General features: G+C 52.8%; 106 protein-coding genes and 1 riboswitch. Of the genes, 52 read left to right on the top strand and 54 right to left on the bottom strand.

Features of this window, described 5'->3' with window-relative positions; genetic code table 11:
• The first annotated feature begins 108 nt into the window (after positions 1-108).
• Positions 109-348 carry a hypothetical protein gene (locus JXQ85_RS11965; protein ID WP_421749163.1) on the top strand — a complete coding sequence of 80 codons (240 nt, stop codon included), beginning with the start codon at positions 109-111 and terminating at the stop codon, positions 346-348.
• A gap of 106 nt (positions 349-454) precedes the next feature.
• Here JXQ85_RS11965 and JXQ85_RS11960 read toward each other — a convergent pair whose 3' ends face one another.
• The 6 genes from JXQ85_RS11960 to gstA form a co-directional block, all read right to left on the bottom strand.
• Positions 455-2419, bottom strand: coding sequence for a bifunctional 2',3'-cyclic-nucleotide 2'-phosphodiesterase/3'-nucleotidase (locus tag JXQ85_RS11960; RefSeq protein WP_421749162.1), 1965 nt, complete (start codon positions 2417-2419; stop codon positions 455-457).
• 169 nt (positions 2420-2588) lie between these two features.
• On the bottom strand, positions 2589-3965 hold the full coding sequence (locus JXQ85_RS11955) for an SLC13 family permease (RefSeq protein ID WP_421749161.1): 1377 nt from the start codon (positions 3963-3965) through the stop codon (positions 2589-2591).
• A gap of 26 nt (positions 3966-3991) precedes the next feature.
• Complete coding sequence (locus JXQ85_RS11950) at positions 3992-4480, bottom strand: HPP family protein (protein ID WP_421749160.1); 489 nt, start codon at positions 4478-4480, stop codon at positions 3992-3994.
• A 410-nt stretch (positions 4481-4890) separates the two neighbouring features.
• Positions 4891-5112: a tautomerase family protein gene (locus JXQ85_RS11945; RefSeq protein WP_421749159.1), complete on the bottom strand. Its 222-nt coding sequence runs from the start codon at positions 5110-5112 to the stop codon at positions 4891-4893.
• Positions 5113-5114: 2 nt separating this feature from the next.
• Positions 5115-5495 carry a nuclear transport factor 2 family protein gene (locus JXQ85_RS11940; RefSeq protein ID WP_421749158.1) on the bottom strand — a complete coding sequence of 127 codons (381 nt, stop codon included), beginning with the start codon at positions 5493-5495 and terminating at the stop codon, positions 5115-5117.
• Positions 5492-6100: a glutathione transferase GstA gene (gstA, locus tag JXQ85_RS11935; RefSeq protein WP_421749157.1), complete on the bottom strand. Its 609-nt coding sequence runs from the start codon at positions 6098-6100 to the stop codon at positions 5492-5494. Before gstA ends, JXQ85_RS11940 begins: the two co-directional genes overlap by 4 nt.
• Positions 6101-6137: 37 nt before the next feature.
• Here gstA and JXQ85_RS11930 point away from each other — a divergent pair, with 37 nt between their 5' ends.
• Complete coding sequence (locus tag JXQ85_RS11930; protein WP_421749156.1) at positions 6138-6581, top strand: winged helix-turn-helix transcriptional regulator; 444 nt, start codon at positions 6138-6140, stop codon at positions 6579-6581.
• Between the two features lie 63 nt (positions 6582-6644).
• Here JXQ85_RS11930 and tuf read toward each other — a convergent pair whose 3' ends face one another.
• Together tuf and JXQ85_RS11920 are read right to left on the bottom strand one after the other, a co-directional pair.
• Positions 6645-7820, bottom strand: a complete 1176-nt coding sequence (gene tuf, locus JXQ85_RS11925; RefSeq protein WP_421749155.1) for an elongation factor Tu — start codon at positions 7818-7820, stop codon at positions 6645-6647.
• A gap of 153 nt (positions 7821-7973) precedes the next feature.
• The gene (locus tag JXQ85_RS11920) at positions 7974-8564 is read right to left on the bottom strand and encodes a hypothetical protein (RefSeq protein ID WP_421749154.1); all 591 of its coding nucleotides are present in this window, start codon (positions 8562-8564) and stop codon (positions 7974-7976) included.
• A gap of 144 nt (positions 8565-8708) precedes the next feature.
• On the opposite strand from JXQ85_RS11920, the gene JXQ85_RS11915 reads away from it, so the two are divergent.
• Positions 8709-10055, top strand: coding sequence for a cytochrome P450 (locus tag JXQ85_RS11915; protein ID WP_421749153.1), 1347 nt, complete (start codon positions 8709-8711; stop codon positions 10053-10055).
• Here JXQ85_RS11915 and JXQ85_RS11910 read toward each other — a convergent pair.
• From JXQ85_RS11910 to JXQ85_RS11900, 3 genes are all read right to left on the bottom strand, one after another.
• Positions 10052-11191: a M48 family metallopeptidase gene (locus JXQ85_RS11910; protein WP_421749152.1), complete on the bottom strand. Its 1140-nt coding sequence runs from the start codon at positions 11189-11191 to the stop codon at positions 10052-10054. The genes JXQ85_RS11915 and JXQ85_RS11910 overlap by 4 nt on opposite strands.
• Complete coding sequence (locus JXQ85_RS11905) at positions 11188-12492, bottom strand: DUF898 family protein (protein ID WP_421749151.1); 1305 nt, start codon at positions 12490-12492, stop codon at positions 11188-11190. The genes JXQ85_RS11910 and JXQ85_RS11905 overlap by 4 nt, the downstream gene beginning before the upstream one ends.
• A 70-nt stretch (positions 12493-12562) precedes the next feature.
• Complete coding sequence (locus JXQ85_RS11900) at positions 12563-14872, bottom strand: DNA topoisomerase IV subunit A (protein ID WP_421749149.1); 2310 nt, start codon at positions 14870-14872, stop codon at positions 12563-12565.
• 153 nt (positions 14873-15025) lie between these two features.
• Between JXQ85_RS11900 and JXQ85_RS11895 the strand changes: the two genes are divergently transcribed.
• The 6 genes from JXQ85_RS11895 to JXQ85_RS11870 all read left to right on the top strand — a co-directional run bounded on the left by JXQ85_RS11895 (position 15026) and on the right by JXQ85_RS11870 (position 19259).
• A complete protein-coding gene (locus JXQ85_RS11895; RefSeq protein WP_421749148.1) occupies positions 15026-15625 on the top strand; it encodes an SH3 domain-containing protein in 600 nt (199 codons plus the stop codon).
• A 78-nt stretch (positions 15626-15703) separates the two neighbouring features.
• Entirely contained in the window at positions 15704-16531 is an 828-nt protein-coding gene (locus tag JXQ85_RS11890) for an SDR family NAD(P)-dependent oxidoreductase (protein WP_421749147.1), read from the top strand.
• A 93-nt stretch (positions 16532-16624) separates the two neighbouring features.
• Entirely contained in the window at positions 16625-16828 is a 204-nt protein-coding gene (locus JXQ85_RS11885) for a twin transmembrane helix small protein (protein WP_421749146.1), read from the top strand.
• 1 nt (position 16829) lies between these two features.
• Complete coding sequence (locus JXQ85_RS11880; protein WP_421749145.1) at positions 16830-17402, top strand: cob(I)yrinic acid a,c-diamide adenosyltransferase; 573 nt, start codon at positions 16830-16832, stop codon at positions 17400-17402.
• A 172-nt stretch (positions 17403-17574) separates the two neighbouring features.
• Complete coding sequence (locus tag JXQ85_RS11875) at positions 17575-18333, top strand: electron transfer flavoprotein subunit beta/FixA family protein (protein ID WP_421749144.1); 759 nt, start codon at positions 17575-17577, stop codon at positions 18331-18333.
• Positions 18333-19259, top strand: coding sequence for an electron transfer flavoprotein subunit alpha/FixB family protein (locus tag JXQ85_RS11870; RefSeq protein ID WP_421749143.1), 927 nt, complete (start codon positions 18333-18335; stop codon positions 19257-19259). Before JXQ85_RS11875 ends, JXQ85_RS11870 begins: the two co-directional genes overlap by 1 nt.
• Before the next feature lie 33 nt (positions 19260-19292).
• On the opposite strand, the gene JXQ85_RS11865 is transcribed toward JXQ85_RS11870, so the two are convergent.
• A complete protein-coding gene (locus tag JXQ85_RS11865) occupies positions 19293-20147 on the bottom strand; it encodes a DUF6473 family protein (protein ID WP_421749142.1) in 855 nt (284 codons plus the stop codon).
• Positions 20148-20303: 156 nt separating this feature from the next.
• Here JXQ85_RS11865 and JXQ85_RS11860 point away from each other — a divergent pair, with 156 nt between their 5' ends.
• Complete coding sequence (locus tag JXQ85_RS11860; RefSeq protein WP_421749141.1) at positions 20304-21179, top strand: 3-hydroxybutyryl-CoA dehydrogenase; 876 nt, start codon at positions 20304-20306, stop codon at positions 21177-21179.
• A 7-nt stretch (positions 21180-21186) separates the two neighbouring features.
• On the opposite strand, the gene JXQ85_RS11855 is transcribed toward JXQ85_RS11860, so the two are convergent.
• From JXQ85_RS11855 to JXQ85_RS11825, 7 genes are read right to left on the bottom strand one after another with little or no spacing between them, the layout of a single operon-like run.
• Positions 21187-22074 (bottom strand): lysophospholipid acyltransferase family protein, encoded by an 888-nt coding sequence (locus JXQ85_RS11855; RefSeq protein ID WP_421749140.1) that lies wholly within the window; start codon positions 22072-22074, stop codon positions 21187-21189.
• A 49-nt stretch (positions 22075-22123) separates the two neighbouring features.
• Complete coding sequence (locus JXQ85_RS11850) at positions 22124-22402, bottom strand: HPr family phosphocarrier protein (protein WP_421749139.1); 279 nt, start codon at positions 22400-22402, stop codon at positions 22124-22126.
• A 7-nt stretch (positions 22403-22409) separates the two neighbouring features.
• Positions 22410-22802, bottom strand: a complete 393-nt coding sequence (locus JXQ85_RS11845) for a PTS sugar transporter subunit IIA (RefSeq protein ID WP_421749138.1) — start codon at positions 22800-22802, stop codon at positions 22410-22412.
• Positions 22799-23701: an RNase adapter RapZ gene (rapZ, locus tag JXQ85_RS11840; RefSeq protein ID WP_421749137.1), complete on the bottom strand. Its 903-nt coding sequence runs from the start codon at positions 23699-23701 to the stop codon at positions 22799-22801. Before rapZ ends, JXQ85_RS11845 begins: the two co-directional genes overlap by 4 nt.
• Positions 23702-24160 (bottom strand): HPr kinase/phosphorylase, encoded by a 459-nt coding sequence (locus JXQ85_RS11835; protein WP_421749136.1) that lies wholly within the window; start codon positions 24158-24160, stop codon positions 23702-23704.
• A 1-nt stretch (position 24161) separates the two neighbouring features.
• Entirely contained in the window at positions 24162-25823 is a 1662-nt protein-coding gene (locus JXQ85_RS11830; RefSeq protein WP_421749135.1) for an ATP-binding protein, read from the bottom strand.
• A 32-nt stretch (positions 25824-25855) separates the two neighbouring features.
• Positions 25856-26560: a response regulator transcription factor gene (locus JXQ85_RS11825; RefSeq protein WP_421749134.1), complete on the bottom strand. Its 705-nt coding sequence runs from the start codon at positions 26558-26560 to the stop codon at positions 25856-25858.
• Positions 26561-26905: 345 nt separating this feature from the next.
• Here JXQ85_RS11825 and JXQ85_RS11820 point away from each other — a divergent pair, with 345 nt between their 5' ends.
• Positions 26906-28504 carry a phosphoenolpyruvate carboxykinase gene (locus JXQ85_RS11820; RefSeq protein WP_421749133.1) on the top strand — a complete coding sequence of 533 codons (1599 nt, stop codon included), beginning with the start codon at positions 26906-26908 and terminating at the stop codon, positions 28502-28504.
• A gap of 105 nt (positions 28505-28609) precedes the next feature.
• Here the strand turns inward: JXQ85_RS11820 and JXQ85_RS11815 are convergent, their stop codons facing one another.
• The 11 genes from JXQ85_RS11815 to thiD are packed head-to-tail and all read right to left on the bottom strand — an operon-like array spanning position 28610 to position 36659.
• Positions 28610-29350 (bottom strand): ABC transporter permease, encoded by a 741-nt coding sequence (locus JXQ85_RS11815; RefSeq protein ID WP_421749132.1) that lies wholly within the window; start codon positions 29348-29350, stop codon positions 28610-28612.
• Entirely contained in the window at positions 29347-30000 is a 654-nt protein-coding gene (locus JXQ85_RS11810) for a TenA family protein (RefSeq protein WP_421749131.1), read from the bottom strand. Before JXQ85_RS11810 ends, JXQ85_RS11815 begins: the two co-directional genes overlap by 4 nt.
• Positions 30000-30722 (bottom strand): ABC transporter ATP-binding protein, encoded by a 723-nt coding sequence (locus JXQ85_RS11805; RefSeq protein WP_421749130.1) that lies wholly within the window; start codon positions 30720-30722, stop codon positions 30000-30002. The genes JXQ85_RS11810 and JXQ85_RS11805 overlap by 1 nt, the downstream gene beginning before the upstream one ends.
• Positions 30719-31387, bottom strand: a complete 669-nt coding sequence (tenA, locus tag JXQ85_RS11800) for a thiaminase II (RefSeq protein ID WP_421749129.1) — start codon at positions 31385-31387, stop codon at positions 30719-30721. Before tenA ends, JXQ85_RS11805 begins: the two co-directional genes overlap by 4 nt.
• A gap of 2 nt (positions 31388-31389) precedes the next feature.
• Positions 31390-32325: an ABC transporter substrate-binding protein gene (locus JXQ85_RS11795; RefSeq protein ID WP_421749128.1), complete on the bottom strand. Its 936-nt coding sequence runs from the start codon at positions 32323-32325 to the stop codon at positions 31390-31392.
• Between the two features lie 30 nt (positions 32326-32355).
• Complete coding sequence (locus JXQ85_RS11790; protein WP_421749127.1) at positions 32356-33324, bottom strand: HesA/MoeB/ThiF family protein; 969 nt, start codon at positions 33322-33324, stop codon at positions 32356-32358.
• Positions 33321-33917 carry a thiamine phosphate synthase gene (locus JXQ85_RS11785; protein ID WP_421749126.1) on the bottom strand — a complete coding sequence of 199 codons (597 nt, stop codon included), beginning with the start codon at positions 33915-33917 and terminating at the stop codon, positions 33321-33323. The genes JXQ85_RS11790 and JXQ85_RS11785 overlap by 4 nt, the downstream gene beginning before the upstream one ends.
• Entirely contained in the window at positions 33914-34687 is a 774-nt protein-coding gene (locus tag JXQ85_RS11780; RefSeq protein ID WP_421749125.1) for a thiazole synthase, read from the bottom strand. The genes JXQ85_RS11785 and JXQ85_RS11780 overlap by 4 nt, the downstream gene beginning before the upstream one ends.
• A 4-nt stretch (positions 34688-34691) precedes the next feature.
• Positions 34692-34889, bottom strand: a complete 198-nt coding sequence (gene thiS / locus JXQ85_RS11775) for a sulfur carrier protein ThiS (protein ID WP_421749124.1) — start codon at positions 34887-34889, stop codon at positions 34692-34694.
• Position 34890: 1 nt separating this feature from the next.
• Complete coding sequence (locus tag JXQ85_RS11770) at positions 34891-35865, bottom strand: FAD-dependent oxidoreductase (RefSeq protein WP_421749123.1); 975 nt, start codon at positions 35863-35865, stop codon at positions 34891-34893.
• Positions 35862-36659, bottom strand: coding sequence for a bifunctional hydroxymethylpyrimidine kinase/phosphomethylpyrimidine kinase (gene thiD, locus JXQ85_RS11765; protein WP_421749166.1), 798 nt, complete (start codon positions 36657-36659; stop codon positions 35862-35864). The genes JXQ85_RS11770 and thiD overlap by 4 nt, the downstream gene beginning before the upstream one ends.
• A 58-nt stretch (positions 36660-36717) precedes the next feature.
• Positions 36718-36818, bottom strand: a riboswitch (TPP riboswitch).
• Positions 36819-36992: 174 nt separating this feature from the next.
• Here thiD and JXQ85_RS11760 point away from each other — a divergent pair.
• Together JXQ85_RS11760 and JXQ85_RS11755 are read left to right on the top strand one after the other, a co-directional pair.
• The gene (locus tag JXQ85_RS11760) at positions 36993-37685 is read left to right on the top strand and encodes a DUF1045 domain-containing protein (protein WP_421749122.1); all 693 of its coding nucleotides are present in this window, start codon (positions 36993-36995) and stop codon (positions 37683-37685) included.
• 92 nt (positions 37686-37777) lie between these two features.
• Positions 37778-38962 carry an alpha-D-ribose 1-methylphosphonate 5-triphosphate diphosphatase gene (locus JXQ85_RS11755; protein WP_421749121.1) on the top strand — a complete coding sequence of 395 codons (1185 nt, stop codon included), beginning with the start codon at positions 37778-37780 and terminating at the stop codon, positions 38960-38962.
• A gap of 3 nt (positions 38963-38965) precedes the next feature.
• Here JXQ85_RS11755 and JXQ85_RS11750 read toward each other — a convergent pair whose 3' ends face one another.
• Together JXQ85_RS11750 and JXQ85_RS11745 are read right to left on the bottom strand one after the other, a co-directional pair.
• Entirely contained in the window at positions 38966-40075 is a 1110-nt protein-coding gene (locus JXQ85_RS11750; RefSeq protein ID WP_421749120.1) for a THUMP domain-containing class I SAM-dependent RNA methyltransferase, read from the bottom strand.
• Between the two features lie 58 nt (positions 40076-40133).
• Positions 40134-41303, bottom strand: coding sequence for a phytanoyl-CoA dioxygenase family protein (locus JXQ85_RS11745; RefSeq protein WP_421749118.1), 1170 nt, complete (start codon positions 41301-41303; stop codon positions 40134-40136).
• A gap of 106 nt (positions 41304-41409) precedes the next feature.
• Between JXQ85_RS11745 and JXQ85_RS11740 the strand changes: the two genes are divergently transcribed.
• From JXQ85_RS11740 to JXQ85_RS11710, 7 genes are all read left to right on the top strand, one after another.
• Positions 41410-42447, top strand: coding sequence for a LacI family DNA-binding transcriptional regulator (locus JXQ85_RS11740; protein WP_421749117.1), 1038 nt, complete (start codon positions 41410-41412; stop codon positions 42445-42447).
• A gap of 111 nt (positions 42448-42558) precedes the next feature.
• Positions 42559-43539 carry a biotin synthase BioB gene (gene bioB, locus JXQ85_RS11735; RefSeq protein ID WP_421749116.1) on the top strand — a complete coding sequence of 327 codons (981 nt, stop codon included), beginning with the start codon at positions 42559-42561 and terminating at the stop codon, positions 43537-43539.
• Entirely contained in the window at positions 43536-44675 is a 1140-nt protein-coding gene (locus JXQ85_RS11730; protein ID WP_421749115.1) for an 8-amino-7-oxononanoate synthase, read from the top strand. The genes bioB and JXQ85_RS11730 overlap by 4 nt, the downstream gene beginning before the upstream one ends.
• Positions 44668-45291: a dethiobiotin synthase gene (gene bioD, locus JXQ85_RS11725; RefSeq protein WP_421749114.1), complete on the top strand. Its 624-nt coding sequence runs from the start codon at positions 44668-44670 to the stop codon at positions 45289-45291. Before JXQ85_RS11730 ends, bioD begins: the two co-directional genes overlap by 8 nt.
• On the top strand, positions 45288-46568 hold the full coding sequence (gene bioA / locus JXQ85_RS11720) for an adenosylmethionine--8-amino-7-oxononanoate transaminase (RefSeq protein ID WP_421749113.1): 1281 nt from the start codon (positions 45288-45290) through the stop codon (positions 46566-46568). The genes bioD and bioA overlap by 4 nt, the downstream gene beginning before the upstream one ends.
• Positions 46568-47188 carry a pimeloyl-ACP methyl esterase BioG family protein gene (locus tag JXQ85_RS11715; RefSeq protein WP_421749112.1) on the top strand — a complete coding sequence of 207 codons (621 nt, stop codon included), beginning with the start codon at positions 46568-46570 and terminating at the stop codon, positions 47186-47188. The genes bioA and JXQ85_RS11715 overlap by 1 nt, the downstream gene beginning before the upstream one ends.
• A gap of 5 nt (positions 47189-47193) precedes the next feature.
• The gene (locus tag JXQ85_RS11710; protein ID WP_421749165.1) at positions 47194-47958 is read left to right on the top strand and encodes a methyltransferase domain-containing protein; all 765 of its coding nucleotides are present in this window, start codon (positions 47194-47196) and stop codon (positions 47956-47958) included.
• Here the strand turns inward: JXQ85_RS11710 and JXQ85_RS11705 are convergent.
• The 5 genes from JXQ85_RS11705 to JXQ85_RS11685 form a co-directional block, all read right to left on the bottom strand.
• A complete protein-coding gene (locus JXQ85_RS11705) occupies positions 47955-48566 on the bottom strand; it encodes a GntR family transcriptional regulator (protein ID WP_421749111.1) in 612 nt (203 codons plus the stop codon). The genes JXQ85_RS11710 and JXQ85_RS11705 overlap by 4 nt on opposite strands.
• A 38-nt stretch (positions 48567-48604) precedes the next feature.
• Positions 48605-49363: a polysaccharide deacetylase gene (locus tag JXQ85_RS11700; RefSeq protein ID WP_421749110.1), complete on the bottom strand. Its 759-nt coding sequence runs from the start codon at positions 49361-49363 to the stop codon at positions 48605-48607.
• A gap of 109 nt (positions 49364-49472) precedes the next feature.
• Entirely contained in the window at positions 49473-50411 is a 939-nt protein-coding gene (locus JXQ85_RS11695; protein WP_421749109.1) for an ROK family protein, read from the bottom strand.
• Between the two features lie 29 nt (positions 50412-50440).
• Complete coding sequence (locus tag JXQ85_RS11690; RefSeq protein ID WP_421749108.1) at positions 50441-51763, bottom strand: GH1 family beta-glucosidase; 1323 nt, start codon at positions 51761-51763, stop codon at positions 50441-50443.
• A gap of 1 nt (position 51764) precedes the next feature.
• On the bottom strand, positions 51765-52796 hold the full coding sequence (locus JXQ85_RS11685; protein ID WP_421749107.1) for a LacI family DNA-binding transcriptional regulator: 1032 nt from the start codon (positions 52794-52796) through the stop codon (positions 51765-51767).
• A 223-nt stretch (positions 52797-53019) separates the two neighbouring features.
• Between JXQ85_RS11685 and JXQ85_RS11680 the strand changes: the two genes are divergently transcribed.
• The 6 genes from JXQ85_RS11680 to hemP all read left to right on the top strand — a co-directional run bounded on the left by JXQ85_RS11680 (position 53020) and on the right by hemP (position 59724).
• On the top strand, positions 53020-54378 hold the full coding sequence (locus JXQ85_RS11680) for an ABC transporter substrate-binding protein (protein ID WP_421749106.1): 1359 nt from the start codon (positions 53020-53022) through the stop codon (positions 54376-54378).
• A 113-nt stretch (positions 54379-54491) separates the two neighbouring features.
• Entirely contained in the window at positions 54492-55496 is a 1005-nt protein-coding gene (locus JXQ85_RS11675) for a carbohydrate ABC transporter permease (RefSeq protein WP_421749105.1), read from the top strand.
• Complete coding sequence (locus JXQ85_RS11670; RefSeq protein ID WP_421749104.1) at positions 55496-56644, top strand: carbohydrate ABC transporter permease; 1149 nt, start codon at positions 55496-55498, stop codon at positions 56642-56644. Before JXQ85_RS11675 ends, JXQ85_RS11670 begins: the two co-directional genes overlap by 1 nt.
• 12 nt (positions 56645-56656) lie before the next feature.
• A complete protein-coding gene (locus JXQ85_RS11665) occupies positions 56657-58306 on the top strand; it encodes an alpha-amylase family glycosyl hydrolase (protein ID WP_421749103.1) in 1650 nt (549 codons plus the stop codon).
• 10 nt (positions 58307-58316) lie between these two features.
• Positions 58317-59420: an ABC transporter ATP-binding protein gene (locus JXQ85_RS11660; protein ID WP_421749102.1), complete on the top strand. Its 1104-nt coding sequence runs from the start codon at positions 58317-58319 to the stop codon at positions 59418-59420.
• A gap of 145 nt (positions 59421-59565) precedes the next feature.
• The gene (hemP, locus tag JXQ85_RS11655; protein ID WP_421749101.1) at positions 59566-59724 is read left to right on the top strand and encodes a hemin uptake protein HemP; all 159 of its coding nucleotides are present in this window, start codon (positions 59566-59568) and stop codon (positions 59722-59724) included.
• Positions 59725-59777: 53 nt separating this feature from the next.
• On the opposite strand, the gene JXQ85_RS11650 is transcribed toward hemP, so the two are convergent.
• Genes JXQ85_RS11650 through JXQ85_RS11640 form a run of 3 tightly spaced genes read right to left on the bottom strand, consistent with a single transcriptional unit; the run spans position 59778 to position 62976 of the window.
• Entirely contained in the window at positions 59778-61088 is a 1311-nt protein-coding gene (locus tag JXQ85_RS11650) for an ABC transporter permease (protein WP_421749100.1), read from the bottom strand.
• Entirely contained in the window at positions 61085-61939 is an 855-nt protein-coding gene (locus tag JXQ85_RS11645; protein ID WP_421749099.1) for an ABC transporter ATP-binding protein, read from the bottom strand. The genes JXQ85_RS11650 and JXQ85_RS11645 overlap by 4 nt, the downstream gene beginning before the upstream one ends.
• A 38-nt stretch (positions 61940-61977) precedes the next feature.
• The gene (locus JXQ85_RS11640) at positions 61978-62976 is read right to left on the bottom strand and encodes an ABC transporter substrate-binding protein (protein WP_421749098.1); all 999 of its coding nucleotides are present in this window, start codon (positions 62974-62976) and stop codon (positions 61978-61980) included.
• A gap of 410 nt (positions 62977-63386) precedes the next feature.
• On the opposite strand from JXQ85_RS11640, the gene JXQ85_RS11635 reads away from it, so the two are divergent.
• The 10 genes from JXQ85_RS11635 to JXQ85_RS11590 all read left to right on the top strand — a co-directional run bounded on the left by JXQ85_RS11635 (position 63387) and on the right by JXQ85_RS11590 (position 76221).
• On the top strand, positions 63387-64784 hold the full coding sequence (locus tag JXQ85_RS11635) for an aspartate aminotransferase family protein (RefSeq protein ID WP_421749097.1): 1398 nt from the start codon (positions 63387-63389) through the stop codon (positions 64782-64784).
• 6 nt (positions 64785-64790) lie between these two features.
• Positions 64791-65411 carry a GNAT family N-acetyltransferase gene (locus tag JXQ85_RS11630; protein WP_421749096.1) on the top strand — a complete coding sequence of 207 codons (621 nt, stop codon included), beginning with the start codon at positions 64791-64793 and terminating at the stop codon, positions 65409-65411.
• A gap of 148 nt (positions 65412-65559) precedes the next feature.
• Positions 65560-67017, top strand: coding sequence for a PLP-dependent aminotransferase family protein (locus JXQ85_RS11625; RefSeq protein WP_421749095.1), 1458 nt, complete (start codon positions 65560-65562; stop codon positions 67015-67017).
• A 289-nt stretch (positions 67018-67306) separates the two neighbouring features.
• Positions 67307-69076, top strand: coding sequence for a sulfoacetaldehyde acetyltransferase (xsc, locus tag JXQ85_RS11620; RefSeq protein WP_421749094.1), 1770 nt, complete (start codon positions 67307-67309; stop codon positions 69074-69076).
• Positions 69077-69100: 24 nt separating this feature from the next.
• Positions 69101-70108 (top strand): phosphate acetyltransferase, encoded by a 1008-nt coding sequence (gene pta, locus JXQ85_RS11615; protein WP_421749093.1) that lies wholly within the window; start codon positions 69101-69103, stop codon positions 70106-70108.
• Between the two features lie 54 nt (positions 70109-70162).
• Positions 70163-71194 carry a YeiH family protein gene (locus JXQ85_RS11610; RefSeq protein WP_421749092.1) on the top strand — a complete coding sequence of 344 codons (1032 nt, stop codon included), beginning with the start codon at positions 70163-70165 and terminating at the stop codon, positions 71192-71194.
• 25 nt (positions 71195-71219) lie between these two features.
• Complete coding sequence (locus tag JXQ85_RS11605; protein WP_421749091.1) at positions 71220-74036, top strand: molybdopterin oxidoreductase family protein; 2817 nt, start codon at positions 71220-71222, stop codon at positions 74034-74036.
• Positions 74037-74130: 94 nt separating this feature from the next.
• A complete protein-coding gene (locus JXQ85_RS11600) occupies positions 74131-74904 on the top strand; it encodes a 4Fe-4S dicluster domain-containing protein (protein ID WP_421749090.1) in 774 nt (257 codons plus the stop codon).
• A complete protein-coding gene (locus JXQ85_RS11595) occupies positions 74904-75779 on the top strand; it encodes a dimethyl sulfoxide reductase anchor subunit family protein (RefSeq protein ID WP_421749089.1) in 876 nt (291 codons plus the stop codon). The genes JXQ85_RS11600 and JXQ85_RS11595 overlap by 1 nt, the downstream gene beginning before the upstream one ends.
• A 136-nt stretch (positions 75780-75915) precedes the next feature.
• Positions 75916-76221 carry a hypothetical protein gene (locus JXQ85_RS11590; protein ID WP_421749088.1) on the top strand — a complete coding sequence of 102 codons (306 nt, stop codon included), beginning with the start codon at positions 75916-75918 and terminating at the stop codon, positions 76219-76221.
• Positions 76222-76229: 8 nt separating this feature from the next.
• On the opposite strand, the gene JXQ85_RS11585 is transcribed toward JXQ85_RS11590, so the two are convergent.
• The gene (locus tag JXQ85_RS11585; RefSeq protein ID WP_421749087.1) at positions 76230-76871 is read right to left on the bottom strand and encodes a DUF1523 family protein; all 642 of its coding nucleotides are present in this window, start codon (positions 76869-76871) and stop codon (positions 76230-76232) included.
• Between the two features lie 155 nt (positions 76872-77026).
• Between JXQ85_RS11585 and JXQ85_RS11580 the strand changes: the two genes are divergently transcribed.
• The 4 genes from JXQ85_RS11580 (at position 77027) to JXQ85_RS11565 (ending at position 82474) form a co-directional block, all read left to right on the top strand.
• Positions 77027-77815 carry an ion transporter gene (locus JXQ85_RS11580; protein WP_421749086.1) on the top strand — a complete coding sequence of 263 codons (789 nt, stop codon included), beginning with the start codon at positions 77027-77029 and terminating at the stop codon, positions 77813-77815.
• Between the two features lie 19 nt (positions 77816-77834).
• Entirely contained in the window at positions 77835-78836 is a 1002-nt protein-coding gene (locus JXQ85_RS11575) for a P1 family peptidase (RefSeq protein ID WP_421749085.1), read from the top strand.
• Positions 78837-78929: 93 nt separating this feature from the next.
• Complete coding sequence (locus tag JXQ85_RS11570) at positions 78930-81113, top strand: esterase-like activity of phytase family protein (protein ID WP_421749084.1); 2184 nt, start codon at positions 78930-78932, stop codon at positions 81111-81113.
• A gap of 119 nt (positions 81114-81232) precedes the next feature.
• Entirely contained in the window at positions 81233-82474 is a 1242-nt protein-coding gene (locus JXQ85_RS11565; protein ID WP_421749083.1) for an Hsp70 family protein, read from the top strand.
• 46 nt (positions 82475-82520) lie between these two features.
• Here the strand turns inward: JXQ85_RS11565 and JXQ85_RS11560 are convergent, their stop codons facing one another.
• Entirely contained in the window at positions 82521-82991 is a 471-nt protein-coding gene (locus JXQ85_RS11560) for an Hsp20 family protein (protein WP_421749082.1), read from the bottom strand.
• A gap of 133 nt (positions 82992-83124) precedes the next feature.
• The gene (locus tag JXQ85_RS11555) at positions 83125-83829 is read right to left on the bottom strand and encodes a trypsin-like serine peptidase (RefSeq protein ID WP_421749081.1); all 705 of its coding nucleotides are present in this window, start codon (positions 83827-83829) and stop codon (positions 83125-83127) included.
• Between the two features lie 173 nt (positions 83830-84002).
• On the opposite strand from JXQ85_RS11555, the gene JXQ85_RS11550 reads away from it, so the two are divergent.
• The gene (locus JXQ85_RS11550) at positions 84003-84701 is read left to right on the top strand and encodes a DUF599 domain-containing protein (RefSeq protein WP_421749080.1); all 699 of its coding nucleotides are present in this window, start codon (positions 84003-84005) and stop codon (positions 84699-84701) included.
• Positions 84702-84711: 10 nt separating this feature from the next.
• On the top strand, positions 84712-85080 hold the full coding sequence (locus JXQ85_RS11545) for a hypothetical protein (RefSeq protein WP_421749079.1): 369 nt from the start codon (positions 84712-84714) through the stop codon (positions 85078-85080).
• 3 nt (positions 85081-85083) lie between these two features.
• On the opposite strand, the gene rlmH is transcribed toward JXQ85_RS11545, so the two are convergent.
• The 3 genes from rlmH to JXQ85_RS11530 form a co-directional block, all read right to left on the bottom strand.
• Positions 85084-85554 (bottom strand): 23S rRNA (pseudouridine(1915)-N(3))-methyltransferase RlmH, encoded by a 471-nt coding sequence (gene rlmH, locus JXQ85_RS11540; RefSeq protein WP_421749164.1) that lies wholly within the window; start codon positions 85552-85554, stop codon positions 85084-85086.
• Between the two features lie 51 nt (positions 85555-85605).
• Positions 85606-85959 carry a ribosome silencing factor gene (gene rsfS, locus JXQ85_RS11535; protein ID WP_421749078.1) on the bottom strand — a complete coding sequence of 118 codons (354 nt, stop codon included), beginning with the start codon at positions 85957-85959 and terminating at the stop codon, positions 85606-85608.
• 192 nt (positions 85960-86151) lie between these two features.
• Complete coding sequence (locus JXQ85_RS11530) at positions 86152-86673, bottom strand: hypothetical protein (RefSeq protein WP_421749077.1); 522 nt, start codon at positions 86671-86673, stop codon at positions 86152-86154.
• Between the two features lie 70 nt (positions 86674-86743).
• Here JXQ85_RS11530 and JXQ85_RS11525 point away from each other — a divergent pair, with 70 nt between their 5' ends.
• Positions 86744-87274 carry a hypothetical protein gene (locus tag JXQ85_RS11525; protein WP_421749076.1) on the top strand — a complete coding sequence of 177 codons (531 nt, stop codon included), beginning with the start codon at positions 86744-86746 and terminating at the stop codon, positions 87272-87274.
• Positions 87274-87489 (top strand): helix-turn-helix domain-containing protein, encoded by a 216-nt coding sequence (locus JXQ85_RS11520; RefSeq protein WP_421749075.1) that lies wholly within the window; start codon positions 87274-87276, stop codon positions 87487-87489. The genes JXQ85_RS11525 and JXQ85_RS11520 overlap by 1 nt, the downstream gene beginning before the upstream one ends.
• On the opposite strand, the gene JXQ85_RS11515 is transcribed toward JXQ85_RS11520, so the two are convergent.
• Positions 87450-88868, bottom strand: a complete 1419-nt coding sequence (locus JXQ85_RS11515; protein WP_421749074.1) for a mechanosensitive ion channel family protein — start codon at positions 88866-88868, stop codon at positions 87450-87452. The genes JXQ85_RS11520 and JXQ85_RS11515 overlap by 40 nt on opposite strands.
• A gap of 250 nt (positions 88869-89118) precedes the next feature.
• Between JXQ85_RS11515 and leuC the strand changes: the two genes are divergently transcribed.
• The 7 genes from leuC to JXQ85_RS11480 all read left to right on the top strand — a co-directional run bounded on the left by leuC (position 89119) and on the right by JXQ85_RS11480 (position 97052).
• On the top strand, positions 89119-90522 hold the full coding sequence (gene leuC / locus JXQ85_RS11510; protein ID WP_421749073.1) for a 3-isopropylmalate dehydratase large subunit: 1404 nt from the start codon (positions 89119-89121) through the stop codon (positions 90520-90522).
• A 4-nt stretch (positions 90523-90526) separates the two neighbouring features.
• Entirely contained in the window at positions 90527-91864 is a 1338-nt protein-coding gene (locus JXQ85_RS11505) for a glycosyltransferase family 4 protein (RefSeq protein ID WP_421749072.1), read from the top strand.
• A 56-nt stretch (positions 91865-91920) separates the two neighbouring features.
• A complete protein-coding gene (gene leuD / locus JXQ85_RS11500; protein ID WP_421749071.1) occupies positions 91921-92526 on the top strand; it encodes a 3-isopropylmalate dehydratase small subunit in 606 nt (201 codons plus the stop codon).
• 409 nt (positions 92527-92935) lie between these two features.
• The gene (locus JXQ85_RS11495; protein WP_421749070.1) at positions 92936-93769 is read left to right on the top strand and encodes a hypothetical protein; all 834 of its coding nucleotides are present in this window, start codon (positions 92936-92938) and stop codon (positions 93767-93769) included.
• Between the two features lie 119 nt (positions 93770-93888).
• The gene (locus JXQ85_RS11490) at positions 93889-94755 is read left to right on the top strand and encodes an endonuclease/exonuclease/phosphatase family protein (protein ID WP_421749069.1); all 867 of its coding nucleotides are present in this window, start codon (positions 93889-93891) and stop codon (positions 94753-94755) included.
• 95 nt (positions 94756-94850) lie between these two features.
• Positions 94851-95960 (top strand): 3-isopropylmalate dehydrogenase, encoded by a 1110-nt coding sequence (gene leuB, locus JXQ85_RS11485; protein ID WP_421749068.1) that lies wholly within the window; start codon positions 94851-94853, stop codon positions 95958-95960.
• A 138-nt stretch (positions 95961-96098) separates the two neighbouring features.
• Positions 96099-97052: a DMT family transporter gene (locus JXQ85_RS11480; protein ID WP_421749067.1), complete on the top strand. Its 954-nt coding sequence runs from the start codon at positions 96099-96101 to the stop codon at positions 97050-97052.
• Between the two features lie 52 nt (positions 97053-97104).
• Here JXQ85_RS11480 and JXQ85_RS11475 read toward each other — a convergent pair whose 3' ends face one another.
• From JXQ85_RS11475 to JXQ85_RS11450, 6 genes are all read right to left on the bottom strand, one after another.
• Positions 97105-97851, bottom strand: coding sequence for an SDR family NAD(P)-dependent oxidoreductase (locus tag JXQ85_RS11475; protein WP_421749066.1), 747 nt, complete (start codon positions 97849-97851; stop codon positions 97105-97107).
• 26 nt (positions 97852-97877) lie between these two features.
• Positions 97878-100205, bottom strand: coding sequence for a DUF4962 domain-containing protein (locus JXQ85_RS11470; RefSeq protein WP_421749065.1), 2328 nt, complete (start codon positions 100203-100205; stop codon positions 97878-97880).
• Positions 100206-100286: 81 nt separating this feature from the next.
• Positions 100287-101831, bottom strand: a complete 1545-nt coding sequence (locus JXQ85_RS11465) for a sugar ABC transporter permease (protein WP_421749064.1) — start codon at positions 101829-101831, stop codon at positions 100287-100289.
• A 47-nt stretch (positions 101832-101878) separates the two neighbouring features.
• A complete protein-coding gene (locus JXQ85_RS11460; protein WP_421749063.1) occupies positions 101879-102760 on the bottom strand; it encodes a carbohydrate ABC transporter permease in 882 nt (293 codons plus the stop codon).
• A 15-nt stretch (positions 102761-102775) separates the two neighbouring features.
• The gene (locus JXQ85_RS11455) at positions 102776-103744 is read right to left on the bottom strand and encodes an ABC transporter permease (RefSeq protein ID WP_421749062.1); all 969 of its coding nucleotides are present in this window, start codon (positions 103742-103744) and stop codon (positions 102776-102778) included.
• A 4-nt stretch (positions 103745-103748) separates the two neighbouring features.
• Positions 103749-104843 (bottom strand): ABC transporter ATP-binding protein, encoded by a 1095-nt coding sequence (locus tag JXQ85_RS11450; RefSeq protein ID WP_421749061.1) that lies wholly within the window; start codon positions 104841-104843, stop codon positions 103749-103751.
• A gap of 316 nt (positions 104844-105159) precedes the next feature.
• On the opposite strand from JXQ85_RS11450, the gene JXQ85_RS11445 reads away from it, so the two are divergent.
• Positions 105160-105852, top strand: coding sequence for a GntR family transcriptional regulator (locus tag JXQ85_RS11445; RefSeq protein ID WP_421749060.1), 693 nt, complete (start codon positions 105160-105162; stop codon positions 105850-105852).
• Between the two features lie 6 nt (positions 105853-105858).
• On the opposite strand, the gene JXQ85_RS11440 is transcribed toward JXQ85_RS11445, so the two are convergent.
• On the bottom strand, positions 105859-106590 hold the full coding sequence (locus JXQ85_RS11440) for a FadR/GntR family transcriptional regulator (protein WP_421749059.1): 732 nt from the start codon (positions 106588-106590) through the stop codon (positions 105859-105861).
• Positions 106591-106875 lie beyond the last annotated feature (285 nt).

Raw genomic sequence — 106875 nt, 5'->3', positions numbered from 1 at the left:
CGATGGCGATGACAGCTTCGTTCAGACTCAAGCGCAAGTTCATTCGCTGCTGAAGCACCTGAACTAAGACCTCCCCAAGACTAAAACCGACTTAAAAGGAAAATCACTATGAAACGTATTATCGCAACTTCCGCAGCCGCTCTTGTTGTTCTGACTGGCGCAGCTTCCGCAATGGGCGCAGCTTCCGCATACGAAGGCACAATCAAGCAATTCGCTCCTGAAGCAGACCTGTCCGGCTACTCTGACGCAGCAATCGCGCACATCGTAAACGCAATCAACGACGATGGCGATGACAGCTTCGTTCAGACTCAAGCGCAAGTTCGTTCGCTCCTGAAGCACCTGAACTAATATGACTTGCCAATAACCCGCGCTTTCTCTTCTCCCAAGTTAGCGCGGGTCCCATTGAAAAAGGCGGCCCTAAGGGCCGCCTTTCATAGTTTTCAGATCAGTAACCTTACAGATCGATGCGGAAGCGCGCGAAGCCGTCTGGCCCTTCACCCGCAGGCGCAATTTTCACACCCTTCACGTCACCCGCATATCCCGATGCCTTTGGACCTGTGTCAAACAGAACAGAGGTGCCCGGCAGAGGTGCGAACTTCCAGTTGGCATCCGCCGCTGGGCTGATGGTCCCCTGATCAACAATATAGCGCACGATCACATCGCGGTTTGTATCCGGGCCTTCAAAGATGATGGTATCACCCAGAGCACCTGGGAATTTACCACCGCCAGATGCGCGGTAGTTGTTGGTCGCAATGACGAACTTCTGCTCCAAGTCCAGCGGCTTGCCGTCATACATCAGGTTCACAATGCGGTTTGCGTCAGGGTTGATCAGATTGCCCTTTGGATCAAACATCGATGGTTGGGACAGATCAATCTCATAAGTCACACCATCCATCACATCGAAGTTGTAAGATGGGAAGGCTGGGTTCAGCAGAACCTGATCAGCTTTGCCGGATTCCACCTGGTTGAAGATACCGGCAGAACGCTCAAGCCAGTTTTTAACCTCTTGCCCCGTCACCAGCACCGCACGCGCAGTGTTTGGATAGAGGTAAAGGTCAGAGACATTTTTGATCGCTACGTCACCCTTAGCCACATCGGTGTAGTACTCCGGACCTCCACGGCCCCCTGCCTTGAACGGAGCGGCTGCAGACAGGATTGGCAAGCCTTCGTATTCGGTGCCCTGCATCATTTCCTTGATGTACCAGCTTTGCGCGATGGACACGATCTGAACGGAAGGATCATCCGCAACCAGAGCAAAATAGCTGTGCAACGGTGCGTCGGTTTTACCAACCGCGCGACGCACATAGGCCAGTGTTTCATCATGGTCTGTTTGCACAGCGTCCAGAACGTATTGCTCGCTATCAACCAGCGCAGTTATCGAGCGATCTTCGTTGCGTTTGGAGATCGGACGCGCCTCAGAGGTGTGACCCACAACCTTCCATTCGTTGCCAGAACGTTCGATCATCAGATCGATCAAACCAAGGTGAGAACCCCAGAAGCCGCCCATAGCGGCAGGAACGCCTTCGATCGTGCCTTTCGCGACATCGACACCGGCAACAGAGTCATAGTCTTTGGATGGGAATACGCGGTGGTGGTGACCAGTCACGATCGCATCAATGCCTGGAATACGCGCCAGAGGGACAGATGCGTTTTCCATACCGTCGACCGCTTCCGCGCCGCCGATACCTGAGTGGGACAGCGCGATGATAATGTCTGCCCCCTCTTCCTTCATCTGAGGCACATAGGCTTTTGCGGTCGCGATAATGTCACGTGCTTGAACCTTGCCTTCTAGATGACGGCGATCCCAATTCATGATCTGCGGAGGCACAAAGCCGATCATTCCCACTTTGATAGTGTGCTTCAGACCTGCTCCATCGACGATCTCTTTATCAACGATGACATAAGGCTTAATCAAAGTAGTATCTTTGGTCGGATCAGATCCCATCTCCTTAACGACGTTGGCAGAAATCACTGGGAAATCCGCACCATCGAGGGACTTCATCAGAAAGTCGAGACCGTAGTTAAATTCGTGGTTGCCCAATGTCGACGCCTCGAAGCCGACTGCATTCATAGCCGCGATAACCGGGTGCATATCACCCTCTTTCATACCGCGCTCATAGGCGATGTAGTCGCCCATCGGGTTACCCTGCAAGAAGTCACCATTGTCGACCAGCAAAGAGTTGGTCGCCTCAGCGCGGATCTCTTTTACGATGGCAGCTGTACGAGCAAGGCCAACAGTTTCCCGCTCTTTGTCCGCATAATAATCGTATGGGAAGACATGCACGTGGAGATCAGTCGTCTCCATAATCCGCAGGTGCGCCTGCGTAGAAGAGGCATGTGCGGAGAATGGGTGTAATGCGATGAAACCAGCACCAGCAGTGGTGCCAAGAAAACCGCGACGGGAAAATTTAATAGTCATGAGGGGACCCCGTTGTTGTTTTTGACTTTTGAGTAAAAAACCAACTTTAGACGAAACTATTTTTAAAAACACGTGACAGTTTTGCAATCCTCATTTGCAAGCGAAACGTCGCTAAAACAAAAAAAGGCACCCCAATTGGAGTGCCTTTTCGTTGCCATTTAAAGAGGCCTTAGAAATACCGCCAGTCAATATAAACATGTGCCATTGCAAGCGTCAGCAACATGATTGGGAAAGCGTACATCATGAACTTTAGGAACCCGATGGGCTGCTTAGCTTTCTCGGCAAATGCAGCAACCGTCAGGTTCGCGCTGGCGCCCAAAAGCGTACCGTTGCCACCCAGACAAGCACCCAAGGCAAGTGACCACCAGAGCGGCTCAATCGCGTCAGGACCACCAAATGAATCAGCTGTAGATTCAATCAATGGGATCATAGTGGCGACAAACGGAATATTGTCCAAAATCGCAGATAGAATTCCTGACGCCCAGAAGATCAGCAGCGCGGTCATACGCATGTCACCTTCGGTAAATTCCAGAACCTTTTGGCCAAAAAATTCCAGCAAGCCGACGTTTTCCACACCAGCGACGATGACAAACAAACCGCCAAAGAAGAAGATTGTGATCCACTCCACTTCGGCAAAGATATGGTGTACGGATTCAGATTGCTCTTCGCCTTTTTGATGGCCATAGGCCAATAACATCAGCAGGCCTGCCCCAGCCAGCGCAGAGGTGCCGGGCGGAATACCGTAGCCGTGGCCTGCTGTGAAACCAATAAGCGTCAACGTTAGAACCGACAGGGATTTCACCAACAGAACATGATCTGTGATCGCTTCTTTTTCGTTGAACTGCATGATGCGGTCCTGCGCGGATTGCGGAATACGCGCCAGTGCTTTGCGGTTCATGAAATAGATAATCACCGTCAGCACTACCAAACAGATCGCTGAAATAGGCGCGAGGTTATAAACGAACTGCATAAACGATAGGTCCGCCGCAGAACCAATAATGATGTTTGGCGGATCGCCAATCAGAGTTGCGGTGCCCCCGACATTTGAGGCCAAGATTTCCGCCAAGAAAAACGGAAAGACCTTGGTTTCCAACGCATCCGTTATCAACAGCGTAATCGGTGCAATCAGAAGAACGGTCGTCACGTTATCCAACAGCGCCGAGAAGACCGCTGTGATCAGGGTCAGCATAATGAGAATACCGGTTGGATTGGCCTTAACCCACTTCGCCGACACAATCGCAACGTATTGAAAGAGGCCACTTTTTGACGTGATCCCGACAATCACCATCATGCCGATCAACAGGGCCAGCGTGTTGGCATCCACGCCAGCAACCGCTTGCGCTTGGTTGATTATTCCAAAGAGCACCATCAGAGACGCGCCCAGCATCGCGAGAATAGCGCGGTTCACTTTTTCGGTGATCAAGACAGCATAGGTCAGGATCAGAATGCCAGTCGCGACCCAAAGTGGATCGATACCCAGCAATTCAGGCAAGGAGAACGCATCTCCATGTGAAGATGCGCCATGCGCATGAGAATTTTGAGACATTTGAAAGTCCGAATAGGGAGTAAGCGTTAGCCGAGGGCGTTATCAAGCAACGAGTTGCTGCTGACGGTACCAACGAAACGACCGGTGTCTGGATCCACCAGAACCACGTGACGTTTGTATTTATAATAGAGGAAGATGCCTTCCATGATCGGCGTCGACGGTGCAACCACTGGGATGTTCACGGGGCTCGACATGTTGTCGCGCACAGTTTCATCTTTCAGTGTTTCCAATTGAGATTTGAAGTCTTCCGTCGTCAGGCTCATGAAGCCGAGGCTGCCAATCGGCACCCGTGTAGCTTCTGAATTCATGCCGATGGTTGCTGCACGGGGCAGCAAAAGCTTCAGCAGCGTTGGTGCGGTAAAGACACCGAGATAAACCCCTTTAGCATCCACGACAGGAAGAAAGCGGGCACGGTGCTTTTTGAAGAGGTTGAAGGCATCAAGGACACTCGTATCTGGTGTCACGGTGAGTTGGCGGTCAGGTGAAACCATGACGTCCTGGCAAGTCAGAACCATGTGATTTCCTTTGTAAGCGTTTGCGGTGGATTCTGAGCAAATGAAGAGCAAGCTCTAAGCGATACCCAAGAATACTGACGCCCTTCTAGTCTCATTATTTGTAGTTACTAGATGCACAAGCGGCTTATTTCGCAGCTGCAGAAAATTATTCACTAATTCATGCAAATCACACGATTAATGAGCCTTTTTATTCTCATTGAGGGGCACTATTGCAAGGCCCCCGCCTGGTGCTAGGCAATGAAGCAACCCTGAAAGCCAAAATTGACAACGAATTGGTTCAAATGAGTCTCAAGAAATCTTGCGAGGCGGTGCAATAACAAATGTTGTAGATAGTAGCTTGCGCCCAAAAGGCCGGATCCCAAAGAAGCAGAGCTACAGCCTGCCCCTTTAGGACTTCGCGTAGTCGAATACTAACTTGATTGGCTTCGGAAATCCAAAACTGGCAATCCACCAATTCCCCAATCTTCCATCGCGACTTCGTCGATCACGACAAATGTCGTTGATGGGTCTTTGCCGAGAACCTGTTCTAGCAAATTTGAAACACCCGCAATCAGTTTTGCTTTTTCATCGGAACTTGGACCGGTGCCTTCAGGGCCACCTTCTTTGGTTACTTTGATGTTCACATAGGGCATCGTTACGCCTCCGCCGGGACATAAGAAAACACTTTGGTCACAATGCGCCATGCATTGTTATCGCGAACCAATGTCAGCTCATCCGCGTAGTCGCGCCCCATCAACGTCATCCGTACTTTTACATGCGCCAATCTCTGTCCTGCGAACGCTATGCTTTGAATGCGGTCGTTGCGGGCATCCCCTTTTACGGACGGTGATACTCTTTGATCGATACGCGCCATATAGGTTTCCAAATCCAAATAGAGCTCATCGCCATCTGTTGCACAGACGTAAGCGAGTTTTGGGTGAAACACCTCTCGCAGGACGCTGCTATCTGCGTGATAAAGGCCCTTGAAGTAATCAGCCATTAGGGAAAGAACTTCAGTGTAATCTTTGGGTGTCATGCGATCAAACCTTCCGCCTTCATAGCGCGTTGAACTGCAGGTCGCGCAGCGATCCGTGCAACAAAGGCTTGAAGTTTTGGCCAATTCGATAGGGAGATCCCTGTAAAATTAGCCCAGTTGCTTACAACAAACAGGTAGGCGTCAGCGATGGTAAACTTGGCCCCAAGAAATTCCTGCCCCTGCTTCAGTTCTTGCTCGACAACATCAAATTTGCGTCCCACAGCGGCTCGAGCGGCTTCGGCTTCTGCATCGGTCGTTGAATCCGTAAAAAGCGGATTAAAAGCTTTATGCAATTCAGAAGACACAAAGGTTAGCTGTGACAACATCTGTGCTCTATCGCGAGAGCCTGCTGGAAATGTCAGGCTCTGTGTTGCGTCACTATCTGCCAAATGCTGCAAAATTGCCGGTCCCTCAGTCAAAACCATTCCATCTTCAAACCGTAGCGCAGGCACATAGCCCTTTGGGTTAACTAGGCCAAAATCCTCACCGTTGGTGGTGACGCCCGCTGCTGTATCGACCTCATCAATTTCAAAGTCAGCGTCAATTTCGTGCAATGCGATGTGGCTCGCCATAGAGCAGGCACCGGGTTTATAGAAAAGTTTCATTGTCATTTTCCTTGTTTCATTTCGTGACAAAACCGAGATGACAACTTGCATTTCCATGCGCAACCTAGTTACCACTAGAAACCATCAATTATGGGTTACTCTAAAGAAACTTGGTATCTACGATATGGCTTTAAAAATGCGAAAAAATAAAAGCCTCAAGCCACCAAAGCCGTGCATGTTGACGGAATGCATGGCCGTGATTTCAGGTGCCTGGGCACCAAATGTCATTTGGTCATTGAGGGCCGGTTCACGCCGGTTTAGCGAGCTGCGCGCTGATATTCCGCCGATCTCAGCAAAGGTGCTCTCTGCAAGATTAAGCGAACTTGAAGAGAAAGGCGTCTTAACACGACATGTCAGACGGACATCGCCGCCATCAACGGAATACGAGCTCACCGAGTTGGGGGCTGAGTTGCTCCCTGCTCTAGATGCTATTGTGCAAGTCGGACACAGGTTAAAAGCGAAACGCAGCAAAGCTGCCTAGCCTTTCGAACGCAAAAGGGCGCCCCGAAGGACGCCCTTTCGTAATTTCTGACGAAGTCAGGAATTACTCAGTGATTTTGGACACAACACCGGAACCAACGGTGCGGCCACCTTCGCGGATCGCGAAGCGCAGACCTTGCTCCATCGCGATAGGCGCGATCAGCTCAACGTCGAATTTCAGGTTGTCGCCTGGCATAACCATTTCTGTACCTGCTGGCAGGTTTACAGTACCGGTCACGTCAGTTGTACGGAAGTAGAACTGTGGACGGTAGTTCGCGAAGAATGGGGTGTGACGACCACCTTCTTCTTTAGTCAGAATATATGCTTCTGCTTCGAACTTTGTGTGTGGCTGAACGGAACCTGGCTTACACAGAACCTGACCACGCTCAACACCGTCACGGTCAACGCCGCGCAGCAGTGCGCCGATGTTGTCGCCAGCTTCGCCGGAATCCAGCAGCTTGCGGAACATTTCAACACCAGTACATGTGGTTTTGGATGTGTCTTTGATGCCAACGATTTCGATTTCGTCGCCAACGTTGATCACGCCACGCTCAACACGGCCAGTCACAACTGTACCACGACCAGAGATCGAGAATACGTCTTCGATTGGCATCAGGAACGGCTCATCAACAGCGCGTGGTGGCTGTGGGATGTACTCGTCAACTGCAGCCATCAGCTCAGCGATTTTCTCTTTACCGATGTTGTCGTCACGGTCTTCCAGAGCTGCCAGAGCAGAACCCGCGATGACTGGGATGTCGTCACCTGGGTATTCGTATTCTGTCAGCAGTTCACGGATTTCCATTTCGACCAGCTCAAGCAGCTCTTCGTCGTCTACTTGGTCAACTTTGTTCATGAAAACAACCATCGCAGGGATGCCAACCTGGCGGCCCAGCAGGATGTGCTCACGAGTCTGTGGCATTGGGCCGTCAGCTGCGTTCACAACCAGGATCGCGCCGTCCATCTGAGCGGCACCAGTGATCATGTTTTTCACGTAGTCAGCGTGGCCTGGGCAGTCAACGTGTGCATAGTGACGTGCATCAGTTTCGTATTCTACGTGTGCAGTAGAGATGGTGATGCCGCGTGCTTTTTCTTCAGGTGCGCCGTCGATTTCGTCGTACGCTTTGAAGTCACCGTATTGCTTGGTGATCGCTGCTGTCAGTGTTGTTTTACCGTGGTCAACGTGGCCGATTGTGCCGATGTTGCAGTGCGGTTTGGAACGCTCAAACTTTTCCTTAGCCATCTCGAGGCGCCTTCTATGTTTAGGGGCCTCAATATGGCCCAATTAATCTTCCGGGCGGCTGATATTGGTTTGTGGACAAAAAATCAAGCGGGACTTTACCCCTTCAGGCATTGTGAACAGCAATTTTCGGCGGCGTTGCGCCAGCGCAATGGCTTATTCGTCAGATCGCTGTGGAACTTGGTCTTTCCAGCAGTTTTTCAGCGCTTCTTCTGTTGGGTTTTCAGTCATGCACTCCGCATTTTTAGCCAACCATTTTTCGATTTGACGCGCGGCGCTGATTGAAAGGGCCTCAATTTGCTCTTCACGGGTTTTGGTGTGCCCAGATCCAAGAATCGGTGTGCCGCCAAATTGCTCGAGAGCAACAATCTGCTTGGGCTTGTCATGGAATTTTCCACCCGCCCGATCATCCCAAGCAGTCACAGTCATAATAAGGGCTGACTTCGGCGTATACACCAATGGCACCCCAGGGCGCGCCAAGACATAGGCCCCAATATTCACGCCGAGATGCACAAGTCGTTCACCTTCATAACGACCAAGACGCTTGTCCAACTGAGCCTTCACAGCCTCTGTAAGTTCTTCGGGCGTCGCATTCCGAGACGTCGGGCCCTTTGTTAGATCGGGTGCAATCACGATGTTATGGCCGAGTGTGAAATCTCCCAGATCAAGTTTCTCCGGCAATTCACCTTCCTGCGCGCAGGCCGTCAGCGTAAAAACAGTGGCAAGCAGCGCAAAAATTCGTGTCATCTTGGGTCGTCCTTAGGTCGTGAGCTTCCATGGCATAGCCGAAGGCCGCAGATGGTGCAAATATTGCTGTTTCCCTTAGAGTTTTTCCGCTGATCGCTGGCTTTTACGCCACGCTTCCTTACCTTTAGGGCATAAGGAGAGGCCATGGATCACCACCCCGTCCGCGCAAAACTTGCGACACAACCGCTTGGACTTTGGGCCAGCCTGCGTGCAGCGCGCCAGAATTTACTGGAGATTTTACCACTCATTGCAGTGAAGCAGCCCATGGTCTCGGGCAAAACAGGCTTGCGCTGGCATATGGTGATGGATCCCGATGCTATCCGTCACATGCTATTAGAACGACTTGATGACTACCCCAAATCTAAAGCCACCAAGAACCTCTTAAAGCCAGCAGTGGGCAATAGCATGTTCATCGCAGAGGGCGCTGATTGGCGTTGGCAGCGGCGGGCTGCTGCCCCTGTTTTTTCACATCGCAATGTCCAAGCACTTGCCCCAATCATGACAGAAGCCGCACAGGCATGCTGTGAGCGTATCAAAAGTAAATCGCCGGCAGCGGTGAATTTGATGGATGAGATGGTCCGGACCACATTCGATGTCATCGCAGATGTCACGTTTTCCGGGGAAGGCGCATTTGACGCTGATGCCGTTCACACCGCGATCGACGCCTATATTGCCGAAGCCGGTAAGATTTCGGTACTGGACATGATCGGTGCTCCAGATTGGATCCCACGGCCCGGTCGCTTGTTCTTTGGCTCGGCCGTCAACGACATGAAATCCGTTGCCGATCAAGCCATCGAAGCCCGACGGAAGAGACCCCTCCGGGAGGTGTCAGATCTGCTTGATCTATTGATGGCAGGTGAAGACCCTGAGACGCAGCGCAGCATGAACACAGCTGAACTGCGCGACAATCTATTGACCTTCATTGTCGCAGGTCATGAAACCACAGCCCTCAGCCTGTCTTGGGCGCTTTACCTTTGTGCATTTGATCCAACTGTTCAGGAAAAAGCGCGCGCAGAAGTTCAAAAAGTTTGCGGTGATCAAGCTGCAACGGCTGCCGATGTCGAAAACCTCCCATACGTGCGTATGATCATTGATGAGGCCTTAAGGCTTTACCCCCCTGCTGGGATCGTGTCCCGGACGGCTCTTACGCATGACACGCTTTGTGGACGTGAAGTGCGACCTGGGGATACGGTCATGATCCCGATCTATGCATTGCATCGAAGTGAGGCGTTGTGGGATAAACCCAACGCATTTGATCCAGAGCGATTTTCCGACCGAAAAGCCATTGACCGGTATGCATATTTACCTTTCGGGGATGGCCCCCGGATTTGCATCGGTGCCAGCTTTGCCATCCAAGAAGCTGTAATCATTTTAGCGACATTGCTTGGTCGGTTTCGCTTTACGCCCATAGAAGGGCGAGATCCTGAGCCAGTTATGATCCTAACCACACGGCCCGAAGGGGGTGTTTGGCTCAACGCAGATCTTGTTTAATCGCAAATCGATTGTAGATCTCGCCACTCCTCATCCGTCAGCAACGCTTGTGCTTGAAATCCACGAGCGGCAGCTTCGCGTTGCCAGTCATAAGACTCTAAAATACGAGCCGAAAGTGTCGGGTGACTCAAGAAATGCGAATGCACACCCTCCGCGTCACCGTGCTCATCCGAAAGCCTCTGAAACATATCTCCTAAGGCACCTGGGGCAATCTGAGCGGCCTCCATAATGGACATAGCAAAGGCATCCGCTTCGATTTCAGCAGCTTGCGAATACTGTGCTTCGATCAAGCGTTCCGTAAGCAACAACACCATCGCCCCACCTGCAAAATCTCCGAATAGCAGCCCCAACACACCAATAGATCCCGCTGATCGCAGCGCATGGCGTGTGGGATCGCGGCTGGCGACGTGACCTATTTCGTGGGCAAAAACGGATGCTACTTCTTCGGGCGTATCAGCGGCTTCAATCAACCCTTTGAAAAAGACAATATGGCCGCCCGGCAAGGCAAATGCGTTGACCATGTCATGATCCAGAACATGAACTGTCATTTCGACTGGTAGCTCTGCATAGTCTTGCAAACGCGCACCCATTTTCGTCAGCGCCATCTGACCGGCGGGATCGTCACAAATCGGCAATTCCCCAATGCCGGTTTCATCCAATGCCGTGCGAATTTGCCCTAAGGTTGCCTCACCTAGGGCCTGCTCCCCTTTTGGCGGGATAAACTCGGCAAGTTGATCAGCCATCAGAGGCACTAAGACAAAGATTATTAGTGCAACCGACGCAACTGCCCCAAAAGCCCAAGCCGCTACTTTCGAGCGATTCACATGCGAATGACGGCGTCCCAAGTTCGGGCACCGTTTGGCCAGTCGCATTTCATCCGTGATGAGGCGCGCAGTTGGGTCGCTGGCGAGCGCCAACACCAATTCGCTTTGATCTGCTTGGTCGCGCAGGCGTCGAATTGCGGCCAGCGGCCATTGCACTTGAGTGCCGGCATATTCAATGACCAGCGCCTGACGTGACTCTTCAATTCGTATGCGTGCCGGATGGGGACGCGCGCTTTGACCATCAAAATATGTGCCCAGAGCACCGATGGCTGTCGGACGTTCACCAACCCTGATTGTAGTCTGATCACTCATATCGCAGCCCCAACATCCAGCGCTTCCGCAAAACCTTCGGCCTCGCCGAATTCATCGCGCGCGCGCTGAGGCACGTCATTCAAAGTGTCCAGATTTCTTATCGTAAGAGTTGAAGCAAAATGGCGCATCAATGGAAACCGTATGAATGCATGCATCATTGCCGACCAAGTGAGGAACAGAAAGAAATAGGCCCCAATGGCAAGCGCGATCAAAACCGGTTGCGGCAATGTTTCAAGGGTCATTCGCTCTATGTCATCAGCCGGAATACCATCAGCTTCAAGGATGACGGCCGTAGCGAGTGCAACCGGAGTCAGGATCAACGTCGAGACAAGCCCGGCGAAGGTATAGCCCCAAAAATAAATTCCAGTGACTTTCCAAAACCGCGGCGCAATTGAAAGCGCAGCCTGACCAGCCGTTTTATATGAGGTCAAATACCGGACGCGTCTGACCTTGTATTTAATCAAAGCGACAAGGCACCAAACGGGTGCGACGACCACCAATATCGGCAAGACATCCCACAAAATGAGCCAAGCATCGGCTTCAGGAGCATCGATATCGCCGCCCGCGTCAAATGCCGCTTCCAAATTTCCGAGGGTTTGGGTTGTTGCATACGTCAGAGCGACAAAAACGGCCGCCAAAATCGCAACTGAAACCCAAACATGGAACCATGACCAAAATAACGCCGTCCAGCGCCCGCCCTGATGCAGCCTTTGTGATCCATAAAAAGTACGATCCGTGATGTATTTCTCAAGATAAAAGGCCTTGCGTGGCCATAACAACCCAAGTGTGATGATCGTCAGAAACCAGTGCCATAGAGCACGTGCCACAAAGCCCCAAGCACCAGACTCCAACCCAAAGCGAATGCCCCGCCATCGTGTCCGCGCTAGAACGTATCGGCGGGCGCGATAGCGCGCATAAAACCAAAGCGGGATGACCCCGAGAAAACTAAGTAAGTAAGCTGCGAAGTTACCATTAAACAATGAAAAGCTGGCAAACATCAGCAGCAAATTCACGATGCCAATGTAAAAGGCTAGGAAAACAACCGCGATTAAAAATCCCAACAGTTTTTCCCAAGGATCTCCTACATATTCAAAAGGGTGCCCACCAGGACGCCAAGCCGACCAATACCAGCGGCGCAATCGGGTTTTCATCCAAAACCGATAAAACCCGAGGGTGAAAACTGTCAGAATGCCCATGCGAAAGGCCATCCAAAGCAAAGGCCGCCGCCGACCCGAAAACTCGGTTCTGACCGGTTCTGCTTCCGACTGTTTGTTCAGCTCCCACAAAGACATGACCTGCATGACGCCCTCAATCCCTTTGCATCACAATGCACGAAAAGAAATGACCCACCAAGAGGCGGGCCATTTTGCATCAATTGAACTTGTTATCGCGCGGGAACCCTCTGGGGGCCATCCGGCCAGCCCCTGCCCGTTTACCGGTCCATTCAGCTAATTCCGTTTCCGTCCGAGTACGTCCAGCCGGATCCTTCCAACTTAGCCCCTCTTCTTTGGAGAAAGTCGTCGCATCGCTAAGCCCACCGTCTTTGTATTTCTGCAAGCGCACACCTTTGCCGCGGCCCATGATTGGCAGCTCGTCGATGTCAAAGACCAGAACCTTTCGGTTTTCACCGACACAGGCGACGGAATCCCCTGCAATTGGCTTACAAACCAGAGCTTTGATGTCGTCTTTGACGTTCAGCACCTGCTTACCCGTCCGGGTCTGGGCAAGAACATCATTTTCCTCGACCACGAAACCATCCCCAGCTGTGGAGGCCACGATCAGCTTTCGGTCAGATTCGTGCACAAATATATCCACAATCTCTGCTTCATTTGGCAGATCGACCATCAAGCGCAGTGGTTCGCCCATACCGCGCCCACCTGGCAGATTGCTGGCTGGTACAGTGTAGAAGCGACCATTGGTGCCAAACACCAGCAGACGATCAGTGGTTTCAGCGTGGAAAATGAACCGAGGCCCATCGCCATCTTTGAACTTCAACTCGCGCGTCAGATCAATGTGACCCGACATCGCTCGGATCCATCCCATCTGCGAACAGACAACCGTGATCGGTTCTTTGTCGATCATGGCCTCGATCGGCACTTCCTCGAATTCACCGGCTTCTTCAAACTGTGAACGACGCGCGCCGCCATCATAGTCTTTACCGAATTTCTTTTTCGTGTCTTTCAGCTGATCACTGATGCGCGTCCATTGCAGATCTTGGCTGGCCAGCAGGTCTTCAAGATCAGCGCGTTCTGCCATCAATTCATCGCGTTCTTTGACCAGCTCCATCTCTTCCAGACGGCGCAAGCTTCGCAGGCGCATATTCAGGATCGCTTCGGCCTGCACCTCGGTCAGCTCGCCCTCACCCTTTGCGGGTAATGGCGACTTATAGTCGTCTTCCGAAGTGGCACGCACAAAGGAACCACCCCAGGTTTGTGCCATTAAGGCCTGTTTCGGAGCATCGTCGTAGCGAATGATGTCGATCACACGATCCAGATTGAGGAAGGCAATGATAAAGCCCTCCAATACCTCCAACCGATGGTCGATCTTATCCATCCGGTGCTTGGAGCGACGCTTTAGAACATCCCGACGGTGGTCAAGGAAGGCCTGCAGCACTTCTTTCATCGAGCAGACCTTTGGCGTGACGCCATCAATCAACACGTTCATGTTCAAGCTGAACCGCGTTTCCAGATCGCTAGATCTGAACATCATGTTCATCAAAATGTCGGGTTCAACGTTCTTAGACTTCGGTTCTAAAACAATCCGAATGTCATCTGCAGATTCATCACGGATATCCGCAAGGATCGGCACCTTCTTGGTCTGGATCAGTTCGGCGATCTTTTCGATCAGCTTGGATTTCTGAACCTGATATGGAATTTCGGTGACCACAACCTGCCACTGACCGCGGCCGAGGTCTTCGACCTCCCATTTAGACCGCAATCGGAACGAACCGCGCCCAGTCTTATAAGCGTTCGCGATGTTTTCCTTCGGCTCAACAATTACACCACCCGTTGGAAAATCAGGTCCCGGAACGTAATTCAGCAGCGTATCGTCACGCGCATCAGGCGTTTTGATGAGATGCAAACATGCGTCAATCAATTCAACGATATTATGCGGTGGAATATTGGTCGCCATACCCACCGCGATCCCTGCAGCCCCGTTTGCCAGCAAGGTTGGGAATTCGGTTGGCAGAACCACTGGTTCCGTCAAACGCCCATCATAGTTGTCGCGGAAGTCGACGGCGTTTTCTTCAAGGCCTTGAAGCATGGCTTCGGCCACAAAGGTCATTCGCGCTTCGGTGTAACGAGAGGCCGCCGGATTATCGCCGTCGATGTTGCCAAAGTTCCCCTGGCCATCAACCAGTGGGTAACGAACGTTAAAATCCTGTGCCAAACGCGCCATTGCGTCGTAAATGGCAGCATCACCGTGTGGGTGGAAATCCCCCATGGTGTCACCTGAAATCTTAGCCGATTTCAGAAATTTCCCACCAGACGCCAGCTTCAGCCGGCTCATCGCATAGAGGATTCGACGGTGCACAGGTTTCAAACCATCGCGCGCGTCAGGCAGCGCGCGGTGCATAATCGTGCTTAAAGCATAGGTCAGATAGCGTTCCCCAATCGCGCGGCGAAGTGGCTCGGCCACCTCCAGCGATGGGTTGTCATCATCATCAAGAAGATCAGTCATAGGGAAGTGATACAGTCCCACATGAATCCCGACAAGCGAGGTTACGGGGAAAACCTTTTCTTTTTTCCGCCAGAAAGCTGACACGCGCATGGGCTATAGTGATTCTCGTGTTGCAAAGGGCCTCTGCCAGGCCGGCAATTCGGGGGAAAGTTTGTGGTTCGTTATATAGTAATTAGTTTCGCGGTTATGGGACTGGGCTTTTATGAGCTCAGTGGTGGGTCTGACTTTGAACCGGCCCAGTGGCGCAATGGAGACACAGCTTCGGAAGACATCACCGCAACGCAATCGGTAGCTTCTGAAACTCCCGTTGCTTTCACACAACCTCAAACAGCAATAACAGCAGCGGCCAAACCCGTAGTCAATCAAGCGAAAGCAACAGAGTCTTTGGTTGTTCTTGCATCTATTCCGACAACCCGTCGGCTGGTGGGTGACGCCTCTCCAACGCCGACACCGGAATTGGCAAAACTTGGCCCGAAAGACTTGATCGCACCTCAAAACGTCGATCCTACCAAGGCAGCCTATGCGACGGCCCTTCTTCCGGAAACAGCGCCTGATTTTCGCCGGGTCAAAGGCAATCGCGTAAACATGCGCAATGGGCCGGGTACGCAGTATTCCGTGGTTGGCAAATTGCAGCGCGACAATGAAGTCGAAGTTTTACAAGATCCTGGTGCGGGTTGGGTTAAGCTACAGGTCATCGAAACAGGCCGCATTGGCTGGATGTCTGCCAAACTACTTGAGAAAATCGAATTTTGATCTGACGTAGCACATTGTCAGCACCAATGACCCACCCTACCTTGCAGTCAAATCGAGCCAAGTCGACGCAGGGACATCATGGGTACAAAATCAATTCTAATCACTGGATGCTCTTCTGGAATCGGTCTTGATGCGGCACAGGGATTGCGCGCCCACGGCTGGCGTGTGTTCGCCTCATGCCGACGCCAAGACGATTGTGATCGTTTGACTGAATTGGGCTTTGAAAGCCCGCTGATCGACTACCAAAACGCAGCTTCGATTGAAGCTGGATTGAATGCGGTTTTAGCAAAAACAGATGGCACTTTGGATGCTCTTTTTAACAATGGCGCCTTTGCGGTTCCAGGTGCTGTCGAAGACCTGCCCACCGACGGCCTGCGCGATATCTTCGAAGCCAACTTCTTTGGTTGGCACGAACTAACCAAGCGCGTCATCCCTGTGATGCGAGCACAAGGCCATGGCCGGATCGTAAACAACTCTTCGATATTGGGTTTCATCCCAGCACGCTGGCGCGGCGCGTATGTTTCAACCAAATACGCTCTAGAAGGCCTCACCGATGTTTTGCGCCTTGAAATGCGCGACACACCCATCAAAGTCATCTTGATTGAGCCTGGTCCGGTGACATCCAAAATCCGAGAAAACGCAATCCCGCATTTTGAACGTTGGATCGATTGGGAAGGTTCTTCACGCGCAGAGCAATATGGTGCTTTAAGGCATCGCCTTTACACCAAGGACGGCCCTGATGCGTTTGAACTGCCGCCGTCGGCGGTCACGAGAAAACTTGTTCACGCATTGGAATCCTCACGTCCCAAGCCGCGATATTACGTCACTACGCCAACCTATCTCATGGGAATCCTGCGTAGGATTTTGCCCTCTCGTGCCCTAGATTGGTTGACCGCAAAAAGCTGATCCGACCTATTGAACCCACCCTGAGGCGTTCTTTCCTATCGATTTTGCCAAAAAAGCCATTAAGTAAGGCACAAAGGTTCAAAGGATAGACCCATGCTGCAAGACCCGCTTTTCATTATTGTCGCCATCGCCTCTTTGGCGGTGTTGGTCATCTTAGCGATTGGCATTGGAGGCTTCGCAAAGGGCGGCGAATTCAACCGAAAATACGCCAATAAAATCATGCGCCTCCGCATTGCCGCGCAGGCGGTAGCCGTCGTGCTGATCCTGCTATTCATCTATCTGCGGAGTGGTGGCTAATATGGTCGTATTGAACAAAATTTATACCCGCACAGGCGACAAAGGCACCACAGCACTGGGAAATGGCGACCGTGTTTCCAAACACGATTCTCGTGTGAATGCCTATGGCACAAGCGATGAGCTAAACGCCTTTGTCGGCGTTGCGCGTTTGGCGGCCCAAGGCGCGATGGATGAACGCTTAGCCCTCATCCAAAATGATCTTTTTGATTTGGGTGCGGATCTTTGCCGCCCTGATATCGCTAAAGATGCCGAGGCTGAGTACCCTCCACTGCGCATGGTGGAAGCACAGGTTCAACGACTTGAGACTGAAATCGACGAGATGAATGCTGACCTGTCCCCGTTGCGCAGCTTCATTCTACCCGGTGGCTCCGCGCTTTCCGCACATCTGCACGTTTGCCGTACAGTTGCACGCCGTGCCGAGCGTCTCGCGACCGAACTTGCAGGCGATGTCGACGTCAATGCCCATGTGATCACATACCTCAATCGACTGTCAGATTGGTTCTTTGTTGCCGCCAGAGTGGCAAATGAGAACGGCGAAAATGACGTTTTGTGGGTGCCCGGCGCAAATAGATAACCCTGCGTAACAACGTGATCACATTCACAAACATGTCGGAAACGCGACGTCCATCTACCGAAATGTGACGATTTTTACCTGTTTTGACCGGTCATGAAATTGTATGAAAGCCAAGAGAGCGCATATCGCGTGAGTCGCTTTTGACCCACGCCTAATTAGGAGTCTGACGCCCATGAAGGTCTTGGTACCTGTCAAACGCGTAATTGACTACAACGTGAAGGTCCGCGTGAAAGCGGATGCAAGCGGTGTAGATCTCGCGAACGTAAAAATGTCCATGAACCCATTCGACGAAATCGCCGTCGAAGAAGCGATCCGCTTGAAAGAAGCGGGTAAAGCAGATGAGGTTGTGGCTGTTTCCATCGGCGTGAAGCAATCCCAGGAAACGCTGCGCACCGCGCTGGCGATGGGTGCGGACCGCGCCATCCTGATCAACGCTGCCGATGATGTGCACACTGACATCGAACCTCTGGCTGTTGCTAAGCTGCTGGCGAAGGTTGTGGAAGAAGAGCAGCCAGGTCTGGTGATCACCGGCAAACAGGCGATCGACAACGACATGAACGCTACCGGCCAGATGCTGTCCGCGATCTTGGGTTGGTCCCAAGCGGCGTTTGCATCCGAAGTTGACGTTGAAGGCGACAACGCGAAAGTCACACGCGAAGTTGACGGTGGTCTGCAAACCATCACCGTTAAGATGCCTGCCATCATCACTGCTGATCTGCGTTTGAACGAGCCACGCTACGCGTCTCTGCCAAACATCATGAAAGCAAAGAAAAAGCCTCTGGATGAGAAGACACCTGCTGACTACGGCGTTGATGTCTCCCCTCGTTTGGAAGTTGTTAAAACAGCGGAACCAGAAGAGCGTTCTGCGGGTATCAAAGTCGGTTCTGTAGATGAGCTGGTTGCGAAACTTAAAGAAGCGGGGGCACTCTAATGGCTGTACTTCTTCTTGCTGAAGTCACCGGTGGTGAACTGGCGCTGGACGCAACTGCAAAAGCAGTGACTGCAGCGAAAGCACTGGGCGACGTAACTGTTCTGGCCGCGGGCGCATCCGCAGCCGACGCAGGTGCAGCGGCTGCAAAAATCGACGGTGTTGCAAAGGTTCTGGTTGCAGAAGATGCATCCCTTGGCCACCGCCTTGCGGAACCAACGGCAGCTCTGATCGCATCCCTGGCGGGCGACTACGAGCACATCGTAGCTCCAGCGACCACAGATGCGAAAAACATCCTGCCACGCGTTGCGGCGCTGCTGGACGTGATGATCATCTCTGACGCAACAGCTGTTGTAGATGGCGCGACGTTTGAGCGTCCAATCTACGCAGGTAACGCGATCCAGACTGTGAAATCTTCCGACGCGAAGAAAGTCATCACATTCCGCACTGCGAACTTTGACGCCGCAGGTGAAGGTGGTTCTGCAGCGGTTGAGGCAATCTCTGCTGCTGAAAACCCAGGTCTATCTGAGTGGGTTGAAGACAAGGTTGCGACAAGCGATCGTCCAGAGCTGACATCCGCTGGCGTTGTCGTGTCTGGTGGTCGTGGCGTTGGTTCTGAAGAGGACTTCGCACTGATTGAAAAGCTGGCCGATAAAATGGGCGCAGCTGTTGGTGCGTCCCGTGCCGCAGTTGACTCTGGCTACGCAGCAAACGACCTGCAGGTTGGTCAAACCGGTAAAGTGGTCGCGCCTGATCTTTACGTGGCGATCGGTATCTCCGGTGCGATCCAGCACTTGGCTGGTATGAAGGACTCCAAAGTCATCGTTGCGATCAACAAAGACGAAGAAGCGCCTATCTTCCAGGTTGCCGACTTCGGTCTGGTTGCTGACCTCTTTGACGCGGTTCCAGAACTGACCGAAAAAGTCTGATCTGATACTTCGATAAAATCGGAAAAGGCTCGCTTAATGGCGGGCCTTTTTTGATTGGCGTACAATGATCGGCTCTAGCGTATCGACCAAAACAGAAGCTGCCTCTTCATGGGCTTTTGGCCCCAACATCAGTTCTGCGGCTGGCCGGTCTAAATCGCGAAAGACCATCCCTTTTGTACCGGACCGTTTTGCGGCATCGCTTAGTCGCACCTGTGCAACCCCGTCAACGAGTGGTCGTAAGGTATCGATCATGCGGCTGTCGACAAACAAGGGGTCTCGTCCCAATTGCTTTTGCGGCAGCCGAAGCGGCGGTGGGTGGTCCGCAAACCAAAGCAATACCTTTTGGCCTGGAATCCGCTCCAATAGAATACGCATGCGCGCGCACCACGCATTTCTGAGTTCTTCGCGAACAAATGAAAACCGCTCCGCTGCAAGGTCCGAGACATCATTCAACATATGTCGTGTGAAATTAAATTCTGAAAAATCCACATCATGGAACACCGAACGCATCAAAGCTGATGCTGTAACAAAGCGATCATTGCGCCGTGGATGCACGCGGTAATAGCGGTTTGACATATTCTGTGCCCCAAGGATTTGGATCACCGTCACCTCTGCACGACCTGCAAAGGCCATGACTTCAGGCTCGCTAAGAAAAACATCAATGCCCGCATTCATCAGTCCAAAATTGGCGCAGGGCAACCCAATCGCCCGCTCCACCAAATCAGGAAAGGGCTGTGGGATAAATTTTCCATAAGTTTCACTGCCCCCCAAGAAGGCCAGATAGCGGCCTTTTAACCGCTTTTTTGGCCCTCGAAAATCAACCCGTGTTGAGCCGTATCTGCACGGCAAATAATCCAAGGCCCGCTGCCGTGATTTCTGCAAGGACATTACACCCACCTCATTTCTCACCCGATGAGGAAGGTCTGCGATTCCCTTTGCGATTTCCTTAAATGAACAATACGTGACGCATTCAAAACAAATGCGGGCCTTGTGAATTAGCAGGCTCAAGGCGTATTGTTGCTGCAACTGCAAAAGGTGGATTTGATGGAATTGAAATCGGTAGGTGTGATCGGCGCGGGTCAAATGGGCAATGGCATTGCGCATGTCATGGCTCTGTCCGGCTATGACGTTGTTTTAAATGACATCTCCGAAGACAATCTGGCCGCTGCGATCGGCCGTATCGACAAAAATATGGAGCGTCAGGTTTCACGCGATCTGATCTCGGCAGAAGATAAGTCACTCGCGTTGTCGCGCATTAAAACCACGGTTGCGCAACCCGAATTGGGTCAAACAGACCTGATCATCGAAGCGGCGACTGAAAACGAAGAAATTAAGTATAAAATTTTCGAAGGCTTAATCCCACATATTCAGCCTCATACGATCCTGACATCTAATACATCCTCAATTTCGATTACACGTTTGGCAAGCCGAACCGACCGTCCTGAAAAGTTCATGGGCTTTCATTTTATGAACCCAGTTCCATTGATGAAGCTGGTCGAATTGATCCGCGGTATTGCTACCGATGATGAAACCTACGAAACCTGCCTCGACATCGTTAATCGCCTGGGCAAAACCGCTGCTTCTGCTGAAGATTTCCCAGCGTTTATCGTAAATCGGATCCTGATCCCGATGATCAATGAGGCCTGCTACACGCTTTATGAAGGAGTGGGAAACGTCTCATCAATCGACAACGCGATGAAACTTGGGGCGAACCATCCAATGGGGCCGTTGGAGCTCGCAGACTTTATTGGATTGGACACCTGTTTGGCCATTATGAACGTCTTGCACGACGGTCTGGCGGACACAAAATATCGCCCTTGCCCATTGCTTACAAAATACGTGGAAGCAGGCTGGCTGGGTCGCAAATCCAAACGCGGCTTCTATGACTATCGCGGAGAAATTCCAGTCCCGACACGTTAGGCGATGCTTACTTAGGTTCGGAAGATTTACCCAAATTCAAAGTATGTGCACGCAGCCAGGCCATAAAACCGCGTGGATTGGTTTGCAGATCCGACATCTGTTCATCTGTCAAAGGCTTGCCAATCACTGGGCCAATCGGCTTATGGCAAGATTTCACGATCTCGTGCAAAAGGAGGCCCTGCCGTAAGACTGCGGATATGCGATTGGCGATCTGATACCAACGAGAGTTCTGACCGGGAAAGAAAATCGGTACGACGCGCGCGCCAGAGCGTCGGATCAATTGCGCCGTAAAGACGTTCCATTCGCGTTCGATCACAGGGCCAAACATCGTGTCAGATGACGACACCACCCCAGACGGGAACAATGCGACTACGCCGCCTTCCTTTAAGAACGCCATTGTTTGCGCGCGCATTTCAACCATCTTGCGTTGAGCTTCTGGGTCGTGCGGGAACGGCACTGGGATCATAAATGAGGTCGCCGCCTCATCCAGCCCCGACAAAACCGAACGCGTCAAAATGCGATAATCATCACGTTGACGGCCAATCAATTCTGCCAAAACCATTCCATCGACCATACCGTGCGGGTGGTTCGCCACCACAACGATCGGGCCCTCTTTCGGGATATTTGCGATTTGATCAGCAGGCGTTGTCAACTTCACGCCCATCACACCTAAAGCACCGGCCCAGAATTTTTGGCCTCGGTGATCAGCGTTCATGCGTTCGAACTTGTTCACCATCCGCAAAATTGAAATCTTACCAGTGAACCATTCAATCGTCTTGATCGCGGTCGACGTCCAGTTATCGTCAAAAGAATTCGCATAGGTCAACGTGCGACGGTCGTAAACTTCACCCTCTGTCTCAGGGGAATCTTGATTTTGCGAAGACTTATCCAACACGTTCTACTTCCTGTCCGGTACGCTCTGGCTTTGACAACCCTAAAGGCCGCTAAATGCCTTCTCCGAACTTATCAGCGACCAGCGCTTCAATTGCATCAGCCAGCGCCGCTGCGTCACTCCCCGAAGTCTGTACTTCGATGTTTGTGCCACGCGATGCAGCCAGCATCAGCAATCCCATAATACTGTCACCGCCAGCACTCAATCCATCCTTGGAGACTTCTGCCGTGGCATCAAAGCCCTCGACCACTTCGACCAGCTTGGCTGATGCCCGCGCGTGCAATCCCTTTTCATTGACAATCTCAAGTGTCCGGGTTGTCGTTTCGGTCATGGTCTGCTCAGTCTGTTTTGATGTTTTGGCTATCGATATACTTACGCCCTGCTTCCAAGGAAACACGGACAGCATCCGGTACAGGAAGATGACGGCTTTTGGCAAGTTTTATCAACATAGGTAGGTTCGCGCCATAGACGATCCGACGATTTTCAGGGGCACAAGCGCGCAGAGAAAGGTTGCTTGGCGAACCGCCGAACATATCGGTCACGACCACGACGCCCTCGCCGCTGTCGACCGCATTCGCGGCTTTGCAAATTTCGTCTTGTTTGTTTGCGCGATCACATTCGGCCATGATTCCGATCGCACGAATGCCGTCCTGCGCGCCGACGACGTGCTCGACAGCCGCTAGGTATTCCAGCGCCAATCCACCATGGGCTACAATGACGATTCCGATCACGCTTTTGCTTCTCCGCTACCAGCTGATCCGGTCACGCCCCTCCCTTCGCGCCGGTCCAATTCGCGATGCCTAATTGACACCTGCCAGCCCTCTTGTGCAAGGGCCTCAGATAATTTTTCTGTTACAAAAACCGAACGGTGTTGCCCACCAGTACAGCCGAAACCAATACTCAGGTGCGCCTTGCCCTCATCTCTGTAGGCCGGAAGCAGAAACTGTACCATGTCATTCAACTTATCAAAGAAGGCTGCGAACCTTTCATCCTGTTGAATGAATTCTCCTACCTTTGCCGAACGGCCATCCAATGTGCGCAATTCCTCGCGCCAATACGGATTTGAAAGGAATCGGCAGTCGTAAACAATATCCAGCCCACTGGGCAGGCCACGTTTGTAGCTAAAACTTTGCACAGTCAGTGCAAGAATGCTTTGGTTTTCGCGTGCAAAAAATGACTGCAGCGCATCTCGCAGCGTGTGCACGGTAAGCTCCGATGTATTGAGCAAAATATCAGCTCGATCTTTCACGCTCGTCAGCAGCTCTAGTTCGCGGTCAATGCCAATGATTGCGCTTTCCTCTGGCGCCATGGGATGACGTCGCCGCGTTTCACTATATCTGCGTTGCAGAATGTCACGACGGCAATCGATATACAGTAGCTCCGGATCATGTGCCTTCAACTGATCCAGCAATTTGGTCAGAGCATCAGGACTGAAATCACGATTGCGGGTATCAAGACCTAACGCAAGTGGACGCTCCAACCGTCGATCCGAAAACAATCGCTCGACCAACCCTAGCGGAATATTGTCGATCGCCTCAAACCCCAGATCCTCAAGAACATTGATTGCGCTCGATCGCCCGGCACCAGACGGGCCGGTCACAAGAACCAATCGAGGATGTTGGGGTGCCATTCAGGCCTCTCTTCCGTGTTCTAAATATTGGAGTACAGCAGCACTGAAATGTGGGTGTGGCACGCGATAAAGCAAGGGGTATGTCAGACCAAGACACGTGATTGTGTGATGAGGCGGCAGTCGTTCATCTTCGACTTGATCCAGATCGACCCAAAGCGTGACGACCGCCGAAGCAATCGCAGATGCATTCAGCAGCCCCACAAAACGAGCCTCGATACGACCTTTTAACGCGGCTGGAGAAGACGCAATCAGTTGCCCTTCATTCTTCGTCATGATCACTTGATCATCTGCGACCAGATCCGCACCTTTTGACATGAGCTCCAGCGCCATAGCTGATTTTCCGCTGCCAGAGGCTCCGATAATCACAACAGCCTCCCCCTGCACAGACACACAAGACGCATGCAAAAGGCCGCCCCCTTCTGGGGACGGCCTCAATGACACTTGACGTGGCTTTGACATATCAGACAGGCAAGCCCACTACAAAACGTGCACCCAAAGGATCTGACGTGATATCTGCTTCGGTTGGGCGAATATTTTCAGCCCAAATCACACCACCATGTGCTTCGACAATCTGTTTGGAAATTGCCAGACCAAGGCCCGAGTTATTGCCAAAATCTTCATGAGGGCGTTCAGAATAGAAGCGATTGAAAATCTTGTTCAAAGCTTGATCCGGAATGCCGGGGCCGGTGTCCTCGACAACTACCAAGACACGGTTCTGGCGTTTGCGCACCCAGACCCGGATCGCATCGCCGTCTTCACAGAAGCTCATTGCATTGGTGATCAGATTGACAAACACCTGCGCGAGACGTGCTTCTAGGCCCATGATATCGATCGGCTTGCTGGGCAGATCAGAAATAAAGTCGATGCCTTTAACCTTAGCATCTTCACCCAAATATTGGGTCAAATTGCCAATCATGGAGACCAGATTGAACTGTTCTTCCTCTTCTTTGACCAGCTCTGCATCCAAACGCGAAGCATTTGAAATGTCGCTGACCAAACGGTCCAAACGGCGGACATCATGCTCAATGACATTCAGCAGTTTTTCACGATGATCGTCGCGTTTCACCATACGCAGTGACCCAACGGCTGACCGAAGGCTTGCGAGTGGGTTCTTAATCTCATGAGCAACGTCAGCTGCAAACTGTTCGTTACTGTCGATCCGCTCGTAGAGCGCCCCGACCATACCACGCAATGCCATGCTTAGGCGGCCGATCTCATCCGGGCGTGCGGTCAGATCAGGGATGCGTACACGCCCCGGGTTGACTTGGCGCTCATCGCCATCACGGCCAATTTCAGCCGCAGCTGCAAGGTCACTTAGCGGATTTGAAATCGTAGAAGCCAAGACGACCGAAAGGCCAATCGAAACTATGATGGCCACCAAGAACAGCTGAAGCACACGTTCGCGTTGCCCCAACACCAATTGATCAACTTCTGCCGTTGATTGGGACAAAACGATCACGCCAACATCGCGACCAGCTTGATCCAAAACTGTTCCGGCAGCAAAGTAAGACGCCCCGTCTGTCGAGGTCAGCACACTCTGCGTGACACCTTGATCTAAAACCGAAGCTGCAAATTCAAAAAGTTGCTCTGGGTTTTCTGCGCTTGGTGTTGCCTCTTGCGCGCCCGAAATCAGCCCCCAAACCCAATTCATTGCGTTGGTGAGCGGCGTGCTGCGCCCTTCAGAGGAAACTACAGCGCTCCCTTGCGCAACAGCAATTTGATTACCCGCAACGTCCACGACCAAGGCATCGACGCCTGCGCGCAGCGGAATTCGATCCAAAGTCCCCTGAACATCGACGCCATCACCAGTGATCAAATTGACAGGTGCGCCGGCAGGCATTTGAACTTCCATCGCCGCACCGAGCAACTCAACTTCAGAGACCAGCGCCTCTTGTCCTTGCTCGACATAGTTTTCGCGAGAAGAGTTCAAATACAGAATGCCCGCCACCATAAAGCAAAGAGCAATCAGATTGAATGTGATGATCTTGCGCGTCAAAGGCGAGCGCCGCAATGGCGTCAAGCGGCGGCGTTCACGGCGCCCCCGCATTTCTTTTTCAACGGTGGATTCAGGTGCGACCCAATCGTCCCCGAGGACGACGTCGCCTTCACGTCCTTGCGACATTCTGCCTGCGCCTATTCCTTCGGCTAGAGCCATTACTCTTCGTTATACCGATAACCGATACCGTAAAGCGTCTCAATCGCGGAGAATTCAGTGTCCGCCGTACGCATCTTCTTGCGCAACCGTTTGATATGGCTGTCGATCGTGCGATCATCCACATAGACCTGATCGTCATAGGCGACATCCATCAGCTGATCGCGGGATTTAACAAAACCCGGACGCTGCGCAAGGGCTTGAAGTAAAAGAAATTCAGTCACTGTCAAAGTGACGTCTTTGCCTTTCCAAGTCACCGCGTGGCGCAGTGGATCCATGGAAAGCTCACCACGTTCCATCACTTTGGTTTCTTCAGTTTCACCGGCAACCACAGTGCCATTCTGCGCTTCTTGTCGACGCAACAACGCGCGAATACGTTCTACGAGCAGGCGTTGGCTGAAAGGCTTTTTGACGTAATCGTCAGCCCCCATGCGCAGACCAAGCACCTCGTCAATTTCATCATCTTTTGAAGTTAGGAAAATGACCGGCATCGACGTCTTCTGACGTAGGCGCTGCAACAGGTCCATTCCATCCATGCGTGGCATCTTAATATCCAGCACGGCCATATCGGGAAGCTTGCGGTTAAACGCGTCCAGTGCCTGCTGGCCGTCGTTATAGGTTTCTACCTCAAAACCTTCCGCCTCAAGAGTCATGGATACCGACGTCAGGATATTCCTGTCGTCGTCCACCAAAGCAATCTTGGACATAGGACAATTCCTTTTACTGCTCTATATGTTTATTTTTTTCTTCATTATGCGCCCCATTTGGCCAATCAATCAATCCCAAACCGCGAATCACCTTGTTCGCATGAGCATTTTTTCTCAAATTCTTTAATCCCGTGCTAATCCTGCCACCTTAAGAAACAATGTTTCGCTCAGTTTGCGATAACATGAAGATGATTGCGCTAACGCAGCGCTATCAGTCTATTCAAGGCAAAATTGCTCATGTTAAGAGCCCCCATCGGCCCCGTTACGGCGCCGATCGTCTTGGGTGAAATCCCCAGCGACGTAGGAAGGACCACCGCGGCCAGCGCGGCTATAGGAGTTAAAATAATGACATTTGGACGGGTAAACCCGCAATTCCGCCTGGAAGATCAAGGGATCGAAGGACTGGGAAATGTCTATTATAACTATATGGAGCCAGCGCTGATCGAAACAGCGCTGAAAAACGGCGAAGGGACCCTCGGAAACGGCGGCGCGTTCCTAACAGCCACCGGGAAATACACCGGCCGCTCCCCTAACGACAAATTCGTTGTGCGTTCCGAAAGCGTTGAAGACACCATTTGGTGGGAAAACAATGCACCAATGGAACCAGCCGGCTTTGATGCCCTCTATGAGGACATGCTGGAGCACATGAAGGACAAAGAATATCACGTACAGGATCTGGTTGGTGGCGCTGACCCGCGCCATTCGATCAACGTGCGTATGGTAACTGAACTGGCATGGCATGGCCTTTTCATCCGCACCATGCTGCGTCGCCCTGACCGCGAAGATCTGGATGATTTCATCGCAGACTATACTGTGATCAATTGCCCAACCTTCCAAGCAGACCCAAAGAAACACGGTTGCCGTACGGAAACCGTTATCGCGATGAACTTTGATCGTAAAATGATCCTGATCGGCGGTACCGAATATGCTGGTGAAAACAAGAAATCTGTATTCACTTTGTTGAACTACCTGCTGCCTGAAAAGGGCGTCATGCCGATGCACTGTTCTGCGAACCACGCCAAAGACAATGCTGTCGATACGGCTGTTTTCTTTGGTCTGTCCGGCACTGGCAAAACAACGCTGTCTGCAGATCCAGGTCGTATCTTGATCGGGGACGACGAGCACGGCTGGTCTGATCAGGGCACATTCAACTTCGAAGGCGGCTGTTACGCGAAAACGATCAATCTGAACGCGGAAGCGGAACCAGAAATCTACGCGACCACCACAAAATTCGGCACGGTCATCGAAAACATGGTTTTTGATGAAGAAACCAAAGAACTGGATTTCGAAGACGATAGCCTGGCGGCGAACATGCGTTGTGCCTACCCGCTGCACTACATCTCCAATGCGTCCCAGACATCGATTGGTGGCCATCCAAAGAACATCATCATGTTGACATGTGACGCCTTTGGTGTTCTGCCCCCAATCGCACGTCTGACACCTGCGCAGGCGATGTATCACTTCATGTCTGGCTTTACCGCAAAGGTTGCTGGAACTGAACGTGGTGTCACGGAACCTCAGCCAACGTTCTCAACTTGCTTTGGCGCGCCATTCATGCCGCGTCGCCCAGAAGTCTATGGCAACTTGCTGCGCGACAAGATCGCGAAGCACGGTGCGACCTGTTGGTTGGTGAATACCGGTTGGACTGGTGGCGCATACGGCACTGGTTCCCGGATGCCGATCCGCGCGACACGTGCGTTGCTAACAGCTGCACTGGATGGCTCTTTGGCGAACGCCGAGTACCGCAAGGACGCAAGCTTTGGCTTTGACGTCCCAGTGTCAGTTCCTGGTGTTGCAGAGGTCCTGCTAGATCCACGTCGCACATGGGATGACAAGGCGGCATATGATTCGCAGGCTTCAAAGCTGGTTCAAATGTTTGCAGACAATTTTGAACAGTACATTCCGTTTATCGACAACGACGTGAAAGCGGTTGCGATCGGTTAACGCCTCTCCTGTTTAAACAAAGAACCCTCGGTCAGAAATGACCGAGGGTTTTCTTTTGGCAACAACAAATAGAGTGTGATCGACAGCCAAATGGCCGCTGTGAACCTAGCTTTCCGTACGATCCAAGAACTTACGACAGAATTTATCCGTCGCCGTGTGCAGGCAGATGGTCATAACGGCCAAAACAATGAGTGCTGCAAACATCAGGTCGATCTTTGCCCGCCCATTTGCCAAGAGCATCAAATAGCCCAGCCCTTTAGAAGCGCCGACCCATTCCCCGATAATCGCCCCAATAGGGGCATAAACCGCTGCCAAGCGCAGGCCCGAGGCAAAGCCGGGCAGGGCCGCAGGAATGCGCACGTGCCACATGACCCGCCATTTGCTTGCCCCCATGACGCGGGCCAGCCCCAGCCAATCTGGATTGACACGGATCAACGCATCAAAGAAGGCTGAGGTGACTGGGAAATAGACGATGATCAGGGCCATCATCACTTTGGACGTCAGACCGAAGCCCAGCCAAAGGTTCAGGATTGGTGCGAGGGCAAAAACCGGTACGGCTTGCGTGAACACCAACATCGGGCGCACCAAGGCGCGCGCCACTGGAGATGAGGCCAGCATTATGGCGCTGATCCCGCCAATCAGCGCGCCAAGCACAAGCCCCAGAAGCACCTCTGCAAAGGTGATCCAAGCGTTTTCAAGAATGAAAAAACGGCTTTTCCAAAGGGTTTCGGCCACCAAAGCTGGCCCTGGCAGAATAAACTTCGGCAGATCACCAAGCGTAACAATCGCTTGCCAAATCGCGAGCCCCATCAGGGTCGAAGCTATACCTGCCTGCCATCCCTTCATGATGCGATGTTAAACCCCGCCCATGCACCCTCAAAGAACGCGCGTTCACGTTTGACCGCCTCGCAGAAGTATTCTTCGACCATCGCCTTTTGGTGACCTTCCAGATCATCCCAAACCTGATCAAGCTGCGTGCGCAGGTATTCGACCACGCCCTCAAATCCTTCGCCACAATGCAGAGTAATCCACTCGCCTAGCCAGAAAGGCAAATCATCAGCACGATCAGCAAACGGTGTGGCCCACTCAAGGTAAACCCATTCCGCTACAACAAGCACCGCCAACATGATTTCATAACGCCCAGACAGACGCGCCTCTTCCATCAGATTCTGAAAATTCACTGTCTCCTGTGCTGGTTCGGCCTGGGCTTGGATGCCAAGCACCTCAAAACTGCGTAGGAAATAGGTATTCTCGGGACCGGTAATCACACCCAAAAATTGCGCGGCAGGGACACTGTCGGCCAGCGTTGGCGCATGGGCGATCGTAGTCGCCAATAGGCGTACAAATTGGTCAATGAACAAATAATCCTGCTGCAGATATCCGCGCATCAAGTCTGGGTCCAATGTCCCGTCGGCCAAAGCTGCTGTGAATGGATGGCGCGTCGCAAGCATCCAATCTTCGGCAGCCATCATCTTCAATCTCTCGGTCGCGCGCATTATGCGTCCTCTCTTAGTTGCGCAAGCAACGCAGCTTGCACCTTCAATACGTTTTCATCGTCTACAGCGCGGGGCACTGGTCCCTGCGGCGGTGAGACGGGTTCAATGCCACGATCGGTCATCACAGTGATGATATGCCCAAGGCGTGCGGCTTCTGCCGGATCGTGGGTGACGAGTAAAACAGTACGGTCTTCTAATAGTTCTGCAGATAATTCCTGCATTAGAGCTCGGTTCTTAGCGTCGAGTGCTGAAAAGGGTTCGTCCAACAGCACCACTGGACGGTCTTCCATTAAAGTCCGCGCCAAAGCAACACGTTGGCGCTGCCCACCGGACAGTTCGGTCGGTTTGCTTTTGGCTTTTTCGGCGAGGCCAACGCGTTCAAGCACCGTCATGACATTTGCAGATTCAGATCTTTCGCCACGCAAACGCGCGCCCAAAGCCACGTTGTCTGCCACTGAAAGCCAAGGCAGCAGCAGATCACTTTGTGCCATCAAAGCGATCCGCCCCTCCAAAGAGGCTCCGTCCGCCCCGAAATCACCAGTAAAGCTGACATGTTCCGCCAGCCCCGCGAACAATTTCAAAACCGTTGATTTGCCGACGCCGCTTGAGCCCAGCAAACAGGTCCACTGCCCCGCTGCGACATGCAGGTCTAGCGCTTCAAAGATCGGCATGTCCCCGATCTTTGCGCTGCCTCGCATATAAAGCGCCGGGGCCATTGTCATGGGCGCAGCCCCATGTCCCAGAAACCAACTTCAAGTTTGGTCGCCATATCAAAGCGTTTGCAAAGTGCCGCCCAACGAGGGCTTTCTGTTGGATTTGCTCCCAAACGACGCTCGACAGCAGCATCGATCAAAGCAGCTACTTCGTTGCAGACACCTTGGTAATCATCCGATCCATAGGTGCCGATCCATTCAGCGTATTCTGGTGCGTGATCTTTGATCAATGTCGCACCGATTTCACCATAACCCAGCACGCATGGCGCAAGAGCGGCAAGCAAATCAAGGAAATCCCCAGAATGGCCCGCATCCAGCACATAACGCGTATAGGCGAGGTTCTCTGGTCGCTCTTCAGCCTCGAACAGATCTTCTTCAGAGATGGCAGCTTCGGCGCAGGTTTTGATGTGTAGTGCGATCTCTTCGTTGATCAGCGCATTCACAGTGCCCGCGCACAGACGCATCTCTTCTGGCGTATCTGCTTTGGTGATTGCCAAAGCCCACGCACGAGAAAAATGAATCAAAAACACGTAGTCCTGCGTCAGATAGTGAAGGAAGGCCTCGCGTGGCAACGAGCCATCCTTAAGGCCACGAACAAATGCGTGATCCACGTAAGCGGGCCAATTATGGCCCGCCGCGTCCCGCCAAAGCGGAAATGTTTTACCGTAAGCCATGCTTACTGAGCGCCTAGGTCAACGGCCAGCTCGGACACCGGACGGATGCCTTCAACGAGCTTTGCGTCTGCCAAGAACTGTTCAAAACGCACGTAACGACCTTCGTCCAGCGCTTCTGGGCGCAGTGCGAAACGTGGCAGAGTGTCGACCCATGCTTTTTCGTTCAGCTCGTCTTGTAGTTCCGCAGATGTGCCAGCAAAGATTTCCCAGCTCTCTTGCGGGTGGTTCACAATGTACTGTGTCGCCAGTTCAGTTGCGCGCAGAAAACGGCGGGTTTTGTCGGCATCCATGGTGTCTTTGTGGGCTACATAGATCAGCTCGTCATAAGTCGGCACGCCCTCTTCTTCGATGTAGAAGCATTTGCCTTCAACGCCTTCGATTTCCATCTGGTTCAGCTCAAAGTTCCGGTATGCACCCAGAACCGCATCAACTTGACCAGACATCAAGGATGGGGACAGGGACCAGTTTACATTCACCAGCTCAATGTCGTCCATGCCCAGACCGTGGGTGTTCAAAACAGTGCCCAGCAGTGCTTCTTCCACACCGGCAACGGAATAGCCGACTTTGCCGCCTTTCAGATCTGCGACTTCTTTGATCGGGCCGTCAGCCAGAACCAGCAAGCAGTTCAAAGGCGTCGCAACCAAGGTGCCAACGCGCACCAGTGGCAGACCTTCTGCGACCTGCAAGTGCAGTTGCGGCTGATAGGAAACTGCTAGATCAGCTTGGCCAGCAGCGACCAGTTTAGGCGGGGCTGATGGATCTGCAGGTGGCACGATTTCGACTTCCAATCCTTGATCGGCAAAGAAGCCTTTTTCTTGCGCCACGATGATTGGGCCGTGATCCGGGTTGATGAACCAGTCCAACAGAACGGTCATTTTGTCAGCCGCGAAGGCTGGTGTGGCTGTCAGCATTGCTGCTGCCATAAGGAACTTTTTCATTGGGGTCTCTCCTTTGAGGGTCTCATGTGATCACGCGTCTCCGAGTGCGATCAGCAAAATTTGTCCGGGCCAATGGGCCTTTAACCGGTCCGCTGCCTGCCAAGCTCGAAGGCCTGATCGGCATGCAAAAACCGCGCGTTGTTCAAGAGCAGGCATCGGCCCGCCCTCTGAGAAATCACTAACCGTCGCCCGCTGCGCATCCGGCAGGTCTGGACCCGGCTCATCCACAGCGCGCAGATCAATCAGAAAGTCATCTGACCTGATCTGGTTTTGGGAAATGAAGGAATGGCCACCAATCTGAACCGGTGCATTGTCAAACCGGAATCCCCCAAACCGCATCGTGGCCGCATTGTAGGTCACAAGCTGCCCAACGGGCGAAGGGGTAGCACTTGTCAGAACGGCGATTGCCATTTGCGCCTGAATAGAGCCGATCACGCCTACCGAGGGGCCAAGCACCCCATCCGCATCACAGCTGCCCAGCCGTTCTGGCAAATCCGGAAATACCGTGCGCAAACAAGGCACACCGCCACAAAATCCACCACAATAACCTTCGGTGCCCACCACAGAAGCGCTGATCAGCGGCATTTTCTTGGCGGTCGCGAAGTCGCTGGCAATATAACTTGCAGCAAAGCTGTCCGCGCAATCCAGCACGATATCGACATCACCCATCAGCTTGGGGGCTGTCGCAGGTTCAAACCGCTGCTGCAAAGCTTCGATTTGCACCTCAGGGTTCAAGCCCACCATGTGTGCCAAAGCCGCTTCGACTTTTGGCAGACCAATGTCACCTGTGCGAAACAGAGTTTGTCGGTGCAGGTTCGATAGCTCGACATCGTCAGGATCAACTAGGCGAATGAACCCGATTCCCGCACCAACCAGATACTGCAGGACAGGTGCAGCCAGGCCTCCTGCACCTATCACCAGAACCCGCGCCCGACTTAGCTTTGCCTGGCCTTCAGGACCAAAACCATCGACGGCGATTTGGCGGGTGTATCGGCTCACTTGCAGACCTCCAGCCATTCGCGAACGCGCGCTTCTGGGTCATCCTTCAATGTGATGTCCGTCACGGCGGCCACAATATCAGCACCGGATTCAAAGGCGCCCGGAGCACGCTCGACGGACATACCGCCAATCGCACAAAGCGGTGTGTCCCCTAGAAGCGATTTCCATTCCGAGACGCGGCCGAGGCCTTGTTGATGCCATTTCATCTTTTTCAAAATGGTCGGATACACAGGCCCAAGGGCGACGTATTCAGGCTCGAACGCCAAAACACGATCCAGTTCAGCATTGTCATGCGTGGACACGCCCAGCTTTAGACCGGCGGCACGGATGGCTCCTAGATCGGCGGCATCCAAATCTTCCTGCCCCAGATGCAACCAGCCGCACCCAAGTTCAATCGCCAACTCCCAATAGTCGTTCACAACCATGATCGCATCATGCTCAGCACAAAGCTCTTTGCCGGCCTGCAACTGCGCTTTGACCTCAGCCATAGGCGTATCCTTGATGCGCAGCTGCACAAGCTTAACGCCCAAAGGCACCATGCGTTCAAGCCAACGGATGTCGTCAAAAACAGGATAAAAACGCGGTAGGTTCATTCTAGAAACGCCTTTCCAATCACAGGCGTAGATGGCGCGGCCATATCGCGCGGCTCCATCGGGTCGGCCTGATAGGCCAGAGCCCCGGCCTCAACCGCCAAAGCAAAGCCTTCGGCCATGGCCACTGGATCGCCAGCCTTCGCGACAGCCGTATTCAGAAGGACCGCGTCGTATCCCATCTCAATGGCCTGCGCGGCCTGACTCGGCACACCAAGACCTGCGTCCACAACCAATGGCACGTCCGGGAAATGACCCCGCAATGAGCGCAGCCCGTAGATGTTATTCAGCCCCAATCCGGTACCAATCGGTGCGCCCCATGGCATTAGAACCTGACAGCCCGCATTCAGCAGCTTGTCGCAGAGCACCAAGTCTTCGGTACAATATGGAAAGACCTGAAACCCATCCTCGGACAGGATCCTTGCGGCCTCAACCAATCCGAAAACATCTGGCTGCAAGGTGTCGGAATGCCCAATCACTTCAAGCTTGATCCAAGGCGTATCAAACAACTCGCGTGCCATATGCGCGGTGGTGACAGCCTCGCGGACCGAATGGCACCCGGCGGTGTTTGGTAGCAACGCCACATCCAGCTCTTTTATCAAATCCCAAAATGCCTGACCTGCTTGCTCCCCCCCAGCTTCGCGGCGCACCGAAACAGTTGCGATCCCGGCCTTAGAGCGACGGAAAGCATCTGCTAAAATCGCAGGTGACGGGTATTGCGCTGTGCCCAGCATCAGGCGCGATTGAATTTCAGTTCCGTAAAACGTCGGCATCGGATCAGCCTCCCTGCCGTGGTGCAACAATCTCCAGACGGTCACCCGCCTCAAGTTCAGTGCTGACGCGCAAGGCAGCAGGAACGAACTCTTCATTCAAAGCTGTGGCGACTTTGGCCTCGCCATGGCCTAGTTCGACCAAAATGGCCTCCAACGAGGTGGCCGTCACTTCGACTTTTTCGCCATTTACTACGATCTTCATTTCAGGCCTCATGCCAAACTTCAGGGATTTTTCCGTCGACCACCAATTCACCCACCATCCGCGCCATCGCGGGGGCCAGAAGGTAGCCGTGTCGAAACAACCCGTTTACATAAATTGTGCCGTCTTTGCCGGTAATCCGAGGCAAATTGTCTGGGAAGGCAGGCCGCGCATCGACGCCAATCTCCAGGAGTTCCGCTTCGCCAAAGGCCGGGTGCAGCGCGTAGGCCGCATTCAATAGTTCCACAACCGAGCGTACCGTCGCACGGCTGCGTTCACCACTTTCAATCTGAGTTGCACCCAGCATGAAAACACCATCGCCACGCGGCACAATATAAAGCGGAAAACGCGGATGCAGTAGGCGCACAGGGCGATCCAGCGTCACGTCTTTTGTGCGCAGAATTACCATTTCACCCTTAACGCCTCTCAGCTCGGGCAAACTGTCTTGCGCCGCCAAGCCACGGCAATCGATCACCTGTCCGACCGGCTCTGCTTCGGCAACAAATCGAACACCTTCACTGTCCAAACGGGTTCTTAAGCCAAGAATGGTCTCGCGTGGGTTCAAATGCGCTTCGGCCTGCATATACAAAGCGCGACCAAACCGTTCGCCCAGATAGGGTTCTATCTTTGCCAGCTCGTCCTGCGATAGCATCTTGTGGTTTTCGGTGCGGCGCGCAAAGCGATCCAATTCCTGTCGATCACGGCCCAAAGCCACCACCACTGAGCCTTGGTATGTCAGCGTTGCGCCCATCGACTGCCACCACTCTGCAGCCTCTCGCCCCAGACGCACGATCAGTTCTTCAGCAACCTCGCCTTCGCAATCAGGCGCCAGCATTCCGCCAGCCCACCACGAACACCCATGTGGCCCGGGCGCTCCGTTTGGGTCCACAACCGTCACATCGCAGCCGCAACTGTACAGTTCGGCAGCCACCGTCAGCCCTACAACGCCGGAGCCAAGTATGGTGACGGTTTGGCTCACGTCCAAACCTCGTGGAAATGGTGTACCGGACCGTGCCCGTGGCCAATATCAATCTGATCAGCAGCTTTGATCGCGCCGTGCAGCCAACCATGGGCACGGGTCAGTGCGGCCTCAAGATCAGCCCCTTTTGCCAGTTCCGCTGCAATCGCCGAAGACAGAGTGCAGCCCGTGCCATGAGTGTTGCGCGTTGCAATACGTGGTGCGTCCAGATGCACCGTACTATCGGAGGTGATCAACCAATCTCGACAGGTCTCACCGACTGCATGACCACCCTTCATGACAACAGCATGTGCGCCACTTTTAAGAATTCGTTGCCCCTGCGCGAGAACGGCATCATCTCCAACGGCTTCTGCTTCGCCGAGGATTTTTGCCGCTTCTGGCAGGTTTGGTGTCAGGACCGTCGCTCGCGGCAACAGGACTGTCACCAATGCCTCGACCGCCTCATCCGGCAGTAATGCGACGCCAGATTTCGACAACATCACGGGGTCAAGAACAACCGGACCAGCAAAACCTTCCAACGACCGCGCCACAGTTTCGATCAATGCAGGAGAACCTAGCATTCCGATCTTCACCGCGTGAATTTCAATATCATCAAGCACGGCTTTAATTTGCGCAGCCACAACCTCATTCGAAATCGGCTCTACCGCTGTCACATCCTGCGTGTTCTGCGCAGTTATCGCGGTAATCGCACTGGTGCCGAACACGCCCAGCGCCGAAAATGTTTTCAAATCCGCCTGAATGCCAGCGCCACCGCCGCTATCAGATCCCGCAATTGTCAAAGCCGCTTTGGCCATGCCGTTCCCTCCGCCATTTGGTCTTTTCAGCAAAGGGGGATCCTGTCGCGGGCATGCGCCGTGCTTTGGTTCCGTTCCCTCCGCCGGTATTGACCGGATCAGGTTCGATGGGTTGGCTATTGCCTCTCAGCTTCAAGTGAAGCACCCCAACGGATGGCGTTGACCTAACAATAAAAGGCACCGGGTGCAAGATTTGCAAATAACTGGACTCCTAACGGAGGGTGTCTGGAGTCATCTTAAAAAAGCAACCTCCTTGCCTTTTGTCATTCACATGTCATCCATATCTGACAATTAGATTGAACCAATGTGAAATGAAGCGAAGGCCGGGCGGACATGGAATTTCAACGATATGCAATTTACTACACCGCCCCCGCCGGTCCGTTGGCAGATTTTGGTGCGGCATGGCTTGGATGGGACGTTGCGACTGGCCTTCCAGTACAGCATCCGATCATCCATGGGTTAGACGATGACATCTCAGCGCTAACGGAAACCCCGCGCAAATACGGCTTTCATGGTACCATCAAGCCGCCATTTCGCTTGGCTAACGGTAAAACCCTTGATGCATTGCAATCAGAAACAAAGGCGCTCTGTGAGGACCTATGGCCATTATCGTTTGATGGGCTCGAACTCAGTAAGCTTGGACGGTTTCTGGCACTAACTGTGAGGGGCGACACCTCTTCTCTCAGCGCACTGGCTTCAAATGTCGTTATGGCCCTTGATGCGTTCCGCGCGCCACCATCAGAAGCCGAACTTGCCAAGCGACGCAGAGCGAACCTTTCAGAGCGCCAAGAGGCCAACCTGATGCAATGGGGCTACCCATATGTACTTGAAGAGTTCCGTTTTCACCTGACCTTGACCGGGCGACTTAAAGATAATCACGCGGCAGAGCTCAGGGATATATTGCAACCAGCCCTCACACATATACTGCCTGCGCCATTTACCATCAACGACCTCACACTTGCTGGCGAAGATGAAATGGGGCGCTTTCACGAAATTTCTCGATTTCCTTTGCTCGGAACAGCGTAAATTTACGCACGAAGTCTAAGTATTCGAGCTTGCTGTCATTTGGACTTCACAAAACACGCATAGGCTGTGCTCAAATCTTTGAGAGCAGTGCCATGTCTGTCCAACTACCCCCTCTCCGCTTGACCGGAGCCACCACCTTGCGCGATGGCGAAATGCAGCAACGGTCCGTCGGCATCGCCCATGGGCGGATCACCAAGGGTCCGCTGCCTGCCGTCGATCTATCCGGTTACTACATCCTACCCGGAATCATTGATCTGCACGGCGACGCCTTTGAGCGCCACATCGCCCCGCGCCCCTCTGCGCCATTTCCCATAGAAACAGGTCTACGTGCTACAGATCGAGACGCCGCCACGAATGGGGTCACTACCGCATGGATGGCGCAAAGCTGGAGCTGGGAGGGTGGCCGTCGCGGTCCTGACTTTGCAGAAACGTTTTTAGATGCGGTCGATCACTATCGCCCACAAATGGCAACCGATCTGCGTGTCCAAATCCGTTGCGAAACACATACTGTCACAACCCGAGAGCGCCTATTGCGCGCCATCCAACGGTTCGGCATTGACTACGTGATCTTTAACAACCATCTGGAAGAGGCACTATTTCAGGCCCATGCCAAACCCGAAGAATTGGCGCATTGGGCTAAAAACAGCGGGCGATCCGTTCAGCAACACCTCGCACTTGTGGATGCCGCTCGCGACCAGAGTAAAGACGTCCCGCGGTACCTATGCAAACTAGCTGAGGCATTTGATCAGCTTGGGGTCATTTATGGCAGCCACGATGATCCAGATGGCGACACCCGCGAGACCTTTTCGCTGATCGGCGCAAAAGTCTGCGAGTTTCCAACCACACGCGCTCCTGCGGCTTTGGCCAAAGCTGTGAATGACCCTGTTCTAATGGGCGCACCTAATATTGTGCGCGGAGGCAGCCAGTCAGGCAATATTTCGGCAATGGAGTTGGTCGAAGGTAGCCTCTGTGACGCCTTAGTGTCTGACTATTACTATCCCGCGCTGGCGCACGCCGCATTTCACATCGCAGATCAGGGCGTCCTTCCTTTGGAAAAGGCGTGGAACCTGATTTCGCGCAATCCAGCGCGGATCATGCGCCTCTCTGATCGAGGAGAGATCGACTATGGCAAACGCGCCGACCTGACGATCGTGCACAAATTAACCCGTGCTATTGAGGCCACAATTTCCAATGGGCATATCACCCATCTGTCTGGAGAAGCCGCTCATCGATTTATGAGCGGAGAGCAAACGGCGCTCCCGCTGGCAGCTGAATAAGCCTCAGAGGGGGCCCGCCTGAAAGAGGCGGACTTTCAATCCCCCATGCGGAATTGGCGCGCCATTGGTCAGATCAGGCAACCCCGTCGCCCGCGCCAGATCACTATCGGTGGTGATTATCCCCACACGCCAGCTGGAAAATTCCTCTTTAAGGCGCTTGCCCAGCGCTGAATAAAGACCAAACAGCTGCTTTTTATCGCCAATCCGTGCCCCATAAGGCGGATTCACTATCACCAGACCTGGCGGGCCTTCCGGGCGCACCATGTCACTGATGGAAGACTGATAGAATTGCGTCTGTGCAGTGACCCCTGCACGCTCTGCATTGGCCTTAGCATTCTCCACAGCTCCATCATTGCGATCAGAGCCATAGAATATTAGCGCCGTTGCCTTATCTGCATCTCGTTTTAGATCAGCATAGTATTCAGCATCAAATGTAGCGAGTTGCTCAAACGCAAATGACCTAGCGCGGCCTGCTTGCAAGCCCAACGCCATTTCAGCAGCCTCGATCACAAATGTCCCTGAACCACACATCGGATCATAAACAGGCTGCGTACCATCATACCCACAAGATTTCAGGAACAAGGCGGCCAATGTTTCGCGCATTGGCGCTTTGCCAACCGCTTCTTTATGGCCGCGCTTGTGAAGGGACTCACCTGAACTATCGATGCTGATCGTGACTTGATTAGCCTCGATCCGCACTTTCAAAGTGATGTCAGCCTCCGCATCGATCGGCGCACCTAGCTCTTCCTGGATGGCACGTTCAATCCGTTGTTTAGCTGCCCCTTCATGGTAGATTTTGGATCGACGAGATACGACCTCGACTCGCACCGATACATCCGGACGCAAGAAATCCGCCCAGCGAAATTTGCGCGCGCTTTTATCAAGTTGTGACAGATGCAACGAAGTGAAAGTACCAATCCGCACCAACACACGTGTGGCGCCGCGCAGTTCCAGATTTACCCGCCAAACATCGCCCCAATCGCCGAAGAACTCGACGCCGCCCGCGACAGCCTTGGCTTTTTTCCACCCCATTTGCCGTACTTCTGTACGCAGGATGGGTTCCAATCCAGGAGGGCAGGCTAGGAAAACGGGCATTTTGGTTGCTGACATCATAGGGCGTCCCTAGGAGGAAACGCCCCATTTGCCAACCCATTTACCAGTCGAATTGCCCCTAATGCGAACGTTTGCGGGACAATTGATCCGTCAATGCTTGCACAAACATCTGCTCACTCCAGCCCTCCTGCAAAGCTTCACGCATCACATCCTGCTGACTCGGCGGGGCCATGCCCGACAGAGGCGAGTCGATATCCAGATTGGCCGGAAACGGGTAGCCTTCAGCAGAAGCTGCAACCACGTTATCAATTTCCCGGCTCGTCAGGTCCCCCGCCGATTTCGCAGCGCTTAGTGCGGAATAGACCGAATTGGACAACCGCGCGCGATCTACGATCTCGATCGACCGCCCATAGGCCGATCCGACTTGCATGAGGTTTGCGATGCGCTGGATATCAGATGTCGTGTTGTCTCCAGCCGCATGGAAGGTCGCGGGGTTAAAGAACAATAGATCCCCTTTTTGCAGGGGGAGTTGCACATAGACCTCTTCAAAATACGCCCGAAAGTCTTCACGCAGAATCGCTAGATAACCCGGCGTATAACTTTGCGAATAAGGCAGCAGCTTTGTGGGGCCTGACTCAATGGGCATGTCGCAATGGGCAATGGCGCCCTGCAGCGTTAATTGCGCGGATAAAGCATGTTGTGTGGCCGGATAAGTCAACAAATCTTCTTTAGATTGAAACCCCATATGATAATCCCGGTGCGCGGTCTGCGCCTTCCCTCCTGGGCGTACCACATTGGCCTGCGTTGTGATCTGATACCCGCGCCCCAGCCAAGCCTCGCTTACACGTCGAACACATTCATTCGCGTTGTAGCGCACAAACAAATCCGGGTTTCGAACAGCAAGTTTTTCATGAGCGTTCCATACGCGACTGTTGGCCCCTGCAGTCGCAAAGTGATCCCCCAGCCCAGCGCCTTCGGCCTCTTCTTCTGCGATGATGGCATTCAACTCCACGGTTACGGCGTCGATCAAGTCATGATCCGTAAAGCCCGCACGGATAGCAATGATCCCAGGTCCAGTGGCGAAGGCTTGATTCCATTCCGCCATCACTGGTTTCCAATCGGCATCTGACTGATTGCGTTGCATCAATGCGGCCCCATCATAGATCGGAATCTTAGCCTGAATATCGACGGCGCGCGGATAGTCTTCGGCCTTGGTGTCCTGCGCAATATGAGACGCAAACTCCGTCACATCACAGGACGCATCATTCATCCAAACTTGATCTGCCATCACACCATTCCTCCCAAAGTGCATAATCGTTGCAAAAATCTTATCCCGGCGTAGGGTTATTGCGGGCCCCTGAAACCATCAAAAACACATCATTTAGAAGGTGCGCATGGCACATCGTTTTCTGATCAAAGATATCGCGCTACAGGCGGGGTTGGGGCAGGCCACGGTGGATCGCGTTTTGAACCGGCGCGGTAATGTCCGCCAGCAAACGATTGACCGGGTGCAGCAGGCCATTGTCGCACTCGAGGATCAACGCCAACAATTGGCCATGACAGGGCGCAAAATTCTTGTCGATCTTGTGGTGGAAGCGCCGCAAACTTTTCTGTATGCTTTGGACTTGGCTTGCAAAGAAGAGCTACCACTGATGCGGCCCGCTGTGATCCGCTTAAGGTCCGATCTGCGCAGTCGATTTCCGATTGACGAGATTGAAAAACAGCTTTCCCAAATTTTGCGACGAGGCAGCGATGGTGTCATTCTAATGTCTCCAGTTGCGGATCGTGTGAAAGAGATGGTGAACCGACTCGAAGCTGCAAATATCCCTGTCGTCACATTGGCCACCGATTTAGAAGACACAGATCGCACCGCCTATATTGGGCTCGATAATATCCGCGCTGGGGAAACTGCTGCATGGTTCACCCATCAATGGCTTGGCGCACGCCCTACCCCGAGCATTGTGATGACCCTACGCAACAACCGCTTCAAAGGAGAATTAGAGCGCGCGAAAGGGTTTCAGGATACCATGACCAAACAGCGCCCGGATGCACGGGTTTTGACCCTTACCGAAGGGCGTGACCGCCCTCATTTTCTAGAAAGCCTTCAAGAGGTCGCTACAAAAAAGGGGCTCGACGCCCTTTATTCCATCGGCGGTAGCAACATCTCGATGAAATCTGCCCTTAAGGCGCATGGCATTTCACCTGGGGTTTTCGTCGCCCACGATCTTGATCCCGATAACAAATCGCTTTTAGAGGCCGGGGAAATCGACCTGCTGCTATATCACGATTTTCGCGAGGACATGCGCAATGCCTGGCGCATCATTCTCTCCAATCACCTCGGAACCAAGCCAACAGAGCTCTCTTTAGACCAATCGATGCGTATTCTAGTGCCACCAATGTTGGGGCGGCGGGCAACAGAAGCCCCGATTTAGCAAGGTGTGTCGCAACGTCGGAATCCCAATCCATCTTGATCACTCGAAAAAAATAGATAAAAGAATACACAAGCAAGTCGCCCGTATGAAAATTATCTATAAAGTGAGCCCATGCTAGACAACATCTCCCCGATCCGCACCGATTGGACTCGTGAAGAAGCCGACGCCATCTACAATCTGCCCTTTATGGATTTGCTGTATCGCGCGCAAACCGTGCACCGTGAGCACTTTGATCCAAACCAAGTGCAGCGCTCCAAATTGCTCAGCATCAAAACCGGTGGCTGCGCTGAAGACTGCGCTTATTGCTCTCAGTCCGCGCGCAACGGCGCGCAATTGTCAGCGTCCAAGCTGATCGAAGTAGAACGCGTCCTCTCCGAAGCCAAGAAAGCCAAAGCAGGCGGCGCGACCCGCTATTGCATGGGCGCGGCTTGGCGCTCACCCAAAGACCGCGACATGGACGTGCTAGAAGCCATGGTCCAAGGCGTAAAAGATCTGGGCATGGAAACCTGCATGACCTTGGGCATGCTGGAAGACGATCAGATTTTCCGCCTCAAGGAATCCGGCCTGGATTACTACAACCACAATATCGACACCTCCGAACGCTACTACTCTGAGATCATCACCACTCGTACATTTGCGGATCGCATCGACACGCTGAACCGCGTGCGCGAAGCTGGCATCAAAGTTTGTGCGGGCGGTATTGTCGGCATGGGCGAAAAGCAAATGGACCGTGTGGACATGCTGCTGGCACTTGCGACATTGAAAGAGCACCCCGATTCCGTACCTGTAAACATGCTGATCCCAATTGCGGATACGCCTCTGGCCGATGTTGAAAAGCTCGACCCGATTGAGTTTGTCCGCACGATCGCGCTGGCACGCATCTTGATGCCAAAGTCCCATGTGCGTCTCTCTGCAGGCCGCACAGATATGACGGACGAGCTGCAGGCGATGTGTTTCTTCGCCGGCGCGAACTCAATCTTTGTAGGTGACACTCTGCTGACTGCAGACAACCCAGAAGAAGATCACGACAGCAAGCTCTTTGACAAACTGGGCATCACCGCGATGGCTGTGGGGTGCGACGGGTCGAAATGACACCCTTCCCCCGGCACCAAGGCGCGCTGGACCAATTGAAAAAGCGGTCCCGCTACCGCAGCCTCATGTCCCGCGCGGGGCATGACTTTGCTTCTAACGACTATCTTGGCCTGGCCGGTTCAGATCTTCTGCGCACTGCCGCGCAGGAGGCTATCGCGCGTGGGGTTCCAGTGGGTGCCGGCGGGTCCCGACTATTGCGCGGCAACGCCGATGAACTTGTGGCTTTGGAAACAGAGGCTGCGCAGATATTTGGCACTGAACGTACGCTCTTTATGGGCGGGGGCTTTCAGGCCAATACAGCGATTTTCTCGACCCTCCCGGGGTACGAAGACGTCATTCTTCATGACGAATTGATCCACGCATCCGCGCATGATGGTATGAAGCTCGGCCGCGCCAAAACGCGCGCTTTTAAGCACAATGATCTGGTGGATGCTGAGAAGGCGTTGCAAAACATTCGCACGACCTCCCCAGAGGCCCGCATTTGGATCGCAATTGAAACCGTCTATTCCATGGACGGCGATCTCGCACCCATATCTGAATTTGTCACTCTTGCAGAAGAGTTCGACGCCGTGCTTGTCGCAGACGAAGCCCACGCGACCGGGCTGCATGGCGAAGGTGGACTGGGATTAACTCACCGTTTCGCCCATCTGCCAAATGTGCTTACATTGCATACCTGCGGCAAAGGTCTTGGGGTGTCTGGCGCGCTGATCTGCGGGCATTCCGCTTTGATCGAGACACTGATCAACAAGGCGCGTGCATTCATCTATGCCACTGCGCCCTCACCGCTAAATGCTGCACTGGTTCGCGCAGCCCTGCGCAACCTCATCGAACAATCAGAGTTGCAGCGCCGTGCGCATGACACGATTGCCCACGCACAACGGGAGGCCGCGCGGCTTTGCGGTCTCACCAATCTGCACTCCCAGATCATCCCCGTTGTCATTGGTGATGATGCCTGCACAATGCAGATCGCAGACGCATTGCAGAGCAAGGGCTACGACATCCGTGGCATCCGCCCTCCAACAGTCCCACGCGGCACCTCGCGGCTTCGGATTTCGATCACCAATAACGTCACCCACGACATCATCACCCAAATGTTCACCGACCTCGCAGAGATGCTGGAGATCACACATGCCTAGGATCGTCGTTGCAGGCACCGATACGGATATCGGCAAAACCATCTTCGCTGCGGGCCTCACCCGCGCCTTAGGGGCTGAGTATCTAAAACCCGTTCAATCTGGCCTTGAAGGAGAAACCGACACCGAGGTTGTTGCACGCCTGTCAGGCCAGCCAACATTGCCAGAACTCGTCCGCCTGAAAAAGCCAGCGTCTCCGCATCTCTCAGCAGAAGCAGAGGGCATGACCATTGACCCAGCATCAATCACTTTGCCGAAAACCAGCGCCCCCGTTGTGATCGAAGGCGCAGGCGGTCTTATGGTGCCAATCAATCGAGACGTTCTTTACATCGATCTGTTGTCGGCGTGGCAAATTCCTGTGGTGCTTTGCGCCCGCACGAAACTCGGCACGATCAACCACAGCCTTTTGTCTTTACGTGCGCTCAAAGCCGCGCGTTGCCCGATCGCCGGGATTGCCTTTATTGGCGACCCAGAGCCAGAGGTTGAACAGACGATCGTCGATTTTGGCGCGACCACCCATCTAGGTCGCCTGCCATTCCTCGATCCGCTGACACTAGAGACACTTGCACAAGCCTTTGAGAATATAGACGTCGCAGCCATCCGTGAGGCGATGAAATGACACCGTTAGAATTTGACCAGCACCATCTCTGGCACCCCTACACCAATGTTACAAAACCCGGACCGACCTTTCGCGTCAGCGAGGCTGAAGGCGCTTGGATCACCCTGGATGATGGCACACGTTTGATCGACGGGATGTCGAGCTGGTGGTGCATGTTGCATGGACACCGCAACCCTCGCATCACCAAGGCTATTCACGATCAGCTCGATAAACTACCCCATGTGATGTTCGGCGGGCTGACACATGATCCAGCCATCGAGCTAGGACGCAAGCTGCTAGAGGTGGCGCCACCCTCGATGCAACGTATTTTCTATTGCGACAGCGGCTCTGTTGCCGTCGAAGTCGGCATGAAAATGGCAGTGCAATATCAGCATGCCAATGGCCAGCCTCAGCGCAGTAAATTCGTGACCATTAAATCTGGCTACCATGGCGATACATGGAAGGCGATGAGCGTTTGTGACCCTGTGACAGGCATGCACCACCTCTTCCAAGGAGCTGTGTCGATCCAGTATTTCATCGATAAGCCTTCGGTGAAAATCAACGACGCCTGGAATGACGATGAGGCTGCGAATGGCCTTGGCGAACTGCGGCAAACACTAGAGGCGAATGATGATATCGCTGCTTTCATTCTTGAACCCATCGTGCAGGGCACCGGCGGGATGTACTTTTATCATCCCGAATACCTGAACGGCGCGCGTGCTATCTGTGACGCACACGGCGTCCTACTGATCTTTGACGAAATTGCCACGGGCTTTGGCCGCACGGGCAAGCTCTTTGGCACCGATCACACTGAAATCGAGCCTGATATCCTTTGCCTCGGGAAGGCACTGACAGGCGGGCACATCAGCTTTGCCTGCACCATAACCAACGACCGTGTTGCTTTGGGCATTGGCAACGGCGAGCCTGGTATATTCATGCATGGGCCGACCTTTATGGCCAACCCGCTGGCCTGCGCTGCTGCGAAAGCTTCACTGGAAATCTTATCTGACGGAGATTGGCAGACGCAGACCCAGCGCATTGAACGCCAGATGAGCGAAGAACTTGCACCCGCAAAGACCTTCAACGGCGTCGCAGATGTGCGGGTTTTGGGCGGTATCGCGGTGATCGAAGTGGATCACACGGTCAGCGCCGATCAAGCGCATAACCTGGCCAAAGAGACCGGAGTGTATTTGCGCCCCTTTGGCAAAAACATTTACACGATGCCGCCGTTTGTCTGCTCGCCCGACGAACTCAGTCAAATCAGCGCAGCCCTGTTGCGACTGGCACAGGAGCTGTAATGCAGGCGAAGTGGTTAAAACAAAGCGGATCTGACGAGGTGATCATTGTATTTGGAGGCTGGGCGATTGGACCTAGCAGCCTTGCGCATCTGAGCGGCTCACAAGACGTGCTTTATGTTGATGACTACCGCTTGCTTTCTGCCCTGCCGCAATTAAGCGACTACAAACTCAAGACGCTTGTTGCTTACTCTTTTGGTGTCGCCGCAGCAGCGCATTGGCTTACCAAATACCCAGATGTGTTTGATCGCAAAGTCGCCATCAATGGCAGCCCAACCCCGGTGGATCGCCGCCTCGGCATTCCGCCCGTGATTTTCAAACGCACCAAAGAAGGTTTGTCGCAAGATAGCTTTCAAAGCTTTCTGATCCTTTGTTTTGGCGCCGAACAACCTCACACGGACATTAACGTCGAAGCTCGACAGGCTGAATTACAAGCTGTCGAAGATCGAGGCGCCGCCAAGACTCCGCAGTTTGATGGCACCTGGATCAGCACCGAAGACCGGATCTTCCCAAGCGCAAACCTAGAACGCGCTTTTGCGGATCAAGCCGACCGCACCACATCGATCGCAGCACCTCATGTGCCCTTTGCCCATTGGTCGAGCTGGGACGAGGTGATCCAGTGAAAGATATGACCCAATCTCCAGATCAATCTCTTTCCCAATCCAAAGTTCAGCAGAGCTTTCGAAGGGGTTTGAACACCTATCATGAGAAGGCAACCCATCAGGCTGACATCGCTGCGGGGCTTGCAGATCGCATCCAGGCTCACGCGCCCAAACAACTTAAACGAGTGCTTGAGTTTGGCATGGGCACGGGACACCTGACGCGCCAAATGCAGCAAAGCTTCGCGATCTCACAACTCTATTTAAATGATCTGGTCAGCGAGTGCGAAAGTTTTGCCCCAAAGGCAGGCACCTTCATACCGGGCCCAATAGAAAAGATTGATCTACCTACTGACTGTGACGTCATTTGTTCTGCCAATACGGTGCAATGGATCAGAGATCTTCCAACGACAACTTTGAAATTGAAATCTGCACTGCACCCGGGTGGGCTTTTAGCTCTGTCAGGGTTTGGCAGCGCGCAGTTTCACGAGTTGCGCACCTTAGGATCCTCAGCCGCCGCCCCAAGTTATGTGGACGCCGAAGAATGGCGCAGAATTTTGCCTGAAGGTATGACCATCAAACACCTCAGCCAAGGGCGCCGTGTAGAATGGTTCCCAAGCGCGATGGCCATCCTTAAACACCTGCGTGAAACAGGCGTTAATGGCTCAGCCACACAGACCTGGACGACCGGTGATTTAAAAGCTTTCGAACATGATTATCGGCAACGATTTGGTACGCAGCGCGGCCTACCTTTGACATATGATCCAGTCTGGATGATCGCCCAAAAAAGCTAACTCAGACGTGAAAGGTGGCGCTGCAACACTGCGACGGCATTTTCAGTCTGCTTTCCTCGAATGGCTTGCATGATCGCGGCGTGGTCTCGGTCCGTGCGCTCAACCCAATTCTTCGAATAAGTCGCCAATAGGTGCCGCGCACTTAGGATCTGTAGATCGTTGACCTCTGCCAACAATCGCGACATGGCACATCCTGCAAGAATGGCCATATGGAAGCGACGATTTTCTGTTTCCCACGACACAAGGTCTCGTGCCTGATCACATGCCAATCGCGCTTGTTCGGCTTCCTCTTTCTGCTGGTGTGTCAAAGATGGGATCGAATACCGCAAAGCAACGGGTTCCAATGCCAGCCGCATTTCCCGGATTTCCAACATGTCAGCCGGATCAAAAGCTGCTACACGTACTCCACGCCGCGGTTGGCTCACGGCCAAACCTTTGGCTTCAAGACGCAAAAGTGCTTCGCGAACCGGCACGTGGCTTACTGCGAAATTTTTGGCGATGTGATCCTGACGTAGCTTTTCATCGGCCACCAGCTCTCCGCGCACGATCTGCTCGGTCAAAACTGCGGTGATTTGATCTGAAATCTTGGATTTGGGACCTTGCGTCATAGGCACCACAGTTAGAAACCCTGCCCCACTAAGGCAAGTCAGTTTGTAGCGCGACGCGCGTCAAAAATCTCCACAGGGCCGTCCAGAAGCTCCATCCAGTATTGGCGACAAAATTCCCATATTTTGGGGGAATGCGCCAAGTGATGCGTCAACAGTCCAAAGGGTTCGGCATTGTCAGACTTTCCCTGCCTACGTTTTTTCAAGAGATTGGTCATTTTCTCAATCACCAGCTCTGGATGTGACATGTGGCGCGACGGGCGCCAATAGATCGGATCAATATGAGTATTGATCACCTGCAAACCCGCTGCAGGCTCTTCGATGTCACGCGGATTACAAGTGGATAGATATCGATACCCAAGAGCTGGCAGATCAACCAACATATCGCTGCCCACACGGTTCCAAGGCGGTACAAACATCGGGCAGACATCATCCCCGATCATCCGCTGCAAGCGACGCAGCCCCTCGCCAGCCTCCTCTCGACGGATGTCACGCGAACGCGCTTCCCCGAATTCGCAGTTTGTATCTGCATCGGGTTGATGATCCGTATGGGACCAGCCGTGCACAACCGGCACGATGTGATCCGTCTCTTTTATGAAATCAGCAAGCTCTTTGGATGCATCTCGCGGAATGATCGCAAGATGGATAGGCACACCGACCGCTTCGGAGCGAGTGACCAAACGTTCTAAATGAGGTGTGACCTCAATCGCATCATCATCACGCCACCACACCGGCAACGTCATATTCTTGCGACGCCATTTGGATAATTCCGCACGCAGCGGCGACCAATCTAACCGCATTTCGCACTCCTGCTCCCAATGATTAGGCATAAAAAAATGCCTTTCTAAGAGAGAGTGTGCGTAGGGCTGCAACGTGTTTCAATGAATACATCCCTAGCGAGCATTTCAGTTATGTTAAATCTACTATTTGGCGTAAATGCCGCGCGCAGCCCTTTAAAGCTGCGTAATCATCATCAATCAAACTGATTTGAAATGATCCCGCAAGAGTTGAAAAACGCCCCTTGGATTGCATGTGTTCCAGAAACCCCAATTCAGACAGCAATGGTGCGACAGAACGTGAAACCCCACCTGTCAAATAAATCCCGCCAAAAGGTAAATGGACCAGGGCATGATCGCCGACCACTGCACCAAGTAGGGCTACATAGTCGCGCATAGTCGCAACAGCATGAGCATCTTTCTCATGATAGGATGCCACAATGTCCGCCGCTGGCTTTTTCTTTCCAGCATGGAATTCAAAAATGTTTTCGATACCCTGGCCAGCCAATGCCACCTCAACAGATGGGTACCCGCACTGAACCTTTAGCCAATCACACAATGCGGCTTGGTCCGCACGGTAGGGCAATGTTTCATGACCAGCTTCACATGACGGAGCAATCAGCATGTCAGCAACCTGATGCACCGGTACAATATTAAACCCAGTGCCGAGCCCAACAACGAGACGCGGCCCAGCCGAAACCTCTGCAGGCTTCAAGACCTTTGTCGAGCTACCGGAAAGATCATTAAGAGCAAGGCCCTGCGCAGGTAGATCGTTGATCACATCCGCAACAGCTGCCCCGGTCACACTACGCATTACGTCCCGATCGATTTGCCAATCTAAATTGGTTAACGCGGCTACACCGTCTTTGACAGGACCTGCCGCCCCTGCACATGCACCACGCAATTGAGGTGGGTTCATCTCAGCCAAATAAGCCTCAAGAACTGCCGTAAAACTTTCGTTGTCACTGTTTTTGAATCGACGAGTGCTCTCAGCGATCAAACCGGTTTCATTAGCCAAACCAACGCGTGTATTTGTGCCGCCAATATCCGCGACGAGATATGTATCAGTCATAAGAGCTCCGTGACCCCAGTGCGCCAGCGTCAAGATGTTAGCGCTACCTTCAGGGCTTCATAAGACAGCTTTGGCGTACGTTCCAGTGTTTCAAAGTCCACATGAACCAATCCAAAGCGCTTTTCGTAACCTAGCGCCCATTCATAATTATCCAGAAGCGACCAGAACATATAGCCCTTTAACGGCACACCTTCAGCCATAGCCCGCTTTGCCGCAGCGACGTGCTGATTGAGATAATCGATTCGAGCCTGATCATTGACCTGTCCATCTTGGATCAAGTCCGGATTTGCCATCCCGTTTTCGGTGACCAACAAAGGTAGATCACCTGTGTATTCAGACTGCGTTCGCTTGAGAAATTGATAAAGCCCCTCAGGGTAAATCTCCCAATCCATCTGGGTCTTCGGCAATGGCCCCGGCACTTCTTCGTGGCTCGGCCAAGCGCCTTCATTCGGGGCTATGATTTTGCGCGTGTAGTAATTCAAACCACACCAATCCAGAGGCGTGCCAATCACGTCAAAATCATCTTCGAAATTCTTGGGCATATGAGGCAAGAGGCCCCTCATAACATTCTCTGGATATGCCTTCTTAAAGACACCGCCGAGGAAAAACCGATTGTAGTACCCGTCATAAAGCTCAGCTGCTTCGCGGGCGGCATCGCTATCATCGGCAGGCGTAGCCCATTCCAAGTTAAAAACGCCACCAAGATTCGACATGCCCAAGCCCCGCATGGCCTGAATTGCGCTGCCATGCGCCAAAAGCACATGATGCATCGCCCGCGCCGTTGCACGGATGTCACGCATTCCGGGCGCATGGTGACCTAAAAAGTGGCTCAACCAAGCCACACACCAAGGCTCGTTGATGGGAGCGACGGAATACATGCGATCTCCTATTCGCCCCATAATAACCTCAGCAAAGTCCGCAAACCACTTAGCAATATCGCGATTGCGCCAGCCGCCCAAATCCGCCAGCGGTTGTGGCAATTCCCAATGATACAGCGTTGCGCAGGGTTTCAGCCCATTTTCTAGCATGCTGTCGACGATCCGGTCATAGTAATCCAAACCCTCTTGGTTCGGCGCCCCTCGTCCTTCAGGCAAAACACGCGCCCAACTGGTCGAAAACCGATAGGCGTCAACCCCCCCCTCTTTCATCAACATGTAATCGTTTGCATAGCGATGAAAATGATCGCACGCCAAGTCACCTGTCTCAGACCTCACAACATTACCGGGCGTTGCTGCAAAGCTGTCCCAGTGCGTCTTCCCGGCTCCGCCAAACTGGTGGCCTTCAATCTGATATGACGACGTTGCGGCCCCAAAGATAAAACCTTCGGGAAAGTCGCTGCGTTTAAAGTTCATGTTATCCCCTTTGAGGCGCCGGACCGGTCGATTTTCCAACAATCAAATCCGCTTCCAACCATTCCGTTTTTTTGGTGTCTCCACCTTTTTCAATGACATCGAGCAGCATCTCGGCTGCGCGCCGACCAGCCGCGCGCACAGAGGACCGCGTTGCAGTGAACAGTGGTTCATCAATGCCATTGTTGAGATATCCAAGATCATCGTCATGAGTGATCACCGAGACGTCTTTGCCCATTTTAAGCCCCGCCTCATCAATCGCACGACGCACGCCAATGGCAGTGATCATCGAAGATGTTAGAACGGCCGTTGGTGAGTTCGGCATAGCAAGCATGTCGCGCATGCAATCATGGCCCAGCGCCTCGGTCATCTCACCTTGGAAAAGCAAGCTGGTGTCCAGTTTCTCGCCACGATCTAGAAGAGCAGATTCCAAGGCTCTGCGTCGGCGATAAGCAAAGTCCATGTTCTCTAAACCGTTGATCAAAGCAATACGCGTATGGCCCAAGTCCAAAAGGAAATTGGTCGCCCGCCGAAAGGCTGAGTAGTTATTCACATCAACCCAATTGTAAGGCCGTTCGATATTGGAGGCTCGACCGTGCACGACAAAAGGCAGACCCAACTCCAACAGCAAAGGAATACGAAAGTCATCCATATGCGGACCATGCACGATGACCCCATCCACGGTACCTTTGCGATGCAGATCACGATAGGCTTTTTCCTCATCCGGATCAGGAACAACCGAGAGAACCATATCGTAACCATTTCGCGAGTAAGTTTCCCCAGTTCCCGCGATGAAATCGCCGAAAACGGGGTTTACCATCTCATGTTTGGTCGAAATCGGAATGATGTGGCCAATCGCCATCGACCGACCGGTCGCCAGCCCTTTGGCACGCGTATTAGGGCGATAGTCATGTTGGCGCGCGGCCTCCATGACACGCTCCCGCGTTTTTTGATTCACCTCGGGGTAACCGTTCAGTGCACGACTCACCGTCGTTTGGGACAAACCCAGCAGTTCTGACAGTTGTTTAAGGTTCATCTCTCACCCAAAGCGCTTTCAAATTTTACAAAGACATAAATCAGAGTTTCAAAATCGTCAAAGAAAAATCTCAAAAAACTTAGGAATAGGGATATGTTTATAAGGTTTTTTGAATTGATCATTGACTCTTCGCAGACTCTTTTGACATGTTAGCGCCATCCAAAGCGCTTTGGAAAATTTGAAAGCGCGGAAGCTAGCATGTAATCCTAGGGAGGGATCATTCATGAAAAATCTGATGTTGGCAGTAGCCCCAGCGGCACTGGCGGCCAATCTGGCGATGGCCGATGGACATCTGGCATTTGCGCCAGGCGAAGGGCCATTCAGCTGGGACGCCTATAATGCTTGGTCTGAAGACGCTCCTGACCTGAGCGGCCAGACCGTTACGGTATTTGGCCCATGGCTTGCACCTGAAAACGAATACTTCCAAAACGCGCTTGCATACTTTGAAGCCGCGACAGGCGCGAAAGCGATCTACACGGGTTCAGATTCCTTTGAACAACAGATCGTCATCGATGCAGAAGCAGGATCTGCACCAAACATCGCAGTCTTCCCTCAACCGGGTCTGGCAGCCGTAATGGCATCTAAGGGCCAGCTTTACCCTCTGCCAGAAGGCATGGGCGATTGGGTCGCTAACAACTATGCAGCAGGTCAGTCTTGGGTGGATCTTGGCACCTACGCGGATGCAAACGGCGCTGATCAAGCCTACGGTTTCTTCTACAACGTGAATGTTAAGTCTCTGGTTTGGTACAGCCCTGAAAACTTCGAAGACGCAGGGTATGACGTGCCGGGCTCCATGGAAGAGCTGAAAGCGCTGACCGAACAGATCGTTGCAGACGGTGAAGTGCCATGGTGTATCGGTCTGGGTTCTGGCGCAGCGACTGGCTGGCCGGCAACTGACTGGGTCGAAGACCTGATGCTGCGCACACAGCCGACTGATGTATATGATGCATGGACCACAAACGACATTCCGTTTGACGACCCACGTGTGGTAGCGGCTATCGAAGAGTTCGGCTGGTTCGCCCGTGACGATGCGAAAGTCGCAGGTGGCGCTGGCGCAGTTGGAACAACCGACTTCCGGGATAGTCCTAAAGGCCTCTTCACTTCCCCCCCTCAGTGCTACATGCACCGTCAGGCGTCCTTCGTACCAGCCTTCTTCCCAGAAGATGTTGAATTTGGCGTCGATACCGACTTCTTCTACATGCCGTCTTATAAAAGCAAAGACCTAGGCAATCCTGTTCTCGGTGGCGGTACCTTGATGGCTATCACTGATCCGTCTGATGCGACCTCAGCCCTGATGGACTTCTTCAAACAGCCTCTCGCGCACGAAATTATGATGGCACAGACCGGCTTCCTGACACCCCATAACGGTGTGAACCTGGACGCTTACAAAGACGACACCCTGCGTGGACTTGGTGAAATCCTTCTGGGCGCGACAACATTCCGCTTTGACGGCTCTGATCTGATGCCAGGTGGTGTTGGTGCCGGTAGCTTCTGGACCGGTATGGTGGATTATTCTGCGGGCACAAAAACCGCTGCAGAAACCGCGACTGCAATCCAAGAAAGCTGGGATGCTTTGAGGTAACCCTTCCACCAAACCAGCGCGCATCCGTGCGCTGCTTGTCGTGCGACCCGACCTTCGCGTTGGGTCGCACACCCCAAGGCCGCATAGGCTGAACCCCTTCGAGAGGCACCTCCATGCATCCAGCAATTCTGGGCATTCTGACCATCGCCCTCGGCGTTGGCGTCTGTATCGGCTACTTTTTCCTATCGAACTTGTTCTTGGACAAAGTGCTATTCCCGCCACGCGGACCGAACGCAGGGCGCAATATCAACCGCGCCAATCTGATCCGCCCTTGGCTCTTTCTGGCCCCAGCGCTTTTCGTGTTGGGCCTGTATCTCGCCTACCCCGTTTTCGCCACCTTATGGCTGTCCGTGACAGAGCGCACGCCAAGCGGCAACGTTTGGGTTGGCTTTGAAAACTACGCCCAAATGCTGGGCGAAGACAAATTCTGGGAAGCCATGCGCAATAACTTGCTTTGGCTGATTGTGGTGCCCGCAGCATCCACTGGATTTGGCCTTTTGGCTGCGCAGCTGACCGATCGGATAGGTTGGGGAAATATAGCCAAGTCATTGATATTTATGCCCATGGCCATCTCATTTGTAGGTGCCGCGGTGATCTGGAAACTGATTTATGACACTCGCCCTGAAGGCTCCGACCAAATTGGCTTGCTCAATGCAATTTACCTCTTTCTTGGAGGCGACGCGCCTCAGACGTGGTTAACGCTGCCCTTCTGGAACAACTTCTTTCTCATGGCGGTTCTGATTTGGATCCAAACCGGTTTCGCAATGGTGATCCTGTCTGCTGCCCTACGCGGCATCCCTGAAGAAACCGTTGAAGCCGCCATTGTCGATGGCGCAAACCCGTTCCAGGTTTTCTTTAAAATCAAAGTTCCGCAGATCATGGGCACAATCGTAGTGGTTTGGACCACGATCACCATCATCGTCCTCAAGGTCTTTGACATCGTATTCGCGATGACCAACGGCCAATGGGAGACACAGGTTCTTGCCAATTACATGTACGACAAAATGTTCCGCGCCAATGACTGGGGCGTAGGATCGGCCAGCGCCATGATCATCATGCTGCTTGTAACCCCGATCCTTGTTTGGAACATCCGCAATGCCCGCAAGGAGATGCGCTAATGAACAATATAGCAGGCACAAAGTCCTCCTTAACCTGGGCGGTACACATCTCTGTTGCTGTGCTGGTCATCGCATGGCTACTACCCACGGTCGGACTTTTCGTTTCGTCCTTCCGTACCGCTGATCAGATCGCGACCAGCGGCTGGTGGAAGTCGTTATTTGCGCAAGAACAAACCATAGCGCAGCGCGCGGCAGCACCGGGCACGCAGGTTCAAATCGATGGGCTATACGTCATCGAAGGGCAAATTTTTGAAGGTGATGAGCGCCCAGACATTAAAACTTGGGGCATTTCATCCCGCGCCGTAGATGCCTTCGTTCCGGGTGACGTCGCAGAAATGCGCCGGGGCGGCACTGTCACACTGAACGCAGATGGCACTTACCGCATGGAAAACACCGAGGAATTTGGTGGCAGCCGCGGACAGCGCATTTTCATTACTGGCGAGGTCCCGCCTGAGTTCACTTTTGACAACTACTACACCGTGGTTTTTGACCCGAACAATATCGACGGTATGGCAAAAGCCTTTATCAACACGCTAACGGTCACCATCCCAGCGACCATCATCCCGATCCTAGTCGCCGCCTTTGCTGCCTATGCACTGGCATGGATGGATTTTCCGGGCCGTGCGCTGTTGATTGCAGCTGTGGTGGGCCTTCTGGTGGTGCCGCTTCAGCTGGCGCTAATCCCTCTACTGAAACTGCACAATGAAATTGGCATCGGCAAAGGCTATATAGGTGTCTGGCTTGCCCACACCGGATTTGGTATGCCCATGGCGATTTACCTTTTGCGCAACTACATGGTCGGCCTGCCGCGCGACATCATCGAAAACGCACGCGTGGATGGCGCCACTGAATTCCAGATCTTTATTAAGATTATCTTACCTCTCAGCTTCCCTGCACTCGCAAGCTTTGCCATCTTCCAGTTCCTCTGGACGTGGAATGACCTGCTTGTCTCGCTTGTGTTCCTGATCGATTCAACCGGTGAAACCACCGTGATGACCAAGCAGATTATCGAGCTTCTCGGCACCCGAGGTGGCAACTGGGAAATCCTCGCAACGGCGGCCTTTGTCTCGATTATCGTACCGCTGATCGTCTTCTTCGCAATGCAGAAATACCTGGTGCGCGGCATGCTCGCCGGCTCCGTAAAATAACAAGGTTAGAGAATGAATATCATGACCAATGTGTCCAACATTGCATCCCTGAAAGCCGACGCCAACTGGTGGCGCGGAGCGGTAATTTACCAAATCTATCCGCGCAGTTTTCAGGACAGTAATGGCGATGGCGTCGGCGATCTGAAAGGCATCACAGAGCGCCTACCCCATGTGGCAAGCCTTGGCGTAGACGCCATCTGGATTTCGCCTTTCTTCACCTCTCCGATGAAAGACTTCGGCTATGACGTCAGCGATTACTGCGATGTCGACCCGATGTTTGGAACACTCGCTGACTTTGACGCGCTAGTCGCGCGCGCGCATAAGTTGGGCCTACGGGTGATGATTGACCTTGTGCTAAGCCACACAAGTGATCAGCATCCATGGTTCGGAGAAAGCCGCGTTTCCAAGGACAATGCCAAATCTGATTGGTACGTATGGGCCGATGCAAAGGCAGATGGGAACCCGCCAAACAATTGGCTGTCGATTTTTGGTGGCCCTGCATGGCAATGGGACGGACGTCGTCAGCAGTACTATCTGCACAACTTCCTGGCCTCACAGCCCGATCTGAACTTCCACTGTCCAGATGTGCAAAATGCGCTACTCGACGTCGCAAGCTTCTGGCTGGAGCGAGGTGTGAACGGTTTCCGCCTGGATACAATCAACTTCTACGTCCATGATGCGCGGCTGCGCAGCAATCCTCCTCTCGCGGAAGAGGATCGCAATTCCACCATCGCGCCACAGGTAAACCCTTATAACCACCAAGAGCACCTTTACGACAAAAACCAACCCGAGAACCTCGCGTTTCTGCGCAAGCTGCGCGCGGTCATGGATCCATACGGCGCGGCGGCTGTCGGCGAAGTTGGCGATGCGCAGCGTGGCTTAGAAATTCTTGGCGAATACACTGCGGGCGATGACCTTACGCAGATGTGCTATGCTTTCGAATTTCTCGCCAACAACCGGCCAACAGCCACTGAAATCGCTGAAGTTTTGAATAAGGTGGATGAAGTGGCGGCGGATGGCTGGGCTTGTTGGGCTTTCTCAAACCATGATGTGCAGCGCCATGCATCCCGTTGGGAACTTAACGAAGACGGCCTAAAAATAATGATCACCTTGATGATGTGTCTGCGCGGGTCAGCGTGCATTTATCAAGGTGAAGAACTTGGCCTACCAGAAGCAGACGTCGCCTATGAAGATCTACAAGATCCATACGGGATTGAGTTCTGGCCCGAGTTCAAAGGACGTGACGGTTGCCGCACTCCGATGGTTTGGGAAAAGTCCAACGACACTGCAGGCTTCACTCAGTCCCAGCCCTGGTTACCGGTGAGCCCAGAGCATCTAAGCAACGCCGTTGCCAATCAGGAAGAAGACCCGGCATCACTGCTGCACTTCTACCGCCGCGCGATTGCTTTGCGCCAAGCACATGTCACGCTACGCAAGGGTGCTCACACGCCGCCGAAGGCGACGGGGAATGTGCTGACATTTGTGCGCCACGAAGGAGGCGCTCAGGTTTTCTGCGCATTCAATCTGAGCGACACACCTGCTGAGATTTCACTGCCAGATGGCAATTGGACATCGATTGCACAGGACCTCAACGGCGCAGCGGTAGCAAACAGTCAAGCCACGCTTGAAGCTTGGCAACCGTTGATCGCAAAGAAGAACTAGGGAGGACAGCATGGCTGGTTTAAAACTCACAAATGTCGAGAAAACCTATGGTGACTCGATCAATGTCCTTCAGGGCATCAACCTTGATATCGAGCCCGGCGAGCTCATTGTCTTTGTCGGCCCATCAGGCTGTGGCAAATCCACTTTGCTGCGCATGATTGCAGGTCTTGAACAGATCACTGGTGGCTCACTTGAAATCGATGGGCAGTATGTCAACGACATGCCGCCAGCCCAACGTGGGATCGCCATGGTGTTCCAGTCTTACGCGCTTTATCCACACATGACGGTGCGCGATAATATGGCCTTTGCTCTGAAGCTGGCTAAGAAGTCTGCGGCTGAAATCGATGAGGCCGTTACAAAAGCTGCGAAAGTCCTGCAGCTTGAAGAATATCTTGATCGCTTGCCAAAAGCGCTGTCAGGTGGTCAACGTCAGCGTGTTGCCATTGGCCGTGCGATTGTACGTGATCCAAAGGTCTATCTCTTTGACGAACCGCTTTCCAACCTAGATGCGGCTCTACGCGTGGCCACTCGGATTGAGATCGCACAGTTGAAAGAGGCAATGCCCGACTCAACGATGATCTACGTCACCCACGACCAGGTCGAGGCAATGACTTTGGCAAGCCGTATCGTGGTGCTGGCCAATAAAGGCATAGCACAAGTTGGTACGCCGCTTGATCTTTATGAACGCCCTGAAAACGAGTTTGTGGCACAGTTCATCGGCTCTCCTTCGATGAACTTGTTGGCCGGTGAAATCGTCGAAACCGGTGAGGTCACGACCGTGAAAACCGATGATGGCAATGGGACGTTTCAGGCCAACATTCCAACCTTGCCGGAAGATAAAGGTCGCAAGGTTAACGTCGGCATTCGTCCAGAAGACTTGGTTGCCACCGATGGTGAAAACTACGCCTTCAAAGATACGGTTACGATTGTCGAAGCCCTTGGCGAAGTCACGCAGCTCTATTTTGAAGCTCCAAGCTCTAGTCAGCAGACCGATACAGTGATTGCAAAACTGCCGGGCATTCATCGGGATTTACGTGGCAAAGAGCTGACCCTGACAGCGGAGCCATCTAAGGTGCATCTGTTCAGCAATGGGCAGTCGCTGCTTTATAGGTGATCCCACTTGAAATCTGATTTCAAATTACCCTGCCCTATGAGGCAGGGTTTTTTGCACCCCTCACTCTTATCCGACAAATAAAATCGGGAATTGACATATCCGACTCATTTAGTCAGATTAATGTCATTGGCGAGAGGAAACCCAAATGAACATGCAAACCACAATTTCAGAACCTTATTCCAGCATCCCGATTTTGGATGCCAATCAAATCACCGGTAACGATGGTCTGGCGCGAATTGTGTTGAACGAACAGGTCTACACATTGCGGATTACACGGGCCGGGAAATTGATCCTGACCAAATAACGAAAAGGGCGGCCACATGGGCCGCCCTTTCGCAATTCATATGATCATTCAGATCAGATTTTACCCTTCCAAGGGATCAGCCAGTTTTCCAAAGCACGCATGCCAACTTCGATGGCAAAGCCGATCACACCGATCACGATGATACCAACGATGATGATGTCGGTCAGCTGGAACTTAGACGCGGTCACGATCATCTTGCCGAGACCCACGTTCGCCGCAACCAATTCGGCCGCAACAACAGTACCCCAACAAACACCCATCGCAACGCGAGCGCCTGTGAAGATGTCAGGCAGTGAGTTTGGAACAATGACCTTAGACAGGATCTGCCATTTGGACGCGCCCAGCGAGTAGGCCGCGTGGACTTTGGAGATCGCAACACCGGACACACCCGATCGTGCCGCAATAATCATGATCCACAAGGCTGCCAGGAACAGCAAGACGATCTTACCGGTCTCACCAATGCCGAACCAAATAATGATCAGCGGGATCAGTGCTAGAGGTGGAATTGGACGCATGAATTCGACAATTGGATCGAACCAACCGCGCGCCCATCCAGTCAAACCCATGGCATATCCAATCGGAACCCCGATCAGTGCACCAAGAAGGAAGCCCAGAAGAACACGTTGAAGCGAATAACGTGTGTGCTCTATCAAAGTATAACCCTGATACCCTTCTTTATTCAGCCAAATAAAGCGCTGAAATACGACTTCAGGGGCAGGCAGATACAAACGCGCCATCCGGAAACCTGTTGCTGGCGCAAAGGTTGGAGTGCCCTTGTCAGTCAAACCCAGCGTGCCTTCGTCCACTGTGATCTTATCACCCGGCATAATAGGCTGACCATTGATCGCAACGATTGTAGAACCGTCTTTCTTAGAGACTTCGTCATTTTGCCAGACATTCACGACCTTGAAGCCGTAACGCGCAACTGTCAGCGTGTCATTCTTTGCAAAGCCGTCACCTGGTTCGACCTCTGCCGCGGAAGGTTCGCGACCGGGGTTTCCATTTTCATCCACGGTTTGCTGAATGTCTTCGCGATACACACGCACGCTTACAGTAGCGTCATCCTTAGTGCCATCTTCAAGCTGAGCCGTGTAGGTAAACGTCATATCGCCAGAAAACGGACCCGGGAACTTCGGCAGTGGGATTGCCGAGTTAGTGAAGGCAACCCAAAGCCAGAAGACAGTGATCACCGAAACAACCGACGCAACGCGGTTGGCTGTAATCGCGCTTTCATCCCCGAACGTTACGGTTTTTAGCTTGTTAAAGCCCTTCTTCTCAAAAGCGCTTTTGAAAATCCGTTTCGCAATCACAAAGGATCCGAAAAAGGCCGCTACATAGAGGGCAAGTACGAGTAAACCGGTCATGCGCTTTCCTCCGTCCGGCCCATGATTTCTTCTTCCATGTTCCAGATCATTTCCAAGATTTCCTCACGCGTGCTAGCGTAATCCTTGTGTTTTTTCACTTCGCGCAAATCATTGCCAACACCAAGATCGGCAAATGGCAGACGATATTCTTTATGAACCCGACCAGGTCGTGGAGCCATAACCAACAGGCGCTCACCTAGCAGCAGAGCTTCTTCCACGGAGTGCGTGATCAAAATGATCGTCTTGCCGGTGTCTTTCCAAAGATCAAGAACAAGGCTTTGCATTTTTTCACGGGTCAAAGCATCAAGCGCACCCAAAGGTTCATCCATCAAAATGACGTCGGGGTCATTCGCCAGGCAACGCGCCAGCGCGACACGCTGCTGCATACCACCTGACAACTCGTAGATTGCCTTTTCTTTGAAGTCCTGCAGGCCAACGACCTCAAGCAGGTGTTCAACTTTTTCTTTGCTTTCAGCGCGACTCACCCCCTTCATGTCAGGGCCGAAAGACACGTTGTCGCGCACGTTCATCCATTCGAACAATGCGCCCTGCTGAAAGACCATGCCGCGTTCAGGTCCTGGACCTGTCGCCACTTTATCATCCAGCTTAATTTGCCCTTCCGTCGGGGCCAAGAAACCAGCAACGATATTGAGCAACGTTGTCTTACCACAGCCTGATGGGCCGAGTACGCTCATGAGTTCGCCGGATTTGATATCCAGCGTGACATTCTGCAATGCTTGAACATGACCGCCATTTGGCAGATCAAAACGCATAGAGATGTTATCGATTAATAATTCAGACACCCGAATTCCTTCCCCGAAAGGTGTGCCGCCCAGCTTGCCGGGCGGCATAGAAGCGGGGCGCTGGGTTGCGCCCCATTAAAGGGTGATTATTGAGCCGCAGTCAGCGGATCAGCGTTCACATTGTCAGCGTAAGAAGCCTTTGCAGCATCGATAGAACCTGATGCGACAAACACGTCTGCTACACCTTTCATGAAGTTGGCTGCATTGCCACCCAACCAAGCTTGGCTCAACTGAGCTTCAACTGTTGGGAACTCAAATGTTGACAGCGTAGCGGCTGCATCATCTTCGCTCATACCTGCGTCTTTCGCGATGATTGGCAGCATTTTCGCGCGGTTAGCTTCGTCTGCCCACATCGCGTTTGCTTTAGCAGTCACTGCAAGGAACGCAGCGGCTTGATCGCTGTTTTCCGCGACATAAGCAGTTGGCGCAGTTGTTGCGTCAAATACCAGAATGCCCAGAGCAGTCTTTTCTGCGCCAGTCAAAAGCACGTTGCCGGAGTCGAACATACGACGAAGCGCGCCGCCCCAACCACATGCCATGTCGATAGCGCCTTGGCTCAATGCGGCTTCGCCCTCTGCCGGCGCCATGTCAACGATTTCAAGGCTATCCAGTGAAACGCCGAAGTGCTCCATTTGCTTCAGGAAGCCGTAGTGCGCCGCGGTACCCAATGGCACGGCAACTTTTTTACCCGCAAGCTCGCCTGCGCTGTCTTTGTCGATCTCAAGGTCTGCACGTACAACACAGTTGTCGTTGTCCGCATAAGATACAGCTACGTCCAGTACTTGAATGTCCTGACCAGCAGATGCGGCCACAACGAATGGCGGAATACCTTGGCTAACGGAAAGCTGAACATCGCCTGCTGCCATCGCGGCACTCATTGCAGTACCTGTGTCAAAGGACACCCAGTTGACTTTCGCGCCGAGCGCTTCGTCATACATGCCGGTTTCCTTGGCGTATTGGAAAGGCATTGGCCATTCCAGGAAGTACGCCACGGTGATTTCCTCAGCCATCGCAGCCTGCGCACCTGTGAGCATCGCAACAGAGGTCGCCAAAGCAGCGAATTTGGATTTGAAAGTCATCTTCATATTTCTCCCGTGTGATTGGACCGCTCCCAAAGAGCGGTCGTAGAATCTAGGTGGCCTTATGCTTGGCCTGAATCTCTAGAATTAAGAGTTTTCACTCCCAACACCCTAATCCGACCGGAAAATGCGTTTCCGATCAACGTTTTTTTCAGCCAAAATGAGAAAAAATGCAAAATTGAAAATTGGCGTCAAATTTCGAATCATGAATAAATCGCCTGTATTTTCATTGCGTTACCTTCAAACTTACACTAAAAACACTCGGTCAAAATTCAAAACTGGACTTAAGTACAGTATTCACTGGCCCTATTCCCACCGCCCAGATTCCAAGCAAACTGCTGCAATCAAACGATCAGAGTCTCTGGTCTCGTTTTTCTTGTATTTCGCTCTCTGAGCCCGAATCCGAAGGTGTTAAAATGGACGGCACATTCAAAGACAACGACCTTTCTAAAGTCGTCGCAGCCGACAAAGCAAACGTCTGGCACCACCTGAGCCAGCACAAACCATATGAAACCAGCGATCCTCGCATCATTGTCGAAGGCAAAGGCATGCGCGTCTGGGATCAAAACGGCAAAGAGTTTATCGACGCGGTTTCAGGCGGTGTTTGGACCGTAAACGTAGGCTATGGCCGCGAAGAGATCTGCGATGCAGTCCGTGACCAGCTCATGAAACTTTGCTACTTCGCGCAAACAGCGGGTTCGATTCCAGCAGCACTGTTCGCAGAAAAGCTGATCGAGAAAATGCCTGGCATGTCTCGGGTGTATTACACCAACTCCGGTTCTGACGCGAACGAGAAGGTCTTTAAGATCGTACGTCAGATTTCTCACCAGAAATACGGCGGTAAAAAGAACAAAATCCTATATCGTGATCGTGACTATCACGGCTCAACAATTGCAGCGATGTCTGCAACTGGCCAACACGAACGTATTGCGGATTACGGTCCATTCGTTCCAGGCTTCGTCAAAGTTCCACATTGCTTGGAGTACCGGAAACATGAACTCGGCATGGAAGATCTTTCCGGTGCTGAATTCGGTCGCGCAGCCGCTGATCAGATCGAAAAAGTCATTCTGGAAGAAGGCCCAGAAACTGTTGGTCTACTATGCCTTGAGCCAATCACTGCTGGCGGTGGCGTGATCGAGGCTCCAGAAGGTTACTGGGAACGTGTTCGCGAAATCTGCGACAAGTACGAAGTCCTGCTTCACATCGATGAAGTCGTTTGTGGCGTTGGTCGCACAGGGACATGGTTTGGCTATCAGCACTTCGGCATCGAGCCTGATTTCGTCACCATGGCAAAAGGTGTTGCTTCTGGTTACGCCGCGATCGCCTGCATGGTCACCACCGAGAAAGTCTTTGATAAATTCAAAGAGGACCCAACCGATAAGATGAGCTTCTTCCGAGACATCTCCACCTTTGGTGGGTGTACTGCGGGTCCAGCAGCAGCGCTGGCAAACATGCAGATCATCGAAGACGAGAATCTCTTGGAAAACACCACGAAAATGGGCGAGCGTATGCGGGCCAACTTCCTGAAGCTTCAGGAAAAGCACGCTGTTATCGGTGACGTACGTGGGCGCGGTCTATTCCAGGGTGTTGAGCTGGTTCAGGATCGTGAAACAAAAGAACCGGTCGATGAAAAGCTTGCTCAGGCGGTTGTCGCGGATTGTGGCGCGCAAGGCGTGATCATTGGTGTCACCAACCGCTCGCTGCCAGGTCGCAACAACACCCTATGCTTCAGCCCTGCACTGATCGCAACCGAAGCGGATATCGATGCGATTTGTGACGCAGTCGACAACGCTCTGACGAAAGTCTTCGGCTAAACCACCATGAGCCCGCGCAAATTCTGCGCGGGCTTTATTTATGTTTGGAATATCCTCATGTGGCCTAGCCCTCGGAAACTCTGCGGTACGCGCCTGACGCTTTTGCCGCTGTCGCATGCACATGCCGCACAACTGGCGCAGGCCACCAAAATTACGGCTCACATGCCTGAAGGATGTCGCTTGCCCGTACGCCACGACATGCAGGGAGAAATTTCTTATCTGCTTGAACGTCAAGCGGATGGGTTGGGCCTGAGTTATGCCATCCAAACCTCAGATTCTCGCTTGATCGGCTGGATCAGCTTTTCATCGATCGATCGCGCTAACAAACGGCTTGAAATTGGTAACATTTGGCTGGCTTCCAAGGACATGGAATTGTTCATCGAAATGATGACAATGTTGATGACATTTGGGTTCGAAGTCGCGGGCGCCAACACCATCCAATTGCGCAGCCTGGCGGACAACTCATCACATCGTATGCTGCTTGCAGGTCTAGGTGCAAATTTGGACGGGGTCCTACGAGGCGATATCGTTGCTAAAGATGGCTCTGCAAAAGATGTGGCGGTATATTCTATTCTAAACACCGAATGGTCCACAAAAAGCGATACCTTGCTTGCGCGACTAAACTGATACTGTGCTATAGAATTCAGCGACATAAGAGGGCTGAAAGCCACAAATTGTCACACGGATTGTAAAATCCATCAAATACAACAAAAATGAATTCACCTCTGGCTAAGGCCAGAGTGCTCCCGAAATCAGTCCAGGCGGAAGGACACACATGTCCATCTCTGTTGATACATTCTTTCTTAACCCTCAATTTCAGGGCACGTTGCAGTCGCAAATTCAGCAAATGATTGCTGAAGGGATACTGTCGGGACGCTTCCGGCAAGGAGAGAAGCTGCCCTCGACTCGCAAGCTTGCGCAGCACCTTGGCGTGAGCCGGATTACCGTGACGCTGGCCTACACTGAACTTTTGGCAAATGACTATCTGTCTTCGCGTGGTCGATCCGGGTATTTCGTTTCTGAAAACGCACCCGAGCCCCCCCCATTTGAAGCTGTGCGTCAGCGGGGTGACACGGTGGATTGGAACCGTGCCATTGGGCGTCGCTACACTGGGGGAGATACGCCGCGCAAACCTGTCGATTGGGCGCGGTATCGATATCCATTTGTTTACGGGCAAACGGATGCCAGTCTCTTTGACCACGCCAATTGGCGGCTCTGTGCAATTCAAGCCCTTGGGCAAAAAGACTTCTCAGCGCTGACCACAGATTACTGCGATTTAGAAGACGAACGCCTGGTAGAATTCATTGTGCGCCACACCCTACCAAGGCGCGGAATCGTTGCTCGCCCGGAAGAAGTGTTGATTACAGTCGGCGCGCAAAACGCGCTTTGGCTCACCGCACAAGTCCTACTAACGCAACGACGGACTGCAGCGATCGAAGATCCTTGTTACCACGCATTGCGGGATATTCTGACCCAATCCAGGTGCCACCTCGCCCCGTTGCCCGTAGATCGTGATGGCCTACCGCCCCATGCTATCCCACCGGAAACAGACGTTATTTTCACAACGCCAAGCCATCAATGTCCAACGACAGCCACAATGCCCATGGCGCGGCGTGAGGCGCTTTTAAACCGCGCGCGTGAACTCGACGCATTGATTGTCGAAGATGACTATGAATTCGAAATGTCATTCTTGAACCCGCCTTCTCCTGCGTTGAAGTCGATGGATAAAGATGGCCGTGTGATCTACGTCGGCAGCTTTTCAAAGTCGATTTTTCCAGGCTTACGACTGGGATACCTCGTGGGCGCTGAGAGTTTTATTCGCGAAGCGCGCGCATTGCGCGCATCAGTGCTGCGCCATCCCCCGGGTCATACCATGCGTACCGCTGCTTACTTCTTATCACTTGGCCACTACGACGCATCGATTCGTCGGCTAAGAATCGCACTTAAGGAGCGGCGCGAGGCAATGCATGAGGCGATTGATAGGTCTGGATTAACAATTGCAGGGCAAGGGGCGCATGGTGGCAGCTCATTTTGGATGCGCGCACCAGACGGCGTCGACACCAATAAACTTGCGGAACGGCTTATGCCAAAAGGTGTGCTGATCGAACCTGGGCACACATTCTTTTACGGTCAGAACCGCGCAAGGGAGTTCTACCGCCTTGCATATTCTTCCATACCACATGACCGAATTTCGCAAGGAATCCAGATCATTGCGGAAACCCTACATGACTAGGCGCATTCTGTGCCTCGGTCTGGACTTATACTGTCATTAGGGTCTCTGTCGCTCAATTTGGCGAAATATTATTTCTCGCAAGATTGTTTGACTTTTGAGACTAAAAGTGTCATTTATTCTCAAAAATAACAAAATGCATGCCTGCGCGGGGAATCGGAGGAATACCTGTATGCGTTACAACTGGACTTATTCCGGACGATATTTGGGGCTACTGGCCCTATCCCGCACACCCTAATCTAACCCAGCCCGAGCTTTGCTCGACCATTTCTCATTCTCAGGAGATGAACCCATGAAAATGACCACCGAAGAAGCCTTTGTAAAAGTGCTTCAGATGCATGGCATCGATAATGCTTTCGGCATTATTGGCTCTGCGATGATGCCAATTTCCGACCTGTTCCCAGCGGCTGGTATCAAGTTCTTTGACTGCGCACACGAGTGCAACGCAGGTATGATGGCGGACGGTTACACCCGTGCGACCGGTAAAATGTCTATGATGGTCGCGCAAAACGGCCCAGGCATCACCTCTTTGGTTACACCAATCAAAACAGCATACTGGAACCACACTCCACTGCTGATCGTAACCCCACAGGCTGCGAACAAAACAATTGGCCAAGGTGGCTTCCAAGAAGTAGAGCAAATGGCGCTGCTGGAAGATATGGTTGCTTACCAAGAAGAAGTTCGTGACCCATCCCGTATGGCCGAAACTCTGAACCGCGTTATCCTGCAAGCGAAACGCGCGTCTGCACCTGCACAAATCAACATCCCACGTGATTTCTGGACACAGGTAATCGACATTGAGCTACCAGCGATCGTGGAATTTGAACGCCCACAGGGTGGCGACGAAGCTGTTGCCAAAGCAGCTGAACTACTGTCTTCCGCGAAATTCCCAGTGATCCTGAACGGCGCAGGCGTTGTTCTGGGTGGCGCAATCGAAGATTCCGCTGCACTCGCTGAGCGTCTGACTGCGCCAGTATGTGTTGGCTACCAGCACAATGATGCGTTCCCAGGCTCTCACCCACTGTTTGCTGGCCCTCTGGGCTACAACGGTTCTAAAGCCGGCATGGAACTGATCGCGAAAGCGGACGTTGTTCTTGCGCTGGGTACACGTTTGAACCCATTCTCCACTTTGCCAGGTTACGGCATCGACTACTGGCCACGTGACGCGAAGATCATCCAGGTTGACATCAACCCTGATCGTATCGGCCTGACCAAGCCAGTAACTGTTGGTATCGTTGGCGACGCGAAAAAAGTTGCTCAAGGCATCTTGGCGCGTTTGGGTGACAATGCTGGTGACGAAGGTCGCGAAGCACGCAAGAACACCATCGCAGACGCAAAATCCACTTGGGCCCAGCAGCTGACGTCCATGGACCACGAAGACGACGATCCGGGCACAACTTGGAACGAACGTGCACGTGATCGCGAACCTGGCAAAATGTCCCCACGTATGGCATGGCGCGCAATCCAAGCAGCACTACCGAAAGAAGCGATTATCTCTTCTGACATCGGCAACAACTGTGCGATCGGTAACGCATACCCATCTTTCGAAGATGGCCGTAAGTACCTCGCACCTGGCCTGTTCGGTCCATGTGGCTACGGTTTCCCTGCGATTTGTGGCGCGAAAGTTGGTTGCCCAGATACGCCTGTTGTTGGCTTCGCTGGTGACGGCGCATTCGGTATCTCTATGAACGAGATGGTGTCTGTGAACCGTGACGACTGGCCACCAATCACAATGGTTATCTTCCGCAACTTCCAGTGGGGTGCTGAAAAACGTAACACTACACTTTGGTTCAAAGACAACTTCGTGGGTACAGAACTGTCCCAAGAAGTGTCTTACGCCGGAATCGCGAAAGCCTGTGGCGTCCACGGTGTTGCAGTCACGTCCATGGAAGAGCTGACTTCTGAGCTGGACAAAGCGGTTAAGCGTCAGATGAATGAAAAAGAAACTACATTCATCGAAATCCTGTTGAACCAAGAACTTGGTGAGCCATTCCGTCGCGACGCGATGAAGCCACCTGTTCAAGTTGCGGGTATCAACCGCGACGACATGCAGGCTCAATAATCGGATTACGAGAGGACGGATCCAATGACTTTACTCCCTCAGGAGCTCCTTAAATCTAAGGCTCCGTCCACTCGCCCGGTTATTTCCTTATGTGAAGGCAGTGATCCCCGCATCGTCGCGGGGGCGCTTGCCGCCAATCAGGCCGATTTGGCCAATGTTATTCTCGTAGGAGACGCCAACGCTGTCCGTGCCGAGCTAACTGCTCAAGGCGCGTCTGAATGCGAAGGCGTTCAAGTCCACGACCCGCTGACGTCCGAACTGACCGCATCCTTTGCAGCCGAGTACCACAATCTGCGCAAGCACAAAGGTGTAGACGAAGCCAAGGCACTGGCCACAGTTCAAAGCCCTGCCGTTTATGCCGCGATGCTCGTACGTTTGGGTCATGCCACAGGCACTCTTGGCGGTGCTGTTCTGACCACCGGCGAAATTGTTCGCAGTGCTATTCAGGTGATTGGCGTTGATAAAAACGCTGCAATGGTCTCAAGCTTTTTCTTGATGTACCCGCCTGAATCCGCCACCGAAGGTGCACGGGCAATGCTGTATTCCGATTGTGGCCTGGTGATTGATCCATCCGCGCAAGAGCTGTCTGAAATCGCCAAGGCTTCTGCAAAATCATGCAAGGCCCTATTGGAAACGGCCCCAAAGATTGCTTTCCTCAGCTTCTCAACCATGGGCAGCGCACGCCACGCGGCTGTATCCAAAGTGTCTGAGGGCCTAGCCTTGTTTAAAGAAGCCGTACCAGATCTGGAAGCAGATGGCGAATTGCAGTTTGATGCAGCCTTTGTACCGTCAGTTGGCGAACGCAAAGCTCCAGAGTCTGCAGTGGCGGGCCATGCCAACGTCATGATTTTCCCAAACCTTGATGCCGGTAACATTGGCTACAAGATCACTCAACGATTGGGTGGCTATATGGCCATTGGTCCTGTGATGCAGGGTTTGGCAAAGCCAGCAAATGATCTCTCACGTGGTTGTTCTGCAGAAGACGTCACCCAGATGATCGCTGTTACAGCTTTGCAGGCGCTCGACAGCTAACGATTTTCTCATTCTGGGAAACGCGCAACAATAAAAAAGGATCCCTTCCTCGCAATGAACGCCTCAATCTCATCAAGCTCCCAGCTCATTGCCAGGATTAAAGAACAGGCACGCACCCTATTTCCGGGTGTGATTGTCGCTATTATGGTCGCCGTTGCGGCCAAATTTATGTCCGAACACTATGCAACTCCGGCAATGCTCTTGGCATTGCTGCTGGGCATCGCGGTGAGCTTTCTTTCTGAAGAAGGCAAAGCGGTTGCAGGCATTGGTTTCTCTGCCCGCACGCTACTTCGACTAGGTGTTGCGCTGCTTGGCGTTCGAATTTCCATTGATCTTATGGCTGGGCTTGGGCTTGAGCTGATCCTATTGGTGATCGCGGGCGTCCTTGCAACGATCGCATTTGGGTTCGCCTTTGGACGCTTCTTCGGCCACAAATGGCGCTTCTCTTTTCTGACAGCTGGATCCGTTGCGATCTGTGGTGCCTCCGCAGCGATGGCGATCATCGCCATCTTACCCAAAGACGAGCGTTCTGAAGAACGACTGATTTTCACGGTTATGGGCGTCACTGTTCTATCGACAATTGCCATGATCGCCTATCCGGTGCTCGTGAACTGGCTCGAACTGACCGAACTTCAAAGCGGTGTCTTCCTTGGGGGCACGATCCACGATGTCGCTCAGGTTGTGGGCGCAGGCTTTTCGATTTCTGAATATACTGGCGACACAGCAACTTTGGTTAAGCTGATCCGTGTGGCCATGCTGGCCCCGATTGTATTGGTTGCTTCGCTTTTGATCCGCAACTATGCCGAACTGCCAGAAGACGGAAAGCGCCCCCCAATTTTGCCGATGTTTGTGGTTGGCTTTTTGGTGCTCGCCGCTCTGAACTCATTCCACCTCATTCCAGTCTTCGTCGCTGATTTCCTCAGTGACGCTTCGCGCTGGCTCCTGCTGATCGCGATCGCCGCGGTGGGCATGAAAACGAACCTTAAGCAGATTCTCTCCGTCGGCGGTGCGGCCATCGCGCTGATCGTACTTGAGACGGTCTTTATCGCCGCATTCATCCTCGCAGGGATCAAACTGCTGACATAACGCCAAACCAGAACAGGGAAGCCAGATGACATTCCAGCAACCTAAGATCGATACCTCACCGAAGGTCTCGGACGAGATCAGGAAAACCACCTGTTACATGTGTGCCTGCCGTTGCGGCATCAACGTGCACATGAAAGACGGCAAAGTCGCCTATATCGAAGGCAACCGAGACCACCCTGTGAACCAGGGTGTTCTTTGCGCGAAAGGTTCGGCGGGTATTATGCAGGTCAACGCCCCATCGCGCCTGAAAGCGCCAATGAAACGCGTAGGCCCACGTGGCTCTGGCGAATTTGAAGAAATAAGCTGGGATGAAGCGCTGGACATCGCAGTCTCCCGTCTGAAACCTCTGCGCGACAACAACCCTGAGAAGCTGGCGTTTTTTACAGGCCGTGATCAATCCCAATCCTTCACCGGTTTCTGGGCGCAAAACTTCGGCACGCCAAACTTTGCAGCACACGGCGGCTTCTGCTCTGTGAACATGGCCGCAGGCGGTATCTACACTATGGGCGGCGCTTTCTGGGAGTTTGGCCAGCCAGACTGGGATCGCGCGAAGCTATTCATGATCTTCGGTGTTGCCGAAGACCACGATTCTAACCCAATCAAAATGGGTATCAGCAAAATCAAAGGCCGCGGCGGCAAAGTCATCGGCGTGAACCCTGTGCGCTCTGGCTATAACGCTGTGGCAGACGAATGGGTTGGCATTACACCAGGCACCGATGGTCTATTTATCTTATCGCTTGTGCATGAGCTGATGAAAGCGGGCAAAATCGATCTGGAATACCTCGCACAATACACCAATGCGCCGGCGCTAATCGATCCAGACACGGGCCTTTTGCTGCGCAACGCAGATGACAAAGTCATGGTTATCGACAGCGTCACCGGTGATCTGGTGCCGTTTGACCAGAAGGGCGCGCGTCCAAACCTTGGCGCGACCCATGAGGCTGACGGTAAGACCTACACAACTGTAATGGCGAAGATGGCCGAGAAGTATCTCGACCCACAATACGCGCCAGAAGCAGTTGCCGAGAAAACCGGCGTCTCTGCGAAGAAGATCAAAACCATTGCGGCAGAACTTGCACGCGTGGCCTTTGAAGAAAGCTTCACACTGGATCACGAGTGGACCGACTTCCGCGGCGACAAGCATGACAAGATGATTGGTCGCCCAGTTGCGATGCACGCCATGCGCGGCATCTCTGCGCACTCCAACGGTTTCCAGACATGCCGTGCGCTGCACGTGTTGCAGATCGTATTGGGCACAGTCGAAGTCCCAGGTGGCTTCCGCTTCAAGCCGCCTTATCCAAAGCCAATCGAACAGCATCCAAAGCCACACGGCAAAGTCTCCAAAAGCGCGCCACTTGATGGCCCACACCTAGGCTTCACCCGTGGCCCAGAAGATCTGATGCTGAAAGAAGACGGCTCTCCGATCCGCATTGACAAGGCCTTCACTTGGGAAAATCCAATGTCGAGCCACGGTCTGATGCATATGGTGATCTCCAATGCGCACGCAGGCGATCCCTATAAGATCGACACGCTATTTATGTACATGGCGAACATGTCGTGGAACTCTTCGATGAACACCCGTGGTGTGATCGAGATGCTGACCGACAAAGATGAGAACGGCGACTATGTGATCCCGAACATCATCTATTCGGATGCTTATAGCTCTGAAATGGTGGCTTATGCTGACCTGATCCTGCCAGACACCACCTATCTGGAACGTCACGACTGTATCTCTCTGCTGGATCGTCCGATCTGTGAAGCAGAGGCAGCGGCGGATGCGATCCGTTGGCCAGTCATTGAACCTGACCGTGATGTACGCGGTTTCCAATCCACGCTGATCCACCTGGCAAACCGTCTGGGAATGCAGGGCTTCGTGAACGACGACGGCTCCGCAAAGTGGGAAGACTACGCAGATTACATCGTGAACCACGAGCGCAAGCCGGGCATTGGCCCATTGGCAGGCTTCCGTGGCAAAGACGGCGATAAGGTTGGCCGTGGTGAGGTGAACCCAGATCAGCTGGATCGCTACATCGAGAACGGCGGCTTCTTCGTCGAGCACATCCCAGAAGGTGCTGACTACTACAAACCATGGAACAGCGCTTATCAAGACTGGGCTGTGGGCATGGGTATCTACGATGCACCATCCCCTTACCTGTTCCAGCTCTATTCTGAGCCAATGCGTAAATTCCAACGCGCGGCCGAAGGCCATGGCGACCGCCAACCACCAGAGAACCTGCGTGAACGCGTCAAACACATCATGGATCCGCTGCCATTCTGGTACGAACCATTCGAAGACACAGCGGTTGATCTAGATGAATACCCAATCCACGCCCTGACCCAGCGCCCAATGGCAATGTACCACTCCTGGGGCACGCAAAATGCCTGGTTGCGTCAGCTGCATGGCACCAACCCACTTTATCTTCCGACCAAGCTTTGGAATGAGCACGGGTTCGATGAAGGCGATTGGGCCAAGGTCACCTCGACCCACGGTACCATCACTGTGCCTGTCGCCCTACAGGAAGCGCTGAACGAAAACACCGTTTGGACTTGGAATGCGATCGGGAAACGCAAAGGGGCTTGGGCGCTTGATAAAGACGCGCCGGAAGCCAAGCAGGGCTTCTTGCTCAATCACCTCATTCACGAACTGCTGCCTGCCAAGGGCGATGGCATGCGGGTGGCCAATTCTGACCCAATCACGGGTCAGGCGGCATGGTTTGATCTGCGCGTCAAAATCGAAAAGGCCGATGCACCTGCGGGCGAACAAGCCCAGCCAGCCTTCCCAGAGATCAAATCTCCGGTCGGCCAAGGCCCAGACAATCTGGAATGGAAGGTCGGCAAATGATGACCTCATCTTCCATTCACTTTTCTCAAAATACTCTGGGGTCTGGGGCAAGACCCCAGCTCAGCCACCTCCTTACACATGGAGTTAGCCAACAATGACTGACCTCCCAACCAGCACCGAGAAAAAACTCGGCCTTGTTATTGATCTGGACACCTGCGTGGGCTGCCACGCCTGTGTGATCTCCTGCAAAGGCTGGAACACTGAAAACTACGGCGCGCCGCTGTCGGATCAACGCCCTTACGGCGAAGAACCAATGGGGACCTTCCTCAACCGCGTGCACAGCTATGAAGTGAAGGCCGAGGGTCAAGCGGCGCAGACCGTTCACTTCCCCAAGTCCTGTCTTCATTGCGAAAACGCGCCTTGTGTGACCGTTTGCCCAACCGGCGCGAGCTACAAGCGTAAAGAAGACGGCATTGTTCTGGTGAACGAAAGCTCCTGCATCGGCTGCGGCCTCTGCGCATGGGCCTGCCCATACGGTGCACGTGAGTTGGACCAAGCCGAAGGCGTCATGAAAAAATGTACGCTTTGTGTAGACCGGATCTACAACGAGAACCTGCCAGAGGTGGATCGCGAACCTGCCTGCGTTCGGACCTGCCCAGCAGGTGCGCGTCACTTTGGTGACTTCGCAGATCCTGAAAGCAACGTTTCTAAGCTGACGGTTGAGCGCGGCGGTATGGACTTGATGCCAGAGCTTGGTACAGCCCCAGTCAACAAATATCTGCCACCACGCATGAAAGACAGCTGGGACGATGAAAGCGTGCTAGCACCATTCCTTGAGCCAGTTGCAGAAGAAACAGTCGGCTTCATGGGTTGGCTTGATAAACAACTCTCTCGCCTGCCTGGCGATAAGACTGAAGGAGCAGAATAATGCATCCAGCAGCATCCGTTATTGTATTTACCACGCTCTCAGGTGCCGGTTTTGGCATGCTGGCTTGGTTGGGCATCGATAGCACCCCTTCCACCGGTTGGGGCGCATTTGGCTATTACTTCATTGCCTTTGCATTGGCAGTGGGTGGCTTGATCTCATCCACCTTCCACCTCGGCCACCCAGAACGTGCATGGCGCGCCTTTACACAGTGGCGCACCAGCTGGCTGTCTCGCGAAGGTGTCTGCGCAGTGCTCGCGCTGACCATAATGGGTCTTTACGCGGCAGGCCTGATCTTTCTTGGCGAAGCCTATTCGATCCTTGGTTGGATAGGCGCGATCCTAAGCCTTGGGACCGTCTACACCACATCAATGATCTACGGCCAGCTGGCGACCATCCCACGCTGGAACACGCCGCTGACCTCTCTTCTTTACCTGACATTGGCCATCGCTGGTGGTGCTTTGCTAACCGGCAAAGTCACCATCGCGCTGGTCCTGCTTGTCGCAGCGGCCTTCGTGCAGGTGATCTGGTGGAAAAAAGGCGACACAGCATTTGCTGATCGTGGCTCTAATCTGGGCACAGCCACAGGTCTGGGCGATCGTGGTGAAGTGCGCTCAATGGCGCATCCGCATTCTTCCCCGAACTACCTGATGAAAGAGTTCATCCACATCGTTGGTCGTAAACACGCGCAAAAACTACGCGTGATCTCCTTAGTCCTGATGGCGGGTGTTCCAGTGGTTCTTCTGGCTCTTCTGCCGGTCAGCCACTTCGTCGCGCTGATCGCAGTACTAAGCCACATCGCAGGCGTCGCAGCCTCACGCTGGCTCTTTTTTGCTGAAGCAGAGCACACCGTTGGCATCTACTACGGCATGCGCTAAGCGCCAGCTCTTAAAGTTAACGAAGCGGGTCCATCGGGCCCGCTTTTTGCTTTCTAGGGATGCGATTACCAAGCTTTCACGCTTTTGAAATCGCAAACCGGTATAAAGACTTTCAGAACTAAAAATGGAGGCCGACATGAAACCCGCGGCAACCGTCACCCTACTCGTCTTTGCTGTCTCATTGGCAGCCTGTCGCACCGACGATGCGGTTTGCAAGACATCAGCAATCAAGACATCGTCACGTATCACACCCGCTGAATGTTCCTGTAAACTCACAGCTGCCGACAAATACCTGTCACGCGGTGACCGGGATTATCTGATCCAATATTGGTCAGGCCAACGGAACGACAAACCACATCTCTACCTCAGCCGCTCCTACCCATCAGGGCAGAACCAGCCGTTGATCAAATACAATGCCTATGTGGCCAAGCAATGCAGCTAGGGCAGAATTTACTTAGAGCCTTTGCGGAATAAACCGCTAAAGCGTCCACGCTGGCGCGAAATACTGTCTCCCGCATCCGCGAAACTATCCCCGACATCCTCAAGCACCGGATCAATGCGTGCCTCGCGGAACCGGACCCAACGTACGCGGATGCCCCAAAAGATACCCAGCAGAACGGTTAGGATGAAGATATTCCACCACGGGATGAATGACGCATCCGGCCCATCAACAGGCTTAATAGAGACCGCATTTGGGAAGATCGACAGGAACTCATTACGCCAGCCATAGTGACGGATCGCCACCCACTCAGGCGCGTCTTTGTCAGAGATCACATCATTGGCTTCGGTAAACAGACTTGCCGTGTCAAATTTGAAATAAGGTGGCCAACCCCAGCCAGTGTCTTCGTTGCGATACTCCATCGTGTCGCCATTCGGATAAACCGCGTAGATGAACTGCACATCCCGATTAACCAGATCTGTTGATTGCGCATCAGGCGTGGACCAAAAGACGCGGGTCCAGTCATTCAGCTCGGTGCGCTCAACATTAGTGCTCACAACACGCACAACGTCATGTTGCACTAAAGTGTAGTGGAAGAAACCGAACACCAGCAGCAGCAAGATACCGCGCCAAACCCATTTGAAGTACGCCATCCCGGCCCCCTTAAATTCTTAACTCTGACATAGGCGATCACAAACCGTATCTCAACTACTAGGCGCTGATCTGCCTCGGGGAAATTCCCTGCCCTTGCCTCATGGCCCTTGGCGCGCCATATGAGGCGGCAAGCAAGAATATTGAGGAAATCGCCATGTCAGAGGCCAGTGTGTCCGAACGCAATCGCATCAACACCATCATCGATGGCAGCCGTTTTCAAAACTTTATTTTTGTCGTCATAGTTTTCAACGCGGTGATCCTTGGCCTCGAAACCTCGCAATTTGTTATGGCGCGCATTGGCAGTCTGATCCATCTGCTAGACAACATCTGTCTTGCCATCTTCGTGTTCGAGATTGCACTTAAACTTTTCGCACGCCGGCTTGCGTTCTTCCGCAATGGATGGGCCGTTTTTGACTTAGTGATTGTCGGTGTCGCGCTTGTGCCGGGCTCTTCTGGTTTCAGCGTTCTGCGCGCCCTTCGTATTCTGCGCGTTCTTCGAGTAATCTCTGTCGCTCCTCGCCTGCGCCGCGTGGTCGAAGGATTCATCACCGCCCTACCCGGCATGGCCTCCGTCTTCCTGCTGATGACGCTGATCTTCTATATTGGCTCAGTCATGGCGACGAAACTCTTTGCCTCTGAGTTCCCACATTGGTTCGGCAATCTCGGTCTTTCCGCCTATAGCCTTTTCCAGATTATGACACTGGAAAGCTGGTCCATGGGCATCGTGCGCCCAGTGATGGAGGTTTATCCACTGGCATGGGCTTTCTTTGTGCCATTCATCATGGTCACCACCTTTGCAGTGGTGAACCTGCTTGTTGGTCTGATCGTGAACTCAATGCAAGACGCCCATCACGAAGAAGACGTGGCCAAAACCGACACCTACCGAGACGAAGTACTGACGCGTTTGGAAGCCATCGAAGCAAAGCTCGACGCCAAATCCTAAGCGCCCTACAGTCACGGTTATGACGCAGATACAGACCGGTCCCAAAAACCTGATCACAGACATTGCTGGCCTAAAGGTGGGCAATGCCCAAGACGAGATACTGAAATCTGGCACCACTGTCCTAACGGCCGGCTCTCCGTTCACCGCCGCCGTGCACGTCATGGGCGGCGCGCCGGGGACACGCGAGACCGATCTGCTGGCCCCGGATAAAACCGTTCAGCAGATCGATGCGCTTGTATTATCCGGCGGTTCAGCTTTTGGCCTAGATGCGGCCTCTAGCGCTGCTGATTTGCTAAGGTCCCAAGGCCGAGGTTTTCAAGTTGCGGACCAATCCGTCCCCATCGTTCCAGCCGCGATCCTTTTTGATCTCATCAATGGAGGCAATAAAGACTGGGAGGTAAATCCCTATCGAGACTTGGGACAACAAGCCCTACTACAGTCCTCTGATAACTTTGACCTCGGTACAGTCGGCGCTGGCACCGGAGCCACAACGGCCTCTTTCAAAGGGGGGCTTGGTTCAGCATCGATCATCACTCCAAGCGGCCACACTGTCGGTGCACTGGTCGCCGTGAATGCGCTTGGAGACGCAGTTGTCCCGGAGTGCCGACATTTCTGGGCAGCCCCTTGGGAGATAGGTTCAGAATTCGGTGGCTACGGCCCCATTCCGACAGCCCCCAAAGACTGGCCCAAAACCAAACTCAGCGCGCAGAACACGACGATTGCGATTGTTGCAACCGACGCTGACCTGACCCAAGCTCAATGTACCCGAATGGCAACCGCCGCCCACGACGGCATGGCCCGCGCACTTGTTCCTAGCCACACACCGATGGACGGCGATCTAGTCTTTGGGGTGTCCACCAACGCCAAGCCTCTCGCTGATCCAATGCAAGACCCTATCCTGCTTGGCCATGCAGCCGCGACTTGCCTCGCACGAGCCATTGCGCGCGGCGTCTACGAGGCGACCTCAAAACCCGGCGATCTGGTTCCGGCTTACGGGGATATCCACAAGAAATCACCATAACTCGGCAACCGTTACAAAACCGAAACGCAACCGTCACATCCACGTCACCTGCAGAGGCCAATCCCCCAGCACCTATTCAATAAGGAGCTTAGGATGTCTGCGCGCTTTCTCTGCCTGACGTCGGCTTTCGCCCTGACCGCAGGTCTGGCCCACGCCGAAATGAACTTCAACCGTATCGCGTCTTTCGCAACCCCGCTGAACATGGCGGAAGGCGAAGACACATCTCGTGAAACCTCCCCAGAAATCATCGCGGCGACCGCCGACGGCATGACTCTGGTTTACACCGACAGCCCTCTGGGCGCTCTTGGTCGCGTGGACATCACCGACCCTGCGAACCCTAAACCACTGGGCAACATCGCCCTGGATGGTGAGCCAACCTCTGTGGCGATCATCGGTGCGACTGCCTACGCTGGCGTAAACACCTCTGAATCGTACACTGCACCTTCCGGTCATTTGGCAGCGATCGACGTTGCAACAGGCGAGACCGTTGCCTCCTGCGATCTGGGCGGCCAGCCTGACTCCATCGCAGCATCCAAAGACGGCAAGTTCATTGCGGTTGCAATCGAAAACGAACGTGACGAAGACCTCAACGATGGCATCATCCCTCAGTTGCCAGCGGGTAATTTGGTTCTGGTAAACACCACCGCAGATGGCCTGGACTGTTCTTCTTTGAAATTGGTGGACCTGACAGGTCTGGCAGAGGTCGCGGGTTCTGACCCAGAGCCAGAATATGTGTCTATCAACGGCCTCGGTGAAACCGTCATCACTCTGCAAGAAAACAACCACCTGGTTGTTGTTTCTGCAGCAGGCGAAGTAGTAAACCATTTCTCTGCGGGTGCTGTAGATCTTCATAACATCGACGCAACTGACGAGCGCGGCGCGCTGAGCTTTACCGAGTCCCAAGAAGGCCGTCTGCGCGAGCCTGACGCGGTGACTTGGATCGACGACAACCACTTCGCGACAGCGAACGAAGGCGACTACAATGGCGGTTCCCGCGGTTGGACCATATTCAACAAAAACGGCTCTGTTGTTTATGAAAGCGGTGTTGAATTCGAACGCGCCATCGTTCAAATCGGCCACTATCCTGACAAGCGTTCTGACTCCAAAGGCGTTGAGCCTGAGTCCGTGACCTTCGACGTTTTCAACGGCACGCCATACGTGTTTGTTGGCGCAGAACGCGCATCCGTTGTGGGTGTCTACGACGTGACCAACCCTGCCGCACCTGTTCTGAAACAGCTGCTGCCATCCGGCGTTGGCCCAGAAGGCTATGTGACAATACCAGAGCGTAACCTGCTGGTTTCTGCCAATGAGAAAGACCTGATCGAAGATGGTGGCGCACGTGCACATGTCATGTTGTTTGAACAACAAGACGCACCAGCGGCCTATCCGCATCTGACATCTGCAGGCGCAGATGAGCTGATCGGCTGGGGCGCGATTTCTGGCATGGTGGCTGACAAGGACGGCATCGTTTGGGCCGTGAACGACAGCTTCTACGGTTTCCAGCCGTCCATCTTCAAGATCGACACAAAGACCACTCCTGCGACCATCACAGAGGTGATCCGTATCGAGCGCACCTCTGGCCCAGCGCAGAAACTGGACCTGGAAGGCATCACTCTCGACGGAAAAGGCGGCTTCTACGTGGCTTCCGAAGGCCGCACAGAACGACTGATCCCACATGCGATTTATCATGTGTCTGCGAAAGGCAAGATCAAGAACCTGAAGGGCGAAATCGGCATCCCAGCAGAGCTGGCAGCGGTTGAAAAGCGCTTTGGCTTTGAAGGCATCACCAAGATCGGCGACACACTATGGATGGCCGTTCAACGTGAGTGGAAAGATGATCCGAAGAACCACGTGAAACTGGTCGCTTACAACCTGAAAACTAAAGAGTGGGGCGCGGTGCACTATCCAAAAGCTGAACCTGCAAAGGGTTGGGTTGGCCTGTCCGAGATTGTTGCACATGGCGACTACGTCTATGTTGTAGAGCGTGACAACCAGCACGATGCCCGCGCTGTGACCAAGAAAATCTACCGCATACCAGCGGCAGAGATGGTTCCAGCAGCACTCGGCGGTGATCTGCCAGTCGTATCCAAAGAGCTGGTCCGCGACCTGCTGCCAGACCTGACCTCTACCGGTGGTTACGTTCTGGACAAGGTCGAAGGCCTCGCGATCATGGAAGACGGCACAGCGTTTGTTTCTACCGACAACGACGGTGTGGATGACCACTCCGGTGAGACCATGTTCTTCTCAATCGGCAAAATCTCTGACCAGAACTCCTAAGAGTTCGTATCAGGCGAAAACGGCGCGCGGGGCGAAAGCTCCGCGCGTTTTCTGTTGGCGCTTGACCTGAGCGATCCTTAGGCATAGCTAGCGCGTCTTTTAGATTTTCGGAGCGCAGCATGTCGGTATCTTCTCACGCACTTGGTATCGATTTCGGCACATCCAACTCTGCGGCGGCCTACGTGCGAGATGGCGATGTGCGCTTTGTCGAAATGGCTCCGGGATCAAACACGCTTCCAACCAGCTTCTTTTTCGATTTTGACAGCCGGAAAACCCTGATTGGGCACCCGGCGGACAAGGCATTGCTGGACGGTGAAGAAGGCCGGTATATGCGGGCGTTGAAACGAGTTCTCGGGACGAGTTTGATGCACGAAAAACGTCAACTGTTGAATCAGCGGCTAACCTTCGTCGACATCATTGGGGATTTTCTTAAACGTCTCAAAACACAGGCTGAAGCGACTACCGGTCAAAGCTTTGAACGCGTAATCTCGGGTCGGCCAGTGGTCTTTCACGAAAGCGGCGACCTTCGAGAGCAGAAAGCCGAAGACGATCTACGTCTGTGTTATGAGGCTGCCGGCTTCAAAGACGTTAGTTTTATGGCCGAACCGCAAGCTGCAGCGCTGGCAAGTGGTGCGAAACCCGGCCTCGGGTTGATCGTTGATATCGGCGGCGGCACTTCAGATTTCACCGTGTTCCATCAAGGGCAAAATGGGCAACACGAAGTACTGGCCAATCACGGGGTGCGCATCGGCGGCACGGATTTTGATCAATTGATCAGCATCGCCAATGTCATGCCCCTTTTGGGTAAAGGTACCGAGTTGCATCGCGAATTCGGCACTGGTACCACGCCCGTTCCCATCAACATCTTCCACGATCTCGCAACTTGGGAAAAAATCCCATTTCTTTATACTGCGCAGACCCGCCGCAAAGTGGCTGAGATGGCCAAACTCGCTGTAGAACGCCCAAAGATCGACCGGCTTGAGACAGTGCTAGAGGATGAGCTGGGGCACGACCTCGCCTTTGCTGTCGAAGCGGGTAAGGTCGCTGCCAATTCGGGATTGAAAGGCGGCACGATCGACCTGTCCGTTGTAGAGAAAGGCCTTAACGCCATGATCACAAGAGATGCGATGAACGACGTGCTCACAAGTCAATCTGACCGATTGAAAATAGGCGCACTCGATACATTGGCCTTGGCGCAAAAAACACCAGATCAGATCGATCAGGTTATTTATGTGGGCGGTTCAAGTCTGATGGGATTTGTGTCTGACACCATGAAAGCGACGTTGCCATCAGCAGATCATGTCTTCACAGAGGTCTTTACTGCTGTTGTCAAAGGTCTTGCTTTGGCCGCGCAAAAATAAGGGCCCTCGCAATTGCGAAGGCCCATTTTAGGATGGCGCTGTGAGTTTAGTTCACAGCTTTAGCATCAACAACGTCAGCTTCAATCGGCTGACCTCCACGCGCAATTTCGATGCGGCGCGGCTTCAAGGCCTCAGGCACTTCGCGTACAAGGTCGATGTGTAACATGCCATCTTCATGGCTTGCGCCATTCACACGGACATGGTCGGCCAACTGGAAGCGTCGCTCGAACGCTCGCGTGGCAATGCCGCGATGCAGGTAGGATTTCTCATCCTTCGCATCAGACTTGCGCGCGGTCACAACCAGCGCATTTTCTTTGACTTCGATGCCAAGGTCATCTGCCGAAAATCCGGCCACAGCAATCGATATACGATAGGCATCTTCAGCAGTCTTTTCGATGTTATAGGGCGGGTAGCTGGATGTTGGGACGTTATCGGACAGGACGCGATCCATCATATCTGCGATTTGATCAAAACCAACGGATGCACGGTATAGCGGTGCAAAATCATAAGTGCGCATAGGGGTTATCCTCCATCTAGAGCAACAACTTAAATTGCCTTCCCTCGTGGGACAGGCGGTATCTTCGGACCCTGAATTGGCATCCGATAGAATTCAGATGGGAGTGGAATTTCCGGGTTTCAAGAGGGCAAAGTTAATGCGCGTGAGCGGCCAACTGAAATGCAGACAATTGCGTCATCATCGCTGGTATTTCGGTACCCGTGATCACGGCCAGCGCGACAGGCTCACCATTTGCCCGCGCCTTTGCTGAAACCACAGACACCAACCGCATTTCACCGTTGATCAATTGCAATACGGGTGCTCCGCTTGTGCCCAGCGCTGCCTGGCAGGACGTCACAACAATACCCGGCGTATGCGCCTGCAGATTGCAGCCTGTTTCAAGCATTGCAGTGTCCGAGCGCCCTTTCCCATAAGATATCAACTCTGCCTGTGCACCACTAAGGTCAGGATGTCCAAGACGCACTGGTGTCGCAAGGTGATCCGCTACAGGTTCCGCCAGTTTTAGCAGAGCCAAATCGTGCTGCATATTGCCCAACTGGCCTTTCGCCTTTGGCTGATATCGGTTGTGCATCAGAGTGCGTGACACACCACGTTGATCCTTGGCCTGACCGTTGGACAAACCAATCTGATAGGTCAGCTGCGCAACATCAAATGCAGCCCCTGTTGTTTTATCGAACAGGCAATGCGCCGCCGTTAACACCAAATCTGGAGCCACAAGCGTTCCGGTGCAAAACCCATCAGAACCAAGATCAATGCGTCCGATGGCGTCATGCGAACTTTGCGCAGAGGCTGAAAAAGCGAACAGGCATGAAATCAGTATAGTTAAGGCGCGTAACATAAGTTCTCCGGTCGTCAATCCCGCCCCTTGTGCTGACCTGAAAGGGAAATTCTGGGACCCGACTGCGGCGATTTTGGAAAACACTCGAAGGATTTGCCCTGTTTTTGCCCTAATGAAGCGCTCACGACAGATTTGGGAATGACATTCCATACGGCCCCTGCCTATTGTGCCCCATGCAATGGATTGACCGAATATCCCTCTTTTCAGCTTTCGATTTCGCGGGCTTAGCCATTTTGTTTGTGAGCTGGCTAACCATCGGCTGGGTCATTGAAAACCCTCCTAGCAAGCTGAGAAGCGTATCAAGTTTGATGGTGTTTTACCGTCGCGAATGGATGCGCCAATTTATCTTACGTGACCCACGCATTTATGACGCGCAAATCTTGAGCAATCTTCGTCAGGGCACAGCGTTTTTTGCATCAGCAACGATGATCGCGATTGGCGGCGGGCTGGCGTTGATTGGCAATGCAGAACAGCTCACCAACGTGGCTTCCGAACTTACCCTGATGAGTTACCCGACCTTTGTTTGGGAAATTAAACTGATCGTCATGTTGTTTTTTGTGGCGAATGCTTTTCTGAAATTTGTATGGGCGCATCGCTTGTTTGGTTATGCAGCCGTCATCATGTCAGCCGTGCCTGTTGATCCCAGTGACCCCCATTGTGCACCGCGTGCTGAAAAGGCGGCCGAGATAGGCATCTCCGCCGCACGTGGCTATAACCGGGGCCTCAGGTCGATCTATTTCGGTCTTGCGGCAGCAGCTTGGCTGGGTGGCGGATTTGCCCTACTCTGTGCAATTGTCGTGACCAATTTCATAATTTGGCGCCGCGAGTTTGCGAGCGTTTCTCGCATGGCTCTGTTGCGCGAACCAAGATAGGAACCTGCCCATGTCCCGTTTAATGATTGCCTGTGTTTTCCTTGGTTCAAGCGTTAGCGCGGATCCTGCAACCATTGAAGCTGCCAAAGCCACTCAATCCGGGGATACGTGGCAATTTGATGTGACTTTAGGCCATCCCGATACTGGCTGGGATCACTACGCCGACGGTTGGCGTATTCTGGCCTTGGATGGGACCGTTTTGGGAATTCGTGTTCTGCACCACCCACATGTGAATGAACAACCATTCACACGGTCCTTAGGCGGAGTGAGCATCCCGGAAGGAATGAAACAAGTTCAAATCCAAGCAAGAGATAACCTGGACGGCTGGGCCGGTGAGTTGGTCACCCTCGATCTGACAAATCCAAGCTTCAGTCGCTGAAATTCAAACTCGGTGATAAGGCGAACCAGCAAGGATTGAGGCTGCACGGTACAACTGTTCTGACAGCATCACGCGCACCAACATATGTGGCCAGACCATCTGCCCGAAACTGATCGAAAAATCAGCGCGCGCGCGCAATCCTGGATCGATGCCATCTGCACCACCAATGATAAAGGCCAAGTCAGACGCCCCGCCATCGCGACGGCGCGCAATATTCTGAGCAAAGTCGGGTGAGCTCATGACCTTGCCGCGCTCATCCATCGCGCAAATCAAGGCACCTTTTGGCAAAACCCCATCCAGCAACTTGGCTTCTGCAGCCATGCCGCCGCTTTTGCGGTCTTCGACCTCATGGACCTTCACAGGCCCAAGCCCCAGCGCTCGGCCAGTTTTGTCGAAACGGAAAAGATAATCATCAAGAAGATCACGCTCTGGGCCCGACCGAAGTCGGCCCACTGCGCAAATATGTACGCGCATTGCCATGCGAAGTCCTCCGGGCCAAGCCTGATGGCCCAACCCAGTTACATGTTAGGCGTTGCCGCCTTCCACCCACATCTTTTCAAGCTGGTAGAACTCGCGCACTTCCGGACGGAAGACATGCACAATCACGTCACCTGTATCGATCAGCACCCAATCGCCGGTATTCTTACCTTCGATTTTGCTGGTGCGACCGGTTTCAGCTTTAATGCGTTCAACCAGTTTTTCAGACATCGCCGCAACTTGGCGGGAGCTGCGACCAGAGCAAATCACCATGAAATCGCCAATCGCTGTGCGTCCGCGCAAATCAACTTGCACGATGTCTTCAGCTTTGTCGTTTTCAAGAGAGTTAACAATGAGCTCTAGAAGCTCTGTGCCTTTACCGGCAATTGCCGCGTCTGGCATCTGGTCACCTTTTGTGGCGCTTGCCACGTCTACGTTCAAAGACAGAATACTGCCCTCCTTGCAACGCGCCGCATTGCCCCGGCGCCGGGCCTATCATCAAGATAGCACCCGTTGTATGAAATTCCAATGAAACGCAAGCGGAATGCGATCAGCGCGCCAAAAATGACGACGATCCTATAAGATCACTTCATTTTATGGGCAATTTGGCAACTGTTCCAATTCTTGCTCTTGCAGAATACGCGATATGGGGACGTCGCGGAGCAACGGACGAAACGGTGCATCAGGCGCCAACTGAATGGCGACCGAAAAAGTTTCAGATAACGATGCATTCTGATGAATTAGACACGGCGTCAAATCCACACCAATCGAACCTTTGGTCGCCTCTGCATCCTTTGCGTCCCATTCTCTGGCCTGAGACTGCAACGCCTGCAATCGCGAATGGTCATTCGCAGCAACCTGAAAAACGGCAACCTGTTGACCCGATTGCTGCAAAGTGAACTTCTCTTTCGACTCCTGATCAAGGGTTTCTTGCTCGACTGAGACCAACATCGTGGCACTTTCAGGAAAGATGCCAAAACCGTCAGGCAGATCAATCGCAACGGCAAACATCGCCGGATCCGCGTCCATTGGAGACATTCGCTCAAGTTCAGCCGCCGTTTGCAAAACGACGCTGCCACAAGCAGACAAACAAAGGCAGGCCAGTAGATTTCGCATTGATTTTTACTCCTTTTAAAATTATTAATTACTGTAAAACGATAATTATTAGATTCGTAAAGTGGAAATCATGTTGGAAAAACTACGCAAACTGGCGAACATTCTTTATTGGGCTGCGACAGCTGTGCTGATCGCTTTGCCGATTGCAGCACTTGGATACCTCCTGGCTGAAACCCCAAACCCAAACAGAGCAAGCGCTCTATTTCCTCACATAGACATTATCGCGTCTCCGACAGGCCTAGCGTTCTGGAGCGCGTTTTCCGCCGGTGCGCTGAGCTTCTTACTTTTCATAGGCTTCCTGTGGAGCCTTCGCGGTCTGTTTGATTTCTACCGCAAAGGGCAGATTCTGACCCTTCATGCTGCCGGCGCAATACTACGCCTTGGGAAATGGCTTATTGCGCTTGCGCTGGTTCGGTTTATGACTTTGCCAACCCAAACGCTTCTTCTCACGTCAAACAATCCAGATGGGCACAGACAATTGGCGATCAGCATTTCAGATCACGAAGTTGGCTTTTTACTCGCTGCGGGCCTTTTGACTTTGATTGGATGGGCCATGAACGAAGCCGTGCGCATTTCTGATGAAAACAAGGCTTTTGTCTGATGTCGACAGAGATTGTTGTCAGGCTCGACGTGGTGATGGCGCTACGCAAAATGAAGGGCAAAGACCTTGCCCAGCGCATTGGCATCACCGAACAAAACCTCAGCCTTTTGAAATCAGGCAAAGTCAAAGGCATCCGTTTTGAAACGCTCAGTCGAATTTGCGAAGAACTAGATTGTCAGCCTGGTGACTTGCTTGAAGCTGTCAAATCAGAGTGATCCTCACCCAGAACTCGCACTTCACGTTGTGGGAATGGGAAGTTGATGCCTTCTCTTTGAAAGGCGTCCCATAGGGCAAGATACACATTGCCGCGAATATTGGTGAGGCCGCCGGTGGGGTCCTCGATCCAAAATCGCAGGATATAGTCAACAGAACTGTCTCCAAATCCAACGATATGACAAACGGGGGTCTTCGGGTTTCGCAAGATACGATCCACAGACATGGCAGCCTCAATGGCCACTTTGCGGACCACATGTGGATCGTCGCCATAGGCGGTTCCAAAGAAGATATCGAGCCGCACATAGTCATCGGAATGGGACCAGTTGACGACCTGGCCCGTGATTAGATCTTCGTTCGGGATCAGGTACTCTTTGCCATCCCGCGTCACAACAGAGACATAACGCGCGCCAAGTGAGTTTATCCAACCAAAGGTCTCACCAAGCGAGATCACATCGCCGGGTTTAATCGATTTATCCAGGAGGATAATGATGCCTGAGACTAGGTTAGAGACAACCTTTTGCAGGCCAAAACCAAGGCCCACACCGATGGCACCCGACAGCACCGCAAGACCGGTCAGATCAACGCCGACGATTTTCAGACCGATGAAAAACGCCGCGCCATACAGCAAGACCTGCATGAACTTGATCACAAGCACCTGCATCGATGGGCTGATATCGTCGTTCTTTTTAATGCTGGCAGTTGTGGACCCTGCCACAAAACGCGCGACTGCAAAGGTCAGCCCGAGCATCACAACGGCTTGAACAATCGTCCATAGTGACAGGCGTATTGTACCGATATTTAGGGCCGCGGAATCCATCAATTGCCGGAACTCTTCGCTTAACCCAATCAGAACCAAGGTCACCCAGGCCCACGCGCCATAGCGCAGCAAACCGCGTAAGAATGAATTGTGCACAAGCCGCGTGATCAACGCGATGATCAACCAAGCGCTGCCAAGGTTGGCAAAGATTCCCAACAGATAAGATCGGCTTGGCCAGGTGATCTCTCGCATTACCAGAACGGTGATCCAAATCAGCGCAACAAAGATAATGAGGGCCATGCGCTTTTGAAGAAGCAGCATGTAGCGATAGCGCCATTTCGGCCACCCTTCACGGGTGCGCATCCATTCATGTAACTTTGGGCTAAAGACACGCGACAGACCAAATGCGAGCAACAGAAGACCAATTACGATGAGGACCTGATAGGCGTTCCAAGGACGCAACAAGCCCTCAGCAAATCCAAAGATTTGATCCCAAAGACTCAGTGCGATTTCCTGAGTGTCCTGCTCTGTGCCAGTCTCCGCGGGGACAACCGCATCTGTCTCGGCTGGCGCTGTATCGGTAGCCTCTGTTTCTTCAAGCGTCGTTTCGTGTTCTGCCATATACCCTACCCTGCCCAACCGTGACATGGAGAAGGTACGAAAAACAAGGCATTTCCCTTGCAGCAATGTGCGACTCCGGCTATCTGCAAGGACATGAAACGCATCTATGACATTGATGACCGCGCCTTTTTGCCTTGGCGATTCTTTGGTCAGTCCAAATCCGTCATAGCCGCCCTATAAGGGCCCGGCGTGCTTTCGCACGCCCGTATTGCAGCCATATCGCCAATTTCATCAATACGGAGAGGACCCCATGTCCCCCAAAACACTCTATGACAAAATCTGGGATGCGCATGTTGCGCATGAAGCCGAAGACGGCACTAGCCTACTTTATATCGACCGCCATCTGGTCCACGAAGTGACCAGCCCGCAAGCCTTTGAAGGTCTGCGCATGTCCGGTCGCAAAGTGCACGCACCAGAGAAGACCATCGCGGTTCCGGATCACAACGTTCCAACCACGCTGGACCGTGCCAAAGGCATCGACAACGAAGAGAGCCGCATTCAGGTTGAGGCTCTGGACAAAAACGCCAAGGAATTCGGCGTGCACTATTATCCGGTATCTGACGTACGTCAGGGCATCGTGCATATCGTTGGCCCAGAGCAAGGCTGGACCCTGCCGGGCATGACCGTTGTTTGTGGCGACAGCCATACTGCGACCCACGGCGCCTTTGGTGCTTTGGCACACGGGATCGGTACGTCTGAGGTGGAACACGTTCTGGCGACGCAAACGTTGATTCAGAAGAAATCCAAAAACATGAAGGTCGAAATCACCGGCAAACTGATGCCTGGTGTGACTGCAAAAGACATCACCATGGCCGTGATCGGCGAAACTGGTACCGCGGGCGGTACTGGCTACGTCATCGAATACTGTGGTGAAGCGATCCGCGATCTGACCATGGAAGGTCGTATGACCGTCTGCAACATGGCAATCGAAGGCGGCGCACGCGCGGGCTTGATCGCGCCAGACGACACAACGTTTGACTATGTCAAAGGTCGTCCACACGCACCAAAAGGCGGCCAGTTCGAGCAAGCGCTTGAATATTGGAAGACCCTCTTCACTGACGAAGGCGCACACTTCGACAAGGTTGTGACCCTGAAAGGTGAAGACATTCAGCCGGTCGTGACTTGGGGCACCTCCCCTGAGGATGTTCTGCCAATCACTGGCGTTGTGCCTTCCCCAGAAGATTTCGAAGGCGGCAAAGTCGAAGCGGCGCGTCGTTCCATCGAATATATGGGTCTGACACCGGGTCAGAAACTGACTGACATTGAAATCGACACTGTGTTCATCGGGTCTTGCACCAACGGTCGTATCGAAGATTTCCGTGCTGTGGCCGAAGTGGTCAAAGGCAAGAAAATCAAAGACGGCATGCGTGCGATGATCGTACCAGGCTCTGGTCTGGTTCGCGCACAAGCCGAAGAAGAAGGGCTGGCTGACATCTTCAAAGACGCGGGCTTTGAATGGCGTTTGGCTGGATGCTCTATGTGTCTTGCAATGAACCCAGATCAACTGAGCGAAGGTGAGCGTTGCGCGGCGACCTCGAACCGGAACTTTGAAGGTCGTCAGGGCTACAAAGGTCGTACGCACCTTGTGTCCCCAGCAATGGCGGCAGCGGCAGCGCTGACCGGCAAGCTGACTGACATCCGCGAGCTGAGCTAACCCAATGTCTGACGGCACCAGCCAACCTCAAAGACCTCGTGTCTTAGTGATCGCCGAGGCCGCGAACCCCGAGTGGGTGAGCGTGCCTTTGGTGGGCTGGTCCCTCTCGCAAGCTTTGCGAGAGGTTGCTGACGTGCATCTTGTTACCCAAGTCAGAAACCGCGACGCGATCCTGCGCGCGGGGCTGACCGAAGGGGATGAGTTCACAGCCATCGATACGGAATGGGCGGCAAAAGTAGGTCATAAGCTGGCGGAACGCCTGCGCATGGGAGCAAACCGGGGTTGGACCACGGTGCGCCTGATTGAAAGCCTGCTTTACCCAGTCTTTGAACGCACAGTCTGGAAACAGTTCGGTGCGGATATCAAAGGCGGTAAATACGATCTGGTGCATCGCGTGACACCTCTGTCTCCGACTGCCAATAGCCTTCTGGCGCATAAATGCCGCAAAGCTGGAGTGCCTTTTGTTATGGGGCCACTAAATGGCGGCGTCCCTTGGCCAAAGGAATTCGTTGCCGCGCAGGTGAAGGAACGCGAATTCCTTTCGTTTGTGCGTGATGTCTACAAGCTCAATCCCTTCCGTCGTCAAACACTGAACAATGCCAAAGCCATCGTTGTTGGCTCACGTCATACTGGGTCAGAGATCCCGGATGCCCTACAAGGCAAAACGATCTTCATTCCGGAAAATGCCGTGGACCCGCAACGGTTCAATCAACCTGCTATGCCATATGAAAACGGCCCCGTTCGGGGATGTTTCATCGGTCGGCTCGTGCCTTACAAAGGCTGCGATATGTTGATTGAGGCCGCCCAGCCTATGCTGGCGGATGGTCGCATGACATTGGATGTGCTGGGCGATGGCCCGGAACTCGCGGCGCTTAAAGAGCAGGCTCAATCCTTGGGAGTAGCAAATGCTGTGACCTTCCACGGATGGGTAGAGCACCAAAAGGTTCAGGACGTTGCGCGCAATGCGCACCTTCTGACTTTCCCATCGATCCGAGAATTCGGTGGCGGTGTAGTTCTGGAAGCGATGGCCTTAGGGCTGGTTCCCGTGATCTGCGATTATGCAGGTCCAGCAGAACTGGTCACAGATGAAACAGGTTTCAAAGTACCTATGGGTACCAGAGACCAGATTGTTGCCAAGTTCCGCCAGACGCTCGACAGCATTTGTCAGACACCAAGCCAGCTTGCACCGATGGCGCAGGCTGCTCGTTCAACCATTCAGGACCATTTCACTTGGTCCGCCAAAGCACGCCAAATGCGCCAAGTCTATGACTGGGCGCTGCAAGACACACCGAAACCAGAACCTCTTTCGGGTCACATCGCCAAACTGGCGAAAACCGCGTGACCCGGAACCACAGATTACGGAATCCATAAACCGTCCACTTTGAGGAGACTTATATTATGGACAAGTTTACAAAACTGACCGGCGTTGCGGCGCCAATGCCTTTGGTAAATATCGACACCGATATGATTATCCCAAAGGTTTTCTTGAAATCCATCGCCCGCACCGGCTTTGGCAAGAACCTCTTTGACGAGATGCGTTACAATCGCGATGGCACTGAAATCGAAGATTTCGTGCTGAATAAACCGCAGTACCGCAAAGCTGAGATCCTCGTAGCAGGTGATAACTTTGGTTGTGGTTCCTCTCGTGAGCACGCACCTTGGGCCATCGCAGACTTCGGCATCAAATGCGTAGTGTCGACGTCCTTCGCAGACATCTTCTTCAACAACTGTTTCAAGAACGGCATCCTGCCGGTTGTCCTGCCACAAGAGCAAGTCGACCTTTTGATGGCAGATGCTGAAAAAGGTGAAAACGCGCGTATGACCGTTGATCTGGAAGCGCAGGAAATCACCACATCAGATGGCGAAGTTATCAAATTCGACGTCGATGCACACCGCAAGCATTGCCTGCTGGAAGGTTTGGATGACATCGGCCAAACGATGCAGAAAAAAGCCTCGATCGAGGCGTTTGAAGCTCAAGCCTCTGCTGCACGCCCTTGGGTCTAAGACCTTTTTTATAGGTTAACCAGCCAACGAAAAGCCGCTCCAAATGGGGCGGCTTTTTCAGTTTGTGGCGCAAATGTGGCGGGAATCTAGCCCCAAATCTCTAACAACATATGAGCCAGTTTTGGATATAAAGCCCCCTCAATTGAAACAATTTTGAAATAAGACCACATGAACCTCCCCCGCTAGAGGCATGGATTCGTATGATTTTTCTGAAATTATGGTGCAATCTCGCACCACTTTACCTTTTGAACCTCAGTTTATTCACGGAATTGAAAACAAACTGTTGAGCGGCTGGCGAAAACACGGCACGATTGGGGCAAGAATGAGGCAGCCTGCAGAATGCAGGATCTCAAGTTGGAAACAGCAAGCGGCATTGAATCGCAGCGGTCCAGTTTGAAGGGAAAGAGCAGTGCTCACACAATTTATAAGCGCGATAACACGCGCGGTCTTGGTTGCATTTCTCGTCGCGCTTCCAGCTTTGCTGGTGCCCAACGTCAGTGCGGATTCTTCTCAAGTAATGATGTTGATCGCTCTTTTCGGGGCGCTATTGGTATTTATTGAATACTACGCCACCTATCCAAGCATCATCGAATTCCGCAACGCTCCACCTTTCAATCGCCTTCGGTATGTCGCGGTTCTTTTGACCGTCTTTGTAATCGCGTCTGTCGCAAGTAATGCATCTGACCCGAATTCGCTAAATGGGTTGCTGAAGTCTGTTGCGGCTTTAGCTGGCAACATGCTGGATTTCCCATACTCTCCGGTGCGCCTTGTCGTGGTCACCTTGCCTGCCGAGACGAATATTGCCAGTGTCGGCTTTGTCCGCATGGCAGCGGGAACAGCCTATCTGTTTTCTCTGATCAGCCTTTTGGTCTTTTACTTCATGGTCCGCGTACTGGATTGGCCTGCGCGCAACGGTGCCTTTAACGTTTGGGTGAACCTGCCTCTCTTTGATCCAACCGTTGGCGGCGACGTTCTACCGCGCCTGACACGAGATGGCCGCCTTAACATTGCGTTAGGCCTCATGATGCCATTCTTGTTTCCAGCATTCTTCAAAGCGATCTCGGATATTGCGAACCCGCTGCAATTGACCAATCCGCAGACGCTGATCTGGACGGTGGCAATTTGGGCATTCTTCCCGGCTGGCTTGGTGATGCGCGGCATCGCAATGACCCGCATTGCATCAATGATCGACGAAAACCGCAAACGCGCTTATGCCGTTGCGCAGGGCTTGCAGCCGGTCTGATCATTTGTGCCTCTGGCCTTTGGGCAGAGAACATACGTATCGCAACATTCAATACTGAGCTCGCCCAAAAGGGACCGGGTCTTCTCGTCCGAGAATTACAGCGGGAAGCACCTCAGGTTATGGCGATTGTGCAAACGATCACTGCCTACACACCCGATATCCTCATTTTGCAAGGCATCGACTATGATCATCAAAATGTCGCTGCGCACGCGCTTAGTCAGTTGCTTAATCAAAACGGGCATCCCTTGCCATATGTGCTGATGCCGACGACCAACACCGGCGTTCCAACCGGCTTAGACATGGATGGGGACCGAAAATTAGGCACGCCCAGAGATGCTCAGGGATATGGGCGCTTTTTTGGTCATGGAAGCGTAGCCATATTGTCAAAGTTTCCAATTCAAATTGAACAGGTCCAAAGTTTTCACGATGTTCTTTGGAGCGCGGTTACACCGCCAGAGAACTTAAGAGAATTGATCCCTGCCGATAGTTTGGAAGTACAACGTCTTGCGTCGAAAGTCTTTGCCGCAGTTCCGGTTCAAGTGGCAGAGCAGACCCTTTGGGTTCTGTCTCATCACGCCACCCCGCCTGTGTTTGATGGCCCAGAGGATCGCAACGGCCACCGAAATGCTGCAGAGAACCTATTTTGGCTTGGCGCGCTTTCTGGCCAACACGCGGCTCAGATCGGCACAAATTTCATCATCGCAGGGCAGCTCAATGTCGACCCACATAGTGGTCAAGGGCGTAAGACGGATCTGATCCGGTTGATTTCAGACTCAAGATTGCAAAATCCATTTGCCGATTGGCCTGCCGACGACCGCCATACCGTGACTTACCAAACCGCAGGCCCACTGCGCGTTAGCGAGCTTTTACCCAGCGCAAATCTGCGCGTGACTAGCTTAGGCATGTCAGATGATCCACCGATTTCAGACGAGATCAAACACACACGCCACCGATTGCTTTGGATCGATGTCGAAATCCCCAACTAATGCGCAACTTTCCTGCGCAAATCCCCTTCGTTTCTTGATCTTTCAGCCCCCACAAGCTAGGCAGCGGCAAGCTTAGATGTGAAGGAAGAATGAAGATGAGCAACCCCTCGCTTTTGATCCTGCCGGGCGACGGCATCGGACAAGAAGTCATGGCTCAAGTCCGCCGTGTCATTGAATGGTATGGCGACAAACGTGGTCTGAAATTTGATGTCAGCGAAGACCTCGTTGGTGGTGCGGCATATGACGCACACGGCACGCCGCTGCACGATGACACCATGACAAAAGCACAAGAGGCGGATGCGGTACTTCTGGGTGCCGTTGGCGGCCCAGCTTACGACAACCTAGACTTCTCTGTAAAACCAGAACGCGGTCTGCTGCGCCTGCGCAAAGAGATGGACCTATTCGCAAACCTGCGCCCAGCGCAGTGCTTTGATGCTCTGGCGGATTTCTCGTCATTGAAGCGCGACATCGTTTCTGGCCTCGACATCATGATTGTGCGCGAACTGACGTCCGGTTCCTACTTTGGTGAGCCACGCGGCATTTTCGAAGAAGACGGCCAGCGCGTTGGTATCAACACTCAACGTTACACCGAAGCGGAAATCGACCGCGTAGCACGTTCTGCGTTTGAACTGGCACGTCGCCGCAACAACAAAGTTGTGTCGATGGAAAAAGCCAACGTTATGGAATCCGGCATCCTGTGGCGCGAAGTTGTGGAACGGGTGCATCAGGCAGACTACGCAGACGTAGAGCTGTCCCACATGTATGCAGACAACGGTGCGATGCAGCTGGTGCGCGCACCAAAGCAGTTCGACGTGATCCTGACCGACAACCTATTTGGTGACATTCTGTCTGATTGTGCCGCCATGCTGACAGGTTCCCTTGGTATGTTGCCATCTGCATCTTTGGGTGCGCCGATGGACAACGGTCGTCCTAAAGCATTGTACGAGCCGGTACATGGTTCCGCACCAGACATCGCTGGTGAAGGCAAAGCCAACCCCTGCGCCTGCGTGCTCAGCTTTGCGATGGCTCTGCGTTACAGCTTTGATCAAGGCGATGAAGCCACCCGCTTGGAAACAGCAGTACAGACTGTTCTGGCCAACGGCGTGCGCACTGGCGATCTGATGCAAGCAGGCGACGCACAGCCTGTCAGCACGTCGCAAATGGGCGATGCCATCTTAGAAGCGCTGGACGCATCCCTCGCTTAAGCGCCTAAGAAAACGAGACATGATTGGCCGGTGCACAATGTGCGTCGGCCTTTTTTATTGTCTCGGATTAGAAATACTTGTGCAGATCAGAAGCTGTGATAGTGAAAATGTTAGCGCTCCCGTTTTCCAGGATTTGCCATGACCCCGACACATAACCTTAAAGGCGCTTTATTGTCGCTTGGTGCTTTCTCCGTTTACGCCGCACATGATGTGATTGTGCGCTATCTCGGCGGTAATTATTCGCCAATGCAGGTTTTGTTTTTCGCAAGCCTGCTGTCTTTCCCGCTTTTAACACTGATGATGGTCAGCGGAGGAGGCGCAAATAACCTGCGCCCCGTCCACCCGTGGTGGGTGGCGGTCCGATCTCTGACGATGGTCGGGGGTGGCACCTGCGGGTTTTACGCATTTTCGACCCTACCCATGGCACAGGTCTATTCGATCCTATTCACGGTTCCCCTTATGGTCACTCTTCTGGCCATTCCTATTCTCGGAGAGCGGGTCGGCCTCCACCGGGCCTTTGCTGTGATCTTAGGTTTGATCGGCGTGCTGATTGTGGTTCGCCCGGGCGCAGAGCCTGTGTCTTTGGGGCATATGGCGGCACTTGCGGCCGCCTTCTTTGTGGCGATGCAATCGGTGATCGCGCGCCGCATCGGGAATGAGGAAAGCCAAATTGTGATGATGCTCTACCCGTTTGTGGCAGTTTTCGTCACCATGGGAATTGCGCTTGCCGCTGTCTACAAACCGATGCCCTTGATCGACTTTTCGGCCATGGGTGCTATCGCGGTCATGGGCTTCATCGCAGCCTTTCTGCTTCTTGGGGCCTATCGCTCAGGCGAAGCAGCCATTGTTGCTCCGATGCAATACAGTCAGATCATTTGGGCCACCTTTTATGGTATCGTGTTTTTTAACGAAAAACCCGATTTCGCCACATTGCTTGGAGCAGGCGTCATCATCTTAAGTGGAATTTACATCGTGGTCCGTGAGGCCTTTGCAGGCAATTCTGAAAACACGCCGGTTCTCAGAACTCGTTCCCGCGCGATTGCACCGGGCGGCTTCCGAGTCTCGCAAGTATTACGCAGAAAGCCCCAATAAAAATGGCGGAGCGCCAAACGCTCCGCCAAACTCGTTAACAAACGCGGTGTTGTTATGAAAACAAAGTACCGCCGTTAATGTCGATATTTGCGCCGGTGATGAAGGCCGCTTCGTCAGAAGCCAGGAATACGGCCAGATTTGCGCAGTCTTCAGATGACCCTTCGCGCTTCATCGGCGTGATATTTGCAACATGTGAACGCACTTCTGGCTTCGTAAAGATGTTGTGGAAATCCGTGTCAATCATGCCAGGGCACAAAGAGTTGACGCGGATATTCGGGCCAAATTCCTTTGCCAGACCCCGTGTGTAGGTCATCAATGCGCCTTTAGCAGCACCGTAAGCCGACGCACCTGGTCCACCACCATCACGGGAGGCCTGAGACGCCATCGCAACGATAGAGCTGCCGGGTTTCATATGTGGAGTGGATTCGCGAACTGCCAGCATGAAAGAGGTCAGATTCACATCCATAACCGCATTCCAATGTTCAACCGTCATTTCAGCAGTGGTCTTACGCGCGAGAATACCACCAGTCACATGGATCAGTGTGTCAACGCCCCCAAACTGTTCAACCGTTGTAGCAACCAGTGCTTTGACATCGCCTTCTTTGGTCATGTCGCCTTGCATTGCAAAGGCTTGACCACCGGCAGCTTTGATCTCTGCAACCGCAGTGTCTGCACCTTCGCTGCTGCTGTGATAGTTGATCGCAACATTTGCGCCGGCCTGCGCCAAGCGCATCACACATGCTCGGCCGATGTCACGGCCACCACCAGTCACAATCGCTGTTTTACCCTGCATATTCATAAGAATTCTCCAATTGTCTTAATGTCTTAGGCCTTGGCCAATTTTTGAACGACAACCTTGAACGACCGCTCTTCACTGTCTGTGAAGTAAAGATCGCAGTCATATCCTTGGTCATCGAGGAAGGTGAAAATGCGCTTTGGATCTCTCAGCGCATAAGGAACGAGTAACGTCGCAATCCGGTGTCTGGTGTTTTTCGGATATTTAGCGTAAAGGCAGGTGCTTTCTGCCAAACCTCGGAATTCTTCGGGATTCACTCCAGGAAAGCCAGTTTCCTGCTCAAGTGTCGGAGCACCAGCTTCGGACCAAAGAACCTGCCCATAGAAACCAGCTTTTTCGCCATGGTTGCGGAAAGAATTCTCACCCAGGCGGTAGGGGTTATTGGCGTGAAGCAACCAATCGATTTCAACCGGCTCGGTCGCATCAACGCTGTCCACGATTATGAAATAACTGTCATGCACGAAATAGTATTCGCGTCGTGCAAGCGTCACTTCCGGTGACAGGGACTTATAGGCATCGGTCGCATTGGTGCTGATATAGATATGATCCTCGGCCTCGCGAACCTCTTCGATCAGACCCGTAGACGTCATCTGCTTAGACTTGTCCTTGCCCGAATACTGACCTTTGCCATTGATCAGGATCGCATTTTTGGATCGCGTTTGACGACGCCATTCCTGATGCATCGAACTGTTGAAAGCCACGTAGTGCCCAGATTGGATCGCTAGATCTTCGCCATAAGCCGCCAAACAGAACGCGGATTGATCGCCGTGACTGTGGCTGATCGACCCAAATGGCGACGCTTTGGTCACGAATTGAATATGCTGATCCGGATCATCCATATGTCGTTGAATGGCGACCCAACCGATGCCTTTAAACCAGCGCAATTGATCTTCTTTACCAGGCGCTTTGGCTTCGATCTGCGGCCAATCGTGGTTGTACATCAGATCGTCAAAGTTCAGATCCCACCACCCCCAATTGTAAAAGGCACCCTCTGTGCCGGGGTCATTGCGTTTGATCTCGTCATAGTACCATTGATAGGCACCATTGCCAGTCACACCTGCATATTGGCGTAGGTTATAGCCGATCTTAAGGCACGGCAGATCACCCATTGTGCTGTCATCGCCAAAGGTCGCGCGGCGTGTATCGGGCGCCTTAGTATATAGCGGCATGTCTCCGGTTTTGTGGAAAAACGGGCGGTCATAAAGATTGATACCAGTGAAGTTCTTAAGCAGGTTCGCAGCCTCGACCAGATAGGCCATACCGGTCATCCAGTAGTGCGGACCTTCTGCCCAACCACCATCTGCGTCGCCCCAAGGGGAATAAACTGTGAATAGGAACTCGATGGAATAGTCCAACCACTCGCGCGCTTCGTCCTCTTCGCCCAACATGGCGACGCAAGCGGGCACCAAAACGGCTGACACGGCGCGAACCGCGTGGCTGTCAAAAGGGAAGAGATGAATGTTGGCATGACGGATAAGATGATCTGCGATTTCACGTGTGCGCACCAATAGTGCAGCCCGTACTTTTTCGCGCTCCGCTTCGGTCAGCTCATCGTGAAGCCAGTCATAGCCCCAAGCCAGAGCCAACGTGACGCGGAAGGCCCATTCGTCTGTGTAAGAGCGCGATGTCGTCCCAGCCGGATCCCATTCTGCAGCAGAGAGCAACCAAGCTTTAGATTTTTCCAACAGCGACGCGTCGTCTAGGACATGGCCAGCAATAGCCATATGGCGGATCGCGTACAGCAGTTCTTGGCAATCGATATATGTCTGACGCCAGACCGGGGGGGTGCGTTGATTGTTTGGATATGGCGCAGGTTCATCCATGACCGGGCGGTCAATCCACTGCGAAACAGATTTTTCGTAAAAGGTATCCCAGCCACAATGGCTGGCGTCCTTGGCGACAGCCGCTTTGAACTCTTTAAGTTTCTTTGGCCCCAACCAAAGACGCGGATGGGCCATATCAGCCTGATCAAAACGGGTGTCTCGGCCCTGCAAAGGAACTTCGGTGGCGTCTTTTGGCACGGTGAAGCTACGTGTTGCGCTCCACTCGGTTTCAGGTGCCTGTTTTTCAGCGTTCCAAACGGCATAAGACCAATAGTGATCTCCTGCCTGCAACGCAGCGTCCGGCGTGAAGAAATTCAGTGGGATATCTGTATAGAGCTTTGTTTTGCCCTTCGGAAACTTACTGTCTGCAGAGACCCGCAGAACATAAGTTGCCTCTTCTTCGACCACAGGCAGCCAAGTGAACCGTGGTGGGTTCTCGACCAAAGTGTCGCCGTCTGGACGGTACTGAATGTTAAGGCGGCCAGCTTTGGGTTGATCCAAATAGTCCGGGCCGAAACCCTGCATCGAAGACATGAGTAATTCCTGATTGATCGGTATTGAACTGTATTGATCGGTGCGCCCGCCCCTAAGGGACGGGCTATCGATAAAGGCAGCTTAGCTATCGCCGTATTGGCGGTTGTAAGCAGACTGCATGGCGTCAACGACATCGTTATAACCCATCTTGTCGAGGGTCTTGATGTAGTTGTCCCAATCCGCTTCAACGTCAGAAGATCCAAGAACCCAAGCTTGCTGTTTTTCCAGCATGTATGTTTCAATCTGGGACCATTTCTTGTCGTAGATGCCCTGCTCTTCTTCGTTGAAGGCCACACCTAGGAATTGGTCGACCAGATAGTCGCCCGCGTCATAAAGTGCGATGCCTTCTAGAGCAGATGGATTTGTCCACTGCTTCTCGTAGTTGAAGTCTTGGAAGTATCCACGCTGAACCTGAGAACCAACTTGATAAAGGGAGCTGTTGATAGGCCCCTTCGCCTTGAACTCGTCGGTAAAAATAGGCTCACCATCTACCAGATCATACGTCAGACCTTCGACACCAAAGTTCGCCAAACGACGGCCTTCTTCGGTGAAGTAGAAGTCGAAGTATTTGATTGTTGTCACTGGATCAGGGTTAGTGTGTGAAATCGCCCACCCATCTGGCTTCACCGGAATACGGCGGTGTTCCGCGATGCGCTTGCCAGAAACAGACGCAGGTGGGGCCATCACATCCAGATTAAATCCAGCAACCTTGTCTTTCAGGCTGATGTTGTAGCCAGATGTTGATGCGAACCAGTCGTGGGTCATGCCCCCCAAGTTTTCAGACAGAAGATATTCACGTGCAGAAGAACCACGTGTGAATACTTCGGCGTCGATCAGGCCTTCAGCATACCATTTGGCAATGTTCTTGATGCCCTCACGGTAGCCTTCACCGGCATAACCATGCTGGATTTTACCGTCGGCAACATGGAAGTCATGTGCAGTGTCAGATCCAGAAGAACGACCATCCCAAAGTGTCACAAGACGCAGTAATTCAGGCCATTGACGCACAAAGTAAGGTACTTCGTCCTTAATGCCGTTACCGTTAGGATCTTGGTTCCGGAACGCTGTCAGAACTTCGTATAGCTCATCTACGTTTTGTGGAACTTCAAGGCCCAGAGTATCCAACCAGTCCTGACGGATCCAATACGCCCGACCATATTTACCGTCTGGCAGGTACGGGATGTAGTACAGATTGCCATCAAAGGCAGATACCGCTGCTTGCTTTTCAGGATACTTTTCAAAGAAGGCTTTGATGTTTGGCGCGTGCTCGTCGATCAGATCATTCAGCGGCACAAATGCACCCTGTGGGCCATATTCGTTGACCATGTTTTTGATCTTGTCGCCGCCGACAATGTGCGGGATGTCGCCCGATGCAAGCATCAAGTTGTGCGCCTCTTTTGAACTTGGCGTATTGATCCCGAACGTTGCACCTTTCAGATGAACACCGGTCACTTCGCGCGCTTTTTGCTCAACAGGCCAATCTTCGCTGTAGTGGTAGCGCTTGTTATGCAGGTGGACTGTGAACTCAACCGGTTCGTCAACGATCCGGTGATCATCGCCTGCGAAGGCTGGTACGGTCATCATCGTCGATGCCAGAACCATGGCAGATACTGTTAGCTTTTTCATGTTTCCTCCCTAAGAAAAAGTCTGTTTCGTTTGAATTCCCAAGCCGATCATTCTTTCACGCCACCCAGCATGATGCCTTTGTTGAAGTACTTCTGGATGAACGGATAAACGACTAGGACTGGAATAATGGAGCAGACGATGATGGCTGCTGTTACGGTCTCAACCGAGTAAGGCGCATTCAGCAACGTGGCCGAAAACTCTTCATCGTCTGACAGCGAAGCGATGATCTGGCGCAAGTAGACTTGAAGCGGAATTTTACTTTCGTCTTGCAAAAGAACCATCGCCCAAAAGAAGCCATTCCAACGCGACACCATGCAGAACAGGGTGATGGTTGCGATGGCTGGTTTAGACAGGGGTACAAAGACCTTCCAAAGGACTTGGAAATCATTGGCGCCATCCATCCGCGCAGCTTCTTCAAAGGAAGATGGGATGCTTTCAAAGAAATTGCGCAGAAGGATAATGTTGAAGGCGTTACAGGCAAAACCGATGATGATGCCAAAGTAGCTGTCCAGAAGCCCGAGATCCCGCATGTTCAAGAAGAATGGGATCATGCCCGCGTTGAACCACATAGTGAATGCGATCACGAGGTTCCAGAAACGACGCCCTGCCAATTGTGGACGCGAGAGCGCATAGGCTCCTGGAATGATGATAATCAAGCTCACCAGCGTGCCGCCAATCGTGTAAATAAAGGTGTTCTTGTAGGAAATCCAAAAGGCGCTTTCTGACAAGACGAGTTCATAAGCCGCGAGTGTCATTTCCACTGGGGTCAGAACGACTACACCTGCGGTGGCCGCAAATCCTGAACTGAATGAAACAGCCGCAATGTAAATGAACGGATAGAGCGTCGACAGCGTGAAGACACCGATGAGGAACATGGTTGCGTAGACAAAGAGCTTATCGCCACGCGAATACAGGTTCATATTAGCCATTGGTCATTCTCCCCCTTACCAAAGCGACGTGCGTGATACGCGGCGCGAGATTGTGTTGGCGGTCATCACAAGGATGAAGGCGACAACGGCATTGAAGAGACCTGCAGCAGCGGCAACATCGTATTGCCCCCCCTGAAGACCCTGACGATAGATGTAGGTGTTGATCACATCAGCGGTTTCGTAAGTCGCAGGCTGGTAGAGCAAAATGATCAACTCGAACCCGACTTCCAAAATGTTACCGATACGGATGATCAACATGATGATGATTGTCGGCATGATCGACGGGATGGTGATTTTCCACATCATTTGCCAACGACTGGCCCCATCCACCACCGCACTTTCATAAAGAGACGGGTTCACGCCTGCGATGGCCGCAAGGAAAACGATCGAGCTAAATCCGGCTTCCTGCCAAATTCCAGATCCAATAAAGATCGGTCGGAACCATTCAGGCTTTGTAAGGAAGTAGATCGGCTCGACCCCCAGCCATCCGAGGAAAGTGTTGATAATACCGGCAGATGGCGAGAAGGCGGTCACCACAATACCCGCAATAATCACTGTCGAAATGAAGTGCGGCAAGTAGACAATCGTCTGCGCTGTTCTTTTGAAAGTCGCGTTCAAGATTTCATTGAACATCAACGCCAGAATAATCGGTACGGGAAAGCCAAACATCAGGCTGAAACCACTGAGGATCACTGTGTTTTTAATCGCTCGGATGAAGCCTTCACTACCAAACAAGGTTTGGAAATGCTCAAGACCAACCCACGGACTTCCCGCAACACCGCGGAAAATAGAGTAGTCTTTAAAAGCAATTTGCAGCCCGTACATAGGCTTGTACAAGAAGACAGCGAACCAAATTACGGTTGGTAGAAGCATGGCATAGATCTGCCAGTCCCTTAGGATGCGACGACCGATAGATTTGGCCAGCATCGAAAGGTCAGTTTTCTGACCTTCTGATGGGGCGGATTGTTCGTTTTCAGCAACCATAGATTTAGCCTTCCGCCCGGAAGACATTGCCCGTCGCTGAATCAAACACCTTGATCAGATCTTTGCGCACATGCAGCGTGTCCACGCCCTGCAGGTGGTCAATCGAACCCAGCGTTTCGGCTCTGGCAACAAATGGTTTACCATCGATTTGCGAGTGCAAAAGTGCTTCAGAACCAAGTGTCTCGACCAAGTCTAGTTCAATCGACAAAGGAGCCGTTTGTTCGCCAGCTGCTAAGGTCATGTGTTCGGGGCGAATGCCAACAACGACCTCGCGCCCTTCAGAATTTCTAAGCGCTTCCAGTGCAGGTAGTTCAATGGAACGAGAACCAAATTTTGCAACTGGCGCATTCTCCCCACCGGTGATCGTGGCAGTAATTTGGTTCATAGGTGGAGAGCCAATGAAACCAGCCACAAACACGTTTGCGGGATTGTTAAACAGCTCCATTGGGGTGCCGATCTGTTCAATCCGACCGTCACTCATCACAACGATCCGGTCTGCCAAAGTCATCGCTTCAACCTGATCGTGGGTGACGTAAATGCTTGTGACACCAAGGCGCTTGTGTAGGCGTTTGATCTCTGCACGCATTTGGGTACGAAGTTTAGCGTCGAGGTTCGACAATGGCTCATCAAATAGGAAAACTTTAGGGTGGCGTACAATTGCGCGGCCCATGGCAACACGCTGACGCTGGCCACCAGACAAATCCGCAGGACGACGCTCTAGGTATTCCGTCAAACCTAGGATTTCAGCAACTTCATCAACTGAACGTTTGATTTCGTCTTTAGGGACTTTTCGGATCCTCAGACCAAAGGCGATATTCTCGGCGACATTCAAATGTGGATATAACGCGTAGTTTTGGAACACCATCGCAACATCACGGTCCTTTGGTGCAACCGTATTCATTGTACGATCATCGATGATCAACTGGCCATCAGAAATCTCTTCCAATCCTGCAACCATGCGCAACGTCGTTGATTTACCGCAACCCGATGGTCCAACCAATACAACGAATTCTTGTGGTTTGATCTCTAGATCAATTCCATGAACAACCTGAACGCTACCGTAGCGTTTGACGATCTTTGAAAGCTGAACGCCTGACATCTTTCCTCCCCTAAGTGCGATAAATGCCTTGAAACTTCAAAGGCGATTCGATCACCGCACAACTGGTATACTAGTAACTTAACTGGGATACTAGTAAATTCACTAGTATGCTAGAAAGGCATGGTCTAAAGTGGGGGACAACACGGATAAAATCGCAAAGGGTGCAAAATATTTTCTCGCTAATTCAACTTCATAACCGAAGTGCCCGACCTTGCTCTCAAAACTAAAATTTTGCGCTGTACAGGGCCGGTTTGCTAGAAACTTGACCCGCGGTCTTTGCTAGAATCCAAAGAAGATGAAAAACGGAGACCATGGTATGGCCATGTCGACACCTATAAAAGAACGCCGCACAAGTGCGGACGATGTGTTTGACTACCTTCATGAAGAGATCGCCACCATGCGTTTGCGCCCTGGGGATAAAATCTCTGAGGCAGACTTGGCAGCGCGGTTCGGTATTTCTCGGCAACCCGTTCGTGATGCCTTTAGCCGTTTGGCTACGCATGACCTGCTACTGATCCGCCCCCAACGCGCAACTGAAGTGAAACGATTTTCAAAGCGGGAAATAGAAAAATCGCGTTTCGTCAGAACCGCCATTGAACGAGAGGTCCTGCGCCGTGCCTCAGAAAAATGTGATGCGCAAGGTGCTGCGCGGCTTGATGACTCGCTCAAGGCACAGGAACAAGCGATTCAGAAAGATGATGTCGAACTCTTTGGGTCCTTGGACTACGAATTTCACAAAATTCTATGTGGAATCGCGGGTGCGGACTACGCCTTTGATGTCATCTTAACCGAAAAGGCAAAGGTCGACCGCCTGTGTATTCTTGGATTGTCTAAGGAAAACAATATGCCTGGGTTGGTAGAAGATCATCGCAATATTGCGGAAGCAGTAAAGGCTCATCAACCAATCAAAGCGATTGAACACGGGATGTTTCACTTGTCGCGATTGGATGAAACCATCGAACGCATTGCCATCACAAACGCCAACTATTTCGATGCGCCTGTTCCTTAAGCAGCGTTAAGATGTACCGTCAAAAACCCGCTTACGCGCATTATCAATGTGCGTGCGCATTGCGAGTCGTGCCGCATCAGGTTCTTGCAACTTGATCGCGTTATAGATCTCATAGTGCTCTGCCTGCACCAATTGCATACGCTCTTGCGGCTTAGTAAGAGACAAATTACGTGTCAGATTTAGGCCAGTGATAATATTGGCCTTCATAGAAGCGCGCGCTGCAGAGAAATACTGATTATCAGACGCCATACAGATCGCCGCGTGAAAATCTTCGTCTGCGTCGACACCTAGATCGCCAGCTGCAATCACCCGATCCAACTCGTCTAAAATCGATTTCATCTTGTTCAAATCAGACTCAGACCGACGCGTGGCAGCCAAGAAAGCCGCCTCCCCTTCAACAGCAGACCGAAACTCAAATGTACGCTGAATATCCGCGATTGATCCGACCGGTGCAAAATCCAATACAGCCATTTCAGGGCGCCGTCTGACATAAGATCCAGACCCCTGCCGCGAAACGATCACATCATCTTCTCTGAGTTGTTTAAGCGCCTGACGTAGAACAGGGCGTGATAGTTTCAATCGCTCACATAACTTGTGTTCGGTTGGAAGTTTGCCACCTACAGGTATTTCACCTTCCATGATCATACCTAGAATAGCTTCATAAGCGCGATCAGAAAGCGTTGGCTCCTTCAAGGCCTCTGCCGCTCGGCCACCCATTGTATTTTGTCGATTTACCACGGCGTACAATCTCCGTCCGTTTTACGATCTTAACTTACTTTTTTGCCGCTGCTTAGTGAGTAAGCAGCCAAAAAGAGCCAGCAAAATATAGCTATTCACTCCTAAAATCGATTTACAAATTTGTCAAAATTATTCGAATGATGTGTCCGGCTAAATAGATGTTAGAACTGGCTTAAATCCCACTCTTCCCAGTGCGCAGTTAGACAATTCGGTTCTATTAACGACGAGTGTTCATCAGTAGATTGATCACTGCCCCTATGGGCTGCGTCACGCAAAACCCGCCCT

Origin of the sequence: Cognatishimia sp., assembly GCF_049116455.1 — a bacterium.
In the GTDB taxonomy this organism is placed as follows: Bacteria; Pseudomonadota; Alphaproteobacteria; order Rhodobacterales; family Rhodobacteraceae; genus Cognatishimia.
Note: the sequence above shows the minus strand (reverse complement) of the source record. Positions and strands in the feature narration are given on the sequence as shown.

Coding starts and splice junctions, on each gene's coding strand:
- JXQ85_RS11670 (WP_421749104.1), top strand. CDS start 55,496: ATGAACAATATAGCAGGCACAAAGTCCTCCTTAACCTGGGCGGTACAC.
- JXQ85_RS11665 (WP_421749103.1), top strand. CDS start 56,657: ATGAATATCATGACCAATGTGTCCAACATTGCATCCCTGAAAGCCGAC.
- JXQ85_RS11635 (WP_421749097.1), top strand. CDS start 63,387: ATGGACGGCACATTCAAAGACAACGACCTTTCTAAAGTCGTCGCAGCC.
- JXQ85_RS11490 (WP_421749069.1), top strand. CDS start 93,889: ATGGCGATTGTGCAAACGATCACTGCCTACACACCCGATATCCTCATT.
- JXQ85_RS11455 (WP_421749062.1), bottom strand. CDS start 103,744: ATGGTTGCTGAAAACGAACAATCCGCCCCATCAGAAGGTCAGAAAACT.
- JXQ85_RS11475 (WP_421749066.1), bottom strand. CDS start 97,851: ATGAATATGCAGGGTAAAACAGCGATTGTGACTGGTGGTGGCCGTGAC.
- bioD (WP_421749114.1), top strand. CDS start 44,668: ATGCCTAGGATCGTCGTTGCAGGCACCGATACGGATATCGGCAAAACC.
- JXQ85_RS11960 (WP_421749162.1), bottom strand. CDS start 2,419: ATGACTATTAAATTTTCCCGTCGCGGTTTTCTTGGCACCACTGCTGGT.
- rsfS (WP_421749078.1), bottom strand. CDS start 85,959: ATGCCAGACGCGGCAATTGCCGGTAAAGGCACAGAGCTTCTAGAGCTC.
- JXQ85_RS11705 (WP_421749111.1), bottom strand. CDS start 48,566: ATGACGCAAGGTCCCAAATCCAAGATTTCAGATCAAATCACCGCAGTT.
- JXQ85_RS11525 (WP_421749076.1), top strand. CDS start 86,744: ATGTTGGAAAAACTACGCAAACTGGCGAACATTCTTTATTGGGCTGCG.
- JXQ85_RS11465 (WP_421749064.1), bottom strand. CDS start 101,831: ATGAAAAAGCTAACAGTATCTGCCATGGTTCTGGCATCGACGATGATG.
- JXQ85_RS11610 (WP_421749092.1), top strand. CDS start 70,163: ATGAACGCCTCAATCTCATCAAGCTCCCAGCTCATTGCCAGGATTAAA.
- JXQ85_RS11865 (WP_421749142.1), bottom strand. CDS start 20,147: ATGTCCTTGCAGAAATCACGGCAGCGGGCCTTGGATTATTTGCCGTGC.
- JXQ85_RS11905 (WP_421749151.1), bottom strand. CDS start 12,492: ATGCAGGTCATGTCTTTGTGGGAGCTGAACAAACAGTCGGAAGCAGAA.
- JXQ85_RS11710 (WP_421749165.1), top strand. CDS start 47,194: ATGACCCAATCTCCAGATCAATCTCTTTCCCAATCCAAAGTTCAGCAG.
- JXQ85_RS11880 (WP_421749145.1), top strand. CDS start 16,830: ATGGTCGTATTGAACAAAATTTATACCCGCACAGGCGACAAAGGCACC.
- JXQ85_RS11870 (WP_421749143.1), top strand. CDS start 18,333: ATGGCTGTACTTCTTCTTGCTGAAGTCACCGGTGGTGAACTGGCGCTG.
- JXQ85_RS11570 (WP_421749084.1), top strand. CDS start 78,930: ATGTCTGCGCGCTTTCTCTGCCTGACGTCGGCTTTCGCCCTGACCGCA.
- bioA (WP_421749113.1), top strand. CDS start 45,288: ATGACACCGTTAGAATTTGACCAGCACCATCTCTGGCACCCCTACACC.
- JXQ85_RS11630 (WP_421749096.1), top strand. CDS start 64,791: ATGAGCCCGCGCAAATTCTGCGCGGGCTTTATTTATGTTTGGAATATC.
- JXQ85_RS11950 (WP_421749160.1), bottom strand. CDS start 4,480: ATGGTTCTGACTTGCCAGGACGTCATGGTTTCACCTGACCGCCAACTC.
- JXQ85_RS11450 (WP_421749061.1), bottom strand. CDS start 104,843: ATGTCAGGCGTTCAGCTTTCAAAGATCGTCAAACGCTACGGTAGCGTT.
- JXQ85_RS11580 (WP_421749086.1), top strand. CDS start 77,027: ATGTCAGAGGCCAGTGTGTCCGAACGCAATCGCATCAACACCATCATC.
- JXQ85_RS11885 (WP_421749146.1), top strand. CDS start 16,625: ATGCTGCAAGACCCGCTTTTCATTATTGTCGCCATCGCCTCTTTGGCG.
- JXQ85_RS11815 (WP_421749132.1), bottom strand. CDS start 29,350: ATGAAGGGATGGCAGGCAGGTATAGCTTCGACCCTGATGGGGCTCGCG.
- JXQ85_RS11715 (WP_421749112.1), top strand. CDS start 46,568: ATGCAGGCGAAGTGGTTAAAACAAAGCGGATCTGACGAGGTGATCATT.
- JXQ85_RS11780 (WP_421749125.1), bottom strand. CDS start 34,687: ATGCCGACGTTTTACGGAACTGAAATTCAATCGCGCCTGATGCTGGGC.
- JXQ85_RS11590 (WP_421749088.1), top strand. CDS start 75,916: ATGAAACCCGCGGCAACCGTCACCCTACTCGTCTTTGCTGTCTCATTG.
- JXQ85_RS11550 (WP_421749080.1), top strand. CDS start 84,003: ATGCAATGGATTGACCGAATATCCCTCTTTTCAGCTTTCGATTTCGCG.
- JXQ85_RS11730 (WP_421749115.1), top strand. CDS start 43,536: ATGACACCCTTCCCCCGGCACCAAGGCGCGCTGGACCAATTGAAAAAG.
- JXQ85_RS11645 (WP_421749099.1), bottom strand. CDS start 61,939: ATGCCGCCCGGCAAGCTGGGCGGCACACCTTTCGGGGAAGGAATTCGG.
- tenA (WP_421749129.1), bottom strand. CDS start 31,387: ATGGCTTACGGTAAAACATTTCCGCTTTGGCGGGACGCGGCGGGCCAT.
- JXQ85_RS11565 (WP_421749083.1), top strand. CDS start 81,233: ATGTCGGTATCTTCTCACGCACTTGGTATCGATTTCGGCACATCCAAC.
- JXQ85_RS11825 (WP_421749134.1), bottom strand. CDS start 26,560: ATGTCCAAGATTGCTTTGGTGGACGACGACAGGAATATCCTGACGTCG.
- JXQ85_RS11745 (WP_421749118.1), bottom strand. CDS start 41,303: ATGGCAGATCAAGTTTGGATGAATGATGCGTCCTGTGATGTGACGGAG.
- tuf (WP_421749155.1), bottom strand. CDS start 7,820: ATGGCTAAGGAAAAGTTTGAGCGTTCCAAACCGCACTGCAACATCGGC.
- JXQ85_RS11515 (WP_421749074.1), bottom strand. CDS start 88,868: ATGGCAGAACACGAAACGACGCTTGAAGAAACAGAGGCTACCGATACA.
- JXQ85_RS11795 (WP_421749128.1), bottom strand. CDS start 32,325: ATGAAAAAGTTCCTTATGGCAGCAGCAATGCTGACAGCCACACCAGCC.
- JXQ85_RS11695 (WP_421749109.1), bottom strand. CDS start 50,411: ATGACTGATACATATCTCGTCGCGGATATTGGCGGCACAAATACACGC.
- JXQ85_RS11660 (WP_421749102.1), top strand. CDS start 58,317: ATGGCTGGTTTAAAACTCACAAATGTCGAGAAAACCTATGGTGACTCG.
- JXQ85_RS11920 (WP_421749154.1), bottom strand. CDS start 8,564: ATGACACGAATTTTTGCGCTGCTTGCCACTGTTTTTACGCTGACGGCC.
- leuB (WP_421749068.1), top strand. CDS start 94,851: ATGAGCAACCCCTCGCTTTTGATCCTGCCGGGCGACGGCATCGGACAA.
- JXQ85_RS11965 (WP_421749163.1), top strand. CDS start 109: ATGAAACGTATTATCGCAACTTCCGCAGCCGCTCTTGTTGTTCTGACT.
- JXQ85_RS11755 (WP_421749121.1), top strand. CDS start 37,778: ATGTCTGTCCAACTACCCCCTCTCCGCTTGACCGGAGCCACCACCTTG.
- JXQ85_RS11520 (WP_421749075.1), top strand. CDS start 87,274: ATGTCGACAGAGATTGTTGTCAGGCTCGACGTGGTGATGGCGCTACGC.
- JXQ85_RS11900 (WP_421749149.1), bottom strand. CDS start 14,872: ATGACTGATCTTCTTGATGATGATGACAACCCATCGCTGGAGGTGGCC.
- JXQ85_RS11805 (WP_421749130.1), bottom strand. CDS start 30,722: ATGACAATGGCCCCGGCGCTTTATATGCGAGGCAGCGCAAAGATCGGG.
- JXQ85_RS11835 (WP_421749136.1), bottom strand. CDS start 24,160: ATGTCAAAGCCACGTCAAGTGTCATTGAGGCCGTCCCCAGAAGGGGGC.
- JXQ85_RS11830 (WP_421749135.1), bottom strand. CDS start 25,823: ATGTCGCAAGGACGTGAAGGCGACGTCGTCCTCGGGGACGATTGGGTC.
- JXQ85_RS11560 (WP_421749082.1), bottom strand. CDS start 82,991: ATGCGCACTTATGATTTTGCACCGCTATACCGTGCATCCGTTGGTTTT.
- JXQ85_RS11860 (WP_421749141.1), top strand. CDS start 20,304: ATGGAATTGAAATCGGTAGGTGTGATCGGCGCGGGTCAAATGGGCAAT.
- gstA (WP_421749157.1), bottom strand. CDS start 6,100: ATGAAACTTTTCTATAAACCCGGTGCCTGCTCTATGGCGAGCCACATC.
- leuC (WP_421749073.1), top strand. CDS start 89,119: ATGTCCCCCAAAACACTCTATGACAAAATCTGGGATGCGCATGTTGCG.
- JXQ85_RS11875 (WP_421749144.1), top strand. CDS start 17,575: ATGAAGGTCTTGGTACCTGTCAAACGCGTAATTGACTACAACGTGAAG.
- JXQ85_RS11640 (WP_421749098.1), bottom strand. CDS start 62,976: ATGAAGATGACTTTCAAATCCAAATTCGCTGCTTTGGCGACCTCTGTT.
- JXQ85_RS11595 (WP_421749089.1), top strand. CDS start 74,904: ATGCATCCAGCAGCATCCGTTATTGTATTTACCACGCTCTCAGGTGCC.
- JXQ85_RS11810 (WP_421749131.1), bottom strand. CDS start 30,000: ATGCGCGCGACCGAGAGATTGAAGATGATGGCTGCCGAAGATTGGATG.
- thiD (WP_421749166.1), bottom strand. CDS start 36,659: ATGGCCAAAGCGGCTTTGACAATTGCGGGATCTGATAGCGGCGGTGGC.
- JXQ85_RS11940 (WP_421749158.1), bottom strand. CDS start 5,495: ATGACACCCAAAGATTACACTGAAGTTCTTTCCCTAATGGCTGATTAC.
- JXQ85_RS11740 (WP_421749117.1), top strand. CDS start 41,410: ATGGCACATCGTTTTCTGATCAAAGATATCGCGCTACAGGCGGGGTTG.
- JXQ85_RS11700 (WP_421749110.1), bottom strand. CDS start 49,363: ATGCGGTTAGATTGGTCGCCGCTGCGTGCGGAATTATCCAAATGGCGT.
- JXQ85_RS11555 (WP_421749081.1), bottom strand. CDS start 83,829: ATGTTACGCGCCTTAACTATACTGATTTCATGCCTGTTCGCTTTTTCA.
- JXQ85_RS11685 (WP_421749107.1), bottom strand. CDS start 52,796: ATGAACCTTAAACAACTGTCAGAACTGCTGGGTTTGTCCCAAACGACG.
- JXQ85_RS11760 (WP_421749122.1), top strand. CDS start 36,993: ATGGAATTTCAACGATATGCAATTTACTACACCGCCCCCGCCGGTCCG.
- JXQ85_RS11890 (WP_421749147.1), top strand. CDS start 15,704: ATGGGTACAAAATCAATTCTAATCACTGGATGCTCTTCTGGAATCGGT.
- JXQ85_RS11600 (WP_421749090.1), top strand. CDS start 74,131: ATGACTGACCTCCCAACCAGCACCGAGAAAAAACTCGGCCTTGTTATT.
- JXQ85_RS11945 (WP_421749159.1), bottom strand. CDS start 5,112: ATGCCCTATGTGAACATCAAAGTAACCAAAGAAGGTGGCCCTGAAGGC.
- JXQ85_RS11625 (WP_421749095.1), top strand. CDS start 65,560: ATGTCCATCTCTGTTGATACATTCTTTCTTAACCCTCAATTTCAGGGC.
- leuD (WP_421749071.1), top strand. CDS start 91,921: ATGGACAAGTTTACAAAACTGACCGGCGTTGCGGCGCCAATGCCTTTG.
- JXQ85_RS11445 (WP_421749060.1), top strand. CDS start 105,160: ATGGCCATGTCGACACCTATAAAAGAACGCCGCACAAGTGCGGACGAT.
- rlmH (WP_421749164.1), bottom strand. CDS start 85,554: ATGCGCGTACATATTTGCGCAGTGGGCCGACTTCGGTCGGGCCCAGAG.
- JXQ85_RS11955 (WP_421749161.1), bottom strand. CDS start 3,965: ATGTCTCAAAATTCTCATGCGCATGGCGCATCTTCACATGGAGATGCG.
- JXQ85_RS11910 (WP_421749152.1), bottom strand. CDS start 11,191: ATGAGTGATCAGACTACAATCAGGGTTGGTGAACGTCCGACAGCCATC.
- JXQ85_RS11820 (WP_421749133.1), top strand. CDS start 26,906: ATGACATTTGGACGGGTAAACCCGCAATTCCGCCTGGAAGATCAAGGG.
- JXQ85_RS11690 (WP_421749108.1), bottom strand. CDS start 51,763: ATGAACTTTAAACGCAGCGACTTTCCCGAAGGTTTTATCTTTGGGGCC.
- thiS (WP_421749124.1), bottom strand. CDS start 34,889: ATGAAGATCGTAGTAAATGGCGAAAAAGTCGAAGTGACGGCCACCTCG.
- rapZ (WP_421749137.1), bottom strand. CDS start 23,701: ATGGCACCCCAACATCCTCGATTGGTTCTTGTGACCGGCCCGTCTGGT.
- JXQ85_RS11505 (WP_421749072.1), top strand. CDS start 90,527: ATGTCTGACGGCACCAGCCAACCTCAAAGACCTCGTGTCTTAGTGATC.
- bioB (WP_421749116.1), top strand. CDS start 42,559: ATGCTAGACAACATCTCCCCGATCCGCACCGATTGGACTCGTGAAGAA.
- pta (WP_421749093.1), top strand. CDS start 69,101: ATGACTTTACTCCCTCAGGAGCTCCTTAAATCTAAGGCTCCGTCCACT.
- JXQ85_RS11675 (WP_421749105.1), top strand. CDS start 54,492: ATGCATCCAGCAATTCTGGGCATTCTGACCATCGCCCTCGGCGTTGGC.
- JXQ85_RS11480 (WP_421749067.1), top strand. CDS start 96,099: ATGACCCCGACACATAACCTTAAAGGCGCTTTATTGTCGCTTGGTGCT.
- JXQ85_RS11585 (WP_421749087.1), bottom strand. CDS start 76,871: ATGGCGTACTTCAAATGGGTTTGGCGCGGTATCTTGCTGCTGCTGGTG.
- JXQ85_RS11545 (WP_421749079.1), top strand. CDS start 84,712: ATGTCCCGTTTAATGATTGCCTGTGTTTTCCTTGGTTCAAGCGTTAGC.
- JXQ85_RS11750 (WP_421749120.1), bottom strand. CDS start 40,075: ATGATGTCAGCAACCAAAATGCCCGTTTTCCTAGCCTGCCCTCCTGGA.
- JXQ85_RS11605 (WP_421749091.1), top strand. CDS start 71,220: ATGACATTCCAGCAACCTAAGATCGATACCTCACCGAAGGTCTCGGAC.
- JXQ85_RS11460 (WP_421749063.1), bottom strand. CDS start 102,760: ATGGCTAATATGAACCTGTATTCGCGTGGCGATAAGCTCTTTGTCTAC.
- JXQ85_RS11930 (WP_421749156.1), top strand. CDS start 6,138: ATGACAACTTGCATTTCCATGCGCAACCTAGTTACCACTAGAAACCAT.
- JXQ85_RS11530 (WP_421749077.1), bottom strand. CDS start 86,673: ATGCGAAATCTACTGGCCTGCCTTTGTTTGTCTGCTTGTGGCAGCGTC.
- JXQ85_RS11650 (WP_421749100.1), bottom strand. CDS start 61,088: ATGACCGGTTTACTCGTACTTGCCCTCTATGTAGCGGCCTTTTTCGGA.
- JXQ85_RS11470 (WP_421749065.1), bottom strand. CDS start 100,205: ATGTCTTCGATGCAGGGTTTCGGCCCGGACTATTTGGATCAACCCAAA.
- JXQ85_RS11915 (WP_421749153.1), top strand. CDS start 8,709: ATGGATCACCACCCCGTCCGCGCAAAACTTGCGACACAACCGCTTGGA.
- hemP (WP_421749101.1), top strand. CDS start 59,566: ATGAACATGCAAACCACAATTTCAGAACCTTATTCCAGCATCCCGATT.
- JXQ85_RS11680 (WP_421749106.1), top strand. CDS start 53,020: ATGAAAAATCTGATGTTGGCAGTAGCCCCAGCGGCACTGGCGGCCAAT.
- JXQ85_RS11850 (WP_421749139.1), bottom strand. CDS start 22,402: ATGACCGAAACGACAACCCGGACACTTGAGATTGTCAATGAAAAGGGA.
- JXQ85_RS11785 (WP_421749126.1), bottom strand. CDS start 33,917: ATGAACCTACCGCGTTTTTATCCTGTTTTTGACGACATCCGTTGGCTT.
- JXQ85_RS11575 (WP_421749085.1), top strand. CDS start 77,835: ATGACGCAGATACAGACCGGTCCCAAAAACCTGATCACAGACATTGCT.
- xsc (WP_421749094.1), top strand. CDS start 67,307: ATGAAAATGACCACCGAAGAAGCCTTTGTAAAAGTGCTTCAGATGCAT.